This window comes from Scopulibacillus cellulosilyticus (assembly GCF_042665295.1).
Taxonomy (GTDB): Bacteria; Bacillota; Bacilli; order Bacillales; family Sporolactobacillaceae; genus Scopulibacillus_A; species Scopulibacillus_A cellulosilyticus.
Window position 1 is genome coordinate 1 of the sequence record NZ_JBHTCO010000005.1, and the last position, 115,343, is coordinate 115,343.

Genomic DNA, 115,343 nt, shown 5'->3' on the forward strand with positions numbered 1-115,343 from the left:
GACCCTTTTAGGGTTGCCGGAAAAGTAGTGCGGTTGGCGAACCTTTCAGTGCCCTTTGAAGGGCTGGCCAGTAACAGAGGCTTTCAGCCGCAGAGCAAACCACCCGTTTTCACGGGTGGTTTTGATTCGAAGGGCTGGCAGCTATTACTTTGCTGAAATATGGTGTATGGGCAGTTGGTATGAATGCGGTGTCCGGTTTATTCGGTTACCCTTTAAATTTGGGGAATTATATGCTTATTTTCTCTCATGGCTGCATGGCAATTGAAGGACTTATATATGCGCCGTTTTATCGGATTAAACTATGGCATATTGTCATTGCAGCGATTTGGACTTTACATAATGATTTTATTGACTATGTATTTAATATGGCGCCATGGTACCCCTACCTTTCCTCGCATCATCAGGTTATCGGTTATTTAACATTTTGGTTAAGCTGGATTAGCATTGGCGTTATTTATTATTTGAATAAAAAGGTGAATAAACTGCCTCTAAATTAGGTCTACTCTTGTCCGCCTTCTCATATAATCGTTGTAAGAGGGGGGACAAGTACGAGTATGAAAAATCGAATAATGCTGCTATTATGTCTCGCTTTAATCGTTTTTCCGATTCATTCTTTTGCAAAAGAAAAGTCTTCTGATCAGGTATGGCATCAAATATCTGACTTATCCGATAGTATTTTTCAAAATGTAGATAATCACCAGTATGAACTCGCCTTAAAAGATTTAAATCAATTTAAAAAAGACTGGTCAAAGTATTCAGAGACAGTGTTAGGAGTTAGTGAAGATAATGATGAAGTGATAGAGACAACAATGAATAACCTTATTAATATTTTAGATAAAGAGGTTGCCGATAATGAGAAGCGGCAGAAAGCGGTTGAGTTTCGGTTGTCAATTGATGCTTTAGAATCAAATCAAGATCCTTTATGGAAAGGGCTGAAAGGTCAGCTGTTAACGCCATTTGAAAAGATGGAAGAAGCGGTGAAACAAGGGAACGGCATCACCTTTCAGTACGAATTAAACAAATTCTTGGATGTATATGAAATGATTTACCCAGCCATGCTCATTGATGTTAACCAGCATGAATTGACACTGGTTAATGATGAGGTAAATACCGTTTCTAATAATCGGATAACGATGATGCAAAATAAAAACAAAGGAAACCAATTGAATAAAACTTATCAAGATTTAAATCAATTATTCTCTAATAAAATGAAAAAACCGATTCAACAGCAATTATTTTGGGCAGTTTTTATTATTGGCGGGTTAACTGTCATTACATTAATATACGTCTCTTGGAGAAAATATAAAGGACAGGTTCGGAAAAGCAACAATTTGAATTAACCTTCTGTAACGAGCGAAACATTCAAACTGCCATGAGTTGCGACGAGAAGCGGCGATACTTTATTGAATAATCGTCGGCGAAGGTGCAGGCACCCCACACCCTTACAAAAACTTGGGGCTTACGAACAGTTATACTAATATAAACTTTGACAACATTTTGTCAAACGCGCTTTTTTATTGACTTCGAGAATGTTTTTGACTAAAATTGACCTTAATAAGTTAAGGTGGAGGTTACCAAATAAATGAGTATTGGAGCATATATCGTCTACTTTATCATCATCATGATTATCCCCATATGGGCACAGGCGAAAGTCCGGAACGCTTATTCAAAGTATTCGGAAGTCGCCAATTCTACAGGTATGACGGGCGCTCAAGTTGCAAGACAAATTCTCGATCATAATGGTTTGTACAATATTGAAATTGAAGAGGTACCGGGCACATTAAGCGACCATTATGACCCTAGGGACAAGGTTGTCCGCTTATCCTCAGATATTTACCATGGCAATACAATAGCGGGAACAGCTGTTGCGGCCCATGAGGTCGGACATGCGATTCAAGATGATAAGGATTATGCCCCATTAAGAATGAGGCATGCCTTAGTACCCGTCGCAAATATTGGTTCAAGCTTATCTTGGATATTTATCTTAGCAGGGATGATACTTCATCTTGCTGGAGCCGCGCTAATTGGCGTTATCTTTTTCGGTTTAGCAGTTCTTTTTCAAATTGTCACTTTGCCGGTTGAATTTGATGCCTCAAGCCGTGCGTTGAAACAAATAACAGCATTAGGAATTGTACAATCTGATGAAAAGCGTCAAGCGCGTAAGGTATTAACAGCAGCTGCTTTAACATATGTAGCCGCAGCGCTTGTGGCAGTTCTGGAATTGCTGCGTTTCGTTCTAATGTATATCGGTTTGAATAATGATAATAACGATTAAGCACTCATCACCAGGTGAGTGCTTTATTCATGTAATGGATTTTTATTTTCATCAAGTGTAAATCCCTCTCCAAGAACTTCGTGTACATCATTAACAGCTACAAAAGCATGGGGATCTACAGAGCTAATAACGTTTTTCAGCCGAAATACTTCATTTTGAGCGACAACGCAGTAAAGGACATTGACCTCATTGCCTGTGTATCCGCCCTTTGCGGGAATAATTGTTGTACTGCGATCCAGCGTTTTAATAATTTTATCAGCGACAGCCTCATTATCTTTTGAAATGATCATAGCTGCTTTTGCAGCGTAGGCGCCTTTTTGAATAAAGTCAATCACTCTGGCGCCGACAAATACGGCAACAAGCGTATACATGGCTTGCCGGTAATCAAGATAAATAAGCGAAGAAATAATAACAATGGCATCAATCGCAAACATAATTTGACCAATGCTCCACCCGAAGGAGTTATGTCCCAGCCGCGCGATAATGTCTGAACCGCCTGTCGTTCCGCCGTACTTAAAAATAATACCCAAACCGACGCCGACGAAGACACCTGCAAATAATGCAGCGAGGGTCATATCATTTTTTAAAGTAAAAGAAAAGATATGAACGTGTTGAAATATCCATAAAAAGACGGATAATGCACCTGTTCCAATTAACGTGTAAGCAAAGCTGTTTCTTCCTAATGTACGCCATCCCAAGATAAACAAAGGGACATTCAATACGATGTTACTTATTGCCGGGTCGATATTAAATAAATTATACAGAATCAATGTAATCCCTGTGATTCCGCCTTCCGCCAATTTATTTGTCATGTTAAAATTTACGAGTCCAAATGCATAAATAGCGGCACCAATTAAGATAAAAAAGATATTTTTCGGCTTTAAAGACAATTTCAAAAACAACGCCCCCTTTATTTCCGACGCAATTTTCACAACTCAATAATTATAAATGATAGCCTGTTTGCATTCAATTGTTTAAAGTAAAGTATATAGTGAAACTTCCACCGGTCAGGACTATTTCATTCACTCCGATGATTAGGTTAAGCTGCTGCTTAAAGAAGCTGTTTTGTAAACCGGAATAAATAATTTGTCAAACACCCCCCATTTTCGCTAAGATAACTACAGACGACTAATGGGGTGATGTCATGAGTGAAAAAACTATGAAAGATATGCAAAAAGAAGTACATGCTTATATTAGCCAATTTAAAGAAGGATATTTTTCACCGCTAGCGCTAACTGCCAGATTGACCGAAGAACTGGGCGAGTTAGCCCGAGAAGTTAATCATTATTATGGCGAGAAGCCAAAGAAAAAAACTGAAGAAGTCAAAACAATTAATGAAGAACTGGCTGACTTGTTATTTGTAATCATTTGTCTTGCTAATTCTTTAAACATTAATATTGAGGAAGCCTTTGATGCGGTCATGCATAAATTTAAAACACGTGATAAGGACCGTTGGACAAGGATTGAGAGGGAGGAAAATTAATAATGGAAAATAATAAGATCCGGATTGTGGTAGCCGGTCCAAGAGGGAAAATGGGCAGCGAAACAATACATATGATTTCCGAGACGCCGCATTTTGAGCTTGCAGCAGCGGTTGACAATAAAAATGATGGTATGTCTGTCCGGGATTTAGAAGGATTACCTGACATAGACGCTCCTATTTATACTGATATAGAAGCTTGCTTTTCAAATATCAAAGCTGATGTATTAATAGATTTAACGCACCCTGATGCAGGGAAGGCGCATTTTCAAGCCGCTGTTGATTATGGGGTAAGACCTGTAATCGGAACGTCTGGATTTACAAATGATGATGTTGCCCGATTTGAACAAAAATTGTCTGATAAGAACCTTGGCGGTATTATTGCGCCAAACTTTGCAATAGGTGCAGTCTTAGTTATGAAATTCAGCCAAATGGCTTCAAAGTATTTCCCGGATGTTGAAATCATTGAATTACATCATGACCAAAAGCGGGATGCGCCTTCGGGAACTGCCGTTAAAACGGCTGAAATGATTCAAAAAGTAAGAGAATCTAAAAAGCAAGGACACCCTGATGAAAAGGAAACAATAAAAGGTGCGCGCGGCGCGGAAACAGACGGCATGCATATTCACAGTGTAAGACTTCCCGGACTTGTTGCTCATCAAGAGGTTCTTTTCGGCGGAGAAGGAGAAATGTTGACTTTGCGTCATGATTCATTTAATCGGAAATCTTTTATGACGGGAGTCCGTTTCGCTGTTGAGACTGTCATGTCATTAGACACGCTTGTCTACGGTTTAGAAAATATTTTGGATTAGAGGGATTTAAATGAAAATCGCACTCATCGCCCATGATAAGAAAAAGAAGGATATTGTTCAGTTTACGACCGCATATAAACCGATTTTAGAAAAACATGAACTTTTTGCAACAGGTACAACCGGAAAGAAGATTATGGAAGCAACCGGTTTAAATGTTCACCGTTTTCAATCAGGACCATACGGAGGCGATCAGCAAATAGGTGCTTTAATCGCAAATAATGAAATGGATATGGTTATCTTTTTCCGGGATCCGTTAACAGCTCAGCCTCACGAACCTGATATCAGTGCGCTTATTCGCCTCAGCGATGTGTATGAAATTCCGCTTGCGACGAACATGGCCACAGGGGAATTATTAATGCACGCATTAGACCGGGGAGAATTAAATTGGCGCCAGTTTGTTCACGGGAAAAAGGATGATTAATGTGGAACAGGTAAAACTTGATATATTGGCGTTTGGCGCCCATCCTGATGATGTTGAAATCGGGATGGGTGGTACAATTGCCCGCCATACATCCAAAGGATTTAAGGTGGGCATCTGTGATCTGACAAAGGCGGAGCTTTCTTCTAACGGCAATGTTATTCTTCGTCAACAGGAAGCCTCAAATGCTTCGGATACATTGAGGCTAAGCATAAGAGAAAATTTAGGGTTTCCTGATAGAGGGTTGACATTAGATGATAAAAAAATAGCAAAAATTGTCGATATTATTCGTTTATATGAACCCCGAATTGTGTTTGCACCATTTTTTGAAGACCGCCATCCGGATCACGGACATTGCGGGCGCTTAGTGGAAGAGGCCGTATTTTCTGCAGGAATTAAAAAATACCAAGGGACTCAAGAGTTGCCAAGTCATAAAGTTCAAGATCTTTACTTTTATTATATCAATGGTTTTCATAAAGCGGATTTTGTTATCGATGTCAGCGATGTTCATCATGTGAAAATGGAAGCTCTGAAAGCTTACCGAAGTCAATTTATGCTATCGAAAGACGGAGTGGAGACACCGCTGACAAACGGATATCTTGAGACAGTAGAAAGTCGTGATCGTTTATACGGTAAGGAAACGGGAACACTTTTTGCTGAAGCATTTAAATCAAAAAAACCGATAAAACGCACGTCTTTATTTTAGGAGAATCAACATGAAATTAAAAATTGGCATCACATGTTACCCTACAGTCGGCGGATCAGGTGTTGTTGCTGCAGAATTAGGTAAAATGCTGGCAAAAAAAGGCCATGAAGTGCATTTTATCACATCCAGCATTCCTTTTCGTCTGGAGAAGACGTCACGCAACATTTTTTTTCATGAAGTTGAAGTCAATCAGTACGCGGTTTTTCGTTACCCGCCATATGATTTAACTTTAGCGAGTAAAATGGCGTGCGTAGCAGTTAGGGAAAAGCTTGATCTCTTACACGTTCATTATGCTGTACCACATGCTGTTTGCGCTTTTTTGGCAAAGCAGATGGTCGGCGATCATCTAAAAATAGTAACAACACTTCATGGCACTGATATTACTGTTTTAGGTTATGATCCAGCTTTAAGCAACATGATCCGCTTTGGGATTGAACAATCGGATATGGTGACGGCCGTATCAAAGGATTTAGTCAGGCAAACCCATGACTTACTTAAAACAAATAAAGAAATTGTCCCTGTTTATAATTTTGTTGATGAAGATATTTATTACAAACAAGATACAGGAAATTTAAAAGAAGAATTAAATATTCAACCTGACGAAAAGGTTATTATTCATATTTCAAATTTTAGAGGTGTTAAACGCGTTCCCGATGTCATTAAAGTTTTTTCGAAAATTCAAGAGCAAATGGCAGCTAAGCTTTTACTGATAGGGGAAGGCCCTGAATTTCCGGTTGTCATGGAGCTTGTTCAATCATTAGGGATTGAAAGCAAGGTGATGTTTCTTGGCAAACAGGACAATGTTGCAGATCTGTTGTCTATTAGTGATCTTGTATTGCTTTTATCATCAAAAGAAAGCTTTGGACTTATATTGCTTGAAGCTGCATCCTGCGGAGTGCCGGCGATAGGCACGCGTGCAGGCGGTATCCCCGAAGTCATTGTTGACGGAGAAACCGGTTATTTATCAGATGTTGGGGATATTGATGATATAGCGGCTAAGGCAATCAAGATACTGCAATATCCGGATTTACATAACAGATTGTCGGAGAATGCGGTGAATAGAGCACGGACAATTTTTCATTCTCAGCACATTTTAGAGCAATATGAAGCTATTTACAGGAAAGTACTGGATATTTAATTGGATGTGAACAAGCATGTTTAATCAGGCGCCTTTTAAGATAGCATTTAAGGTTATGGATAAACTTCATCAAAATGGTTTTGAAGCTTATATTGTGGGCGGTGCAGTCAGGGATTATTTACTGCAACGTCCTGTTCATGATGTTGATATTACAACTTCGGCAAGACCTGATCAGGTTCAAGCGCTGTTTCCAAAAACGATACCAGTTGGCATTGAACATGGAACAGTTATCGTCCGCGAAGAGAATACTAACTTTGAAGTAACTACTTTCCGTTCAGAATCAGGTTATTCTGACTATAGGCATCCGGAACAAGTTCATTTTGAAACAAGCATTACCGAAGATTTAAAACGGCGTGATTTTACAATGAATGCGATAGCACTGTCCATTGACGAAGAAATAATTGATCCATACAATGGGCAAATAGATTTAAAAGAAAATCGTCTAATGACCGTTGGGGATCCTAAAATACGATTTAAAGAGGATCCATTACGAATGTTAAGAGGCCTGAGGTTTATCAGTCAGTTAGGATTAGAAATGCCCAAGGAACTTGAAAATACATGTCAATCGCTTGGACACCTTTTAAAAAATATATCGATTGAAAGAATTTATCAGGAATTTACCAAACTGCTAAGCGGAGAAGACTTACAAAAAGCATTTCATATTTTGCTTAGCAGCCATATTTATGAATACCTGCCTTATTTGGAAAATAAATCAATTGAATGTCAACAGTTTAGTCATCTCCCTTTAAAATTGCTTAATTGTGATGAGGAGCGATGGTGCACGCTTATTATTCAATTGAAGGTGAAAGATATTACAGCTTTTTGCAATGCTTGGAAAATGTCAAAAAGGAAAAAAAACTGGCTGATAAGGCATACTGGAATTTATGAACGGCAGAAGAATCTTAAGTGGACGAAAGAAAGCCTGTATTTGTCAGGACTTTCTGCTGCTTTATCTGTTGAAAGACTCAAAAAGGTTTTTCAAAAAAGTTCAGAACAAACCGATGACGATATTAAAGCGTTGTGGAAAAGTTGTCCTATTCATAACCGTAAAGATTTACATGTTAACGGAAATGATTTATCCACTTGGCTTAATAGAAAACCAGGGCCTTGGATTGACAAATTACTAACGGAAATAGAGAAGGAAGTTCTATATGAAAGACTGCTGAATGATCACGAGGAAATTAGAAATTGGGTGATGTCTTTTGTCTAAAACAAAAAATCATATTTTAAAATTACTATTTAAAAATCGCAACGATTATATATCAGGCCAAAAAATAAGTGATGAAATAGGATGTTCACGGACTGCTGTGTGGAAACATATCAAGGAACTTGAAAATGAAGGCTATACAATCGCCTCAGTGCATAAAAGAGGTTATAAATTAATTGATGCGCCGGATCAATTAAGTGAGGCTAAAATTTATGCCGGACTTACGACCAAGACCCTTGGACATCATCTCGTTTATCAAGACGAAATTCCTTCCACTCAGAAAAAAGCTCAACATTTAGCAGAGGATGGGGCCGAAGAGGGCACGGTTGTTCTGGCTGATGAACAAACATCGGGAAGAGGAAGACTTGGACGCAGTTGGCATTCGCCAAAAGGGACAGGCATCTGGATGAGTTTAATTATCAGACCCGATATCCCGATACATAAAGCTCCTCAGTTCACTTTACTGACAGCAGTAGCTGTAGTTAAAGCAGTCAAACATGTCACCGGTCTGGATTGTGAAATTAAATGGCCAAATGACATTCTTTATAAGGGGAAGAAGTTTGTCGGCATTTTAACAGAATTACAGGCTGAAGCTGCAGATGTAAAAGCTATAATTGTTGGTATCGGCATAAATGTAAATGCAGCCATTGATGATTTTCCGGAAGAGTTAAAAGATATTGCTACGTCATTAAGAGCAGAAGCCGGAACAGCTTTTGATCGGGCTGAACTGATTCAAGAAATTTTAAAAGCATTTGAAGACCTGTATAAATCGTATATGGACGAAGGATTCGGGCTTATTAAATTATTGTGGGAATCTTATGCGATAAGTTTAGGCCGGCAAATATATGCACGGACCGCAAACGGTACGGTTGTTCAAGGTTTAGCGCAAGGTATCAATGATGAAGGTGTTTTGCTTTTGAAAGATAAAGACGGTAAGATTCATAAAATTTATTCAGCGGATATAGAAATTTCTTCTCAATAGTTTGTTTTGTTTGTTATAATGAATCTATGGATGGCATCCATAAGGAGCTGTACCGCTATGTGTTTTTTTTACTGTTATGATTTTAATCAAAAGATCTGCCTTGATCCACAATAGCGGACTGGGACAGAGGGATGATTGATGCCGACGGATACAAATCCTTCTTCACATGTCTTGTGTGGGAAGGATTTTTTTATTTTCCGTAGAGGATATTCTAAAATCATCTTCCTCTGAAAAAAAGGAGGAGAAAAATGAAAACAACAAAAGATTTTAAGCAAATGAAAATGGACAATGAGCCGATTGCTATGGTGACGGCTTATGACTACCCGGCTGGTAAACTGGCAGAACAAGCCGGTATGGATATCCTGCTGGTCGGAGATTCATTAGGTATGGTTGCTCTTGGTTATGAATCAACAGTCAATGTAACACTTGAGGATATGATTCTTCACACAAGAGCTGTTCGCCGCGGTGCAAAGGATACTTTTGTTGTAACCGATATGCCTTTTATGACTTACCATGCAACTGTCTCTGAAACGCTTTACCATGCGAAGCGTCTTATACAGGAGGGCGGTGCACATGCGGTTAAAGTTGAAGGCAGCGGCATTGTAATTGAAATGATCGAACATTTAACGGGTGCAGGTGTGCCGGTCGTTGGCCATTTAGGGTTGACGCCTCAATCTGTCGGCGTTTTAGGCGGTTATAAAGTACAAGGTAAAACTGAAGAAGAAGGAAATAAATTAATTGAAGATGCTAAAGCTGTTGAACAGGCAGGCGCTTTCGCTGTTGTTTTAGAGTGTGTCCCATGGCAATTGGCAGAGGCAGTCACTGAACAGTTGTCAATTCCAACAATTGGCATCGGAGCCGGACCTAAAACTAATGGCCAGGTCCTTGTTTATCATGATGTCATTGATTACGGCGTTGACCGTGTTTCCAAATTTGTAAAGCAATACGCCCATATTTCTGATGATATTGTTAATGGACTAAAGGGATATGTGCAGGATGTTAGGCAAAAGACATTTCCGCAATTAGAACATTCCTTCAAAACTAAACAATTTACCAGTCAAACCAAGTAGGTGATGTCTTATGCAAATGATACATTCTGTTAAAGAAATGAATAAAACAATCCGGCAAATGAAAAGCTCAGGAAAAACAATTGGCTTTGTGCCGACTATGGGTTTTTTGCATGAAGGTCATCAATCGTTAATAAGTCAAGCTAAAGAAATGTGTGACATTGTTGTTCTCAGTATTTTTGTGAATCCAACGCAGTTTGGACCCAATGAAGATTATCTGACTTATCCGCGGGATATCAAACGGGATAAAATGATTGCGGAAGAGGAAGGCGTTGACATTATTTTTAACCCTGATGCAGATGAAATGTATCCATTAGGTGAATCCATGCTCGTTAAAGTTAATGATCGTGTCGATGTTTTGTGCGGAAGAAGCAGGCCTGGTCATTTTGACGGCGTAGCAACGATTTTAATCAAACTTTTTAATATTATTATGCCCGATAAAGTGTTTTTTGGACTCAAAGATGCCCAACAGGTTGCGGTTGTTGACAGCATTATTAAAAATTTCCATTATCCGATTCAATTAATACCATGTGAAACGAAAAGGGAAGAAGATGGTCTGGCGAAAAGTTCACGAAACGTTCGTTTGTCTGCTGATGAGCGACAAGAGGCGGCCCTTTTAAATAAAGGATTGCAGGAAGGGTTGCTTCTTATTAACAAGGGAGAGCGGTCAGTATCCCGAATTAAGAAATGTGTTACTTTATTTCTTGAAACTCATCTTCGTCTCGGGAAAATTGACTATGTTGAAGTACTTAGTTATCCCGAATTACAGTCTGCAACGTCAATTACAGAACGTTTTATTATTGCCTGTGCCGTTCAATATAAAGAAGCCCGGTTAATAGACAATATCGTTGCAGATTTAGACCCAGACTTAAAAGGAGAACAAAAACAATATGTTGCGCACATTGATGAAAAGTAAAATCCATCGGGCGAGTGTCACCGATGCTAATTTAAATTATGTTGGCAGTATTACAATCGATGCTGATATACTTGATGCTGTTGATATTGCAGAAAATGAAAAAGTACAGATTGTTAATAACAATAATGGAGCCAGATTTGAAACGTATGTGATTGCTGGAGAACGCGGATCAGGGGATATATGTCTTAACGGCGCTGCTGCACGGCTTGTTCAAAAGGGTGATACAGTCATTATTATTTCTTACGCTTTAATGACGAAAGAAGAAATGGCCTCTCACCAGCCCGCAATTGCGATTATGGATGAAGACAATCATATTAAAGAAATGATCAATGGTGAAAAAGCAATGACGATTCTTTAAATGCGTGTTTAAAATAATTAACATTCCCCAATCAAAACATACAATGTCAGATTGGGGGATTTTTTATCAATTTAACTTATAGTTTCAGTTGCAATTGTTATGTAAAATGATTAGGATTAAGTATTAGAGGATACTTATTAAAAAAACGAAACCTAAAAAGGTTTCGTTAAAAAAGGTGTCGGTTAGGCGAAATTTCCCTTGATGTCAGGGTATTTATAGTTTGACCTTATTTTGCCCTGCTATGTTTAACAGATTTTGTTTCTGCGTACCTGAATTAATTCTGTGCGCCTTTACGGCTTGGCGCCTGCCAAGTTTTCTTTAAAGGAGGATATGAATGGGAGATAAAATTGAACTCCTGTCAACAGTAGTTGTCAAGAAATCAGACGATCTCTATAAAATCGTTGACAGTTTAAACCGAACATTAAAACGTCAAGACTTAATGTTTGGATTGGCATTGGACGAAAAAGATAAAGATAAGATGGTATTTACCATTTATCGTACATAAAAGCTGCTGTTAAAAAAAGGTGATTGAATTGAAAAAATGGGGAATAATAGTTGGAATTGTGGTTTTAATATGTATTTGGCAATCCTGGTTAATTTATCATCGGGCCAGCTCCTACGAAGGGACAGCCGAACAGAAAGCTGTAGCAAAAGCAAAAGCGCACTATCATATATCGAAAGTGAAGGACGTTACCTTTTATAATGGAAATCGATCTTACCATGTGTTACGTTCTGTCCTAAAATCCGGCAAAGAAGTTTATATTTGGGTTCCGGATAAAAAAGGCGGCAAAATGTTGGAAAAGCCTGTTAAAGACGGTCTTACCAAAAAAGAAGCTTTGCAGTCATTTTCTAAATTAAATTATGATGTTTCGAAAATCGTTTCTGCCAAGCTGGGTATTGATAACAGTCAACCAGTTTGGGAAATTATTTTTATAGACCATAATAAAGAATACAACTACGTCTATTTATATTTTAAAAATGGCAAAGAGGAAGGACATATTCTTCATATATAGTGTGGAGGATTAACTTAAATGCAGGAAGTGATCAGGCGTTCTCGCTTCCTCTTCTTAAATTTAACAAGGAGCGATATCATGAAACTTTCAAAAAGAGCAGCAACAATTACACCATCGAGCACTTTAGCTATTACAGCTAAAGCAAACCACCTTAAAGCTGAAGGTCATGATGTTATTGGACTTGGTGCCGGTGAACCTGATTTTAATACTCCAAAACATATTATTGATGCGGCCATGCAAGCGGTTAACAGCGGTCATACAAAGTACACGCCTTCGGCAGGGTTGCCGGCATTAAAACAAGCGATCGTTGAAAAGCTTCAAAGAGATCAAAACCTGCAATACGATCCGTCAAACGTGATTGTCGCGTCAGGGGCAAAACACGCATTATATCTTCTTTTCCAATCATACATAGACCCGGGTGATGAAGTTATCATATTGTCGCCTTACTGGGTCAGTTATCCGGAGCAAGTTAAGCTGGCCGGCGGCATACCTGTCATTGTTGATACTGATGAATCGAATCAATTTAAAGTAACTGTTGATCAATTACAAAAAGCAGTGTCAAACAAGACAAAAGCACTGATTATTAATTCACCGAGCAATCCAACCGGCATGATATATACAAAACAGGAACTTGAGGCTATTGGCGCCTTCTGTGTTGAACATAATCTTTTGATCATCTCAGATGAAATTTATGAAAAATTGGTTTATGGTCAAAATCGGCATGTTTCAATTGCGGAATGCTCTGATGAAATCAGAAAACAAACGGTTATTATTAATGGTGTGTCAAAGTCGCATGCCATGACAGGATGGCGGATTGGCTATGCTGTCGGCGACGCTGAACTTATTAAAGCTATGACTAATGTTGCCAGTCACAGCACATCAAACCCGGCTACAGTTTCACAGTATGCGGCTATTGCTGCCTATAACGGGACTCAAGAGCCTGTAAAACAAATGCAGGAAGCCTTTGAAGAACGTCTAAATAAAGCGTATGAGACGCTTACGCAAATTCCCGGATTAACATGCATTAAACCGCAAGGCGCTTTTTATTTGTTCCCTAATGCCAAAAAAGCGGCAGAAGTGACTGGTTATGCAAATGTCACGGAATGGGTCAGCGCTTTATTATCAGAGGAAAAAGTCGCCCTTGTTCCTGGTGAGGGTTTTGGTGCACCTGAATATGTCCGTCTGTCTTATGCCACATCACTAGATCAGATAGAAGAAGCTTTAAGCCGAATCAATCGATTTATGAAAAATCATATGTCATAAAATCTGTTTCTAAAGTTTAGGAAAGCCAGTTATGAATACAAAGGATCAACGCCGCAAGCAGATTGATTCATTTAAGTCTTTGGAGGTTTATATAAAATGAAAACAACTATTTCTGAAGTTAGCAAACATGTTGGAAAGGAAGTAAAAATTGGTGTTTGGCTTGCAAACAAACGATCGAGCGGCAAAATTCAATTTTTACAACTTCGTGATGGTACGGGATTTATCCAAGGCGTTATCGTAAAAAGTGAAGTATCGGAAGAAGCATGGAATCAAGCGAAAGAATTAACTCAAGAAAGCTCCTTTTATGTAACCGGAACAGTGCGTGAAGACCATCGTTCACCTTCAGGGTATGAGTTAACGGTAACCGACCTTTCAATTATACAAATTGCTCAAGATTATCCAATTACACCAAAGGAACATGGTACAGAGTTTTTAATGGATCATCGTCATTTATGGCTGCGTTCCAATCGTCAACATGCCATTTTACGTATACGTAACGAAATTATTAGAGCAACCTATCAATTTTTTAATGACAATGGATTTATTAAAATTGATCCGCCTATCTTAACTGGCAGCTCAGCGGAAGGAACAACCGACCTCTTCCATACAAAATATTTTGACCGCGATGCCTATTTATCTCAAAGCGGTCAATTGTATATGGAAGCAGCGGCTATGGCTTTTGGCAAAGTGTTTTCTTTTGGTCCGACATTCAGGGCGGAAAAATCAAAAACCCGCCGGCACTTAATTGAGTTTTGGATGATTGAACCGGAAATGGCCTTCACTGATCATGAAGAAAGCCTTGAAATTCAGGAACAATATGTTACATTTATTGTTCAATCCGTTTTGAAAAACTGTCAGTTAGAACTTAAAGCACTGGATCGTGATACATCCAAGTTAGAAAAAATTCAAGCGCCATTTCCGAGAATAACTTATGATGAAGCTATCGAACTGCTTAAAGAAAAAGGCTTTGATGATATTGAATGGGGTGAAGATTTTGGCGCGCCTCACGAAACAGCTATTGCAGAAAGCTTTGATAAACCGGTGTTCATTACACATTATCCGACATCAATTAAGGCGTTTTACATGAAGCCTGATCCGAATCGCGAGGAAGTTGTTCTTTGTGCTGATTTAATTGCGCCTGAGGGATACGGTGAAATCATCGGCGGCAGTCAAAGAATTGATGATTTAGAATTACTTGAAAAACGTTATGAAGAACATAAATTAACTGATCCGGCTTATGAATGGTATCTAGAGTTAAGAAAATACGGAAGCGTTCCTCACTCCGGTTTCGGATTAGGTCTGGAAAGAACGGTAGCATGGATCAGCGGTACGGAACACGTTCGCGAAACGATTCCGTTCCCAAGACTGTTAAACCGAATTTATCCTTAATTCCTGACTTAATACTCGACTTTTCCAAACCCCAGCTTGCTGGGGTTTGTCTTTTCCTAGAAGATTCATCAAGAGGTTCATGATATAATAGGGGAGAGGTGTCGAATGTGGAAAAAAAATTAATGATGGACCTGCTGGTAAATAGTCATGTCATGGTTCCGAATCTATTACTTGAAAATTATTATCTCCTGGGATTGAACGAAGAGGAATGTATGCTGCTGATTCATGTTCATTCTTTTATATGCAAAGGCAATTATTTCCCAACCCCTGATGATTTGGCTGATCGTATGAGCTGTACACCCGCTCAATGTGCAGATCATTTACGGCGCCTGGTCCAAAAAGGGTATATTAATATTGAACAAAGCAATGATGATCAAATTTATTCAGAGGCATACACGCTCGAACCATTGTGGGAAAAGTTAATTGTCCATTATTATCAAAAGTCGGCAAATCAACAAAATGCCGAACAAGAAGAAGCTTTATATACTGTTTTTGAAAATGAATTTGGACGCCCGTTATCCCCGATTGAGTGTGAGACATTAACGATGTGGCTGGATCAAGATCATCATTCTCCTGAATTAATCAAGGCGGCACTAAGGGAATCCGTCATTTCCGGTAAATTAAACTTTCGTTATATAGATAGAATCCTTTTTGAATGGAAGAAAAATGGTGTAAAAACTTTGCAGCAAGCAAAGGCGCATGGTGAAAAAATCAGAAATAAATTTACCCAAAAAAGAGAACATCAAACAGATAAAAATCAAAGTTCTATTACTTTACCGATGTACAATTGGTTAGAGAAATAATGAAAAAGGTGATGAAGTGCTAAGCAATAAACAAATTAAAGTTGTTCTTGATACCTTGGGGGACATGTTTCCGGATGCCCATTGCGAACTTAACCACAGCAATCCGTTTGAGCTGGCTATTGCTGTTATTCTTTCTGCTCAATGTACAGACGCACTAGTAAATAAAGTAACACCGGCCTTATTCGAAAAATATCATACACCGGAGGATTACTTGGCTGTACCATTGGAAGAATTACAGCAAGATATTCGTTCGATTGGCTTATTTCGCAATAAAGCTAAAAACATTCGTAAGCTTTGTCAAATTTTAATTGACGAATATGGAGGGGAATTACCAAGAGATCGTGATGAACTTATAAAGCTGCCGGGTATTGGCCGTAAAACAGCTAATGTCATTGCTTCAGTGGCTTTTGGGGTTCCAACGATTGCGGTTGATACTCATGTGGAGCGGGTATCAAAAAGGCTTGGTATTTGCCGCTGGAAAGACAGCGTACTGGAGGTTGAAAAAACTTTAATGAAGAAAGTTCCCGAAGAAAAATGGTCAGAGACCCATCACAGGCTTATTTTCTTTGGACGATACCATTGTAAAGCTCAGGCACCGAAATGTGATATATGTCCTCTTTTAGAGCTGTGCAGGGAAGGGCAGAAACGGATGAGAAAAAGGATGGCAGACAATGTCAAATGAACCTTTAGTTATAACAGTACCTTCAATGTTTTGTTTCCCGCCTTTTTATGAAAAAGGTGATATGCTCTATATAGATAAATGTAATTTCGGCTTGTGTACTGAAAAACTTGCACAGCCTTTTTTTTACGATATTTTATATGAAAGCAAAGTATCTAATTCTAAATTATGGCCGTGGCAATTTAAAGAAAGCTGCTCAATTTTGCTAAAGCAATGGGATTCTCGTAAAGAAGAAATTTCAGGATTGTTGAGGAGAAGAAATCAACAACGGGCAAGGGAACCAATGTGCCGCTCGATTGCTAATTTCATTGATCTTATGTTTTGGATGCATCATATCCCGGTAAAATTTGAGCATGAAATTACAGATTCTTTTTCTTTATTATCTTATAGACCCATTAATGTTGAAGAACGTCTTAAGTTCATTCTGGAAAGACCGGATCATTATCTCTCATTTGTACAATTAAACGAACTGTACACTGAATGCGGGAAAAAAATGATTGTGAAACAAGCAAGAGAAAAAAAGTGACACACGGACAAATGTCCTATACATAGGATACAGCATGAAGCTTTAAGGAGGATGCCTATGCAAGTTCATGTTGTATCCGCTGGAGAAACGATAAGTACAATATCAAATAAATATCATGTTTCTGCTCAACAAATTCTTAATCTAAATCAAATTACAAATCCCAATCAATTGATAGCCGGCCGGACATTGCTGATTCCAGTTCAACCGACATATACTGTTAAGCCGGGTGATACACTGTGGTCTATAGCAAAAAAATATAATGTAGATTACCAGCAATTATTAAATCAAAACCCTCAATTAGAAGGCCAAATTCTTTATCCTGGAACAGTTATTAAACTCCCTGAGAGAAAAAAGCCTACAATTATTGTTAATGGTTTTCTGGAACCAAGTCCAAGCGCAGAGCATTTTGAGGAGGCAAAATCAGCTCTGACGTATTTGTCCATTTTTCAATACAAAGTAACAGCTGATGGAAATATTGTACCTCCTAAAAATGAGGAGGTACTTCTTAATGCAGTGAAGAATAGCACGGCGGCGCCGCTGATGACGATAACTAATATTGATAGTGATGAATTTAGCGAAGATATAGCAAAAAAAATCCTATCAAGTACATCTGTTCAAAATCACTTATTTGAAAATCTCGTGAATCAGCTTAAGGAAAAAGGATTTCGCGGTGTAAACGTTGACTTTGAATTTTTAGGGACGAATGCAAGACAGCCTTATAATCGATTTTTAAAAAGGTTGACCGATCGTCTTCACAAAGAGAAATTTAAAGTAGCAACTTCACTTGCTCCAAAACTGAGCGGTCAACAAACCGGTGCTTGGTACGAAGCGCATGATTACGAAACAAGCGGAAAAATTGTTGATTTTGTTATTTTAATGACATATGAATGGGGCTGGAGCGGGGGACCGCCTATGGCAGTGAGCCCGATTTCGCAAGTTAGAGCCGTTGTTAATTATGCCAGATCGGTCATTCCTAAAGATAAAATTGTAATGAGTATACCACTGTATGGTTACGATTGGACGCTGCCTTATGTAGAAGGGGGCGAATTTGCAAAAGCGGTAACAACAAACCAGGCTTATCAAATAGCAGCCCAATATCATGCGCAAATCCAATATGATGTTAAATCAGAAGCACCATTTTTTTATTATAATGATGAAAATGGCAAAAGGCATGTGGTATGGTTTGGTGATTTAAGAATGATGGAGGCCATGTTTCAAATGGTCAATGAGTATCAATTGGGAGGCATAAGTTTTTGGAATTTGGCATTCCGATATCCTCAAGTTTGGCCGTTAATTACTGAATACTTCAATGTAAAAAAGGTAAAACAATAAACCACTCGCCAATTTGGCGAGTGGTTTATTTTAATTTCCTTGTGATGGTTGGTTATCTTTGTTTTGGTTATCACCGGAGTTAGAGTTAGTGTTACCTTTATTTTCGTTTGAATTTGCCGGCTTACCATTATTATTGCCATTATTGTTTTTGTCAGGATTATTATTTCCTTGGTTACCTTGGTCCCCGGAATGACCGGTGTTATTTTGATCGTTTTGATTATCTTGGTTGCCAGAGTTATCTTGATTACCTTGGCCGCCGGTATTGCCGGTATTTCCTTGGTTATTCTGATCACCTTGATTTTGGTTGCCATTATCATTATTTTGACCCTGGCTGCCTTGGTCGTTTTGTCCGCCTTGATTATTCTTTCCGTTATCTTTTTGATCATTTCCTTGATCCTGATTATTTTGGCTGCCCTGATTTTGGCTGTTATCATTATTTTGACCGCTGTTTTGATCATTATTTTGATTATCTTTATTCTGTTGATCTTTCTTATCTTGTTGATCTTGCTTTTTGTTTTTATCTTGTTGATCTTGCTTATTCTGATTATCTTGTTTAGCTTTATCATCATTTTGACTGCTGTTTTGACTATCACTGCTATTGTTATCGGTGCTGCTTTGATCAGACGATGATGATTGGGTTTGATCTTGTTTTTTCTTTTCTTTTTGATTGTCATGTTTTGGTGCTACTACATTGTCTGATTGATGGCCTCTGACATATAATTCTCCATCGGACTCGACAACTGAATTAGGCTTCTTGAAATCAGGTGTATTAGGCGATGCCAAATCTTCCATGACATATTTAAAGATATCTTGTGAATAATGCTGTTCACTGACAGGTAAAAACGAACCGCTGTCAGATTCATTTGATGGCGTATAACCCGTCCATACTGCCATTGTCAAATCTGTCGTGTAGCCGACAAACCATGAGTCAAGATCACCATGGAGCTGGTCGTAAGATGATATACCATGTTGACGGGCATAATCGTCAGGAATATTTGTTGAACCCGTTTTACCGGCAACCGGCACGCCAGGTAAATTAGCATCTCTTCCTGTCCCTTGCGGATCGTGAATGACCGATTTTAACATGTCTGTAATCATATAAGCTGTATAGTCGTGCATGGCAACATGTTCCTTATGGTCAAGATCAATCGTATGGCCATCAGGGAATTCAATTGATTTAACCGCATATGGCTCATTATAAACCCCATTGTTGCCAAAAGCTGCATAAGCTCCCGCCATTTGCAGAGGCGATGCTGTAAATGAACCAATTGCATAGGATTCATAGATATTTTTAAAGTTAAAGCCTAAATTATTAGTGAAATCTTTGATTTTACTTTGGCCTAAGTCACCCATAAGCTGATGCAAGGTTTTAACAGCCGGAATGTTTCGTGACTGTGCAAGTGCATCTCTTATAGTCATTGGGCCTTTGTATTGTCCATCCCAGTTTTCGAGAGTGTGTCCGTTAGAATACTTGTAAGGCTCGTCGACTACGCGATGTGCTGTTGACCAATTTTCATATTCAACAGCAGGACCGTAGTCCATAATCGGTTTAGCTGTTGAACCTACGGCATTATCTGTGCTAGTTGCCCAGTTAATACCATCTTGATAATGGCGGCCGCCGCCGATGGCTTCAATCGCACCGGTTTTTGTGTCAATAAGCGCGGTACCGGCTTGGAAATTTTTCTTAACGCCAGGGAAGTTGCCATCGTTATTGAGTACATCTTGAACCCTTTGTTGTGCTTTAGGATCAAGATTTGTATATATTTTTAATCCGCCTTGGTAGAATTCGTCTTTTGAAATAACCTTTTTCTTGTTAACCAGTTCGTTATAAACGTAGTTAATATAGGCGGTATATTTTCTTTTTGGCGTTTTTAACCCTTTATGATCTTTAGTCATCTCTTTGATGGACACTTGTTTTGCTTTGTCAGCCTGTGCTTGTGTAATATAATGGTTCTTTGCCATAGTATCAAGCACTAGATCTTCACGCTGTTTTGCTGCCTTTGGATTTGCTAACGGATCATAATAGCTTGGTGCTTTTGGCAGTGAAGCAAGCATTGCTGCTTCAGGTAAAGTGAGATCTTTAACATTTTTTCCAAAGTATACTTTGGCGGCAGTTCCAACACCGTAAGCTTGTTCACCTAAATAAATTTTATTCAAGTACATTTCAAGAATTTGCTTTTTAGAATATTTTTGATCAAGCTTGATTGCCAAATAGGCTTCTTGGACTTTACGGGTTAATGTTTTCTTCGGTGTTAATAAGGAGTTTTTGATGACCTGCTGGTCGAGTGTACTTCCTCCCTCAGAACCGAAACCGTGAGTAATGTTAGCGACAACGGCACCGCCGATCCGGTATGGGTCTATACCAAAATGTTTATAAAAGCGGTTATCTTCCGTTGAAATAAAAGCATCTTGAACAACTTCAGGAATTTTATTGATTGGTGCGTAAGTTCGATTTTGCTGAGAATAAACAGTATCAATCTTATGTCCGTTTTTGTCATATATCGTAGTGGACATAGGATCCTTTAACAATTTTGGATCTAAAGAAGGTGCTTGTTTAATAACGGCAAACACCGTAATGACGCCGGCAAGAACTAAGAAAAGGATAACTAGGAAGATGATGAGTACAATACGTTTAAAAAGACCTTTTTTATTCCCTTTCTTTCCCTTTGGTTGCTTATCATTATCTTTTTGTTTTGCTTGACGTCTTTCAGCTCTAGACTTATATTCTGTCATGATACAATCCTACCTTTCCAGACGACAAATCTATTCAAAATATAACATTCGTATGAAAAAATAACCTTATGGCTAAATTAAAAATAAACACGATTAATTATTGCTAAATAATCAATTCGCGGCATAAATCCTTGTGAAATAAGATAACCTCTATTTTCAATGACAGCTTTCGGAATTGACTTTTCACCGCCGGATTTTTGTTTGGCCCAGTATTCGACAAGATGTTCTGCATCTAATAAAAATATTTCGCGGCTGACCGTGAATTTAACAATGATAAAGCATATACCGCCATGAGACTTTACTTTTTTCATATGTTCCACTTGATGGTCATGAAAGTTTTTCAGCGGTAGAACGGTTTTGCTTCTCGTTTCTTTTGCCTCGAAGTCAATATAGCGGCCCCGGTATAATCCGTTATAGTCGGTTGTTGAAGCTTTTCTAAAATAAGCCTCAGTAATTTTGGCTGCGCTTCTTTTTGGATAATCGACATTAACTATTTGTACGGGGGTTGGCTTTTTATGAATAACAGCTAAATCATGGTCCAAATAATACTGATTTGTAATGTTTAAATCTTCTTCAAGCGTCATGCCGCGATTGGCGAAATTTACTTTTGATTTATCAGTTTTGGCTGGTGAATGATTCAAATAAGGTTTACCGTTTGGATAGAAAATAGTCAAGATGCAAACTCCTTTTTTCTATTTTCTTGATATTACTTTCTTACTATATATATGAAGAAAGTGTAAGATCAACTAAATTATTAAAAAACAATAACTTAGTTTCTCTTTATTATAACGTATTAATGCTAGGGATATGGTAAATTTTTATGACATTGTTCTATCCATTGATAAGGAGAAAGCTATGCCTATACAGTCTAACATCTTTAGTGATATCTGTCACCGTCGACAAAAAACATGCTTTAGTAAGCAAGATCGACAATTCATTCATTACATTCGCAGTAAAACTGACAAATGTAATCTTGATAATATATCAAGGACGAAGGCATATATCCAATTTTATCTTGAAAACCCAGAAATTATTTGGGCGCTGCTTGCCAGCATGGTTTCAAGAAATGCCGGGTGGAATATGACCGACCTTGCTCTACCCCCTCTTAAAAATTTATTAAAAGAGCGTGATCGCTTTATCCTTTTTCATACTTATGAAAGGCCAAATTGGCTGATATTTTCGGATGCCTTTCCACAACTTCTTACCTATCATTTATCAAAGCAAAAAAATAGACCTTATTTTTATTTACTAAAAGCATTCAATATATCTATTTTTATGGAGAAGGAGTGGGAATTGTTTTGGATTACACAGGATAAGCGCCGTCTTTGTACAAGCCAAATTGTTAATGAACAGCAAGTCATTGAAAAGCCGGTTATTCAACAAAGCTTTTTTCATAACAGGGTTTTTAACCGGTTATTTTTTAAATTTCAAGAATGGCTGCATCAAACAGCAGTCATTTTTCCGACTGTTGAAGGTGCTTTATACGGCTTTTCTGTTTACCGATTTACACATGTAGAAAAGAGAATTGAATTTGGTAAACAGCTGTCATGGCTGCTGTTTGAGTCTCCAGTTTCAAAGGAAATCCAAAAATTTGCTTTAACCGTAGAACCAACCGGATCACGGATAGATTATGATCAATTTCGACAGGAGACAACTACCTATTATACATACTTAAGAAGTTTTTACAATCCTGTTAAACATCATTTAAGCGAAATAAACGATTGGTTTAACGGTGAAATAAACAATAAATGGTTTGATAACCCAAAATTCTTACCTTATGACATCAGCCATTGGTATGTAAAAAAACAAAAGCAAATTGAGAAATTAGCAGCTCTTATGTCATTGTTTTGTCGAATTTTAAAAAAAGAATGAGAAAGCCACCTTTCTTTGATGAAGAAGCACTTCTTTTGTCAAGCCGGCAGGACGTTCACCAGAAAGAAAGAACTATTTAAGTTAAGAAACCAACGGGAGTTGATGGTCATGAAAACGAAGAAGCATATTGAAGAAACTTCTTATGGCTTATCAAGAAAAGAATTAGATGTTCGGATGGATTTTCTGGAAGTCAAAATGGATCAGTTGGAGAAAAAAATTTCTAATAAAGCAGATGAGATTGTATCCATGCAAATATTACATCATCGTCAGGAATTAGAAAATATCTATTATATGATTCATCAGATTGATCAACAAATCAGATTAATTGATCGGGAGCTGACGAGATTTACTAAATTGAATGGTATTTTTCCCTTGCCTAATATGAAAAACCGCCATTTACCGGTATTGAAAGAACTGGTCGGTTCTTAAGCAGCAATGGTTGTTAAAGAAATGTCATAATCCTTTTCTTTTGGTACGATAGAAGAGGGGGGTGACAGCAGTGGACAAGGAAAAAATACAAACCCTAAGACAATTAACAAGACTGCTGAAGGAATATAATCAAATGGCGTATGAACAATTTGTCAACCGGACCCGCAAAGAAGGTTATGAAGTTGATTTTTATGGTGCAGTCAAGCCATTTGCAGATAAGGTTCTTGCCGCAGCTGATCAATGGAAGCCATTGGCTCTGGAATGGATTAATAAACAGCATCCAAAGTATGTTTATCATATACAAATTAATGATACGTATGATAATTTGACGATAACCTCTGTTACAGCATTTCAAAAAGATACGCGCCGCCGCCGTTTTTTGGAAACGATAAAAGCGGTGGATTATGTGCTGGATGCAATGTTAAATCAACTATAAATAACCCTTCTGTCGTAATAGACAGAAGGGTTGTTTTTTAATAAATCATTAAAAATTTTATAAATATAAATATAAAATATGGGATACCTAAAAATAAGATGATTTTGAACATGACATTAGTTAGTTTCTCAAGGAGGTCTTCTGGTTGAAATTTGTTAAAACTTTTTATAAATGTTTTCGCGGCATCTGTGAATGAACGTTTAGGTTTAGCCTTTTCCAATACTTTTCCAGCAATCATTATTTGTCCTCCCAATGTGTTTATTTAATACATCATATGGTTGTCCAAATCAGATTATGCTAATTTTAATAGAAAAAAACTCGCCATTGCGAGTTTTAATAATGTGGTTAATATCTTTGGGAGCTAAGTCGTTAAACCGTGTAAAACCGCCGGATAAAGCAAAAGTTCGGCCATTAATAAGCGGGTATAATCCTTGCCATCCGCCGTTTAACTGATAATATGGCGTGCCTGGAATTTTTTTTAAAAAGGTTAGATACGTACCGTTTTCAATAGCGCCAGGATATAGATTATTAAGCGGATTCTCAGGTTTAGGTAAAGGATAAATGCCTGTTGTTAATAGATGAACATCGTGTTGTTCAGACCCTTTGTATACTGTTTTAACGGATAAAGGCTGTACATAGTTAATAAATTTACCAATGTCTGTATGACGCCCTGTATTGAATTGATAACTGACACCTTGAATCTCAGCTAAAATAATTAAATCGGATGAAGCAATCAAATCCTGACTGGTTTTTAATTGCGCGCTTTTTATAAGATCATGATGGACATTAAAGGCTTTTGATACATGAGCCTCCCCAATGAATAAAATAAGAATTAATGCTGGAAAAACCATTAAACGTTTTATAACTGTCATGCAGGGATCATCTCCAACAATTTATATTTCTTATATATGTTGTCTCAATTTCTATATTTTTAATCAAAATTATCTTATCCGCCAGAATGACAGTTAATTTAAGTTGGTGCAGGAAGAGGCACTAGAATAGGCTGAAGTGTTTCACTTGGTTGGGGAGCTTCTCCTGGATGTGTTATTTGACCCGGCAAGGCAAGTTGAGGTGCTGGTTGTGTGAATCTTCCTGAATTATAGGCATTAGATACAGGCTTAATCATTCCGGCACTGCCAATTTGTAATACAGATGAATTTGATAGACCATTAATTCTTAATTGATGAATATGAATGTCTTGGTTAATAAAAAAATTCATATGGAACGCTCCAATAAAAAATTAATTATTAGCCGCATTACTTCCGTCTGCAAGATCTGAATCGAAAGTATTTGTGCTGTTTATCAGATTATTTGTTTGTAAAAAGTCGCCAGTACTTAACGCACCTGATCCGGCATATGTTTTCGATGTGCTTTTAGGCGCAATATTTAATGAGTCGCCGACGTGAAAAACGGCGCCGCTGCCTATACTGTTGATTTTAATTGGTCCCGCAATTGATGGCATATCGAAACATCCTTTACACCTATTGATAAATTTATTCTATGCCGGTGAATGGTTAAATGTTAGATTAATGAGGTCTCAGTCAGGCGGATTAAAAAATTGCCGGATGTTTTTAACCCGTGCTTCAGTGTAAACATAATCTGTAGAACCAACATCTATAACAGAAGCCGTAGATACACCGGTTATTTTAATATGATTGACCTTGATAAAAGGATCTTCATTAATGACATTTGTATGAACAGGTTCGTAAATATTGGCTTCAAGCAATGGTACATCAAAAATATAATGATGCTGATTAAGAATGGGGTCATTTTTAGGGTAAATTGGATATTCTCTTTGGATGGCAAAAACTTTTCCGACTGGTGTGACCCGCTTAGAATCACCAACCTCAAGGATTGAACTTAAGGAAATGGTGTTAATTTTTAGCGTGTCTACGACTGAAGTTCTAACCGGCACTACCGCACGACCCCCTGAGCAGCATATGGTGCGAGCGCTTCACCGACGATCAGTGATTCTGCCGGAGTATCGAAAATGGACGATGATCCAATTGTTTTTGCATCGCCAATCAGTACGACAGAAGCCGTTGCCACACCGATGATCCTTATATTGTTCACGCATAATTCCTTATTAACGACATTAAAATTCATTGTGAATCACGCCTTTTTTTAGGAAGATAATCAATAAACATACTAAATGCCTTTCTAATGTCATCATGCAGCTTTTCATTAATGACATCAACTAAATCTTCCCGATTATCAAGATATTGCTCCTGGTATTTAGATAAATAATATTGAGCCCGGTTATTAAGCTGTTTTTGAACATCATTAATAATAAACTGCCGATATGTGTCATCTAAAGGATAACCTTTTTCTTGCTCGATCCCGCGTAAATCTTCAAATGCTTGCTCTCTGAAATACTGATTCAGAAAATGATTAACATCATTCATAACCGCTGAGGAAGGATCAATGGGTTGTTCCGGCGCATGAATGGTTTGGTCATTTATTGTAAAATCGTCCAGATCCTCCATATCTTTATTTGGGTTTAAGCCAATATTCAAAGTACCCTCAAGCGTGTCAATTTTTAATTGGTCAAAAGAATAATTGACAGTTAAAGGTTGTTGTTTTTTTAAGCCGTCCATATCTGTTTTCATCGTTTTAATCACTTTTTCTAATTCCCGAATGCGTTTTTCCTGCGTATTCATCTTACCGTGCAAATGTTGTATAATTTGTTGCCATTGATAAGGCTGTTGGTAATTCACCATCGCTCACCTCTCTATTTAAAGATATGCAGTAAATAGGGGGGACGATGACCTGTGAAAAAGAAATTTTAGAAAAGGGCTATACATTTAAGGCATTTCCCTGGTCAATAAGATCGGGATCTTCAACCTGAGTTGAATTTGGTGCATTATGAATAACTAATCTGTCTCCAGTGTTAAAAGAACCAGCCCCGGCAAAACTTTTGGAAAAAGCAAACGGCGAAAGATTATAAACATCACCGACATTCAAAACAGAGGAGCTTGACATGACACTAATTTTGATTATACCGACAAGAGCAGGCATATGAATAACATCCTTTTGCTGATTTCCTTACATTAGTCTATGAAATGGGCGAATAATTGTTAAAGAAAACTTGCCGGCTTGTAAACCCTTTAGACACGGACCGGGGAGTTCAGTACCTTTAAATTAAACTGTTTTAATGAAAAAAACCAGCCGACAGCTGGTTAAAATATTAATGATTTATCCCGGTGCAAGCGTCCGTAAAACTCCCGCCTCAAAACTTGAGTTTAAACAATGAAGTTTAGGCGGGAGATAACGGACGCTAACCCCCCGATAAGTTCAACTAACCATCAGTGGGGGGATGAACAAAACCCCCACTGATGGAAGTTTCACTTTATAGACTTTCTTTATTTTGTGCGTATTCTGCACGTTTAATAAAAGATTGTTCATCCTCTATTAACCCGCAAACACCGCACTGGACCTTTTGTTCAGGTCCATTATAGGGCAAATGAATAGGGTCCAAATGATCCATGTTATATTCCTCGGTTATTTCTCCGGTATTCGGATCCATTTTAACTGCCTTAGGTTTTTGCTCGATAATATTGAAGCGCGTTTTATTTGTTTTACAATTTGGACAAAGGTAAGGATGAGACATTAAAAAAAACACCTCCTTATTTCATTTTTTGCAAAAAATTAAAAGATTATTAAAGAAAACTTGCCGATTGGCAAGCCTGTCACTTTATATGTTGAATATGATCGAATGAAGAGAAATTTTAAAAAGCAATATGAAAAATTAAGAAAAAAATATGTTTTTAAAATAAATCTTTATATTGAAAAATGTTCATGTTTGTAGTAACGTGTTAATAAATAGAAAAATATTCGATTTGTTCCACTAGGGGTGCTTTTCGCTGAGAGGGGCTTATGCCTAAACCCTTAGACCTGATCTGGATAATACCAGCGAAGGAAAGTGGTAAAAGTAACTGTCTTTCTATTGACAGGTGACCTTGTTAACTTATGCCGCTTTCCAATACCGGAAAGCGGCATTTTTTTATATGACGGTTATTGGAAAAAGGGTATCTGAAAAGGCAGTTTGCTATTTTCACGAAAGGACTGCCTCGCAGTTATTTAATGGATCAAAGGGACAAATCCGGAGGAGGAAAATTCGTGAAAAACAATCGTAAGTTAAAGCTCACAGACATTTTGGTGACAATTGTAATCGCATTAGTATTCGGTTTGATTTACAAACTGTGGGGCCCGGTATCTTATTTATTAAAACCATTGGGACTGCAAATTGATCAGCTTGTATATGGTATGTGGTTTATGGCCGGGCCGTTTGCGCTATTGTTAATCAGAAAGCCGGGTGTCGCCGTATTGGCAGAGACGGCAGCCGCCTTAGGAGAAGTTTTATTTGCCGGTCAGGGAGGAATTGTTGATTTTTATTACGGTTTTTTGCAAGGTCTTTTTGCTGAGATCGTATTCTTTGCTTTCCGTTATAAGAAATTTAATCTTTCTGTGGCCGTTTTTTCTGGAATGGCATCTGCTCTTGCGTCTTTTATATTGGACTTAGGTTTTGGTTATTTATTCGAGCTTGCCGGCTGGAATCTTGTTTTAAATATTATTTTCCGTTTTATTGGCGCAGGATTGATTGCAGGAGCATTTTCTTACGTGCTTGTTAAAGCTTTAGAATCAGCCGGGGTAGCCAATATCGTCAGACCGGTTTCAAAGGATGATTATGATGTCCTTAATTAATACCCAATATGGTGTCACAAATTTGCGCTTAGCTTTTCCTAAGGAAAAAGAAATGCAGTTTAAGGATTTGTCTTTTCATTATAAAAAAGGTGAAAAAATTCTGATGCTTGGTCCGTCCGGCTGCGGGAAATCAACACTCATGCAGGTGCTGTGCGGTCTTGTTCCGGAGCATATTGAGTACCCTATGAAGGCAGATGATATCAAACTTCCTGAAAAATGGGGCTATGTTTTTCAAGATCCTGATTCGCAATTTTGCATGTCGTATGTTGATGAAGAAATTGCCTTTGTATTAGAAAATCTTCAAGTCCCTCGTATAGAAATGCCGGACATGATTAAAAAGTATCTTAATAAGGTTGGACTTCATTTAGAAGAAACGCATACGCCGATCAATCAATTATCAGGAGGCATGAAGCAGCGGCTGGCGACAGCTTCCGCGCTTGCCTTAGATCCTGATACCCTGTTTCTCGATGAGCCGACAGCGATGCTTGACCCGGAAGGTACAGAAGAGTTATGGCAAATGATTCAGGAAGTTGCCGCTGATAAAACAGTCATTATTGTTGAGCATAAAATCGACCATGTTATTCATTTCGTCGACCGGGTCGTTTTATTCAATGATGAAGGAAAGATTATTGCCGATGGGGAAGCCGGTACTATTTTTAAAGACTATCAAAGTAAACTTGATGACTATGGCATTTGGTATCCGGGTGTTTGGAACCAAAATTATGGAAATGAGCCTTTGATGATAGAGTCTCAAGACACCACGCCGTTGCTTCAAGTTGAAGATTTTACGGTTTACCGTAAGAAGACGCCTAAAGTTCATGTACAGGAACTGTTGGTATCATCCGGGGAATGGATTACAATCATTGGCAAAAACGGAGCAGGAAAAAGTACTCTTCTTGAGGGTATCATGGATTTACTGCCCAACAGCGGCAACTGCCGTGATCTTTCTAACGGGGGTTCTTCGGGAATGACATTCGTCTTTCAAAATCCTGAGTTTCAGTTTGTGACGGATAAAGTGATTGATGAGCTCGAATATGGACTCAAAATGAAAAAAGTTGATCATTCAACCATTAATGAGCGGGTCAATCAAGCCCTTATACAATTTTCACTTGCAAATCAAATCAATCAGCATCCATATCAACTGTCGATTGGGCAAAAAAGACGTTTAAGCGTCGCTTGCGCATTACTTGAAAGCCCAAAGATGATTTTATTAGATGAACCGACATTCGGCCAAGATGCAAAAAATACTTTTGCCCTTCTTGAATATTTTGAGAAGTTAAGACGAAATGGCACAGCTGTTATAATGGTTACTCATGAAATGGAAATCGTAAAACGCTTTGCTACCCGAATATTAGAGATTGAAGACGGCAAATTGAAGAAAGATTTGCTGACAGCCCGCGGACAATTCATGTTAAACAGGACAGAAAGCATTTATTTAGATGCAGTTAAAGCTTAGTTAGAAAGGAGATGGATAAAGAATTGTTAACTTATCAAACATGGCTTTCTAAAGTCAATCCCTCACTTAAGTTTCTAATTATTGCTATTTTATTTATTGCTGTTCTCATGGTTCACAACCTTAACACTATGATTTGGATGACAAGCTTATTTTTTATTTTATATCTCGTTTTTAATGGATTTAATATGAAATTGTCTTTCTGGATGTTATTGCTTTCTTTTTTACTCGCTATACTTAGTTCGACAACAATGATTTTCTTTGGTCAAGGCTCACATATATTATTTCAATGGCATTTAATTGTAATATCTGAAGAAAGCTTGGCTAGGGGGCTTCATATCGGGCTTCGAACTTTTCTATATGCTATGTTAAGTCTCGTTTTTGCCTCAACAACAAAACCGGTACTGTTTTTCTATTCTTTAATGCAGCAGCTTAAATTGCCGCCGAAATTTGCGTACGGTTTTTTAGCGGCTTTCCGAATTCTTCCTATTATGTATGAAGAGTTTCATATTATTAGAGCGGCAATGAAAGTTCGCGGCATTGAAAAGAATAAAGGGCTGAAAGGACAATATAATAAGGTCAAACGCTATGCGATTACGCTTTTAGCTCAATCAATCAGACGTGCGCAAAGGATGGCTGTTGCCATGGAAGCGAAGCGGTTTTCTCTTGCGGCAAACCGGACATACTACTATAAGGTACCGGTAAGCAGTTATGATTTTATTTTCTTTTTAACAATGTTAGTTATAATGGCTGCAGCTTTTATTTTATCTTCATCACTTCCGCTAACCCCATTTACAAACGTGATAGAATAAAGGAATCTTAAATCCTCTTCCCGATTGAAAGTAAAAAAAGGATGCTGTTCATTTTGAACAGCATCTTTCCATTTAAGATATATTTTTTAGCTTATTCCCTGATTTATAAAAGCGTTTAATATTATAAAGCAATTTACAGCGGGTTATGGTTTCTATTTATCAATGTTGTTACTCTTAAGGACAGCGATCACCAGCATACCAAAGTTAATCATCAACATTAACGACTCATAGATACTCATCATACACCGCCTCCTTAATATTAGCTTGAACAAAACCAAACTTGTCCTATACGGAATTTTTCAAAATTTAATCAAAAAAATATTTTGTTTAAAAATACCGTTTAATAGAAGCGGCTTATTTTTGTGTACTGAAAAGTCGGGTATATAGGATAAAGCTAAACAAAAAATGAGTAATTACTCACTTTACGTATAATCCTTTTGTGTTGTAATATAGATGTGAGTAATCACTCATTTTAAAAGGGGGAATTAAATAGTGAACAGTTCGGTGCTTTCAGTTCAGCAAGTCTCTAAACAATTTGGCAAAAAGCAAGTATTGACGAATATCTCTTTTACTATTAAAAAGCCGGAGATTTTCGGGTTGCTTGGACCTTCAGGCGCCGGTAAATCGACGCTTGTTAAAATGATTGCAGGAATTGAAAAATCTTCAGAAGGAGACATTTACCTGTTCGATAAACGGATGCCAAAGCTGTCTTTAATGGAGAAAATCGGTTATATGGCTCAAGCTGATGCCTTATATGAAGATTTAACGGCAAAGGAAAATCTGTTATTTTTTGCTGCCATATACGGGATAGGCAGGAAGAAAAGCAAAGAACGAATTAAAACTGTGATGGAAACAGTCGGGTTATCTAACGATTTAAATAAAATTGTCCGCCAATATTCCGGCGGCATGAAACGTCGTCTTTCATTGGCAATAGCGCTCCTCGCTGAACCAAAATTGCTTATTTTGGATGAACCGACGGTAGGTATTGATCCAGTTTTACGTTATCAAATTTGGAATCAATTTCAAACATTAAAAGAAGCGGGAACAATTATACTTGTAACAACTCATGTCATGGATGAAGCTGAACGCTGCGATAGACTTGGTATGATTCGAACTGGGCGGCTTATCGCAACGGGTACGCCTGAACAATTAAAGTCTGAAACGAACCAGGATACAATTGAAAAAGCGTTTCTCTTTTATGGAGGGGCTGCTCATGCGCATTAAAGCTCTAGCGATCAGGATCTTGCGTCAATTTATAAGGGATAAACGAACACTTGCACTGATGTTTATTGCGCCGCTGTTTATTATGACCTTGTTGTCACTTGTTTTTAATGGTAAGACTTATCATCCATCTATCGCTTTGGTAAATGCCCCTAAAAATTTCATTCACAACTTTCAAAAAACTAATGCTAGTGTACACATAATGAGTTTACATCATGCGAAGGACGCTTTAAGTAAACAAAAGATTGATGCAGCCATTTCGTTTAAAAATCATAACCCTGAATTAACCTTGGAAGGGAGCGATCCAACTGCAAACAAAGCCGTTCTTCAATTGCTCAGTCAGGTGACAAATAGGCAAGACAAAGGTGAAAACTTACAGGCGCGTGTGCATTATTTACACGGCGGCAAAAATTTAACATCATTTGATAACTTTGGACCAGTTTTACTTGGCTTTTTCATCTTTTTCTTCGTGTTTTTAATTGCCGGTGTTTCCTTCCTTCGGGAACGTACCAAAGGAACCCTTGAAAGACTTTTAGCTAGTCCGCTCAGGCGTTGGGAAGTCGTTGCCGGTTATGTTTCCGGATTTGGCGTTTTTACTATCATACAGTCTGCTCTCATCGTCTGGTACGCCGTCTATATTCTTAGATTATGGATGGCCGGATCTATTTGGTATGTGCTTTTAATTACATTATTATTAGCTTTTACAGCATTGGCATTAGGAACGCTTCTTTCGGCTTTTGCCCATAATGAGCTGCAATTAATTCAATTTATACCGCTTGTCATCGTACCGCAAGTATTTTTCTCCGGACTATTTCAGATTGAAACAATCTCTGACTGGGTCAGTTGGATTGGGCCGTTAACACCGTTATATTACGGTGCAGATGCGTTGCGTGACGTTATGCTCCGGGGCGGCAGTTGGTCCGACATCTCTTTTGACATCGGAATTTTGTGTGTGTTCGCATTAGTTTTTATGCTGCTTAATGTATTAGTACTGCGCCGCTACCGTAAGTTATAATGAAAAATGGAATGACGTAACACGGATAAGTGAGGGAACCAAACATGAACGAGTTGAATGATTGGGAAAAACTGATTGATGAAGAGAATGAAGATGGTAAATTGACGGAAAAACAAAAGCGTATTGTTAAAGCAGCTATTGAAACCTTTGCCGAAAAAGGCTATTCTGCAACGTCAACAAATGAAATTGCACGAAAAGCCGGTGTAGCAGAGGGTACGATCTTTCGTCATTATAAAACGAAAAAAGATTTACTGATTGCTATCGTAGCTCCGGTCATGAGCCGTTTGGTTGCACCTTTTATCATTAGGGATCTAAATAAAGTACTGGACAAAAAACATGAGACGTTTGAAGCATTTTTGCGAGCTATGATCGAAAATCGAAAAGTTTTTATCAAACAGAATTTACCGCTCCTTAAAATATTAATTCAAGAAATCCCATTTCATCCGGAGTTAAAAGTGCTTTTTAAAAAACATGTTGCACCGGAACCGCTTGCGAAAATTAAGCAATTAATCAAGCATTTTCAAGAAAAAGGTGAGATTATTGATCTGCCCCCTTATACGGTCATGCGGCTCGCTGCTTCAGCTGTTGCTGGTTATGTCATTGCCCAAAACCTTTTGGAACCGGAAATAGACTGGGATGATGATACTGAGATGGAGCAAACGATTCAATTTGTTCTCCGTGGTCTAAAAAGATAGAATATATAAGGGTTGAATAGGATATTTCTCAAAATTTTGTTCTCAGTTTGCATCCGGATGCGGTTCAGTTAATGGAAACCGGCATTTTCTTATAATAAAAGTAAATAACATTCAGGTTAAAAATTCATATGAAACTTCTATAATTAGTTTCAAAGATATCCCCGTAACGATATTGATGTTACAGGGTAAAATTTATGATTAAAAAAATTGCTATGAAATTTTTACAGTTTCTATTTCCGGGAGTTCCTGAAGCGCTTTAATAATTTGATTATCTTTGACGCTTCGCTTGGACTTAAGTTGAAATTCAACAGTATAGTGCGTCTCATTATCGGTTTGTCTTGCTTTTACACGGTAGGTTATAACAGAAAAGTGTTCAGTTGTTAAAGTATCAATAACTTTTGATAAAAGATCGGTCGATTTTATGTAGAGTGTTAATTTTTGAGATTTAGGAAAGGTATATTTAAATATACTCCTTAGCACAGCTAGACCGAGCAGAATCAAGATTGTTCCGCAAATGCCGACAACGTACATGCCGGCGCCGATAGTGAGCCCGACACCGGCTGTCGACCAAAGTCCTGCGGCGGTCGTTAATCCGCTGACGGATTGGCGCTGCACAAGGATGGTTCCGGCTCCTAAAAAACCGATACCGCTGACGACTTGGGCAGCAATGCGGCTTGGATCCAACTCAATGGCATCATTATGAAGGACATCATTAAAGGCATATTTGGAGACGACCATTGTCAGGGCGCTTCCTAAAGCCACTAAAAAATGTGTCCTAAGGCCCGCTTCTTTAAAATGTTTTTCTCTTTCAAATCCGATAAGTGCCCCTAAAATACCTGCTGCGAAAAGCCTTGCAATTAAATCAATTGCCAATTTTGCATCTCTCCCATCATGATTAAAATTTATAAGATTAACATTTTCCCTGTTTTACACATTGCGATGGGATATTGCAGAGTCTATTAAAATATTTAAAAATTATTTGCGATCATCAATCAATTTCATCCTAATTTTACTGTTTGGATTTTCGGAATCAGGGGATATTTCAACCTCAAAGCGATCTCCCCGAAACATCATTTCGACAATGGCCATTGGTTTATTAAAGCAATAAAAAATATCTTTCTGCAGTGTTAACGGGGATCCGGGCGCAATGTCCAGTAGAAGAGAAATTTCTTTTGGTGCTTTTATTGACTGAAAAAACTGCTTTGAATTTGTTGGATTTAATCCATATTCTTGTATTAAAACGTTGCAAATCTTTAATTTATCTAATTTCTGTATAAATGGGCCAGGGACGAGTTTTACAGGGATTCGAAAATTCGTTACAGTTAAGCATTCTTGATCAATACCTTTAAGAATGATCAACTCATATATTTCCTCGTTTGGTTTTAGGTAAAGATCTTTTTCAATGTTTGAAGATGCAATCAATCTTTTACTTTGAATCAATTTTTCCCATTGATATTTTATATTTGAATGCACTTCAAAATAAGAAATAAATTGATCCTTGTTTGGACCTATTATTGAATTGACAAATGTTCCTCTCCCCCTTCCCCGTGTTAAATAGCCTTCTTGGACTAACTCCGCCATCGCTTGGCGAACGGTTGGGCGGCTGACCTTATATTCCTCGGCCAGTTTCACTTCTGAAGGGAATTGATCCCCGGGATGATACTCGCCTTTCTGAATACGGCAGAGTAAATCTTCTTTTAGCTGATAGTACAGCGGAATCTTTGAATGAAATAACAAACCCATCTCATATCACCAAACTTATAGATTAGTCTATTTGCTTAAAAACCAATGTATTTCAAGTTCTTGTATTTATTATACAATTAAATTCAATCAAAAACAAATAAAAAAAGGATATTGACATTGGTTTTTATTTGGGTTATGATTTTTTCGAAAAATCAAATATAAAAATGAGTGTCAATTAAGATTCACGGGAGGGGAAATACATGAAGGTTTTTTGTCTTGGGGGAGCAGGAAAGATTTGTAGAGAGGCAATTTTGGACCTTGTTGAACATTCGGAGTTTGAACGGATAACTGTCGGGGATTTTAACGAAGATGAAGGAAAAAAGGTTGTTGAATGGTTGAATGACCCCAGGGTTGATTTTCAAAAGGTTGATGTTAGAAACCATCAAGCGACGGTCGAACAAATGAAAGGTTACGATATCGTTATGGATGGGACTACAATTACTTTGAATGGTTTATCAACAGCTTGTATCGCTGAAGCAGGCTGCCATGGTATTAATTTAAATGGTTTCGGAGAAGAGAATGCGTCGGATAAGGTATTTAAAGAAAATAACAAAACATGTCTCCCGGGATTCGGAATGACCCCCGGTGTAACACAAATGATGGCGATGCATGCCGCTAATCAGTTAGACACCGTTGAAATTGTAAGAGTCAGTCACGGTTCATATCGTCCGATTGCCTTTTCTAAATCAATTACAGAAACAACTACATATGAATACGACCCCGATTTAGAAAGCCGTGTTGTATACGAAAATGGCGAGTTTATCCAAGTGCCGCCATTTGCCCGTCCAAGAGAAATTGAATTACCTGAACCTTATGGTAAAGGTGTGCAATATATCATCCCCCATTCAGAAACGAAAACATTAGCAAAGGCTCTAGCTGATAAGGGAATTAAACTTATTGAGGTAAGAGGCACTTGGCCTGAGAAAAATATGCAATTAGTTAAAGCCTTATATGAATATGGAATGATTCGTAACGAGAAGATTAAAATAGGCGGGACAGAAACAGGGATTCTTGATTGCATCAGCGAGTATCTTTATAACTCGAAAGAAGGGCAAGAGACTGAACTCTACGGATACGCATTACACATAGAGGCCATTGGAACAAAAAATGGCAAAAAAGTACAACATATTTTAACACATACTCACCCTGCCTCTGACGGATCTGTAAAAGGCTGGGAAAAGCTAAGGGCATATACACGCAATGTCGGTATACCGTTGTCGATTGGTACACAGCTCATAGCCCGAGGCGAAGTCAAAAAAACAGGTGTCATTATACCGGAAGAGGCATTCAACCCGTCTGTTGTCTTTAAAGAGTTGGAAAAGCGAAATATTTATATTCATGAAAAGATTAATGTACTTAACGATGAAAATGCCTCAGTAAATGTGTAATTTTTTTAATCACATCATCCGGTGAATTTATAAGATTAACGTATAGCAAAAATTGAAACTGCCAATGAAAATAGCTTAAACATGGCAAGTTATGAAAGTATGAAAAGAGGAGGTAAGCCAATGAACGAACAATCTCCTAAATATGTAAAAGCCATATTTATGGATTGGGCTGGGACCATGATAGATTATGGATGCTTTTCCCCAGTAGATGTTTTCATTGAAGTTTTTAGAAAAAAAGGCATCGAGGTCACTTTAGAAGAAGCGCGTAAACCGATGGGGCTCATGAAATGGGATCATATCCAAGTGATGTGCCAGATGGACCGGATCGCAAATCTTTGGAAAGAGAAGTATGGTAAATTTCCGGATGATAAAGATGTTGATGATCTTTACGCTGATTTTGAGCCAATGCTTATGTCAATATTGCCAAAATATAGTACACCGGTTCCCGGAGCGGTAGAATTAGTTGAACGATTAAAGAAAATGGGTCTCAAAATTGGTTCAACAACAGGATTTACTTTAGAAATGATGGATATTGTCGCACCTGAGGCTAAAAAGCACGGCTATGTTCCTGACTCAATTGTTACCTCAAGCGAAATGCCGGCAGGGCGGCCGTATCCTTGGATGATCTATCAAAACGCTATCAATTTAGGGATATGTCCATTAAGCCATACGATCAAAGTAGGAGATTCAATCAGTGATATAAAAGAAGGACGCAACGCAGGCGCCTGGACTGTCGGAGTTATAAAAGGCAGTAATGAACTAGGGATGACCGAGCAGGAGGTAAACCAATGTGATCCTGACATTCTGGCTGACAAAATGGAAGCTGTTGAGAAAAGGTTTAAGGAAGCCGGGGCAGATTATGTCATTGAAAGTATTGGTAAATTAGATGAAATTATTCCGAAAGTTGACCTGCGGATCTCGCAATTAGAAGGTGCCGTTTAAGGGACTAATAGGTGATTTTTAGATTAAGAGTATGACGGACTCATTTTATATGATACCCAGTTGGTTTTCAGTGAAGGGAGGGTGAAAACCTTTGATGGAACAAAGTTTTTCTTTAGGAATGATTGAAACTCTCGGTTTTCCCGGCCTTGTGGCAGCGGCAGATGCGGCAGCCAAAGCAGCCGATGTAATATTAACGTATCAGAAAGCGGATTCTGGCATCGTCACAATCTACATCTTAGGAGATGTGGCTTCGGTACAGGCAGCGGTTGCCGTCGGGGAAGAGGAGGCAAAGAGAATAGGGCAGTTGCGTTACTCCCACGTTATTGCTCGTCCCGATGAAAGCGTAACACAAATGATTAACCAGGTTATGGACGGAAATACGGCAAATAAGACAAGTCAAAAAAAGCAAGCGGATAAACAGGAAAACGAAGGAGAAAAGCAAACAGAGTTGGTAAAAAAATCAGTTTCCGAGTTAAGAAAATTGGCTCATTCAAATGCTGACTTCCCGCTTACTTCCCAAGAAATAAATACAGCCAGAAAAGAAGATTTGATTAAGCATTTGTCTGAGTGTGAACAGGAGAAAGGCGGCGATAAATTGTGATTCAGGATATTGATCTTTCATCTGTGCAGGAAGTACGACAGTGTCTGGAGGAAGCAAGATCAGCGCAAAAACAAATTGAAAAAATGGACCAGGAACAAGTGGATAGGATCGTTCGCGGTATGGCCGAAGCAGCCAAAAAAGATGCTCGGCATTTGGCAGCAATGGCGGTTGAAGAAACCGGGTTTGGCAAAGCTGATGATAAAGTAACTAAAAATCTTTTCGCGGCCAATGATATTTACGAATCGATTAAAGATATGAAAACGATTGGTTTGATACAGAGAGACGATCAAGATCAACTTTGGGAAATCGCACAGCCTGTTGGTGTGATTGCCGGGATTGTTCCGTCTACAAATCCTACGTCTACAACAATTTTTAAATCATTGATTGCAGTTAAAGCGGGTAATGCGATTGTCTTCAATCCGCATCCGTCCGCCGCAAAATGTACTTATGAAACAGCCAAATTATTACAAACTGCTGCAGAACAAGCCGGGGCACCTAAGGGGTTAATTGGCTGTGTGTCGGAGCCGACTCTCGATTCCGCCCATGAATTAATGACACATAAAATCACTAATCTTATACTTGCCACCGGCGGTTCCGGGATGGTTAAAGCTGCTTACAGCTCCGGAAAACCGGCATATGGCGTCGGACCTGGCAATGTACCTGTATACATTCATAAAAGCGCCGACTCTCAAGCCGCGGTTAGACGAATTATCCAAAGCAAGACGTTTGACAACGGGACCATTTGTTCATCTGAACAAGCGATTATTGTAGAGAAAGAGATTAAAAGAAAGGTAGTTTCAGAATTAAAGCGGCAAGGTGCTTATTTTTTAGACGATCACGAAAAGCAAAGAGTGGCTGCAGTTATATTGGATAACGGTGCATTAAATTCTAAAATAGTCGGCAAATCACCTCAAACTATTGCAGAAATCGCGGGAATTATTGTGCCGTCCGATGCCAGGGTGCTTATTGCTGAAGAGGAGAAAGTCGGTACGGATTTTCCGTTCTCGGTAGAAAAGCTGTCTCCGATTCTTGCTTTATATACCGTCCGTGATTGGCAGGAAGGAAGTGAGCGTTGTACAGAACTGCTTGATTTAGGAGGGCTGGGTCATACGCTCGGCATTCACTGCGAAGACAAGCAAGTTATAGAAAACTTTTGTTTAGATAAAAAAGTTTCGCGTATTGTTGTTAACTCAGGAACAACATTCGGCGGTATTGGTGCCACAACAAGTATTCAACCATCCTTGACATTGGGGTGCGGATCTTCCGGAAATAACATCACATCTGACAATATCGGACCGCAGCACTTAATGAATAAGAAGCGGTTAGCTTTTGGTATCAAAGAGATGAATACTGGTGAATCGACGGAATCATTAAATCAGCAATCAAACAGGGTGGAAAACCGAACGATTAGCAGGGAAGAAGTCTTTGATATTGTAAAAAGTGTCTTACAAGAATTAAAAATTTAAACAATCTTTGAGGAGGTATAAATAATGTCTGGAGAAATGGGAGCTTTAGGTATGGTAGAAACAAAAGGATTGGTAGGGGCAGTTGAGGCAGCAGATGCCATGGCGAAAGCGGCAAATGTGAAACTTATTGGTAAGGTTCATGTCGGCGGCGGATTAGTGACAGTTATGGTACGCGGCGATGTCGGGGCGGTAAAAGCATCGACAGACGCTGGGGCTGCGGCCGCTGAAAATGTAGGCGAATTAATTTCTGTACACGTTATTCCCCGTCCTCATTCTGACATTGAACTTATTCTTCCGAAGCTGGAAGGTTAATCGTGTAGCTTATGGCCTTAATTACTGAATTTCAACTAAGGGCCATGGTTAAAAAAGGGATACCGAATCCATATCCCGTTTATGAGGGCGATAAACTAACACCGGCTGCGGCAGATTTTTTAAAAGAGAGACGGATTAAATTAAAAGCCTTTAATAGTAACCAAGATTTAGAGAGGCAACATCAAATGACAGGGGATTTATCCATCCCTGTCGGTGTATCAAACCGGCATGTTCACTTATCCCTTGAAGATCTGGAAAAGTTGTTTGGTGCCGATTATAGGATGATGCCTCTACGGCAGTTATCCCAGCCAGGGCAGTACGCGGCCAAAGAACAAGTGACTTTGCTCGGCCCCAAAGGACTTATCAAAAATGTAAGAATCCTTGGTCCGTCACGAGGGGCCACGCAAGTTGAAATTTCAAAAACAGACGGGTTTCAATTAGGGATTCATCCGCCGGTAAAATTATCCGGTTCAATTGAAAATACGCCCGGGTTGACACTGATTGGCCCGAAAGGCTGTATAGTTCTGGAAAAAGGGGTTATTATCGCTAAATGTCATGTACACATGTCCCCAAATGAAGCTAAGAAATTCGATGTGAATGATGGGGATAGCTTGATGCTGCAAACATTGGGGGAACGTTCAATCATTTTTTCTGAAGTAATTGTTAGGATTAGTCAAGATTATAGGCTGGATTTTCACATTGATCTTGATGAGGCGAATGCCTCAAGCTTAAAAACAGGTGACAATGTAACAATGATTGGGAAAAATGGAAAACTCCTTTCCCGGAATGGGAGGTGAGGCGTTTGGATATTAGAGAAATGGTAGAATCGGTTGCACGGGAAGTTATTCAATCGTTAAAAGCGGAAAAGGAAAAACAAAACCGGCCAAAAGTTCTTTTTATCTTTTGCGACAGTACGGCCCATGAATCGTTTACCGACCAATTTATTAAGTTAAAAAACAATCATATTTGCCATGATGTCTTGTTTTTAGATGGGGAAACGTCATCTTGGCTTGGTGTTCAGCGTATAGAGTGCGGAGGTGCCGGTAAAGTCATCGCGACTGATGAAAATGCGCCAGCTCCAATTGAATTACCGAAAGAATATGACGGGATTGTTATTCCCGAAATTGATTTGGACAATGCCGCCCGTGTTGTTTCAGGATTAAAGGGAACGATAAAGTCGGAAATTATCTTCTCTGCACTTGTTTTACAAAAATTTGTGCTGATAGGGGAAGACAGCCCGGGAATCAAACGGTCTGACCGGCGCTGCTTGAAGAAATTATCTCTTCCAGCCTATTATCAAAACAAATTTAAACGATATGTAAAAGAAATGAAGGAATTAAGCATTACGTTTAAACCGCAAGATTTATTAGCGGACAGCATTATTGATCGTTTAAAGGAAAAGAGCAAGGTAAGATTAGCAAATGCTTCAATGAAATCAAAAAATACCCCTTCTTCGGTGTTCCAGGGAAAATTGCTCACAGCTGATTGGGTTTTGTCACATTCAGATTTCCCTGATCAAGAACTCCTCGTTCGGAAGGGAACGATTATTTCACCGTTAGCTAAGGATTTATTAAAAGAAAAAAAATTAACCGTTCAATACATGAATAATGGGTGACGGCTATGTTAATGGGAAAAGTTGTCGGCAGTGTTTGGGCAACGCAAAAAGAGGCAGGAATGGAAAACTTAAAACTTCTCATTGTTAAGCCGCTGGATTTTGAAGAAACGGAAGCCGGGAAAATGTTGATTGCTGCTGACCGGATTGGTGCAGGGGTCGGCGAACGCGTCATTGTGACACAAGGTACTCCCGCACACATTTTATCTGGTGAAAAAAGAGCACCGATTGATGCCGCTGTCGTTGGTATAGTAGATTCATCCCGGTGCAACCGTCCGTAAGACTACCGCCTCAAAACTTGAGTTTAAGCGCTGAAGTTTAGGCAGTAGTTAACGGAGTGCTCCTGCGCGATGAATTTTCGAAGAGGTTAAACAAAGCTCGTCGCAAATTACAGAGAGGCAATTCATGTAGTTGCTTCGCTAACACCCCGATTTGTTGTGCTCCTGCGCCGTAGATTATTCACTTGATGCATCACCAACTTCTCGTCGCAAAGCACAGGAAGCTTATTCAGGTAGTAGCTTCACTAACCATCAGTAGGGATGAAGAAAACCCCCACTGATAGAAGTTTCACTTTACTGGAAGTAAATAAAGTAGAGTAATCCGTTCTCTAAACTCATTCATTTATACGGAGGTGTAAGCTTTGGATTTAAATGAAGCAGCGAAAAATCCTTACCTATTATTAACGCCGGGTCCCCTCTCAACGTCTGCCAGTGTAAAAAAAGTCATGATGAAGGATTGGTGTACATGGGATAATGACTATAATCAGCTCGTTCAGGAAATTAGGCAAAAGCTTGTCCGCCTGGCAACAAGAGATGCTGACCAGTATACATCCGTTTTAATGCAGGGAAGCGGGACATTCTGTGTTGAAGCGGTCATCGGAACCGTTATTCCTAAGGACGGGAAATTACTTGTTTTAACAAATGGCGCCTACGGTGAGCGAATCTTAAAAATTGCTCAAACGTTAAAGATAGACAGTGTCCAGCTTGACGGCGGCGAAGTGTCTCTCCCTGATTTAAACCAATTGGATAAGCTTCTTAAATCAGATCAAAAGATTACACATGTCGCCGTCGTTCATTGTGAGACGACGACAGGCATGTTAAATCCAATTAAGGATATTGGTGAAATCGTAAAAAGACATAATAAAACTTATATTGTTGATGCAATGAGCAGTTTCGGAGGAATTGAAATAGATGCAGGTGAACTGGGCATTGATTATATGATCAGCAGTGCTAATAAATGTATTCAAGGGGTTCCTGGGTTTGGATTTGTCATTGCTAAAATTGATAAAATTAAGCACTGCAACGGCCAAGCACGGTCGTTATCCTTAGATCTTTATGATCAATGGCGGACAATGGAAGAAAATAACGGGAAATGGCGGTACACCTCTCCGACTCATACAGTACGGGCTTTTTATCAAGCCATGCTTGAGCTTGACCAGGAAGGCGGGGTAAAAGAACGCTATAAACGTTATCATACAAATCAACGAACCCTTGTAAAAGGGATGAGAAAATTAGGTTTTCAAACTTTACTGGCAGATAAGTTTCAGTCGCCGATTATAACGGCCTTTTATTATCCGGAAAATGAAAAATTTGATTTTCAAACTTTTTATGATCAACTCAAAAATAAAAGATTTGTGATCTATCCAGGGAAAGTTACCGAAGCAAAAACTTTTAGAATTGGAAATATTGGCGAGGTTACACCTGATGATATATCCAAGCTGTTAGCGGCTATTAAGGAAAGTATGTACTGGGTAAACTATCAAACTCAATAAACGTTTTATTAGCGAGGGAACGAGGAATTTGGTTTAAATTTAATAAGGCTGCAAGTTCTAGGGGTAATGCACAAGTCTCTTCACGCCAGCTATGAAATGTTTTTGCGAAAGAAGAATTGCCGCATCTGCCCTTAGAACTCACTTCTTTATTTTTAAATAAATTAAGCAAAAATGTAAGCGGTTTCTATGCAGGGTTGATTATCCTGTCAACAGGCCATGAGAAAATAAGGAGGGCAAGTATGAGTAAACCAACAGCTTTAAAAAAAGGTCTGAAAATGAGACATATGACCATGATTTCCATAGGCGGAACAATAGGAGCGGGTTTATTTGTAGGCAGCGGCGCGGTTATAGCTGCTGCGGGGCCATCGTCTATTTTGTCTTATTTACTTGCGGGCATATTAGTCGTGTTTATTATGCGTATGCTGGGCGAAATGGCGGTTGCCCGTCCAGCCCTTGGGTCATTTGCACAGTACGCCAGAGAGGCTTTGGGGGATTGGGCGGGGTTTACGGTTGGATGGCTGTATTGGTATTTTTGGGTTATTGTTGTTTCAGTGGAAGCAACCGCAGGTGCAGGCATATTAAGGTCCTGGTTTTTACCTCATATCCCGTTGTGGATTTTAAGCTTAATTCTAATGGTTCTGTTGACGCTGACTAATCTTATATCGGTCCGTTCTTACGGGGAATTTGAATATTGGTTTGCTTCAATTAAGGTCATTGCAATATCTTTATTTTTAATTGTAGGTTTTTTATACATTTTCGGTTTTTGGAAGGGCGCTCACCTGAGTTTTCATAACTTAGCAGCACATGACGGTTTTTTACCGCATGGATCAAGCGCAATGTTTGGTGCAATCATTACGGCTGTGTCTGCGTTTATCGGTGCAGAAATTGCAACGATTGCAGCTGCTGAGTCAAATGAACCGGAGAGGTCAGTGGCGAAAGCAACAAGTTCCGTTATCTGGCGGGTTTTAATATTTTATGTAGGGTCTGTATTTGTTGTTGTGACAATTGTACCTTGGAACAACACACAAATTCTTAAAAGCCCTTATGTCAGCGTTATGCAGGCGCTTCATATTCCCGGGATAAGTTCGATTATGGATTTGATAGTTCTTGTTGCTGTTCTTTCGTGTTTAAACTCGGGTTTATACACAAGTTCAAGGATGTTGTTTGCTTTAGCTAATAAGGGCGAGGCACCAAAATGGTTCCTTAAAGTTAATCAAAGAGGCGTACCGGTAAAGGCTGTTCTATTTTGTACGGTTGTCGGTTTTTTGTCGATCATTGTAAGTTATACTTCGCCAGACAAAGTATTCCAGTTTCTGCTTAATTCATCAGGGGCTGTCGGATTGTTTATTTATCTATTAATTGCTATGTCGCAACTAAGGATGCGCAGAAAATTAGAACAAACTGAACCTGAAATTCTAACACTGAAAATGTGGACCTATCCGTACTTAACAATTATTTGTATTTTGGCGATGGCTGCTGTCTTAGTATCAATGGCATTTATGGCGGATTACCGTTCGCAACTAATTCTTAGCCTGGTCAGCCTCATCGTTCTATTTATCATTTACTTAATCCGAGCCAAAGTTATTAGAAATAAACAGGTGAACTTGCATAAAATTGATCAAGGTGTTGATTAATCTTATGCGGCTCTTCGGCTTTTAATTGAGCGCATAATAGACGTTTAAGAGGTGAGTCATGGGTTTAGAAGTAGTTATACTGAGACTTGGGCTGGCAGCTGTTTTGGGTTTGATTATTGGGCTTGAGCGAGAATTAAAACAAAAGCCTTTAGGCTTAAAAACATGTATTATCATCTCCGTTTCCAGCGGTCTTTTAACCATTGTATCCATTGAAGCATCTTTGCAATTTAGTGAAGAAACAAAAAATATGAGGACGGATCCAATGCGTTTGGCTGCACAAATTGTTAGCGGGATTGGCTTCCTTGGGGCTGGCGCCATTTTAAGAAGGGGAGTATTAGGGGTTTCCGGATTAACGACAGCTGCTATTATTTGGGGAGCTTCAGGTCTTGGAATTGCTGCCGGTGCGGGTTTTTATGCTGAGGCCGCTACGGGCGCTATAATTATATTATTTACCCTGAAAATCTTACCTTTCCTTATATCCCGTTTTGGACCTAAGAAACTCCTTCATCAAGAATTGAAAGTATCAATATTGATTGCTGAAAGTGATAAATTAACAGGTATTATAAGCGAGTTGAAAGACAATCAAATAAAGGTGAAAAATTTACGGATCAAAGACTTACCTGAAGAAAAATTTCAATTAGACTTGCGCCTTATGACATTTGATAAATTTTATACGACTGATGTTTATTTTCTTTTACGGAATATTGACGGTGTAAAGAGTGTGGAGATTGAAACCTTTTAATCTTCGATCAGTAAAAACATAAAGGTCAATACTTAATTCAGCTAACTTCTATTTAACATTTTTTGAATATTTAAACATCTATGGAGTTGTGTCTCAAATCAATGCAGATGATCATTACAAAATCTTTACATGGTCTTTATGACCAATTAATCATTATTATTTAGTCTTATATGTGTACGAAAGTAATATACAGAACCTGTTTTTTAAAAACTTTTATGACCTATTTAAAGGAGGTAAACAATGGAGAATCTGCGGCAGTCTAAAGGTTACCGGACAAGAGTATTAATTGGAAGCTTAGTGGGCGGTACATTGGAATATTATGATTATGAACTGTATGGGATATTGGCCTCGTTAGTTTTCGGTCAATTATTCTTTCCATCATTTAATCCGGTTATTGGGCGGTTACTCGCATTTGCATCGTTTGGTCTGACATTTTTCCTCCGTCCGGTAGGAGGTATTGTGTTTAGCCATCTTGGAGATAAAATCGGCAGAAAGAATACGCTTGTCATGACAATAACGATTATGGGTATTTCAAGTTTATGTATCGGTTTACTGCCAACCTATCAAACGATTGGCGTTTGGGCACCCATTCTTCTTGTATTTTTAAGATTAGTGCAGGGCTTTGCGCTTGGCGGAGAATGGGGCGGGTCAATGCTATTGTCAATTGAAAACTCTGAGAAAAAGAAACGCGGATTTTATGGCAGCGTACCGATGATGGGTGCAGCTATCGGTTTGTTATTAGGGCTTATTATTGTCTCAATCATGCAAGCGTTGATGGCTCATCAATTCTTGGTATGGGGTTGGCGAATCCCGTTTATTATCAGTTTTGTGCTTACTATTTTTGGACTTTGGGTCAGAAACGGACTTGAAGAAACTATGGAATTTCAAGAAACTAAGAAGAAAGGTCATACAGTTAAGATTCCGATAGCTAATGTTGTCCGTTACCAATGGAAATCAGTCTTAATGGCGATCGGCATCAAAATTATAGAAGCAGCCCCATACTACATTTTTGCAACGTTCGCCGTTTCATACGCTTCCAATTATCTTCATATGAAGGAAGGTCCAGTGTTAAATTCCGTTACAGTCGGTACCTTATTCTCTGTTATTGCAATCCCTATTTTCGGAATATTATGTAATAAAGTCGGGCCAAAAGTGCTGTTTGTAATAGGAAGTATTCTAACTATTCTATTTGCCTACCCTTATTTTTACATTATGGGTACCAGAACAGTTTTAGGAGTTGCTGTTGCGACCATTATAGGCATGGTTCTTTGGGCTATGATTACTTCCGTATTGGGAACTTTACTCACCGATTTATTTCACACCAATGTGCGTTATACCGGAATATCAGTTGGCTACCAAATTGGAACAGCTCTTGCTGGGGGAACGGCTCCGATGATTGCTACAGCATTAATTGAAGCTTTTCACGGTTCATGGGTTCCTGTAGCATGGTATATTATTATCGTTGCAGCTATTTCGCTGTTGTCCATATTAATCATCCATTTAACTCAATCAAAAGGCACAAAACAAGCGTATGAGCCGGATGAGACAACAACTAAAACGCCGCTTGAACATTAAATAAGGACGGAATAAGGATATTTTCCCCAATACCAATCATATTGGGGTTTTCCTTTTTACCATTATAATTTAATTGATGTCAAAATGTCAATACATTATGATAATATTAAATTATTAGATTTAAAGGCTGTTAATTTAGAATATACGCTTTATCTGCCATCTCTTGACAATTATTCTGAAAAGGTGTATCCAATTGATATAGCAGGGCTTGAGCGCAGGCAGCGGCGAAAAGGGGGAAAAAACATGTCCTTGGTTGGCGAAGAACGAAAAAGATATATTTTAAAGGTTCTGGATGAAAAAGGAAAGGTTAAAGTAAATGATTTGGCAAAAGAATTGAATGTATCAACAGAAACGATCCGGCAATATTTAGAACAAATGGATAAAAAAAATCTATTAAAAAAAGTTTACGGGGGTGCTATAAAAGTTTCTACGGACCGGATTGAACCCTCCCAATATATACGGGAAAACGTTAATTCCGAAGAAAAAAGAAAAATTGGAAAAGCAGCCGCCGATCTCGTTCAGGATAATGAGGTCATTATCGTTGATGAAGGCAGTACGACTTTGCAGATGATTAAATATTTATCAAAGAAGAAGGATATTACGCTCGTAACAAATTCAGTTGCCGCTTTAACTTTACTTATTGATTTTGAAATGAAAGGATTGTTCCATGGTAAAATTAACTTCATCGGCGGTGAAGTAGATTCGAAAAATTTGCGTGTTTCCGGCTTAATTGCAGAGCAATTTATTCAAAATTTCTATGCTGATAAGCTTTTTCTTTCCACTGAAGGCGTAACGAAGGATCATGGTTTTACAAGCTATAATTCCAATAAAGCGCTGCTGTCAAGAAAGTTTATGGACTGTGCCAAAGAAACGATCGTCCTCGTCGACCACTCGAAATTCGGCGCAAGAAGATATTATAAGATTGCAGATATTAAAGAAGTCGATAAAATCATTTCCGATCAGCTGCCGCCTCATGATTGGGAAGGGATTTTGGCTGAAAAAAATGTAGAATGGATAGTTGGCAAAGAAGCTTAGTCAGGAAATAAGACCCCATAGCAGATATTTGCTATGGGTTAAATGATGATTCTATTTTAAGAAGTGTCAATGGCAATTCTTTTCAACAAAATCTCCTCTGTCAATCTTTAGTGCCTTATAACTGCTCGCCAAAGGTATTATATCATTTGCCGGTTAAAAATCTTTAATAACAACTCAACATTACTTCAATTGCTATTCTTGTTTTTAAACTTTTTTCGAAGTAACATAAATATAAAGAGATGGCAAAAATGTTAGTAAAGCCGAGGAGACCAATATGTATTTAACGATAAAAGAAACAGCCGAATATTTAGCTCTGCCCGAATCATATGTTGCTGCGTTAATTCGAGAAAAGCGGATTAGGGCTGTATCAGATGGGGAGCAGTATCTCATTAATAAGGAACAGTTTAATCAGCACTTTGAGCAGCTGGAAAAGGCTAAGCAGCTCTTAGAAATATGGCGTAATGAGCCGATCCCGGAGGATTATGATGTCAAAGATGAAGATTGATCATAACACCCTGAAAAATAATATGAAAATAAAGTCTCTGCAACAAAAATTGAAATCAGCCAAATCAACAAAGGAAATGGAAGAGCTTCTGAAAAAGATTGATGATTTGAGGGAAAAGAACAAGCATTAATGAAACACCTTGTTTTGTTGATTGTTAAGATAATAACGAAGAGGCGGGTTATAGACCCGCCTGAAAGGGCACCCTTTATTTTCGTCACAAAGACTAATTGTTTCCCTTAGTCATTCTTCTTCCGATTAATTTTATCCATGACCTCCGCTAAATCATCAGGCTTATGAAACTCAATCGGAGAAAAACCTTTTTCAAAGGAAATAGACTCGGCTTCAATTAGCAGTACATAGCGGCCGTTTGATTTTGCCAAATGAATGCTCTCGCCGAAATCTGAAAGCAATCCCTTAAGAAAGATATGGTCTAACTTTAGCTTTAGCTCCAAATCAGGCGTATGTTCTACAATTTGACCCGCAGCTTCTACGACTTGCTCCGTACTGAATCGCTCTTGCAGCTCCCGTTTCGGACTGGTTGCCCACGTCTCCATCGCAGTTTCAAGCTGTTCACGCTCTTCACTGTCTTCTTCATATGTTTCGACAATATGTTCGCGCACCATATCCATTACTTGTGTTTTCACAATTTCAGGCATCGATTTTTCAAACTGGACAAATTTAAGGAAATCCTCAAAATAGCGGGCGTGGGAAGCTTGATGTATTTTTAGCTCGCCTTCCTCAACCATGCCTTCTTCAGGCATGTATGGATACTGAATTGATTTCATGTTTTTCGTGGTAATGGCCATTTCTAAATTACGGATAAGGGACGTCTCGTCTGCGATCGAGGCAACTTTCGGTTCAAAATCACATTTCATAATAAAAACAAACGGGTCATCAAAATATTTCCGCAGTTTTGCTGAAGCAACTAGAAAGACACCGCCGCGTACTGCGCTTGTATCGATATAAGCTGAAACGAATTGTTCGCTTATTTCCTTAAAGTCATCTTTATTATCTACAAACCGCGCACGATGAAATAGGTTATAGTTTGGGTTCGTATCCAAGGCGTGTCCGGGCTCTACGATAAACTGACCAATCTTTGTCGGCACTTGCTCAGACTTAGGATGACGTTCGACCTTTCGTTTGACGATCTTTGTGAGTTCACCGTCTAAAAAGTCTTTTAGAGGACTGTTTTCATAGCTTTCCGTATCTAACGTTTGAAAATGCTTGCTGTACTTGTTTACTTGTTCACCTTGACCGTCTACATGGACGACGTAAAAAGATAGAAATTTTATAACAAAATCCATTATGCTCACCTTGTTTCATATCATTAACTCTATCAGTATAGAAAGTGAAACAGTATTCGTCAATTTAAAATAACAGGAAGGTTATCAAATTGGTTAATAGAATAACAAATGACAAGACGAATTCATAAGGTTGAAGGAAGAGGTGGGCACCCCTTGAATAAAATTATCGATTCACACATTCACTTGGATCAATATAACGATAAGGACATTGATAGCATGATAAAACAAAACAGTCGTAATAGCGTCAAAGCGTTGATTGCCGTTTCAATGAACAAGGCTTCATCAGAAAGGAACCTGGAATTAGCAAAAAAATATCCTTCAGTTTACCCAGCTTTTGGATATCATCCAGAGCAAGAGCTGCCAACTGAAAACGAGATTCAGGAATTACTAGATTGGATGGACGGACATTGTTCAGAAATGGCTGCTGTCGGCGAAGTCGGCTTGCCATATTATTTACGTCAAGAAAAGAAAATGAATTTAGCTGCTTATGAAGAATTGTTGGAAATTTTTATTCAAAAGTCATCCGAGTGGCAATTGCCAATTGTTTTACACGCTGTATATGAAGACGCCGGACTTGCATGCGATTTATTGGAAAAATACTCGATTAAAAAGGCGCATTTTCATTGGTTTAAAGGTGATCTTAAGACGATTGAAAGGTTAATGGACAACGGATACTATATTTCATTTACACCCGAAGTATGTTATAGACCGAAAATAAGACAAATAGCTAAAATTTACCCTCTTGAACTTATGATGTTAGAAACAGATGGGCCCTGGCCGTTTGCAGGACCGTTTCAAGGTCAAAAAACTTCACCTGTAATGATTCATAAAAGTGCGGAAGAAATAGCGGCTTTGAAAAATTGCTGTTTAACAGATGTTTATACGACGATATGGAATAATACATGTCAATTTTATAATCTGTCTGCAGAATAGTAATTCATGTTTTTAAAAATTACTAGCTTAGCTATCTTATTATTAAATAGCCAGTTGCACTTTAGGTCTGGCCTTGGAAGTTATATCATATCAAAGAAACTTATTAAAAAGAGCGGATGCGTTTGGGAGCAGTGAAGGTCATTATAAGGAATACGTAAAATAAAAAATCTCTTCATATAAAAGATCAACCAGAATTCTTTCTAATTGACTTTTTATAGATATCTCAATATTAGTGAATTTATTGGATTAATTAAAAACGCCCGATTTCAGGAGGGAAGTAAACTTACTAAACGCCAGTGTTTTGACGATATCTTTATGGCTAATAAACTTCGTTGTAATCTTGTTGTACTTCCCCGGGAGTGCAAATTGTTGAATATCTTCATGTTTGCTAAGCTGATCAGCCGCTGACTTTGTTAAAAGTGATATACCAAGTCCGGCTTTTACACAGCCTATAACACCATCCAAGGTGTTCAATTCCATCAACTTTGCTGCTCTGATCCCTTTTGTTCCCAGCCATTTTTCAAATGTATCTCTGTAAAAACATCCGGACTTGAATACAATGATCGTTTGATTTTTCAGTTGATCAAAGTCGATGCCGGAAAGGATATTTTTCTTGGCAACCAGAACGAGTTCTTCTTTAAATACATCGATTTCTTCCAGTTCAGGATGATTAATTTTACCCCCAACAAAAGCGCCTTCTATCTCACGGTTCAAAGTTGCTTTTATGAGTTCTTCTGTAGTTCCGGTTTGCAGAGAGAGTTCCACCTGAGGATATTGATCATGATAAGTTGATAAAATACCGGGTAATCGTGTTGCTGCGGTGGTCTCCATTGCCCCAAGAGACAAGGTTCCGCTTGGTATATGGGAGTCTTTAATCATTTTTTCCGCCTCTTCCATCAGAAGAAGGACTTGTTCTGCATAAGATAAAAGAACCTTGCCTGTTGAGGTCAGATTAACCCCGTGTTTATGACGATAAAAAAGCTTTGTTTCGAAATGCCCTTCCAGTCGTTTAATTTTAGCGGTCACATTGGATTGGACAAAATTTAGGCTCTCAGCCGCCTTTGTAATATTAGCTTCCTTTGCAACCTCCCTAAAAACAAGGAGATCTTCAAGCTTCATGTTTAACCTTCCTCCCAGCCTTTTAGATATCATAATTATTGATGATAAATAACACAAAACATCATTTTACGTGTTTCTTTATCTCAATTATAATTAAAATATAGAATTTAGGAAACGATTTTTGATTATAAAGGCTTTTAGGAGGGACCATCAAATGTGGTATGAGAATAAAATTACAGAAGATTTAGGTATCAAATACCCAATAATACAGGCCGGGATGGCAGGGGGGGTTACAACCCCTGAACTGGTTGCTGCGGTTTCCAACACTGGCGCCCTCGGAACGCTTGGTGCCGGTTATATGAGTCTGGAACAAATGCGAGAGACCATTCGCAAGATTAAACAGCTTACGGATAACCCTTTTGGCGTTAACTTATTTATTCCAGAAATGCCTGATGTATTAGATGAAAAAATTGAAAAAGCGAACGAATGGCTCCGGCCATTTCGGGAAAGTTTGAATATATCAGAAACTCCTCAGGTAAAAAAGCCAAATACTTCTCTTTTTGAGAAGCAAATAGAGGTCATTATCGAAGAACGGGTTCCTGTATGCAGTTTTACATTTGGTATTCCGCCAAAAGAAACGGTACAACAGTTAAAAAAGGAAAACGTGACAGTAATAGGAACGGCAACGACTGTAAAAGAAGCGATAACAAACGAGGAACACGGTATGGATATGGTCGTTGCACAAGGTAGTGAGGCTGGGGGACATCGCGGGACTTTTATGGGAGCCTTTGAGGAAGCCATGATCGGAACAATGGCGCTCGTTCCGCAAATCGCGGATCATGTCAATATCCCGGTCATTGCTGCCGGAGGGATTATGGACGGCAGAGGCGTTTTAGCAGCCATGGTATTAGGGGCTGAGGCTGTTCAAATGGGAACGGCCTTTGTTACCAGTCAGGAAAGCGGAGCAAATGTACAGCACAAAGAAGCAATATTAAATAGTATAGAGGAGCAAACGGTTGTGACTTCGGCATTCAGCGGGAAACCGGCAAGGGGAATCAAAAATGAGTTCATCACAAAAATGGCTGAACATGAAAAGGAACTGCCGGCATATCCTGTTCAAAACACATTAACAAAAACGATACGAAGTGAAGCAGCCAAGCAAAACCGGCCTGAATGGATGTCGCTTTGGTGCGGACAAAATCCGCGTTCAAGCAAACAGCAATCCGCCCGTAAAATAATTTTAGACATTATTTCTCAAGTTAATGACATCGTGAAAGATAAAGAAACAAGGTGGTTACGTTGAGGCCTGTTTCATTCTTTTAGCCGGTACCGCTTCTTTAATGGTTGTGATGGGGATTGGGAGGTTTGCTTATACTCCCATTCTTCCATTTATGCAAAATGATGTTCATTTTTCTCACTCAACGGCAGGGTACTTAGCTTCCTTTAATTACATCGGTTACCTTCTGGGGGCTTTAATACCAAGCTTTTTCCGCTGGAAGCAGTGCGTTTTTTGTTTTTTTAGGGTATGCTAAACTCGATATATCAAGAATAAGGAGGTGGCGTCTTGTGACAACAAATCAAAAACCCAATCGTTTAATTGATGAGAAATCCCCATACTTGCTGCAACATGCATACAACCCTGTAGATTGGTATCCGTGGAGTGAAGAGGCCTTTGCCAAAGCAAAAGCTGAAAACAAACCCGTATTCGTCAGTATCGGCTATTCAACTTGTCATTGGTGCCATGTCATGGCGCACGAATCATTTGAAGATGATGAAGTCGCGGCTATTCTTAATGAATCATACATATCAATTAAAGTGGATCGGGAAGAAAGGCCGGATATCGATGCTATTTACATGACGATTTGTCAAGCATTAACCGGACAAGGCGGCTGGCCGCTTAGTGTCTTTTTAACACCTGATCAAAAACCGTTTTACGCGGGGACTTATTTTCCGAAAGAAAGTATGTACGGACGTCCGGGGTTTAAGGATGTTTTATTATCTCTTAACCAGCAATATCATGATAACCCCGAGAAAATTACAGAAATCGGTTCACAAATTGTCAACACTTTATCGGAACAAACAAAAAGTGAAGCACCTATTTCTGAAGGGATTCTAGAAAAATGTTTTGAGCAGTTTTCGCAGACATTTGACCCGCGGTTTGGCGGATTTGGTCAAGCGCCGAAATTTCCGTCACCACATCAATTAATGTATTTATTAAGATATCATCGTTTAAAAGAGGACGATGAAGCAACAGAAATGGTGATTAGAACGCTTGATGCAATGGCTAACGGGGGAATTTATGATCATGTTGGCTATGGTTTTTCCAGATATTCCGTTGATGAAAAATGGCTGGTCCCCCATTTTGAGAAAATGCTTTATGATCAAGCGTTACTGATGATGGCTTTTACGGAAGCTTATCAAGTTGCCGGCAGTAACAGATTTCAAAAAGTCGTAAAAGAGATTTTCGAATATGTGATGCGTGAGCTTAATGATGATCAAGGCGGTTTTTATTGTGCGGAAGATGCTGATTCGGAAGGTGTTGAAGGGAAATATTATCTGTGGGACAAGTGGGAAATTATCGATGTTCTTGGTGAAGAAAACGGAGAACTTTTTTGCGATGCCTATGGTATTACAGAAGAAGGGAATTTCGAGGGACGCAATATTCCTAACTTAATTAAAACGTCATTCATCGAATTAGCCGAACGTAAAAATATGGATGTCGATGAGTTGACATCAAAATTAAATGAAGCGAAAAAAAACCTGCTTGAACATAGAAATAAGCGTGTTCATCCGCATAAAGATGATAAAATATTAACTTCTTGGAATGCGCTGATGATCACGGCTTTAGCAAAGGCCGCCCGAGTGTTTAACGATGAGAGATACTTAAAATCAGCTGAAAATGCCTTTTCTTTTATTGAAGAAAACATGGTTAAAGGCGGCCGTTTAATGGCCAGATACCGTGACGGTGAAGTGAAATTTGCAGGATACTTGGATGATTATGCCTTTTTCATTTGGGCTTGTGATGCACTTTATGAAGCAACCTATAATGTTGCCTACCTTGAAAAAATGAAAAAATGGACAGATAAAATGATATCTGGTTATTGGGACGAAAAAAACAGTGGCTTCTATCTTTATAGCAAGGATTCCGCTGAACTGATTTTACGACCGAAAGAAATTTACGATGGGGCGATTCCTTCAGGAAACAGTGTCGCGGCTTTAATGTTAATCAAGCTGTCGCGAAGACTCGGTGAAACAAATTACGAAACTTATGCTAATCAGCTGTTGACAGCTTTTTCAAACCAAGTCAACTCCTATCCGATGGGTTATACACAATTTTTAACAGCTCACTTGTTTATTCAATCTGAGCCGAAAGAACTTGTGATATTTAAAGGTAAAGATGAAAAAGGGTATAAGGAACTTTTAAAAAATCTTAATAGAATGTTCTTGCCTGAAGTTGTCATCGTTGCAGGCGAAGAGGAGCAACTGAAGGAGAGCATAGCGTTTCTAAAGGATTATGAGACAATTGATGAACAAACGACCTTTTTCCTATGCCGGCAATTTCAGTGCGAACGTCCAACAACAGATTTTCAAATGATATTTGAGAAATTAAAGTAACAGCCTTTTATAAGGCTGTTTATTTTTGTGCTGTTGGTGCATTTATCCATTTTAGGTTTTCATACCCAAAATATGGTCTATAGACGGTATTTTGGTATAAGTATTAACTAGATATGAAGATGGCCCATTGTATAGCAGCGAGGAGGATTTTATAAGTCGGCTTGCAAGCAGGAAGCTGCCAACGTCTAAAGGCTTAGCACAAGCCAAGTTATCTATAGGAAGCAACTTCTATCCAGAACATCCATTCGATATGGTAAAATAAAAGTAATACAATTAAACGAAGGGGATAAGAATGAAAGTCAGGCAAACCATGTCAGACCTTATTTCAGATTTAAAAACAAACGAAAATATTGTTCATTGGCATACAATTCCCGAACGTAAGGCTGTTACAGCGCCATTTCCTAACGGGATGGACGAGAGGTTAATTGATGCCTTGAGAAAACGTGGAATTGAAGCGTTGTATTGCCATCAAACCGAGGCTTTTAAGACCGCGCAAAGCGGGAAAGATTTTGTAGCTGTTACACCGACCGCTTCAGGAAAGACGTTTTGTTACAACTTGCCTGTTCTGCAAGGATTATTAGAAGACAATAACAGAAGAGCTTTGTACATGTTTCCAACAAAGGCGCTTGCGCAAGATCAAAAAAGTGAAATGAACGAGATGATTGATGAGATGGGGGTTTCTCTAAAGAGCTATACATACGATGGGGATACACCAAGCCAAATCAGGCAAAAAATTCGTCAAGCCAGCCAAATCGTCATTACAAACCCTGATATGCTTCATTCGGCCATTTTACCTCATCATACGAAGTGGGTATCGTTATTTGAAAAGCTTCATTATATTGTTATCGATGAACTTCATACGTATCGCGGTGTTTTTGGCAGCCATGTGGCTAATGTTATCCGCCGGTTGAAACGGATTTGCCATTATTATGGCAGCAACCCTATTTTTATTTGCACATCAGCTACAATCGCCAATCCAAAAGAACATGCTGAGACGTTGACAGGTAAGAAGATGCATTTAATTGATAAAAACGGTGCCCCATCTGTCAGAAAACATTTTGCTTTTTACAACCCGCCGATTGTCAACAAACCATTAAATGTAAGAAGAAGCGCCACACTGGAAGTTAAAGAACTGGCTAAGGAATTCCTAGAAAATGACATTCAAACGATCGTATTTGCCAGAAGCCGTGTCCGGGTCGAGTTATTATTAAGTTATTTGCAATCTTTAAATACCGGACGGGCTGAAAGGTCAAAAATTCGTGCCTACCGCGGCGGGTACCTGCCTTCTGAGCGCCGCAGCATTGAAAAAGGGCTGCGCAATGGCGAGATTATGGGTGTTGTCAGTACGAACGCGCTGGAGTTAGGCGTTGATATCGGACAGCTTCAGGTATGCATTATGACAGGCTATCCCGGTTCAGTAGCAAGCACTTGGCAGCAAGCAGGACGGGCGGGGAGACGGCAGGATGAAGCGGTTATCTTGTTAGTTGCTTCATCGAGTCCATTAGATCAATACATTATACAGCATCCGGATTATTTCTTTGAACGGAATCCTGAGGAAGCCCGTATTAACCCTGATAACTTAATAATTCTTGTCGACCATATTAAATGTGCAGCGTATGAATTGCCATTCAGGGAAGATGAGACATTTGACGGCATTGAAATAGAAGATATTTGTACTTTTTTGAGTGATGAAGATGTGTTGCATTTTCAATCGGGAAAATGGTTTTGGATGAACGATGCTTTCCCGGCAACGAATATTAGTCTTCGTTCAGCTTCACAAGAAAATGTTGTGATTATAGACCAGACTGAGCAGGCGAATGTCAAAGTGATCGGTGAAATGGACCGCTTCAGCGCGATGACGATGCTCCATGAGGAAGCGATCTACTTGCACCAGGGCGAACAATATCAAGTCGAGAAGCTTGATTGGGAAGAGAAAAAGGCCTACGTCCGGCAAATTGATGTCAATTATTATACGGATGCCAATTTAGCTGTTCAAATGGATGTTTTGGATATTGATAAAAAAAGACAGAATGACGGAGAACAATTTGAGACGGCTTTCGGTGAGGTTACCGTTAGGGCAATGGCGACATTATTTAAGAAAATTCGCTTTGAAACGCATGAGAATATCGGCTGGGGACCGATTCAATTGCCTGAAGAGGAAATGCATACCAGCGCCGCGTGGATCAGTTTTTCGGATAACATCATGAATGAATATGAGAAGGAAACCTTTGAACAAGCGTTGCTTGGCATCAGTCATATTTTAAAGCATGCAGCGCCGCTTTTTGTGATATGTGATCCTGTTGATTTACAAGTTGTACCGAAAATAAAGGCCCCGCATAATGAAAAGCCGACGATTTTTATTTATGATAAGTATCCCGGCGGCATTGGCTTAAGTGAAAAATTATATGATATCATGCCGAAAATATTGGATGAAATCAAAATGATGATTGAACGCTGTCCGTGTGAAGCAGGCTGCCCATCCTGTATTGGGATGACCCATGGCGGTGAAAGTATAAATAAAAAGATGGTTGTCTCTCTTTTAAAAGCAATGAAGGATGAAAGCCCGTGTCATTAAAAAAGCAATTAGCAAGATATAAAAATCATCTCAGCCGGGAGGGGTCTGGAGAGAAGAGTAAGCGCACTCCCCGCCAAATAAGTGCTAACGATCGTTACCAGCAGGAATTAGAATTAGCCGCAGAACATCTTAACGCAGATATCAAGATGTTTGATGATCAATTTATATTAATTAGAACAGAAAAGTTTGACTTAAATGAAAAACATGGTCTTTATTCGTTTAATGAGTTAGAGGATATCCTTTCTGATTGGCAAAAATCGAACATTGATCACCCCTTATCCTCCGGCGGAAGAAAAATGGATGATTTGCTGTTTTTTGATACGGAAACAACAGGACTCGGGGCAGGAGCCGGCCATATGATTTTTCTTATTGGCACGGCAAGAGTAACTGGCAAAAAACTGATTCTAAAGCAGTATTTTTTACCGGGACCAGGACATGAAGCGGCTTTTTATCATTATTTTTTATCCAACTGCCCAGATCTTAAAAACCTTGTGACATATAATGGTAAATCTTTTGATTGGCCGAGAGTAAAAACAAGGCATCAGTTTGTAAAAGAACGCGTACCTGCGCTTCCGTCTTTTGGCCACTTTGATTTACTGCATGCGTCAAGGCGGCTTTGGAAGGATCATTTGTCTTCAACCCGGCTTGAAACAGTTGAAAAGGAAATATTGAAAATCAAAAGATCCAACGATGTACCCGGTCATATGGCACCATTTCTATACTTTCAATTTTTAAAACAGCCAAAGGCTTCTTTAATAGAAGGTGTTATGAAACATAATGCAGAAGATATAAAAACATTGGTGACGCTCTATATTCATTTATCAAAAAGGATTTTACACTTTAATGATTCCGGTGTCCGCGATTATGAATTGTATCAAGTTGGCAGGTGGTATCGTTATATTGGTAACAATTTGCAAGCAATTTCTGTGTTTGAAAGACTTTTAAATGAAAAGACATTATATGCTAAAAAGGCAATGAAAGATTTGGCAAGCCTTTATAAAAAGGCCGGGCGCTATAAAGAATCCTTCGCATTATATGAAACGCTTGCAGAAAACGATATGGACCCTCATCTATGCATTGAAGCGGCTAAATTATTGGAGCATCAATATAAAGATATAAAAAAAGCGATTTATTATACAGAATTAGCTCTAAATCGATTAGAATATAAAAATACAATACTAAAAACAAAACAGGACGAAGATAAGCAAGACATCATTAAAAGGTTTGATCGATTAAAGGCTAAGGAAAGGAAAATTGATTAAATTGCCCGGGTAAGCGCAAAATAGGCCTTTTTCTGTCTTGATTTTACATTTTGTAATAAAAAATCGCTTAATATTGCAGGTGGTATTTAATGAGCGGTGTGGTAGCTGTAACAGGATATAAACCGAATGAACTTGGGATTTTCACTCAACAGCATCCGGGAATTGAGGTAATCAAGTTTGCTTTACGGTCAAATATTATACATCTTATCGAAGAAGGTATTGAATGGTTTATCATTAGCGGCCAGCCCGGTGTAGAACTTTGGGCTGCTGAGACTGTGTTAAACCTTAAAGAAGAATATCCACAGGTGAAATTGGCTGTTTTGATGCCTTTTCTTGAACAAGAGGGGCGCTGGCCGGAGCATGCTAAAAGTATGTACTATGATATCTTAGCAAATGCAGATTTTGTTGAAGCGATTACACAACGTCCGTATGAGCACCCTGCGCAGCTTCGCCAGAAAAATGATTTTATAATTGGGAAAAGTGACGGTTTGCTTATCGTATACGATGAAGAGACACCGGGGTCGCCGCAATATTATTTAGGTCCTGCCAGACGAAAGCAGGAGCACTCTCATTACCCTATTATTATGATCAACCGCTATGATCTTGAGCTTGCATCAGCTGAGCTCAGGGAGCAAGATCCTGATTATTGGACGCAAATGTAATTGACATTTCACCATATTTTTGAAAGAATAATAAGCACATACAACCAATGTGTTAAACGTTGAGGTGATGTTCATTGGATAACAATAATAAGGTAAGCCAACTAACAGCTAAAGAAATTGCAGAAAAAGATTTTAAAAGTGCAATGCGAGGTTATAACATCGTTGAAGTTGATGAATTTCTTGATGCCATTATTAAAGATTACGAGGCTTTTAACAGAGAAATTATGCGTTTACGACAAGAAATTCAAAGACTTAAACATGACGCGGGCAGTCAAAAAACTGAACCTAGACGCCCGATAGCGGCAGCGCAAGGCCAAACAAATTATGATATCTTAAAACGGTTATCAAACCTGGAAAAGCATGTGTTTGGCAGCCGTTTAAGTGAATAAGTCAGCGCTGATTTAAAAAGCTTAATCATAGAGGGAATAAATTTTTTAGTTTTTTTGAATGCCCTCTTGACTTATTCAGACTTAAGGTCTATAATTGTAATTCGTGACGCGTTATTGCGTTCGGGTAATCGCTGTATCCGTATTGCGGATATAGAGGAAAGTCCATGCTCGCACGATCTGAGATGATCGTAGTGTTCGTGCCTAGCGAAACGATAAGCTAGGGTAGTTCGGCTTTGGCTGAATTAACGGCAAGGAAAACCGCCTAAGTCCATCAGGATATGGCCCAGTACCTTTGAAAAGTGCCACAGTGACGAAGTTCTGCTGGAAACAGCAGAAGTGGAACGAGGTAAACCCCGCGAGCGAGAAACTCAAATTTTGGTAGAGGAACTCTCCTGAAGGAATTCAACGGATGGAGGGACAAGCTGATGCTTGTAGATAGATGATTACCGCCGGCGTACAAGGATACTTTTATCCGCTAGCAGTACAATGGAACAGAACATGGCTTACAGAACGGAATAATGCGCTGTTGAAGTGATTGAAGCCCATTTATAGGGCTTTTTTTATTTTTTATAGAATTTTTAACAAGCGTTTGATTTAATGATATTAGGTAATACATAATAATAAAAACATGCTGATGCTTTTGCTGAGTGTGGAGAATTTTGTTTTAATTTGATAACGAATTATTAATATAGAAAAAATGTTGGAGGAAGACAATATGGCGTTATCGCTGATTGCAACGACGGCAATGGGATTGGAAGCTATTGCTGCAAAAGAATTAAGAGATCTTGGATATGAAGATGTTCAAGTCGAGAACGGAAAAATTATTTTTACCGGCGGGCCGATCGACATTTGCCGATCGAATTTATGGTTGAGAACAGCTGATCGCATCAAATTGAAAATTGGCGAATTTAAGGCAACTTCTTTTGAAGAGCTGTTTGAGCAGACAAAAGCCTTGCCGTGGGCAGATTATTTGCCTGTTAATGCCGAATTTCCAGTAACAGGCAAATCGGTTAAATCTCAGCTCTACAGTGTACCGGATTGTCAGGCAATAGTTAAAAAGGCGATTGTGGAAAATCTAAAGCAGCATTACCATCAAGAATGGTTTGATGAAAATGGTCCGCTTTACAAGATTGAAGTTTCCTTGTTAAAGGATCAAGCCACTTTAACCATTGATACGAGCGGCGCGGGTTTACATAAACGGGGTTACCGCTATTATCATGGACAAGCGCCTTTAAAAGAGACATTAGCCGCTGCTCTTATAACCTTAACGAATTGGACACCGGATCGGCCGTTTATTGACCCTTTTTGCGGTTCCGGTACACTGCCGATAGAAGCGGCGCTTATTGGACAAAATATTGCCCCGGGTTTTAATAGGGATTTTATTTCTGAAGACTGGACGCTCATTTCTCAGGCTGATTGGGATAAGGCCCGCGAGGAAGTTGAGGATCTTGCGAAATATGATCAGCCGCTTAACATACTAGGTACAGATATTGACCATCAAATGGTTGAATTGTCGGCCGGAAACGCGCTTGAGGCGGGATTTGGCGATCTTATTAAATTTAAGCAAATGCAAGTGTCTGATTTTACAAGTAAGGAAGAGTATGGATGTATGGTCGGCAACCCTCCTTACGGTGAAAGAATGGGTGAATATAAAGAAGCTGAAGAGATTGCCCGGCAGTTGGGCCATCTTTATCGTGAAAATCCGACATGGTCGTTTTATTTTATTACATCTTTTGATGACTTTGAAAAGTCTTTTGGTAAAAAGGCTTCAAAAAAACGAAAACTGTACAACGGGAGAATTCGGACGGATTATTATCAATACTTTGGCAAACGACCGCCTAGAATAACTAAAGAGGATGTTTAAAAAAGTTCGAGATGTTTTTGCTCGATCCTTTACCATAGGATATTCAAAGACGCATCGCTAATTTCTTGTCGAAACTCGTAGCAGTTTGAGGAGCATCGCTTGTTACTTTCTTTTTGAAGGATATTGCTATTATTGTATCGAAATGATAAGCAATTCCAAATAGAAAGTAGTGATTATTTTGGCATCAATCAAGGACATTGAAAAAGGTTATTTTGAGTACGTCAAAAAGATCATGGACTTTGAAGAAGCGATTTCGTTAATGGCTTGGGATTTGCGGACAGGTGCTCCAAAAAAGGGCGCGGAGCAGCGTTCTGAAGTGATTGGCACCTTATCCGGTGAAGTTTTTCAAATGTCTACCTCTGAGGAAATGAAATATTACATTGACGCATTAACTGATCCCGGCGTGCAAAATGAGCTGAGTGAAAAAACAAGGAAGTCAGTAGCGTATTCTAAAAGGGAATATGACAAAAATGTCAAAATACCGGAACGGGAATATAAGGAGTACGTGATTCTTCAAGCTAAAACGGAAAGCTTGTGGGAAGAAGCGAAAGAAAAAGCCGACTTCAATATGCTTAAGCCTTATTTAGAAAAAATCGTTGATTTTAAGAGGCGCTTTATAGAATATTGGGGCTGCGAGAGTCAGCCTTATGATAAGCTGCTTGATTTATATGAGCCAGGTGTTACGGTAAGTATGATTGATAAAGTGTTTGGCGAATTGCGTGAACAAATTGTCCCTTTAGTTCAAGAAATTGCAGGTTCAAGGGATCGGCCGGAAACATCATTTTTATTTAAGCGATTCTCAAAAGAAAAGCAGCGAGCGTTCAGCTTACATATTTTACGGGAAATGGGCTATGATTTTGATGCCGGCCGACTCGATGAGACGGGTCATCCTTTTGCAATTTCTTTGAATCCCGGTGATGTCCGTGTAACGAACCACTATGATGAGAATGATTTTCGAACAGCTGTTTTCGGGACGATTCATGAAGGCGGCCATGCGCTTTATGAACAACATATTTCAAAAGAATTGATAGGAACGCCGTTGTGCAGCGGAACATCTATGGGTATCCACGAATCCCAGTCGTTGTTTTTTGAAAACTTTGTTGGACGTCATCATGCCTTTTGGGAAAAACACTATGACAGTCTAAAACAATATGCGGACGGACAATTTGATCATGTTTCTTTAGAAGACTTTTATAGAGCAATTAATATTTCCGGTCCGTCATTAATTCGGCTGGAAGCTGATGAACTTACTTATCCTCTTCATATCATCGTTCGCTATGAAATTGAGAAAGCTTTATTTAATGATGGCTTAGAGGTTAGTGAATTACCTGAAGTCTGGAATGGAAAATATGAAGAATACCTCGGCTTGAGACCTGCAAATGACCGGGAAGGTGTGCTGCAGGATATTCACTGGTCAGGCGGTGATTTCGGTTATTTCCCATCTTACGCATTAGGATATTTATATGCGGCTCAGTTTAAGCATTCAATGCTTAAAGATATACCCCGCTTTAATGAACTTTTAAAAGAAGGAAATATTAAGCCGATTCGTGAATGGCTGACAACAAACATTCATCAGTTTGGAAGAATGCAGAAACCGATAGAAATTCTTAAAGACGCGACAGGAGAGGAATTAAACGCTAAATATCTTGTCGATTATTTAAGTAAGAAATACCGAAGCGTTTATGAACTGGCCTAAATAAAAATAGTAATTAATGAGGTGTTTATATGACCATTCAAAATCCAAAACCGGATGAGCTTAACAGTATATTAGCAAAAGCTAAAAGGATTGCGGTTGTCGGCTTGTCTGATAACCCGGAGCGGACATCGTATCAAGTCGCGAAACACATGTTGGACGCCAGGTATGAAATCATACCTGTAAATCCAAAAGCTGATCAAGTGTTTGGCATAAAAAGCGTCGGGTCATTAAAAGACATTGAAGGTCATGTTGATATTGTCAATGTCTTCAGAAGAAGCGAGTTTTTATTAGATGTTGCCAAAGAAGCGGCGGAAATTAAACCTGATGTTTTTTGGGCCCAGTTAGGTTTAGCGAATGAAGATGCTTATGACTATTTGCAAAAGCATGGAATCACTGTTGTTATGGATCGGTGCATTAAAGTTCAACATGAACAAATGATAAATAGTTAATCAATGCTGATGCCCCATCAATCGTTATGATGGGGCATTTTAGAGGATGTTAAAAATAATCCTGCAAAGATTGAAGGTGAATTTCTTCGTTGTTAAGTCCTTGTCCTCCTTTTTGAGCGCTGCTCTTAAACGTTGAAATAATTTTGACACTTGTTTCTTTAAAGAGAAATTGTTTTAATACATAAGAAAGGCAAGCCGAAACAGCAATGTATACTTTCTTTTTCTTTAAATTCATAGTATAAAAAGATTAGTCTTATTTACTATAGAAACATTTGTTCTGGTATAATGAAATAATTGATGTTGACTGTTTGTTGAAGGGAGTTTTTTTATTTGGCAAGACAAACTGCTTATAACGATGAGACGATTCAAGTGCTTGAGGGCCTGGAAGCCGTTAGAAAAAGGCCCGGGATGTATATTGGCAGTACGGATGCCAAAGGCTTGCACCATTTGGTATACGAAATTGTCGATAATTCGGTTGATGAAGCATTGGCCGGATTCGGCGACGAAATTATTGTGACTTTATATAAAGACAAAAGTGTCAGCATTGCAGATCACGGCCGCGGAATGCCTACAGGCATGCACCGGACAGGGAAACCGACTCCGGAAGTTATTTTTACTGTGTTGCATGCAGGCGGTAAATTTGGCCAAGGCGGCGGCTATAAAACGAGCGGCGGACTTCATGGCGTCGGTGCATCGGTTGTTAACGCGCTTTCAGAATGGCTTGAAGTCACAATAAAAAGAGACGGTCATACTTTCAAACAAAGGTTTGAAAACGGCGGTCATCCCGTGACAACGCTCGAAAAGACAGGAAAGGCAAAAGGGACAGGAACGACTATTCACTTTAAGCCTGATCCAAACGTTTTTAGCACAACAACATTTAATTTTGATATATTAAGTGAACGTTTACGAGAGGCGGCTTTTTTATTAAAAGGTTTAAAGATAGTCCTGATCGATAAACGTTCCGGGGAAGAAGAGACATACCAATACGATTCCGGTATTAAAGCCTTTATCGATTATTTGAACGAAGAAAAAGATACGCTTCATTCAGTCGTATCCTTTGAGGGTACAGCCAATGACATTGAAGTTGACGTCGCTTTTCAATTTAATGATGGATACTCTGAGAACATTCTTTCTTTTGTTAATAATGTTAGAACCAAGGACGGCGGCACTCATGAATCGGGTTTTAAAACCGCTGTTACCCGGGCATTTAACGATTATGCGCGCAAGACCTCTTTATTAAAGGAAAAGAGTAAAAATCTTGACGGCAGTGACATACGTGAAGGCTTTACAGGAATCGTTTCCGTTCGGGTCCCTGAGCAAATGCTGCAATTCGAAGGCCAAACAAAAGGAAAATTAGGGACAACAGAGGCGCGTTCCGCGGTTGATTCAGTTGTTTCTGAACAACTTACTTACTTTTTAGAGGAAAACCCTAAAATTAGTGAAATGCTGATAAAAAAAGCCATTAAAGCAGCGCAAGCTAGAGAAGCTGCCCGGAAAGCTCGTGAAGATGCAAGAAACGGGAAAAAAGGCAAACGTAAAGAAACCGTTTTAAGCGGCAAATTAACGCCGGCATCGTCAAAAAATCCGGCGAAAAATGAATTATACCTTGTCGAAGGGGATTCCGCAGGCGGTTCTGCTAAACAAGGACGTGACCGGAAGTTTCAAGCTGTCCTACCGCTCAGGGGAAAAGTTATCAATACGGAAAAAGCAAAGCTTGCCGATATATTTAAGAATGAAGAAATTAACACCATTATCCACGCTATAGGAGCAGGCGTCGGGACGGATTTTAATATAGGTGATACAAATTACGATAAAATAGTAATCATGACCGATGCCGATAACGATGGCGCGCATATTCAAGTTTTACTGCTGACTTTTTTCTATCGTTATATGCGCCCGCTTGTTGAGGCCGGCAAAGTATACATTGCCCTGCCGCCGCTTTACAAGATCAGTAAAGGTACAGGCAAAAAAGAAGTGATTGAATATGCCTGGGATGATCAAGGCTTAAAAGCGGCTATCCAAAAGATCGGCAGGGGATATATTATTCAGCGCTACAAAGGCCTTGGCGAAATGAATGCTGATCAGCTGTGGGAAACGACGATGAATCCAGAAACAAGAACACTTATCAGGGTTAAAATTGATGATTTAACACGCGCTGAAAGAAGGGTGTCCACTTTAATGGGCGATAAGGTTGAACCGCGCAGAAAATGGATTGAATCTCATGTGGCATTTGGGCTGGATGAAGAAACGAATATACTGGAAAACGAAAATATATCCGTAACTGAGGAGGCATAAGATTTATGGCCAATCCAGAAAAGCTATTGGATCTTCCTCTTGAAGAGGTCATTGGCGACCGCTTTGGGATTTATAGTAAATATATTATACAGGAACGGGCTTTGCCTGATGTCCGTGACGGTTTAAAGCCTGTACAGCGCCGGATTCTTTTTGCGATGCATCAAGACGGGAATACACATGACAAACCGTTTCGGAAATCGGCCAAAACTGTTGGTAATGTTATCGGTAATTATCATCCCCATGGCGACTCGTCCGTATATGATGCTATGGTCCGGTTAAGCCAAGATTGGAAGGTTCGTAATGTGCTCGTTGAAATGCATGGAAACAACGGCAGCTTAGATGGCGATCCCCCCGCTGCTATGCGGTATACAGAAGCCAGATTATCTGCCATCGCTTCTGAACTGATTAGAGATATTGATAAAGAAACCGTTGATTTCGTTCCGAATTTCGATGATACAACTGAAGAGCCTATCGTGCTGCCATCCCGGTTCCCGAATTTGCTTGTGAACGGTTCAACTGGGATTTCAGCAGGATATGCGACAGATATTCCACCGCATCATTTAGGAGAAGTTATTGATGGAGCAATTATGGCTATGGAAAATCCCGACTGTACAGTAGAGGATCTGATGACAGTCATCAAAGGGCCCGATTTTCCAACCGGCGGAATTGTCCAGGGTATCGACGGTATCAAGAAAGCCTACCGGACAGGAAAAGGAAAAATTGTTGTCAGGGGACGTTCAACAATAGAACCGTTAAAAGGCGGCCGCGAACAAATTGTCATCACAGAGTTGCCTTATGAGGTCAATAAAGCCAACTTAGTTAAAAAAATGGAAGAACTCCGGCTCGATCGGAAAGTTGAAGGAGTCGCCGAAGTCCGTGATGAAACAGACCGGACCGGAACGCGTGTCATTATTGAAATGAAAAAAGACGGCGATGCGGCGGGTGTTTTGAATTATTTTTATAAAAACACAGATTTGCAGATCACTTATAATTTCAATATGGTAGCAATCATTAATAAAACACCTAAATTAATGGGGCTTAAGGAAATTTTAGCAGCTTATATTGAACATCAGAAAGAGGTTGTAACCCGCCGTTCAACATATGAACTTAAAAAGGCAAAAGAACGCCAGCATATTGTTGATGGATTAATCAAGGCTGTTTCTATTCTTGATGAAGTTATCCAGACGATACGCGCCTCTAAAGATAAAAAAGATGCAAAAAATAATCTTTCTGAACAATTTGGTTTCACAGACGCTCAAGCTGAAGCGATTGTTAATTTACAGCTGTACCGTTTAACTAATACGGACATAGAAACGTTGCAAAAAGAGGCTGAAGAACTGAAAGAAACCATTTCACGTCTTGAGGCGATTTTAGGATCGGAAAAGAAACTTATTCGTGTCATCAAAAATGAATTGAACACAGTGAAAAAGAAATATGCAACCGAACGAAGAACAACTATTGAAAATGACATTGAAGAAATTAAAATTGATCTTGAAGTCATGGTAGCTTCAGAGGATGTTATGGTGGCACTGACGAAAGGCGGCTATATTAAGCGTTCCAGTTTGCGTTCTTATACAGCCAGCAACGGTGAAGACACAGCTATGAAGGATTCTGACCGGATATTATTGCAATCGGAAATGAATACGACAGATACTTTACTTGTATTTACTAATAAAGGCCACTATCTTTATTTGCCGGTTCATGAAATTCCTGATAAGCGCTGGAAAGAACTTGGCCAGCATGTCGCCAACTTAGTGCCGATAGATGAAGATGAGGAAGTCATTCAAGCCGTTCCAGTCAATGAGTTTAACGAAGGGCACTATTTAACTTTTATAACTAAAAACGGTTTGATTAAACGGACAGAATTGAAGCAATATCAAGCGCAAAGACGCTCAAAGCCGCTTGTCGCCATAAAATTAAAAGGTGATGACGAATGTATCGATGTCCATTTAACGAATGGTTCATCAAATATCATTATTGCAACCCGTCTAGGTTACGGCTTATGGTTTGATGAAGAGGAGGCCGGCTTAGTAAGACCCCGTGCCTCCGGAGTTAAAGCTGTCAATCTTAAAGACGGGGACATTGTGACTGGAGGTAAAGTATTCCCAGAGGGGCAAAATCAGGACTTATTTATAGCAACACAGCGCGGTGCGGTCAAAAAAATGGCGATTGGCCAGACTTTGGAGAAAAGCAGCCGCGCGCGCCGCGGAGTAGTTATGCTAAGGGAATTAAAAAAGTCCCCTCATCGGATAGCAGGAATAGAAGTTGTTAATGACGAAGATATAATGATGTTAAGAACGGAAAACGATATAAGGGTTCCGGTCACTGTCTCCGAGATACGTTCAACGGACCGCTATAACAATGGCACTTTTGTCGTTGATCAAGATGAATCAGGAAATGTTATTGAAATTTGGAAGAATTTAAAATAATTATTGATAATTTTTTTATTTGGGATTATAATGATAAACGTTGGGGTACAAACTCCTTAAAAAGTGTACAAGCACTAAATTTATTGTATAATGAACATAGAAACATGATGATTGCATAATAATATTAAAGGAACCGGAGGTGGGGGCAACACCAACGGTTCCATATACAATAGACTCTGCCAAGAGGAGCGGTTCCGCTTAGGATAGCAATCAACAAATAGACCATCCCTTATGGCCTGTCAAATATAAGGGGGTCTAGCCTTTTTTGTTTGACTGCATTAACGTTACAACGAACATACCGAAGCTTAACATTAACGTCAACGCTTCAAAAGTAGACACAGTCATCACTCCTTTATTCTAGAGTGAACCGGTCCTTTTGTGCAGACTAAAGTCTATTGTAAAATTATTGTAACATGTGTTGGAAAATAATTTCATGAAGAAATAGACTCATTTTCACTTGAAATTTAAAAAAAATTTAATATTTTAATAAAAGCGAAAAAAAAAGGCTTTAGTCCTGTTTTTTCCGCTTTTTTATTTGACACCTTCCTTTTGTTAACCTAAAATATAAATAAGTTAACGAAAGAGAGGTTTTTTAATGCGCACTTTATCATTAGTTCAAACGGCATTATTTGTTGCAATGATTGCTGTCATGGGACTTCTTCCTCCTATTCCAATACCGCTTATAAGTGTGCCTGTAACGCTGCAAACTTTAGGCGTTATGTTGGCCGGAAGTTTGCTTGGGACAAAAAAAGGTTTTATAAGTGTATTGGTCTTTGTCCTTATAGTTGCAGCAGGAGGGCCTTTTTTGTCAGGCGGGAGAGGAGGATTGGAAACTGTTATCGGTCCGTCAGGCGGTTATATTATCTGTTGGCCAATCGCGGCACTTATCATCGGTTATCTCGTAGAGCGATTTAATAAAAAGTTAAAGATAGGCAAACTCATTGTTTTTAATATCATCGGCGGAATTTTAATTATTTACGCAGGGGGTATTTTGTATTATTCATGGATGACGCATACACCTGTCAGGATTGTCGCACTAGGTAATTTAGCATTTTTGCCTGGTGATATGATAAAAGTAATCATTACTTCTGTCCTAACTGTTAAATTAAAGCCTTATTTAAATCAAAAAGAAAAGAAAGAAAAGTCAGCAGCCTAAGGAGTGACATTATGATAACAGATCAAATTTTATATTATGCTGAACGTTTTCCCAATAGAGCGGCTTTAATCGCATCTCATCGGGCTGTCACGTATTCAGAATTGGGGAAACAAATTAAGAAAATTTCTTTAGCTATTTTACATAAAAGAAATCATTCCCCTGTAAGAGCAGGGCTGCTTTTGCCAAACTCTATTGAGTATATAGAGTGCTTTTTGGGTGTTGCTCACAGTGCCAATATTTGTGCTCCTCTTGACCCAAAATGGACAGATAAGCAGCTTAATGACATTATCTCTTATTCCAAGATTGACGTTATCATAACTTGCCGCGATTGGTGCGAACGGATTGACCGCAAAAGCTTTAATGGAGAAATCGTGATAACAGATGACGATAATGGAACTTTCGGCATGCCGGATGATATTAGTCCGCGAACTCATATAGATGGGAAATATAAAGATTTTTATCTTGGCTTTACTTCTGGAACAACGGGATTGCCAAAAGGTTTTCTGCGTCATCAACAATCCTGGATTGACAGCATTAAAGCCAGTCAAAAGTATTTTTCAATAAAGGAAAATGAAATCGTCGCCGCGCCTGGCCCAATGGTTCACTCGTTATCTTTGTACGCTGCTGTCCATGCTTTAAACGTCGGAGCAAGCTTTTTTGTTTCCGAATCGTTTGATGCCCGGCATTTCATCAAAGATATGAAAAGATATAAAATAGCAACGATCTTTGTTGTACCGACGATGTTAGAATCGCTTCTATCTTATCCTGAAGAATTAAAGTCTCATCATCTATCGAAAATTATGTCTTCCGGGGATAAGCTTAGTGTTAAAACTGTTCAAGCTTTAAAAAACTTATTGCCAGATACCCGATTGTACGAGTACTACGGCGCATCTGAAACAAGCTTCATGACATTATATGATCATCAAAAATATACAAAAATGAGCAGTGTCGGCCGGCCGTTTGATCTTGTTGACATTTCAGTTAGAAATGAAGAAGGTTTAGAAATGCCGTCTGGTCAGATTGGAACAATATTTATTAATAGTCCAATGGCTTTCTCTGGATATGACGGGGAACCTCAGCAAAGAGATAAGTGGATAACCGTTGGAGATTTAGGATATATAGATGAAGATGGTTTTATTTTTCTAGTTGGCCGCAAGAAAAATATGATCATTACCGGAGGATTGAATGTTTATCCCGAAGAAGTAGAAGCATGTATTAAAAAAATACCCAATATCAAAAATGTTGCAGTCCTAGGTTTGCCAGATCAATATTGGGGTGAAAAAATCGTTGCTGTTTTATTAGAAAAAGAAACTCGGGAAATGACCGATAAATTTTTAGAAAAACATTGCAGATCCTATTTGCCAAATTATAAATGTCCTAAATCATGGGTTCGTTTAGATGAATTTCCTTTAACGTCAAGCGGAAAAGTGGCCAGGAACCGTTTAAAGGATCTGCTAATGAATCAAGACGGGGTTTTATTATGAGAAAGGCAGTCATTATTAAGGCAAAACGGACACCTGTTGGCAAAGTCGGCGGTATTTTAAAAAACTTTCCGCCCGAGGAGCTGGCAGCGTCAGTTATTCGCGATTTACTGAAAGAAACAGGTTGTCCAGTTGATCGTATTGATGACGTGATACTGGGCAATGTTGTTGGACCCGGAGGTAATATGGCCCGCCTGTCATTATTAACGGCCGGTTTATCTGTTGATATACCTGGTGTTACGGTAGATCGGCAATGCGGATCCGGTCTTGAAGCGATTAATATGGCATGCCGTTTTGTGCAGGCAGGTGCCGGTGATATATACATTGCCGGCGGGGTTGAAAGTACCAGCCTTGCTCCGTGGAAGATTGAAAAACCCCCGACAATTTATGATCACAAACCTCCAAAGATTTTCACAAAGGCGAGATTTTCGCCCGATCATATCGGTGATCCGGATATGGGAGTCGCAGCTGAGAATGTCGCTGAGAAGTATGATATTTCCCGAAAAGATCAGGATCGATATGCCCTGTTTAGCCACCTGAAAGCTGCCGCATCACAAAGATCAGGGCGTTTTGACAAGGAAATCACGCCGCTTGAACAAATGACGGATCATTTAATAGATAAAGACGAGTGTCCCCGTCCCAATACAAGTATAGAAAAACTTGAACGTTTGAAACCGGTATTTACAGAGGATGGGACAGTCACAGCTGGAAATGCATGTCCTGTCAACGATGGTGCAGCGGCTGCATTGGTGATGTCAGCAGAAAAAGCCAAAGAATTAGGACTTTCTGCTGATCTGGAATTTATTGACGCCGTTACTGTTGGTGTTGATCCGAACATTCTTGGCATCGGTCCGGTTCCTGCAGTCAAAACGTTAATTAGCCGAAACAATATATCAATCAATGATATTTCCTATGTTGAATTTAATGAAGCCTTTGCTTCACAAGTACTTGCCTCTTTAAGAAATTTGGATATTTCAGAGGACATCGTGAATCATGGCGGCGGGGCGCTTGCCTTAGGACATCCTTATGGTGCGTCGGGTGCAATTTTAGTCACAAGACTATGTACTGAAGCTTCAAACTATCAGGGGGAATATATGCTGGCAACTTTGGGTGTCGGCGGCGGCATGGGCATGGCAACACTCTTCAAAAGTATTGTCAGTTAAAGCGTTGACTCCGGTTAGATTAAAAGTTACAATAACTTCAGAATCAAATAGGTGATGGAGTTCACCGTTAACTGCCTTTAAGTAACCTTATTTAGGCTAATGACTCCTGCCATATTATCTATGGCAGGAGTCTATTTTTTTGTGAAAAACAAATACTAAAGAAATAGAGGAGGTTTTATGAACAATGGTTTATTGGTTTGTCGGTGTTGGCGGCATTATTGGTGCTTTATTAAGATATGGTGTCAGCCATTTATTCAGCGGTGTTTGGACGGGTGCTTTTCCATTTGCTACATTAGTAACCAATTTAATTGGAAGTTTTGTTCTTGGATGGCTGACAACGTATCTTTCAAAAAATAAACGTGTCCCTGCTGAGCTTTTTACCGGTTTAGGGACAGGCATGATCGGGTCATTTACAACCTTTTCAACATTTAGTGTTGATACAGTTAAGTTATTAAATGCCTCTCACATCGGTCTCGCCTTTATCTATGTGGTCATCAGTCTTTTTGGAGGGCTAGTATTATCCTATGCCGGCTATAAAGTTGGCGATCAAATGTTTCAGAAGGCAGGAGGGGCATCATGATATTTTTAAATATTTTTTGGGTCGGTGTCGGAGGTTTCTTTGGCGCTATATCACGTTATTGGGTAAGTTCTAAGTTCAATAAAAAAGGGAAATCATCATTTCCTTATGGAACGCTTTTAGTCAATCTCATTGGTTCCTTTTTATTAGGATTGATTTCAGCGAGCCGGTTGGCTTCTTCTTGGCAATTACTGTTAGGGACTGGATTTATGGGGGCATTCACAACCTTTTCAACTTTTAAGCTTGAAAATATCCAAATGCACCTTAAACGGCAAAAGGGCGTTCTTATTACATATTTAGCTGTAAGTTATATTGGCGGTATCCTTCTGGCTTTTGCCGGCATGGTGATCAGTATGGCATTTTAACTTATGAGTAGGCCCGGTGCAAACGGAGCACCGGGCTTATGCGTGCCATTAACATTCTAATTGCTTTCTTTGTAATATCAAACGTCTAAACCGTCTTTGAACAACCGAAAGCCTTATAAATAAACAAATTGCTCCAACTGCCAAACCAACAATTAAACCAATCCAATATCCAAAAGGCTCAAGCGGTGTAAAATTAGCCAGAATATAACCTAATGGCAGCCCGATGATCCAGTAAGAAACAAGCGTCATCACAAGAGTAATATTAACATCCTTATACCCTCTTAAAATCCCTTGAATCGGCGCCCCTAGGGCATCTGAGATCTGAAAGAAGATTGCATATATCACAAATTCCTTAATCATGTGTCTTACTTGAGTATCCGTCGAATATAATTTTGCGATTTGACCGTTTAATAAAAAGACGGCGATCGCAAAAATAATTGCCATTGAAATCGCTATGGCAATGCCGATGTAGCTGTATTGCTTGGCATCTTGAAACCTTGCAGCGCCTGCTTCAAAACCGACGGCGATCGTTAGCGCCATTGATATACTTAAAGGAATCATATAAAGAGCCGAAGCAAAATTCATAGCTGATTGATGGGCAGCGACAATAATGGTACTATATTTACTCATAAATAAAGTCACCGCTGAAAATATACTCGTTTCAAAGAAAATAGAGAAACCGATAGGGACACCGATTTTTAACTGTTCTTTCCATGAGGCAAAAGAAACGCGATACAGCTTTTTAAAAACCTTATAATCTGCAAAGGGCTGTTTATAAATAATCACAAATAGTGCAATAAAAGTAATAATCCAATAAGCAATGGCTGAAGCATATCCAGCGCCGACACCGCCTAATCGCGGAAAGCCCATTTTCCCGAAAATCATAAAATAGTTAAAAATAATATTGATAGGCAGTGCTGTCAGTGTAATGATCATTGTCAGCCTTGTCTGCCCGTGTGAGTCAATAAAACAGCGAAGCGCATTATAAACAAACAATGGAATCATCCCCCAGGCAAGCGCCTTGAGATACCTGTATGCAATATCTTGAACCTGGGGAGATAAGTCCATTGCATTTAAAATGGGATTGACAACGAGACCGCCAATAACCATGACGGCGACTGCAATGACAACAGCTAAATAAATAGCTTGCATGAGGGAAAAAGGAATGTTTTCTCTTTTATTCGCGCCAATAAGCTGAGAGATAATGGGAGTTAGAGATAACAGGATCCCGCTTAACCCCGTAAAAATGGGCGTCCACAGACTTGACCCAATCGCAACACCAGCTAAATCGTCCGCACTGGCATGCCCGGACATCACTGTATCAAAGAAGTTCATAGCATACATGCCCAATTGTGTAATTAGAATAGGAATTAAAATAGAAATAAGTAAACGTGTTTTTTTACCCATTGAATGTGTTTGATACATAAATATCAGCCTTTCATAAAGAGTCAAAAGGGCAATCAGATGGATTATATCATAAATTTTCTATAATAGTGCATGTTATTAACATAGTTTGCTAAAAATGACATAAGAAATAGTTAAAATAATATCATAATATGCAAGTTGAAAAACTATACAAATTTTGCTAGTCCGGCATTTAATAGTAGAGAAGTTATTTAAGAAGGTTTATAGAAAGAAGGTTTGTAATGAATATACTTGACATTAATGCCGGTCAAGGCGATAGTGAAAAAGAGATATATCGTGTGATTTGCGGATCGTTCGCCGATAGAAAAAATGCTGAGGCACGTGATCTTCTTTTGAAAAGCTACAAAGTATCATCCTTTATAACATCGACAAAGATAAATGGCAAAACATATTATAGAGTGCAAACAGGGGCATTTACAAATAAAGAAAATGCTGAACAGCAGGTAAAGATGTTAGAAGGATACGGCCTCGATGCGTTTATTATAACCGCGCAGCCTGAAAATGTTGATAAGCCATCAGGCAAACAGCCGAAGGAAGAGCTGACGATTAGAGGGACACATGTATTATTACCGGAGCATTTAAATGCTTTTGTACGGAGTGTAAATGAAAAAGCGCCGCTGCTTGGAAGGTATTATATTGAATTTGGGTATGATTATGGCATCAGAGGCGATGTTGCCTTCGCTCAGGCCATATTAGAAACGAATTACTTTCGCTTTACAGGAGATGTCAGCCCCGATCAAAATAATTTTGCCGGACTTGGCGCGACAGGCGGCGGTGCAAAAGGCGCTTCGTTCGCAACGCCAAAAGAGGGAGTCCTTGCTCATCTTCAGCACTTATATGCTTATGCTGCTTTAGATGCTCCGCCCGATAAATATCCGATTTATGATCCAAGATTTGATATGGTTAAAAGGGGCAGCGCGGTCACTTGGACGGAATTGAATGGAAAGTGGGCAGTTCCCGGTGATCAATATGGACAACATATCATTGACATATATATTCGAATGCTGACTTATACCGAAAATCTTCTTGAACAGCAACAAAAACTTATCAAGCAAACGATTAATGAAATCAAGAATTAACAACAAACAGTTTCCAGATATTTTGTTAATTTTTAAGGATCCTATTAAGTTTTTTCCGAAATATTGATATGCTTAAACCAGCTTACCCTTAATAACTATTAATATCTAATATTGAGCGGCAAAAATAAACAAAGTTATCAATTTAGTTTTAAATGAAAATTTAGTCCATAAATAATTAAAGGTAATTGAATAAGATATTTAAAAGAAATAATTCTTAACAATAGATTTAAAAATATGAGATGAAATCGATATTTATAATAATTTTTATTAATGGGAATGACTATAATGTATTTTTTGATATGATTCGGAGTGGACCTATGAAAAACGGAAAGTCGTGGTACAAACTTGATAATGCGGGGAGACTGTATTCATCAACCATTTCCTCAAGAGCCACAACTTTATTTAGAGTTTCCGCAACACTAACTTCAACAGTGGATCAGGCGATCTTGCAGCAAGCGCTTGAAGCAACTTTGGAACGTTTTCCTTTTTTACAAGTTCAATTAAAGAAAGGTTTCTTTTGGTATTACTTTGAGGAAACTAATGAAATTCCTGAGGTAAGTGAAGAAATTTACTATCCTTGTATGAGTTTGTCAATAAGAAGACGGGGAACCTTCCCATTTTGTGTGCTGTACTATAAGAAGCGGATTGCTGTTGAATTCTCCCACAGTCTAACGGACGGAACCGCCGCGCTTAAATTCTTAACAGAGCTTATTATTCAATATTTGAATCTAAAGGAGTCTTTACCTGTAAAAAATGTAACTGTTAATGAAGAACAATTAAAGGCCGAAACCGAAGATGGATTTCAAAAATATTATGAAAAAGATATCCCCCCTTTAACTCATTCCCTTGAAAATGCATATAAGTTGCCAATAAAAATTGATGATCAGGGTGTATATCATATTACAACAGGGATAATAGATGTTAAATCGCTTAAACAGAAGGCAAAAGAATACAAAGTTTCTATATCAATTTTTCTGACAGCCGTTTATATAGATGTTCTTTTAAACATTCAAAAAAGTGCCAATCAGCAAAAGAAACCTGTCGTCATTAATGTCCCGGTAAATATGAGAGCTTTTTTTCCAAGTTTGACGATGAGAAACTTTTTTGTAAGCATTACGCCTTCAGTTGATCCAAGATTAGGTGAATACCAATTTACTGAAGTTTTAGCAGAAGTGAAACATGAGTTCAACCGTCTGCTTTCACCAAAAAAATTGAAACAATATATTAAGATGAATGTAAAGAGAGAGAAGTCTCTATTTTTAAGAATGATACCCTTGCCTATCAAGGATTTGATAGCCCCTTTTATTTACTCGATTTTTGGTGAAAAGCAGTATACAAGCGGTTTATCTAATTTAGGGATAGCCAATGTACCAAATGGGGTTCAGCCTTTTATAGAAAGGTTTGAATGTTATCCGCCGCCAAGTATTGGTAATAAAGTAAAGGCCATGATGATTAGCTATAAAGATCACACTTATATATCATTTGGAAGCTTATCTAAGAATCGCATCCTTGAACGAGAATTTTTCCGCAGGCTTCGTAAACTGGGAATGAACATTAAAATTGAAACGAATACGGAGGGAAGCTAATTTGGCATATTGTCCAAAGTGTGGTGTAGAAGTACAAAAAGGTAATCAACCATGTCCATTATGCAATTTTCATATTCCAAAAATTGATGACTCAGAACAAGATGGTGATCATCGGTTTCCTTTAGCTGTTGATTCCTATTCTTTTATAAAGGTAAGCGTGTTTAAGCCGGTTTTCATCTTTGTTTCAGTATTTGTATTCATAGCAGTGAGCATGATGTTCTATATCGATTTTCAAGTGCACGGGGCATTTACATGGTCTAGATACAGTAATATAAGTGTACTTGCCGGATGGGGGATTTTGTTTTGTTCACTCAGTTATATGACAAGTTATTTTAAAAAAATCATCGGTATTTTAATGATTATTTTAGGTCTGCTTTTTGGGATTGATTATTTTTATAACGGTCATTGGTTTGTTCCCTTAGCTTTACCAATTGTCGGTGGAATGATGGTCATCGTCATATGTTATCTCGTGCTTATAAAATTGTTTAAGTTTAAAAAGATCAACATCATTAAATTTCTTTTTATAGCTTTGATCATTTTATGTTTATGGACAAATTATTTTATCTGCAGCTATACAGAGCAATCAGACTGGTTAAGCTGGTCGATTGTCGCAGCCGCTCAACTGGTGCCTATATCCATCGTTATCCTTTATATTTTCGGATTGCCAGAATATATAAAGGAAAAAATGATTAGGAAATTTCATTTATAGAATAAAAATAACGACTAAGTGAAAAAGATAAAGGAAAACCAGTTTTTTGTTTTGGAGGATAACATGAAATTCGGCTGTCACATCAGTATACGAAACGGTTATTTAGGTGCTGCCAAAACAGCGTTAAAAATAGGTGCACAAGCCTTACAATATTTTCCTAAAAATCCGCGCAGCTTGAAGATTAAGGCATTTGACCGTCACGATGCCGAAAGCTGCGCCAGTTTTTGTTTAGAAAATAATCTTGCTTCCATTGCTCACACATCATACCCTGCCAACTTATCCGCCGATTTTCCGAAATCAGATCAAGTTGTTCAATCAATATTAAACGATTTAGACATTGCCGAGGCTTGCGGAACAATCGGCGTCGTTGTCCATTTCGGTTCTTATAAAGGAGAAGACCCGCTGGAAGGTTATAAACGAATGATTGACACATTAAATAACATACTGGACCGATGGCATGGTGACAGCCTTATTTTAATAGAAAATAATGCGGGGAAAAACGGTCAATTAGGAACAACTATTGAGGAATTAGTAAAGATTCGTCAATTAGTTGACGATCCGGAAAAAATCGGCTTTTGCTTAGATACTTGCCACGCTTATTCAAGCGGATTATGGAATGGAGATAATTGGATCGAGATTGTGAAAAAAGGCCAATCGCTCGGCTACTTTGAACAGTTAAAAGCGGTTCATTTGAACAATTCAATGTACAAGAGCGGTTCAAAGCGTGACAGGCATGCAAATATCCATAATGGATATATTAAAGAAAAACAAATGAAGGCGTTTATTGAATCCCCTGTAATAAAACAAAAGCCGATGATCTTAGAAACGCCTGTGACCGAAAGCTTTACACACGAAGATGAAATTGCTTATTTAAAGAAACTTACTATCAGTCATTAAATTAAATATAAGAATAACAGCCCTGCTTAACAATATTTATAAAAATTAAGCAGGGCTTTATGCGGTTTGTACAAAAAATCTTCAAAAGGTATTTTAAGAATAATATCGAATTAAACATTTATTGGATAACGGGTATCAGAGGTGAGAAGACATGAAGCGAATTATGGTCATTGGTGTTTCTGCAGGCACAGGGAAATCGACATTTGCCCGAGAACTTGGGGAAGCTTTGAATATTGATGTTTACCATTTAGATGCTTTGTACTGGAAACCGGGTTGGATCGAAGCGCCTCTTGAAGAGTTCGAAGCAGCACAACGGGAAATTGTGAATCGAGCTCAATGGATTATCGAGGGTAATTATACCAACACCTTTGATATCCGTATAAATCATGCTGATACGATTATATATTTGGAATTGCCGCTGTATGTATGCTTATACCGTGTTTTCAAACGGTGGTTAATGAATATTGGCAAAACACGTCCTGATATGGGGAAGGGATGTAAAGAAAAAATAGATTGGCAATTTCTTAAATTTATATGTACAACATACTATCCCCGTAAGAAAAAAATGGCTGAACGACTGCAAGAGTTTCAAAGAATTGGGACTAAAAAAGCGGCTATTGCGTTGACAAGTAAACAAGAGATTAATTTATATTTAGAAAGTATAAAAAAGGGCGAGGCAAGTTAGTCTTATCCCCTGATTAGAGGTGTAATAGATGAATGCCGTAATTAATACTTTAAGCATAGTGTGGGGGCTTATCATATTAATTATTTTCTTCCTCAAATTAAAGAATAAGGATTTCAAAGAGTATAAAGAAAAAAGCGAAGGTGTTGATGAAGGATTCCCACTGTTGGTCATTTCAAATTGGGTTCTTAGAAAAACGCCGATAGTATTTATAAAAGGGGTTGTTCTAACCTTTGGGTTAATTTTTCTTTTAATTGGTTTGGCAGGGTTTTTGGCTGATAAGTAAATTTGAAAGAGGCAGAACCAATAAAATACAATGTTACTTAAAGAGCGGCCTTTTAAGTAATAGGTGTTAAAGGGAAATTACATTAGTTTGCGTGGAAAATCTTGAATGTGTTAACGAAATTTTAAATCTGGAGGAATAACAATGTTAGCTGTCATTGAAAAAGCAGAGAGAGGCTATATCGCTCGATTTGAACGTCCGCTGCACCATTCGGCGGAGGAAGTGTGGGCTGCTTTAACCGAGAATGATAAGTTAGCAAAATGGATGCCAAATTTGCAAGTTACGGATCTTCGAAAAGGAGGAACCATTAAATTTAACATGAATGACGGAACCGGCGCTTTTTTCGATATTAAGATAACAGACTTCGAACAATATTCCGTTTTGGAATACGAATGGGGTGAAGGCCGGGTTCGTTTTGAGCTATATGCTGAACCTGATGGTTGCTTATTAGTATTAAAAGAGTTTATCAACTCGTTAAATGATCACACATCAAAAGATTTGGCGGGATGGCATGTATGCCTTGATATGTTAAGGGCTTTAATGGATGGCCGTCCTATGGATTTCCCAAAAGAAGATTGGGAAAATTGGTATGAGCAGTATAGGGCAGCTGTCAATGAGATAAAAAAGTAGTTGTTGCACTGACTCATACCGCAATGGCAAGGAGGCAAAACCTTAAATTACCGCTTCGGTTCCCGTCTTTTGGCGCGGCTGGCTGCACCCCAATTGTTAGATGTGTGTCTAGCAATTGGGGTCAGTTCATTTTGGCCCTTTTTTAAAATCCTTGCTTGTTAATAGAAAATCTTATTAGGAGATTCTTTTATCTTTGGATACTAAAGCTTTAGAAGCTGGCATTTCTTTTTTTGTCTTTATATTTACTAGCGCAATACTAATCACGACTAAGAAAAGACCCGCTAAAAGATTAATCGTAATTGCTTCATGAAGAAATAAGGAGCTTCCTAGAATAGAAACAACAGGGATTAAAAAGGTATAAGTTGATACCTTGCTTGCTTCCCCAGAACTAACTAAGGTAAAGAAATCAAGCCAACCTAACGCTATCACAAATATAGAGATAAATAATAACGATGATATAAAAGGAATGTTCCATGAAATAGATGACCAGCTTTCAGTCAATGTACCGGATATTAGCAGGAATAGCCCGCCAATAATAATATGAAGGGTAGTGAGCCAAACGCCATCAACTTTGTGCGCTGTTTTTTTCATATATACCGTTCCAAAAGCCCAGGCAAGAGCAGTACCTAAAGCTAACAAAACACCGATAACCGAAATATGTCCAGCTAATCCTCCTATACAAATGACTGCCACACCTGCAAAACCAAGTATTAATCCAATAACTTTAAGAAAATACATGGATTCACTAAGCCAGATCCAAGAGAATACACCCATCAAAACAGGTTGAATAAAGACAATAGAAGTAAAAAGTCCTGATGGTAAATATTCCAAACCAACAGTTTGAAGACCATAAAATAAAATAATATTTAAGATTGCTGATATAAAATATATATACCATGTCTCTTTAAACCGAAGCCTTTTATATCTTGGAATCGCAATGATAAGTAATATAAGTCCGCCTATAAATACTCGTATCCCCGAAAACAAGAGTGGAGGTGAATAATTTAAGGCAAATTTAGCCATTGGCCAGTTTGCTCCCCACATGATGACGAGAAACGCAAGGAGAAAGGCATTTTTCAATTTAACTTGTTGCTTCATCATAAAACCTCCCTTTCATGTACCTAATCAATGATACTATACCTATAAATATAATTAAAATAAATGTTTTTAACAGGTGGCATAAACATCTGCTTATGATGACGAAGGCGGCTGTTAAACTGAAAGCAAAAACACTTTCTTAGACAATTAGAATGCTTTACACCTATTTGCAAAATGGCGGAAACCTTGAAAAAACTTCAAACACCCTGGCTTTATCCATGAGCGGATTAAGGTATCGCATTCAAAAAATTGAAGATTTACTTGAAGAAGATCTTCGTGATCAGCTTGTCGGTTATCAGTTTTTTTATGATTACAAGCGCCTATCGTTACGGGAGAAGTTCTTGTTGAATAGATAGGAACCAACAGTGGAAATCGATTCAGATATATCAATATTATTTTTCTTGAAAAAATTAATAAAATAGTTTGACAAATGAATATGTTAAGCATATAATTGTCGTAACAAGTAAATATCAAATAAGAGTAAGAGGGGGTTAGCGATGCTCAAGACACTTGACGTATCCGTTGGCTACCCTACAGTATTAACGGGTCGTAAAATCGTTCACTTTCTATATATCCATCTTCGCCTGTACGATATTACGCCAGAACAATGGACCGTGCTGAGATACTTAGGGGGGCAAGACGGCATTACCCAAAAAGACCTGTCGCAAAAGTCAGGAAAGGATCAAGCAACAGTCACAAGGATCTTAGATATTTTAGATCGTAAAGGATGGATTGAACGCAGAGCCAATGCTGATGACAGACGTTCATATTTGGTTTATTTTACTGAAGAAGGAAAAGCGCTTCGAGATAAATTAGAACCTTTAATGCAGGAAATATACGAGAAAGTGTTTGACGGTATTTCTGAAGAGAAGCTGGAAGTGTTTTTGGAAGTGTTAAGCCAAGTTAATGATAATTTAGAGTATGAATTTGAAAAACAAATGGTGAAGTGATTTTTTTACATTAATAAAATATAAATTGGCAGAAATGTTGGCAAATCGACGCAGACGCTAATTTTAAGTTTTCTTTTAAAGCGCTTTCTTATGTTTGTTGTGTCATTAGTAAGGGAGTAAAAATCCGAAATTTACTCCTTTTGAATCATTAAGGAGGTTAAAAAAATGGATGATCGAACTTTCAGAGATGCAATGGGGAAATTTGCCACAGGTGTTACTGTCATTACGACAGTCTTAGAGGATGAAGTTCATGGTATGACGGCTAACGCTTTTATGTCCGTTTCGCTTAATCCGAAACTTATCTCTGTTTCGATTGATGAAAAAGCCCACATGCTTAAGAAGCTTGAGCAAGCCGGGAAATTTGCCGTTAGTATTCTTTCTGAAGATCAGGTGGAGATGTCGATGCATTTTGCCGGTCAAAAAGAAAAGCATGACATCGAATTTGGATGGATTTCCGGTGTACCGGTAATTAAAAATGCTTTAGCAAACATTATTTGTGATGTTTACGATGCGCATAAAGCCGGCGATCATACATTATACATTGGAAAAGTTATTGATCTTTGTGTCTGTCAAGGCAATCCGTTAACGTTTTATGGAGGAAAATACGGAAGAAATTTGCTTGATCAAAGTCAGGCGGTTTAATTGATTTTACTTGAAGGGAGTGATTCATGCCAGGCGGTTTTTTATTATCGATGAAATCATTCTCGTAACAGTTTTGACCATTGCTGACAAATAAAATTCAAATAAATAGAGGAGAGGATTAGTTTGATCGATCTCAAGAACGCGCGTGAAAAACTTAGAGGTTCAATTGCACCAATTATTACCCCATTTGATGAAAAGGGAGAATTTGATCAAAGCACTTTTGAATCATTAATTAACTGGCATATTGAAAGCGGTTCCCATGCCATTTCTGTAACCGGAACAACCGGAGAACCAAGCTCTTTAACAACAGAAGAACGTGAAAAGGTGATGGAGGCAGCTATCAAAGCAGCCAACGGCAGAGTACCAGTTGTTCCAGGCACCGGATCTACTAATCATAAAGAAACACTTCACTTAACTCGTCTTGCTCAAGAAATGGGCGCAGATGCAGCACTCGTTATCGTACCTTACTACAATAAACCATCGCAACATGCACTTTATAAACATTTTAAAACTGTCGCAGATTCAGTTGATATTCCCATCATTGTATATAACATCCCAGGCAGAACAGCAGTAAATATGGAAGTTAAAACGCTTGCCAGATTAAATGAAGATTGTCCAAATATTATCGGTGTCAAGGAATCAAATAAAGATTTTGAACATGTGAACCGTGTGTTATTGAATTGTGGACGAGATTTTCTCCTATATTCAGGCATTGAGCTGCTTTGTTACCCAATGCTTGCGATTGGCGGGGCAGGCTCAATTAGTGCGACTGCCAATATCGTGCCTGATAAAGTGGCTGAGCTACATAATGCATGGTTCGAAGGCGACATTAAGCGGGCGCAAGATTTGCATTATGATTTAATGCCTTTAAATGACGTATTGTTCAAAGATACGAACCCTGCACCGCTTAAAGCTGCTCTTGGCATGATGGGGAAAATCACACCGAAATTGCGTATGCCGATGGAATTGCCAACTGAAGAATTACAGTCCGAAATCCGTTCGGTATTGGAAAAATACGTTGACCTTTCTGTTAAGCAATAAGAGACGGCCTTAATCTAGCATCCATGATGATAGAGTTCTAGATCTCAGGACTAATTAAGAGAAAAGAGGGAAAGCACATGACTCAGTTAAAAGTATCTGAAGTAAAAGTTAAAGAAAAAATTCCGTTATTTATCAACGGTGAATTTGTAGAATCGGTAACGAACAAAACTTTTGACAACCTCAATCCGTTAACTAATGAAAAACTTAACGTTGTTTATGAAGGAACAAAAGAAGATATTGATAAAGCTGTTAAAGCAGCCGACGCGGCATTTCATGGTCCATGGCGAACAATGAAGCTTAAAGAAAGACTTAGCATCATTAATAAAATTGCCGACCTCATTGATGAAAATGTTAAGGAAATTTCCAGGTTGGAATCTATTGATACTGGACTTCCAATCAGCCAAACGAAAAATATGGCTCACCGCGCTGCGCAAAACTTCAGATTTTATGCAGAAATGGTATCAAGCAATATGGTTGGTGAGGCATATCAAGTTGACCAAGATTATTTAAATTATACGATTCATAAACCAGTTGGCGTAACAGGTATTATTACGCCGTGGAATTCACCGATCATGCTTGCAACATGGCGAATTGCGCCAGCCCTTGCAACTGGTAACACGGTTGTTTTAAAACCGGCGGAATTTACACCGCTTACAGCGGATAAGTTAGCTGAAATTATGGATCAAGCCGGTTTGCCTAAGGGTGTCTTTAACGTTGTACACGGATTTGGGGAAACAGCGGGTGCATCCCTTGTTGCCCATCCTGATGTAAAACTGATTTGTTTTACAGGGGAAACGGTCACTGGTTCAGAAATTATGAAAAACGGCGCCGACAATTTGAAACGGTATTCAATGGAACTTGGCGGCAAATCCCCGATCATTGTTTTTGATGATGCCGATTTTGAACGTGCACTGGACGCAGTCATTTGGGGAATCTTCTCCTTTAACGGTGAGCGCTGCACAGCGAATTCTCGGCTTTTCCTTCATGAATCTATTAAAGATGAATTTGTTAATAGATTAAAAGAGAGGGTTGAAAATATTGTTGTCGGTGATCCGCTTGATGAGAAAACAGACGTTGGACCATTAATTCATACCAAACATTATCAAAAAGTAAAAGGTTTCCTTGATGAGGCTGAAAAGCAAGGGGTTGAAATGTTCAGCGGACAATTGCCGGCTGAATATCCAAAAGGCAACTTTGTTGCGCCTACCGTTTTACTAGATGTCTCTAACGACTCAATATTTGCGCAACAGGAAATCTTCGGACCTGTCTTAACAGTTATGACATTTAAAGACGAAGAAGAAGTGATCAAGTGGGCTAATGATGTGAAATACGGCTTGGCCGGTTATGTATGGACGAAAGACCTGCAGCGCGGTCATCGCATTTCACAAGCTATTGATGCCGGCATGATCTGGCTAAACTCACAAAATGTTCGTGACCTGCGTGTACCATTCGGAGGATCAAAGCACAGCGGAATCGGCCGTGAAGGCGGACATTATATATTCGACTTCTATACAGAAAGACAAGTCGTTCATGTTGCATTAGGAGAACATCATATTCCAAAATTCGGGGTAAAAAAATAAACAAGGGGGAATAACAATGCCAGCACGTACAGGTGAACAATATATTCAAGGTTTAAAGAAAGCTAATAATAATGTTTACATTCATGGGGAACGTGTTGATGATGTGACAACTCATCCCGCATTTAAAAACGTTGTTCAATCAATGGCCAGATTGTTTGATATACAGCATGAAAAGCCGGAAAAAATGCTGTACAAATCTCCGACAACAGGCGATCAGGTCGGCCTGTCTTTCATACAGCCAAAAACAATTGATGATCTGATTGCCCGCCGGGAAATGATCACAGAGTGGGCCCGCTTTAATGGCGGTATGATGGGGCGCTCTCCAGACTATTTAAATACAGATCTTATGGCATTCGGAACGGCTAACCAATTTTTCGCAGAAGGAGATCCAATGTATGCGGAAAATATTAAAAATTACTATGAATATTGCCGTGAAAATGACATCGCTTTAACGCATACGTTAATTCATCCGCAGGTCAACCGTGCTAAAGCGCTGCATGAACAAAAGGATGCCAACGTTGCACTGCATATTGTTGAAAAAAATGATGACGGCGTTGTTGTTGAAGGTGTACGCCTTTTAGCTACACAAGGCGCCATTACTGACGAAATCATGGTATTCCCGTCAACGGTTAAGAAAGCCGGGGAATTAGACGATCCGTATTCACTTGCTTTTGCTATTCCGAATAATACACCTGGTTTGAAATTAATGAGCAGGGAATCATTTGATTACGGTAAAAACCATTGGGATCATCCGCTTGGTTCACGTTTTGAAGAAGGAGATACAATCGTTTACTTTGATAACGTTCTTGTGCCGTGGAATCGTATCTTTGTTCTTGAAAATTCTTCAGTATGCAACAGGACGTTCCCTGAAACCAATGCGGTTGTCCATTCATCACATCAAGTCGTTGCCAAAAACGTTGTTAAAACTGAATTCGTTCTTGGTGCTGTGTTGAGCTTAATGGACGCGATCGGTATTGATCAATTCCAGCACGTTAAAGATAAAGGCACTGAAATTATGCTTGCATTGGAAACGATGAAATCCCATCTGTATCGCGCTGAACATAATGCGAAAATTGACAAATGGGGCATGATGACGCCGGATTTTGCGCCGCTTGATGCTGCGAGAAACTGGTATCCGCAAGTCTATCCGCGTCTCGTAGAAATTCTTAGGATTCTTGGTGCCTCCGGAATGATGGGCATTCCAACACAAGCTGATTTCGAAAATGAAGAAATTGGTCCGATTCTTCATCGTGCCGTACAAGGAAAGAATCTTGAAGGTTACGAACGCGTACAGCTGTTCCGTCTGTGCTGGGATTTAACAATGAGTGCTTTCGGGCAACGTCAGGCTCATTATGAGTACTATTTCTTCGGCGATCCGGTTAAGATGCATATGACGTATTTCGATAACTATAACAAAGAACCGTTTAAAGAAATGATCAGCGAGTTTTTAGACCGTGCAAAATCTACAAGACCAAAATTCGCAAAAGCCTAAAATATATAAAGACAAAATTGTGTAAAATGGGGGATGGCGGATGAACGCTAATATTATTCGCACTGCTAGAACGATCATCAATGTGACTGACCTCGACGCTGCCAAAGATTTTTATGTAAACGCTTTAGGTTTTATTGAAACTGAAAACGATGGTGAACATTTATACTTACGCGGGCTGGAAGAGTATCATCACCACAGTCTCGTTCTCAAAAAATCATCACAAAAAGGCGTTCAAGCTTTAGGTTTTAAAGTCTATTCTAAAGCAGATTTGGAAACGCTTGCGGCTTACTTTGAAAATATCAACTGCCCTGTCAAATGGTTTAATAAAGGCGATCAATATGCTCTCGGTGAAGCAATAAGAGTTATGGATCCGCATAATATTCCATTAGAATTCTACTATGAAATGGAAACAGTAGAGAGCTACTTACGCCGTTATGATAAATACAAAGGTGCCAGAGTTCAGCGTATCGACCACTTTAATGCGATGGTTCCGGAAGTTGAATCCGTTCATAATTTCTTTATTAACGAATTAGGATTCAGATGTTCGGAATATACAGTGACTAAAGATAATAAAATGTGGGCTTCATGGATGTACAGAAAGCCGACCGTTCATGACTTGGCGCTTACAAATGGTCACGGTCCAAGGCTTCACCATTTCGCCTATTTCTTAAGCGATCCAACAAGCGTATTAAACATTTGCGATGTCCTTGCATCACTCGGATTCAGTGCATCAATTGAACGCGGGCCGGGCCGCCACGGCGTATCAAATGCGTTCTTCCTATACTTAAAAGACCCTGACGGTAACCGTATCGAATTATATACAGGCGATTATTATACAGGGGATCCTGACTTTAAACCATTAAAATGGGATTTCGATGACCCGCACAGACAAACACTTTGGGGTCACCCGGCACCTGACAGCTGGTTTGAAGAAGCATCAGCATTCCTTAATGTCCATACTGGAGAACCGGTAACAACTAAAGACTCAGTCGGTGTGCAGAAGAAACCGAATTATGCTAAGTACTGATAAAATTGAAGTCATTAATGATAATATAGGCTTGCTGAGGGCAAGCCTATTTTTTATGAATTAAAATTTTCATCATGGCGGTATCTCATGGTAAATTGTTTAAAAATAAAATAAACAGCTTAAATAAAAGAATAAGTTGACAATTGACTGAAATTAATTAATAATATGATTAATTAATAACACCAGTGGAGAAATTAATGGATAGGTGACTAGGGTATGAAAAAGAAAGATCAAGAGTTTATCAAATATGAAAATCAAAATCTTGTATTGGAAATGATTCGGACGAACGGGCCGATATCAAGAGCCGAAATTGCTAAAGCTGCAAACATGAGTCCAACTACTGTTTCCCGTATTGTCTCATCATTATGCGAAAGAGGGATGGTTAGAGAAACAAATCAACAAGAAACGGGCAGTATAGGCAGAAAAGCTATTTTACTTGAAGCAAATGAGAATTCTATTTTATCTATAGGAGCAGAAATTGATAAGGGTGTTATTAGATTAGCTGTTATTAATTTTCATGGTGAAATTAATTATTTTAACGAATATGACAATCCTATTTATTACGATGCCGAGCAAACGATCAATCAATTAATTAAATTGGTAAGACATTTTATACAAGAGACGCAAATAGATGAAAGTAAATTAATTGGCATAGGGATTGGTGTTCCTGGCATTATTGATCAAAAGTACGGAATTGTTATGTTATCGGCGCAGCTTGGCTGGCGTCATGTTCATGCTAAGGACATGATTGAGGAGCAAGTAGGTTTAATGACTGTGATCGATAATGAACTGAAAATTCGAGCATATGCTGAAAGTCTTTTAGGAGAAACCTGCAGAGATGAAAGTTCTGTCCTGGTTGGTTTTACTAACGGTGTTGGTTCGGCATTGGTTGTTAACGGAGATGTCTTCAGGGGGAATATGAACAGTGCCGGCGAAATTGGTCACATGGTGATAGATCCAAATGGCTTGTTGTGCGAATGCGGGAGCCGCGGCTGTCTGCAAACGTATATTGTTGAAAAATATCTTATCCATGAAGCTCAAAAAATCAAACCGATACATAGTCTTGATCGACTTTTTGAATGTGCTGAAAAACGTGAAGTGTGGGCCATAAATATACTCGAAAGGGCTGCTCTCTATATCGTTATTACTATTAATAATGTTGTTTGTGCTTATAATCCAAATTCAGTGATTTTATCTGGACATTTGGTTGAAAATTACCCGTTGATACAAAAAATGATTGATGAAAAGATCGATACCAATATATGGACGCCATTTAAAGACAGTTTTAAACTCTATTATTCATCTTTAAAAGAAAAGGGTGTTGTCCAAGGGGCAGGGTTAATCGTTCAGCAGCAATACGTACAATCTTATAAAGAAAAAGGATCGGTGAGAAAATGAGTTATCCAGTGCTGGTCAACGAGCGCCGGGGAGATATTATAGAAAATATCCATGAAGGCATCATTTGCGGTGTTACAGACATGAAAGATTTAGCATTCAAAATTGGCGATGAAAATACATATGTTTACTACCGATCCGCGTCTAAGCCGCTTCAAGCGATTCCGATATTTAAAGAAAATATTGATAAAAAATATCACCTTACAGATCAAGAAGCGGCACTTTTTACAGCGTCACAGCGAGGGGAAGATTATCACCTTCAAGCGCTGGAGAGCATCTTAGAAAAAATCGGACTGAATGAAAATGATTTATATTGTCCGCCGTCTTATCCTTTAAATGACAGGCCGAAAGAGCGTTATCTAAATAATAATCTGCCAAAAAGAAAACTTTTGCATAACTGTGCGGGCAAGCATCTTGGATTTCTTTCATGGTGCAAAGAAAAAGGGATTACTAATGATAAATACTGGGATATTGATCATCCGCTTCAACAAGAAATCCTGCAAACGCTTAGCGAACTTTCAGAATGTCCGAAAAAGGAAATCAAAATAGCAGTTGACGGCTGCGGTGTACCGGTTTTTGCATTGCCGTTAAAAAATATGGCAATATCTTACTTGAAGCTTGCTTGTCCCGATTTAATAAATGATGAAAAAACGAGAGCTGCTGTTCAAAGGATGACAGCAATCATGAATAAAGCACCTGAAATCGTTGCTTCACATCAATTTATTTGTACGGAACTTTTAAAGGATGGCAATATTATCGCTAAGGGCGGCGCTCAAGGCGTCTATTGCCTCGGTTTAAAAAAGGAAAGAATGTCGGTTGCCTTAAAGGTTTACAGCGGATCAGAAGATGTGTGGCCAAATATTATTGCCCAAATTCTTGAGCAGCTAGGTTACAAGAATAGTGAAACGATTAATCGTTTGAAACAATTAAAGCCAAATATGATAAAAAATGATAGCGGTTCCGTTGTCGGTCAATTAGAACTGCCATTTCAGTTGACCGGCACAAATATCGGATGAGGTGAGAGCTGTGATAGTAGAGGTTATCGCCACAAATTTACAAGACGCCCTGGACGCTGAGCGATATGGCGCAGATCGAATAGAATTAGTCGGAGCCATTAGTGAAGAAGGCTTAACCCCGAGTTTTGGCTTAATCAAACAGGTTGTCAAGAAAGTCAGCATTCCGGTACAGGTTATGGTCCGTCCGCACAGTTATTCATTTTGTTACACGGCAGATGATTTAGAAGCTATGATGCAAGATATAGAAGTTGTAAAAGAACTCAGCGCGGCAGGTATTGTCATTGGAGCTTTAGATCAGACTGGGGAAATCGCTGAAGATCATCTTCGTCTATTATTAGAGAAAGCAGAAGACTTATCAGTAACTTTTCACCGCGCCTTCGATCATGTGCCTGATCAGAAACAAGCCCTTGAACGATTAACGGCTTATCCTCAAATTGATAGGATTTTAACTTCGGGAAAATCACATACAGCTTATGAGGGAATGAAGCAAATTAAAGAGCTTGTTAACCAATCCCGCCGTATAAAAATTCTTGCCGGCAGCGGATTAGAACCTGATGGATTGAAAGATTTTATCTTAACGACAGGCGTTCAGGAAATTCATTTTGGCAGCGGTGTTCGGAAAGGAAAAAGCTTTGCAAAAGGGATTGACCGGGATCAATTAAGATTGGTTAAAGAGATTTGTATGCAATTTGATTATTAAATAATTCGATAAAATAATTGGCTTGGCCAGTTCTTAACGATTTGGTGCTGGCCAAGCTTTTTAAAATCAATAGAGGGGGATATCATATGGGGAAAGCTTATTCAAGAATAGCGGGATTTATGATTTTAATATTGATGATGAGTATTTTTCTTAGCGGCTGCGGAAAGTCTCAGCAAACAAGCGGTACAAAGCAAGGTAATCAATCCGGAGATACTGGTGAATTGCATCTTGTCTCAATGAAAGATGTGCCGACGCTCGATGAAGCTCATGCGACAGATTCGGCGTCATTTCAAGTATTGTACATGACCAATGCCGGGTTAACGCGGCTGGATCACGGTAAAGTAACATGGGATATGGCAGAGGGTAAACCCCAAGTAAAAAATAACGGGAAAACCTATATATTTAAAATTCGCAATAGTGCAAAATGGTCAGATGGGTCGCCCGTGACAGCAAACGATTTTGTCTATGCCTGGCAAAGAGAAATGAATCCTAAAACGGGTGCTGAATATAACTATATTTATTCAGCGGCTAATATCAAAAACGCGGCTAAAATCATGGATAAAAAAGATCCCCTTTTTGGCAAAGTTAATCAATTAGGGATAAAGGCGCTTGATAAGCATACATTACAAATCGATCTTGAAACGCCGACACCTTATTTTCTAAATTTACTATCAACGCCGCCGTTTTTTCCAGAGAAAGAAGCGTTTGTCAAAAAACAGGGAAAACAGTACGCGCAAGAGCCTGATAAATTGCTCTATAACGGGCCATACGTCCTCTCTAAGTGGGATCACGGTGCCGGCTGGCATTATAAAAGAAATCCAAACTATTGGCATGCAAAATCTATTTATATAAACGATGTCGATGTTAAGGTAACCAAGAATATGTCTACAGCAGTAAATATCTATAAGACAGGGAAAGCTGACCTGATTGACTTGGACTCTGAATATATTAATCAATTTAAAAACACAAATGAGTTCCATAAAGCTTATAACTCAAAGATGTCATTCTTAAGCTTGAACATTAAAGGAAATAAAGCGTTGCAAAATAAAAATATTCGTCAAGCGATAAGCATGGCGATTAATCGAAAAGATTTAACAACGGATTTGTTGCAAGATGGTTCAATACCGGCTAAATATATCGTTCCGAAGCAATTTGTAAAAGGGCCGGATGGTAAAGACTTCAGGGCATCTGCGCCAAATGGTTACTTACTCGGCGGAAAAAAGGATGCAAAAAATCTGTGGGATAAAGGTAAAAAAGAGCTCGGAGTTAAGAAACTTCAGCTTGACTATTTAACTTCAGATGATGAAACGGCAACAAAGTTTACCGAATATGTTGCAAATCAACTGGAAACGACGTTGGATGGTTTAAAAATAAACATTGTGAAACTGCCGTATGGAGAATTATTGAAACGTGAAGATAACGGTGATTTCGGTATCCTTAATGCCGGCTGGTCACCGGATTATAACGATCCAATGACTTACCTAGAAATGTTTACTTCCGATAATGATATGAACAAGCAAGGTTATAACGATCCAAAGTTTGATAAACTGATAAAACAAGCGAAGCAAATGGGCGATCAGCCTGACAAACGCTGGAAGGATTTGCAAGAAGCAGAAAAAGTGCTTATTACAGATGCGCCGATAATTCCGCTTTATCAGCAAGGCAAGGCTTACGTACAGAAATCTTATGTAGAAGGTATTGAAAGGCCTTTGTTTGGACCTGATATTGACTGGTTGGATGCGAAAATTGTAAGGCATTAAAATATAAACAAAAGGAAGGCTGCGGATTTCGCAGCTTTCTTTTTTTGATTCTATCAGCGTTGCCTATTAGGCTTGCCAATCGGCAAGTTTTCTTTAAAAGTAAATAAAAGCATTGACTGAAAATATCAAATGTTGTATAGTTCAAATATACCTTAAATATTCAATTTTTATAGTTTAATGTAATCGATTGCAGTGATTAACTAATGATAGATTTAAATTTATTTTTTATATTCAGGAAAAACACTGTACAAAGTAAGTTTTGCGTTTTTTTATTAAATGAAATTGTAAAAAAGCGTTTACAAAAGATGCTCAGTATTGTATTGTTAAAATGTAAGCAAAAATAAGAATTAATCGTTAATTATTTTTTTAAATCTGGATGTAATCGATTGCATTAAATGGGATAATTCTTATTTATTTTATTAAGTAGTCTAAACGGGAAAGATTGTGTTCTTTCTATTAAATAATGATCAGGGAGGCAGAAACCATGGCAACAGCAGAAACATTAACAGGTCAAAAATTAAAAAATTATATTAACGGTGAATGGGTTGAAAGTAAAAGGACTCAATATGAAGACGTCTACAACCCGGCTACAAAAGAAATCATTGCGCGGGTGCCGATTTCAACAGTTGAGGATGTTGAGCACGCTGCAGAAGTTGCTAAAGCGGCATTTGAAAAATGGAAAGGTGTTCCGGTGCAAAAACGTGCGAGGGTTTTGTTCAACTATCATCAATTGTTAACAGAACATAAAGACGAGTTAGCCCGTCTGATCACAATAGAGAATGGAAAAAGCCTTTCCGAAGCACAAGGTGAAGTTCTCCGCGGCATTGAAAATGTTGAATTCGCGGCTGGTGCACCGTCTTTAATGATGGGAGATTCTTTATCAACGATTGCAACGGATATTGAAGCAACAAATTATCGTTATCCAATTGGCGTTGTCGGCGGCATCGCACCGTTTAACTTCCCGATGATGGTACCTTGCTGGATGTTCCCGATGGCTATTGCAGTCGGCAATGCATTTATTTTGAAACCATCTGAAAAAACGCCGCTGTTAACTAAAAAATTAGCCGAGTTATTTAAAGAAGCTGGACTTCCAGATGGTGTATTCAACATTGTCTACGGTGCACATGATGTCGTTAACGGCATTCTGGATCACCCTGAAATTAAGGCTATTTCATTTGTCGGCTCCAAACCGGTCGGAGAGTACGTTTATAAACGCGGCAGCGAAAATCTAAAACGTGTTCAAGCGTTGGCAGGGGCTAAAAACCACGTTATTGTCTTAAATGATGCTGATGTAGAAGAAGCGGTGACAAATATTATTGGCTCAGCGTTCGGATCAGCGGGTGAACGTTGCATGGCATGCTCTGTTGTCACAGTAGAAGAAGGCATTGCCGATAAATTTTTAGCTGAACTTACTAAACAAACGAAAAATATTAAAATGGGCAACGGTTTAGATGACGGTGTTTTTCTTGGTCCGGTCATTAGAGAAGAAAACCAAAAACGTACGATCGGTTATATCGAAAAAGGTATCGAAGAAGGTGCCGCACTTGTCTGCGATGGACGAGATCGTGTTTCCGACGACGGATTTTTCGTTGGACCGACAATTTTTGATCATGTAACAACTGATATGACGATTTGGAAGGACGAAATTTTCGCACCTGTGCTATCAATTATTCGTGTGAAAAATTTAAAAGAAGCGGTTGAAACGACCAATAAGTCTGAATTTGCAAATGGTTCATGTATCTTTACATCAAACGCTTCATCAATCCGTTATTTCCGTGAAAATATTGATGCCGGTATGTTAGGCATTAATTTAGGTGTCCCGGCACCAATGGCATTCTTCCCATTCTCCGGCTGGAAATCGTCATTCTTTGGCACTTTGCACGCAAATGGAAAAGACAGCGTTGATTTCTATACGCGTAAAAAGGTTGTTACAGCACGTTATAAATCACCGTCGTTTGAATAATCGGTTGTGTTAATAGATTGATATATTTTGACAGTAATAGCAGGTCTGAACAGAGAAAGTTTAATAATTTAAAAAAATACTTTCTCTGTTCGCGGACCTCTTTCTATAAAAATTGAGGAGGTCATTAATATGAGTCAATTACTCCTTAAACCAAATGAAAATGAAAAAACACAAGGGGTAAAAATTATTCATGAAGTAACAAAAGAAAATTCACCATTAAAATATGTTGAATTTAAAATAGTAGATTTGGCTCCCGGTGCAAAATATTCCGAAACGTTAGGGAAGAAAGAATGCTGTATTGTTGCATTAACAGGTAAAATCAATGTCACTGATAAAGAACAAACATTTGAAAATATAGGTACTCGTGAAAGTGTATTCGAAAAGAAACCGACAGACAGTGTCTATGTTTCAAATGACCGCAGTTTTGAAGTGGAGGGCGTGGGTCAAGCGCGTGTTGCACTTTGCTATTCACCTTCTGAAAAACAATTGCCGACAAAACTTATTAAGGCTTCAGAGAATGGCATTGAAAATAGAGGAACAAACAATAATAAGCGCATGGTCCACAACATTTTGCCTGATTCGGATCCTTCGGCTAATAGTTTACTAGTCGTTGAAGTTTATACAGAAACCGGGAATTGGTCAAGTTATCCGCCGCATAAACACGATCGGGACAACTTACCGGAAGAGTCTTTTTTGGAAGAAACATATTATCACGAAATGAATCCGCAGCAAGGATTTGTATTCCAGCGTGTCTATACTGATGATCGTTCGCTTGATGAAACAATGACTGTTCAGAATGGCGATGTTGTCCTTGTACCGGAAGGCTATCATCCTGTCGGCGTACCGGAGGGCTATACATCTTACTACTTAAATGTCATGGCAGGTCCAACACGTATTTGGAAATTCTACAATGATCCTGATCACGAATGGATATTAGAACGGAAATAAATGATTGAAAGGAGTTATCATAGCGAATGAAAATTCAATTTAACAACGACAGAGAATATGACATCATTGCCATTGGCCGCGCCTGCATTGATTTAAATGCGGCAGAATATAATCGTCCCATGGAAGAAACGATGACTTTTATAAAATACGTCGGCGGTTCACCGGCTAATATTGCTATTGGCGGTGCTAAACTGGGATTGAAAGCTGGATTTATCGGTAAAATTTCCGATGACCAGCATGGGCGCTTTATCAAAAAATATATGAATGATGTCGGTATTGATACATCGAATATTGTAGTTGATAAGGAAGGCCATAAAGTTGGATTAACATTTACGGAAATTAAGAGTCCGGAAGAGTGCAGCATTTTAATGTACCGGGAAGAGGTTGCAGATTTGTATTTGACACCATCTGAGGTCAATGAGAATTACATTCGAAAATCGAAAATTCTGCTTGTGTCAGGTACAGCTTTAGCAAAAAGCCCATCACGTGAAGCCGTCTTAAAAGCGGTTGCTTTAGCTAAAAAGAACGATGTTAAGGTTATTTTTGAATTAGATTACCGGCCGTATTCTTGGGCTTCAGCCGATGAAACAGCCGTGTATTATTCATTAGTTGCGGAACTTGCGGATGTTGTCATTGGCACCCGTGATGAATATGACGTTATGGAAAATAGAACTGACGGCAAAAACGAGGAAACGATCAATTATTTGTTTAATCATTCACCGGAATTAATCGTTATTAAACACGGCGTCGAAGGGTCATATGCCTATACAAAATCAGGGGAAACATTCAAAGGGCAAGCCTACAAAACAAAAGTATTAAAAACATTCGGTGCAGGAGATTCCTACGCATCAGCCTTCCTGTATGCATTAATTACTGGTAAGGATATTGAAACAGCACTCAAATTCGGCAGTGCATCAGCTTCTATTGTCGTCAGCAAACATAGTTCTTCCGAAGCCATGCCGACAGTGGAAGAAATTGAGGAATTAATCACAGTCAACGCTTAAGTGAGGAAGAGGTGAGAATCATGAAAACAATCAGATTAACCACAGCACAAGCATTAATCAAATTTATCAATCAACAATATATTCACTTTGATGGTGAGGAGTTTCCATTTGTTGAAGGCATTTTCAATGTTTTTGGACATGGGAATGTTCTCGGGATCGGTCAGGCGCTTGAACAAGATTCCGGTCACTTAAAAGTTATTCAAGGAAAAAACGAACAGGGGATGGCACATGCTGCGATTGCCTACAGCAAACAAATGCTCCGGCAAAAAATTTATGCTGTAACAACATCTGTCGGTCCGGGTTCTGCTAATTTAGCAGCTGCAGCGGGCACAGCGCTTGCCAATAATATACCGGTTTTATTCATACCAGGCGATACTTTTGCCACACGTCAGCCTGATCCGGTTCTGCAACAAGTTGAACATGAACACAGCTTAGCCGTTACAACCAACGATGCATTGAAACCGGTATCGCGATATTGGGATCGCATTACCCGTCCTGAACAGTTGATGTCGAGTCTGATTCGCGCCTTTGAAGTGTTAACCGACCCGGCAAAGGCAGGACCGGCGACAATCTGTATTTCACAAGATGTTGAAGGGGAAGCCTTTGACTTTGATGAGAAATTCTTTGAAAAACGTGTTCATTATCTCGATCGTAAAATCCCGCTTGAGCGCGAATTAAATGGGGCAGCAGCATTAATTAAAGAAAGTAAAAAGCCGGTCATTCTTGTCGGCGGCGGAGCTAAATATTCCCGTGCACGCGATATTTTAATGAAGCTTTCTGAAAAACACAATATCCCGTTAGTTGAGACACAGGCCGGTAAAGCAACGGTAGAGTGCACGTTTAAAAACAATTTAGGCGGCTTAGGGATTACTGGAACATTAGCAGCCAATAAAGCGGCGCGTCAAGCGGATTTAATCATCGGCATCGGCACAAGATATACAGATTTTGCGACTTCATCTAAAACAGCTTTTGACTTTGACACAACAAAGTTCTTAAACATCAATGTCAGCCGGATGCAGGCCTATAAATTAGATGCCTTTCAAGTTGTTGCAGACGCTAAGACAACGCTGGAGAAATTAGCGCCTATGTTAGAGGGATACACAACTGAATTTGGTCATACGATTACTGAATTAAAAGATGAGTGGCTTGCCGAACGTGACCGTTTAAGTAAAATTCAATTTACCCGGGAAAATTTTGATCCGGAAATTAAAAATCATTTCTCTCAGGAAGTACTTAACGAATATGCCGAAGCATTAAACACAGAATTTGCACAAACGGCAGCATTAATAACGGTCAATGACACCATTGATCCAGACAGTACAATTATTTGTTCCGCCGGATCACTGCCGGGTGACTTGCAGCGTTTGTGGAACCCGACTGTACCGGATACTTACCATCTTGAATACGGTTATTCATGCATGGGATATGAAGTATCAGGCGCTTTAGGTATCAAACTGGCCAATCCTGATAAAGAAGTCTATTCTATTGTAGGGGATGGCAGCTTTCTGATGTTGCACTCCGAACTAATAACTTCTATTCAATATAATCAAAAAATCAATGTTGTCCTTTTTGACAACTCTGGCTTCGGCTGTATTAATAATTTACAAATGGATCACGGCAGCGGCAGTTATTTCTGTGAATTCAGAACGCATGATAATCAAATTTTAAATATTGATTATGCCAAAGTTGCCGAAGGGTACGGAGCAAAGACTTATCGTGCCAATAACGCAGAAGAATTAAAAGCAGCTTTGGAAGATGCAAAGAAACAGGATGTATCAACATTAATTGAGATAAAAGTCCTTCCAAAAACGATGACAGATGGTTATGACAGCTGGTGGAACGTCGGTGTTGCGGAAGTATCAAATAAAGAAAGTATTCAAAAAGCCTATCAATTTAGACAACAGAAACTGGAGCAAGCAAAACAATATTAAGTAAAAGAGGGCTTCGTTATGGCAGATCAAGAGATTTTATGGGGAATTGCCCCTATTGGCTGGCGCAATGATGATATGCCGGAAATCGGTGCAGAAAATACTTTATCACATTTGTTAAGCGACATTGTTGTCGCAGGTTTCCAAGGGACTGAAGTTGGCGGTTTCTTCCCTGAGGCAAACGTATTAAATAAAGAATTGCAGCTTCGAAACCTAAAAATCGCGGGTCAATGGTTCAGCAGTTTTATTATTCGTGACGGTATCGATGCGGTTTCCGAAGCTTTCATTAAACATTGCGGTTATTTAAAGGAAGTCAATGCCGATGTGGCAGTGGTATCTGAGCAAACATACAGTATTCAATCAACAGCAAAAAATGTTTTTTCTGAAAAACCATATTTCTCAAATGAAGAATGGGAAAAATTATCCGCAGGGTTAAATAACCTCGGAAAAATTGCCGAAGAATATAACTTGAAATTAGTTTATCATCATCACTTGGGAACAGGTGTGCAAACAGTAGAAGAAGTCGATCGTCTCATGGCGAATACCGATCCAAGATATGTGCACCTCCTTTTTGATACTGGACATATTTATGTTTCTGACGGCGATTATATGACATTGTTAAATAAACATATCGATCGGATTAAGCACGTTCATTTTAAAGATGTGAGAAGGGACGTTATGGAACAATGCCGGAAAGACGGCCTTTCGTTTCGGCAGTCATTTTTAAGCGGTATGTTTACCGTGCCCGGCGATGGCTGCATCGATTTTACAGAAGTATATAACGCTTTGCTTGATGATGAATATAAAGGGTGGATTGTCGTTGAAGCTGAACAGGATCCATCCATTGCCCATCCATTAGAATATGCATTAATAGCCAGAAGATATATTGACGAAAAATTAATATTAAAACCAAAAATAATAAAATGATTTCACTATTGGGGTGACATGTTATGACAATAAGATTTGGCGTTATCGGCACGGGTGCGATTGGAAGAGAGCATATTAGAAGAATTTCACAGACTCTATCCGGCGGGGAAATTGTTGCAGTGACAGACGTTAATCAAGAGGCGGCAAAACAAGTTGTTGAACAATTCAAATTAGACGCATCGGTCTATCCGGATGACAAATCACTTGTTGCTGCTGAAAATGTTGACGCTGTCCTTGTCACAAGCTGGGGACCTGCTCATGAACAAAGTGTATTGGCAGCTATTGAAGAAGGAAAATATGTTTTCTGCGAAAAGCCATTGGCCGTTACAGCGGAAGGGTGCATGAACATTGTTGAAGCGGAAATGAAGCATGGCAAACGGCTGGTGCAAGTTGGATTTATGCGCCGTTATGACAGCGGTTATGTCCAATTAAAAGAAGCGATTGATAACAATTTTATTGGTGAACCGTTAATGATCCGCTGTGCACACCGCAACCCGGAAGTTGCCGAAAACTATTCAACAGATATGGCCGTTACCGATACATTGATCCATGAAATCGATGTTCTGCATTGGTTAATCAACGATGACTATAAATCTGTACAAGTTGTTTTTCCGAAGAAAACAAAGCACGCATTAGATCACTTGCAAGATCCGCAAATTTTTACAATAGAAACTGAAAGCGGCGTATCAATTAACGCTGAAGTGTTTGTTAATTGTAAATACGGCTACGATATCCAGTGCGAGGTCATTGGTGAAGAAGGCATTGTAAAATTGCCGGAGTTTCCAAGTATTGTTATGCGGAAAGATGCGAAGCTAAGTACAAACGTTCTAATGGATTGGAAAGACCGATTTATCGAGGCATATGATAAAGAAATACAAGATTTTATAGATTCTGTCAGAGAAACAGGTGAACCAAACGGTCCGACAGCGTGGGACGGCTATATAGCGGCAGTTACTTCTGATGCATGCGTAAAAGCTCAGCAAACAGGTGAAAAAGAAGCAATCGTACTTAAAGAAAGACCGGCATTTTATAGTAAGAATACTGAATGCAAAACAGTTTAATATCTAGCAATGGTGTATATAGGCATGCTTTTTCCCGTAAAAGAAAGGAGAGATTTAAATTGCGTTTAGCATATGATCCGTCGCATTATCGCGATAATACAAATTTAAAAGATACGATCGATGCAGTTGCCAGATTAGGGTATGAATATGTAGAATTATCACCGCGCAAGGATTTTATCTGGTTTTATGAATATCCAAAGGTTGATAAGCAGCTGATCAAAGATTTAAAAAGATATTGTTTAGATGCCGGTGTTAAAATTTCTTCCGTACTTCCTGTTCAACAATGGTCTTCACCAGTTGAAGAAGAACGACAAGCGGCGGTGAAAAATTGGAAGCGTTGTATTGAAATTACTTCTGAATTAGGAGTAGATTTAATGAACAGCGAATTTAGCGGCGACAAAAGCCGGCCGGTTGAAAGCGAAGCCGCTTTTGTTAAATCAATGGAAGAGCTCATGCCGTTTTTTGAAAAAGAAAATATTAAACTTAATCTACAAGCTCATCCTAACGATTTTATTGAGTTAAATACGGAAGCCATTCAAATGATCCGAGCACTGGATAAAGATTGGATTAAGCTGGTATATTCGGTCCCGCATGCTTTCTATTATGATGATGGGGTTGGCGATGTAGAGAAACATTTAGAAGAAGCCGGAGATTTACTCGCCCACGTTCTCATTGCCGATACGCTTAATCATAAAGCAGCATTTGGATTACGATATATAATTAATCCTCCTAATGCAAACGTAACCATTCATCAGCATTTGAACCCTGGTGAAGGGGAAATAAACTTTGATGCATTATACCGCAAATTAAGAGAAATGAAATTTGATGGCATTGTAACAAATTCGGTATTTGCTTATCCTGATAAACCGGAATGGTCCAACGAAGTAACACTGAAATCCATTAAAGAGGGATTAAATATTTAATGTAAGCAAATAACTTAAAAACTATGAGAAGCCCAGGCTATTTTTAAGACTAAAAGGTTAACAATACCTGTTCTAATAAAAAGGTTCTGTAATTTGAAATAATGGAGATGGCGGTAATGAAACTTTGTTTTAATCAAGCGACAACATTAGAAAATTCTAATCTTGCCATGGACTTGGTGTATTGCGATAAGCATGGCTATGATTATATCGAAATACGGACAATGGACAAACTCCCTGAATATTTAAAAGAAAATTCTATTGATGATTTAGCGAATTTCTTTCGTTCGCATCACATTAAACCATTAGCCTTTAATGCGTTAGTTTTTTTCAATAATCGTGATGAAGCCGGGTATAAAGAAATTATCAGTGAATTCAAAGACATGATGGAAACCGGTCAAAAGCTGGGCATTAAATATGTCGTAGCTGTTCCGCTTGTCACAGAAGAAAAAATATTAAAGAAAGATATTAAAAACAGCTGTGTTGAAGTATTAAAAGAGTTATCCGATATTGCCCGGCCGTATGGCATTAAAATCGCTGTCGAATTTGTCGGTCATCCGCAATGCACAGTTAATACATTCGGACAAGCTTACGATATCATTGAAACCGTTAATCGTGAGAATGTCGGATTAGTGCTTGATTGTTTCCATTTTCATGCCATGGGTTCTAACTTGGAAGACTTGAAAAGAGCGGACGGTTCAAAAATCTTTATTTTGCATATTGATGATACGGAAGATTTCCCTATTGGTTTCCTGACAGATGAAGACAGGGTTTGGCCGGGATTAGGCGCTATTGATCTGGACAGTATCTTATCAACATTAAAAGGGATAGGTTTCTCCGAGGCAGTATCTGTTGAATTATTCAGACCCGAATATTACAAATTAGACGCTGAAGAAGCAATTAAGACAGCTAAAGATACAACAATTGAAGTCGTATCAAAGTATTTCGATTTTCAATTAGTCTCTTTATAAAAGGAGGCGGGATCCGTGACTCTAGTATCTATGAAAGATATGCTGATAAAAGCAAAAGAAGACCGTTACGCCGTTGGACAATTTAATATTAACAGCCTGCAATGGGCACAAGCTATTTTACAAGCCGCAGAAGAAGAACGCGCTCCTGTCATTGTTGCGGCTTCCGACAGACTCGTTGATTATTTAGGCGGTTTTAAAACTATTGCCGCCATGATTAAAAATCTTGTTAAAGAAATGGCGATAACCGTTCCGGTAGCGCTGCATTTAGATCACGGCATGAGTGTCGAGCGATGTAAAAAGGCCATTGATGCCGGATTCACCTCAGTTATGATCGACGGTTCGCATTATCCAATTGACGAAAATATTGCCATGACCAAACAAGTTGTTGACTATGCCCATCCTTATCAAATATCCGTTGAAGCGGAAGTTGGAACAGTGGGCGGTATGGAAGATGGTCTGATTGGCGGAATAAAATATGCTGATCCTAATGAATGCTTCCGTATTGTTAATGAAGCTGGAATTGATGCATTAGCTGCAGCTCTTGGCTCAGTCCATGGACCTTATCAAGGTGAACCAAAGCTTGGCTTCGATCAGATGAAACAAATTTCGGAAATAACAGGAGTTCCTCTTGTTCTGCACGGCGGTTCTGGGATACCGGATTATCAAATCAGGAAAGCCATTGAATTAGGCCACGCCAAAATTAATGTTAATACAGAATGCCTGCAAGCCTGGACTAATGCTGTCCGTGAAGTGTTAGCGAATGACTGTGAGGTTTACGATTTACGGACAATAACAATACCGGGTAAAGAAGCAATCATTGCAACCGTTAAAGGCAAAATAAAAGAATTTAAATCCAGCCATAAAGCCTAAAATTAAGGGAGATGTCTTATTATAAGATTAAAAGACATCTCCTAATGTAATCGATTGCATAACATAAGAATTTTTTAAATCTTCAATTTTATCAAGGTATTTTTTGTAAACGATTTCTTTCTTGTAAGGATCAAAAAGGTGTTTGTGATATTTATTGAATTTTAGGGAGGTAGTTTAATTGAATAATGAGCCCCCGGTCTACGGAGATACATCGCAAATAACTAAAAACCGGCGTACACCCAAGGCATTTTTACGTACCATCACTTTAGTCTCGACATTCGGAGGACTTCTGTTCGGATATGATACGGGTGTTATTAACGGTGCTTTGCCTTATATGTCTCAAGCGGATCAGTTGAATCTTAACTCATTTACTCAAGGTCTTGTTACGAGTTCGCTTCTATTAGGTGCGGCGCTCGGTGCAGTATTCGGCGGCCGTTTATCTGACCGTCACGGCCGCCGCAAAAACATTCTTTATCTTGCGGTATTGTTTCTTATTGCGACACTTGGCTGTACTTTTTCGCCGAACGCAGCTGTTATGGTTATCTTTCGTTTCATTCTTGGACTTGCTGTTGGAGGCGCGTCTGTAACGGTTCCGGCCTTTTTAGCAGAAATGTCGCCTGCTGAGGTTCGGGGCAGAATGGTTACGCAGAATGAGTTGATGATCGTTACTGGCCAGCTGCTGGCATTTGTTTTTAACGCCATTATTGGCGGTACATTAGGTGAAAGCGGTCATGTTTGGCGATATATGCTGGTTATTGCAACCCTTCCGGCAATTATCCTATGGTTCGGAATGTTTATTGTACCGGAGAGTCCGCGCTTTCTGGCATCGAAAGGGAAATTAGGAGATGCTTTGCGTGTCTTAAAGCAAATACGCGAAGGGAACCGGGCAGAATCGGAACTTAATGAAATCGAAGCAGCCATTGCCGAAGAAGCCGGTATAAAGAAAGCAACCTTTAAAGATTTGGCTGTACCGTGGGTGCGCCGTATTGTATTTATCGGGATTGGTATTGGCATTGTACAGCAAATAACGGGTGTCAATTCGATTATGTATTACGGTACGGTTATCCTCAAAGATTCAGGTTTTGCAACAGAAGCAGCGCTTATCGGCAACATTGCTAATGGTGTCATCTCTGTTTTGGCAACATTTGTCGGGATTTGGCTCCTAGGCAAGGTCGGCCGCCGTCCAATGTTGTTAACAGGACAAATAGGGACGACGACAGCGCTTCTGCTTATCGGGATTTTTTCACTCGTTCTTAAGGGAACAGCCGCTCTTCCATTTATTGTACTGATCTTAACAGTCATGTTTCTTGCCTTCCAGCAGGGAGCTATTTCACCAGTAACATGGTTGATGCTTTCGGAAATATTCCCGCTGCGGCTGCGGGGTCTCGGTATGGGCGTCACTGTCTTTTGTCTTTGGATAATGAACTTTCTTATTGGATTATTATTCCCGATTTTACTTGATAAGATTGGTTTATCTATAACGTTCTTCGTCTTCGTGGTTTTAGGAATTCTAGCCATTGCATTCGTGAAAAAATACTTGCCTGAAACAAAAGGACGCACACTTGAACAGTTAGAACATGACTTTCGAACCTTTAATAACAGAGGTACCCAAGAGGCAGTATCAAGAAAAGCTGAGTAAAAAGCGGTACTTACTGAATACCGATAACAGACATTTTGTAAGCGCAAACTTATCTGAACATTTGTGTATGGAGGGATTGTGATGATGAAACTTGGTTTTGTTACGGATGCTTTAGGTTATATGCCTTTTGAAGACATGCTCGATACTTGTGCAGAGCTGGGCATTGAAGTTTTAGAATTAGGATGCGGCAACTGGTCAAAAGCACCCCATGTTGACCTTGATGGATTATTAAGCAGTGCTTCAAAAAGGGAACAGTTTTTAAATGCTATTAATGCCAGAGGTCTTGAAATATCGGCATTAAACTGTTCAGGTCACCAATTAACACCAAATGAAGAAGGAGAAGCTCATAAGGTTGTCGTCGAAAAGACATTCCAGCTTGCGGAGTTTTTAGGGGTAAAGACCATTGTGATGATGTCCGGCTGTCCGGGCGGAGGACCAAACGAGACAATCAGTCACTGGATAACAACCAGCTTTCTGCCTATTCATGAAGAAATCCTTCAATGGCAATGGCATGAAGTCGCCTTCCCGTATTGGGAGAAAACAGTAAAGCTGGCGAAAGAACACGGCATTGAAAAAATAGCATTAGAAAATCACGGGAATAATTTAGTATATAATCCGGAAACGCTTTTTAAATTAAGAAATGAAGTTGGAGAGATGGTCGGCATGAATTTTGACCCAAGCCATTTAATGTGGATGGGCGGCGATCCAATCATAGCAGCAAGGGCATTGGGTGATACAATGTATCATGTTCACGCCAAAGATGTCCGTTTAGAAAAAGGTATAACGGGTGTCCAAGGCCTTATCGAAACAAAACCGATGGAAAGCTTTGCTGAACGTTCATGGAATTATGTGGCACTTGGACATGGGCATGATAAGAGCTGGTGGAAGGAATTCTTTTCAGTTGTTAAAATGACTGGTTACGATGGACCTGTCAACCTTGAAATGGAAGATTTAACGATGGATCCGCTTACAGGAGTAAAAAAATCAATAAAAGTTCTTAAAGAGGCATTGCCAAGGGAATTTGAATAATTATTTAAACTGATTCAGTATCTTTTTTACCTTTTAAGACAGAAATTATTTTAATTTTAAATGTAATCGAATACAATAAAATAAGGTGATTATATGAAAATGAGTGATGTTGCAAAATTAGCCAATGTTTCTACTGCAACTGTTTCCAGGGTTCTAAGTCAACCGGAAAAGGTAAGCAAAGATACTAGAGAAAAAGTCATGAAGGTTATAAAGGAACTGAATTACCAGCCGCACATAGTTGCAAGGCAATTTAGAACAAGGGAAACAAAAACAATTTTAGTTGTTGTTCCCGATATAACAGATGCTTTCTTTTCCGAAGTACTCAGGGGGATTGAACATACCGCAGTTAACAACGGTTATCAGGTTATTTTAGGAGATACCGAGAACGATCCTGAAAGAGAACGGGAATATGCTAATTTATTGCTCCAGAAACAAGCGGACGGCATGGTGCTGTTAACAGCCAGAATTGATAAAGAAGATTTAAAAAAGTTTTCAAGTCAATTTCCCATGGTACTTGCATGTGAATATATTGACGGCCTTGATATTCCAACAGTTTCTATCGATAATATCAGCAGTGCCAGAAAAGCAACGGAACACTTAATTGAGTTAGGACATACTAAAATTGCCCATATCACAGGTCCTATGAATGTTGTCCTTAGCCGAGATCGGTTAAAAGGCTATCAGCAGGCGCTGCTTAGCCACGATTTGAAAATTGACCCTGCGTTCATCCAAGAAGGCGATTTTAGCTTTGAATCAGCTTATAATCAGATGCTAAAACTATTAGCGTTTGAAAATACGCCTACTGCTGTTTTTGTCTTTAATGATGAAATGGCGATTGGAGCTATAAAAGCTGTCAAAGACAGCGGGCTTAATGTTCCTGAAGATATAGCGGTCGTCGGCTTTGATAATCTTAAGATGTCATCAGTTTATGAACCTAATATTACGACGATTAACCAACCTAAATATGAAATTGGTCAAAAAGCAATGGATTTATTATTAAAATTAATAAATGGTGAAACTTTACAAAAGAAAAAGTTTGTTTTAATGGATGAATTAATCATCAGGGAATCAAGTGTTTCTAAATCTTAATAGAGCAGCTAAATTGCATAATTAAAAGGGTGCTGTTGGTATCGCAGCCCTCTTTTACTTTATAGAGGTTAGGAGGTCATCTTTTTGTATTTAAATAAATATCTTTCGGGGAAAGTTGCTTTGAACCAATATGCCAACTATATAATGCAAAACAGCGCATCTTTTCATGTTCATTATTGGGGAGTCATGCCAAATCATTATAATACTCAATGTCATAAGCATTCCTTTTTTGAAGCGTGTTATGTCGTTGATGGGGAAGGCATTTATATAGATGATGATATGACCTATCCGCTTCAAAAGGATAAAATGTTTCTTTCAAGACCGGATATTTTACACCAAATCAAAAGTAAAAGCGGTCTGTTTCTCCTATATATTGGATTTGAATTAATAGAATCAGAATCGAATGAAGAATGGATAAGAATAATGGAGAAAGCAAAGCATTGTCCTAAAGTGGTATTAGATGTAAAAGATCACACAACCGCTGCTTTGCTTTGGAAATCTTTGCTTATCCAAGCAGCCCAGCCCGAAAATGCTTTTTTAGAAGACATACTAACCAATTTAGCTTATGCTTTCATCCTTTCGTTACTGCAAACTTTTGTTCCGTCCTTGCAAAGTGAGAATCAAGGGCGTTTACCTAAGACATCTTCTCCGCTCCTTCATCAAGCGAAATTATATATTAGAGATAATCTTGCGCATCCTTTAAAATTAACTGAAGTAGCCGGGTATCTGCACATATCAGGCCGGCACTTGTCCCGAATATTTGTGTCTGAATTAGGTGTCAGCTACTCAAAATTTGTTAAAAAGGAAAGAATACAGAAAGCCGCCACATTGCTTAAGAAAACAGATTTATCCATCAATGACATTGCTGAAAAAACCGGTTTTGCAACTGTTCATTATTTTACCCGCGTGTTTACTTCTGAGATAGGCGCCTCACCCGGGCATTTCCGCTCACTTTATATTGACCTAAAAACAACTTCATATAATAAATCAGACTTATCCCTCGCTTAATGTTAAAGCGGGGGCTTTTATTTTAAGCAAGAACTTGGCAACAGAGTTGTCGATTCGAAGTAGGGGCCAATTTTAAGTTCCAAGTTATCATGAAGGAAGCTAGCACCTTACTTGTAACATCGTAGGTTAGAAGAGCCTTTTAGCGAAACAAATGTGTTATCCTCACTTGTTTTTAGTTAAGTTTACTTAAAGCGCATTATAGGGCGCAAAAGCGGATACTCATTAATTCCATTAATGGATCATACCTTTAGGTGTTTGGCGAAAGGACTTGAAAGGAGCGTACACATGAACAAAAAGCCATTCCGCGTTATGGCAGAGGGGGGATTGCGCAGTTATTTAACCTATAATTGAAACCCATTGGTTATAAATACCATGGAACTGCCAAATGAAGTATTTGAATAGTATGAATTTAGTTAGTATAATAGAAAAAAGGTCAAGGAGTTGGTTTCCTATGGAAAGGAATTTGCTTAATATATCACCGCAATCTGAAGTAAACGCCACGGATTCGGAACTTGCTGAAATGTTGTTAAATAAAGCCCTTCGTGATTTTCAGAAAGAGCAAATCCTCAAACGGATTGACCAATCATTACAGGATCGAAACAAAGACGAATTCCTAAGATTAACAGAGGAATTGAAGAATATTCTTTAAAAACAAACTGTTATATATGGGGCAGCACCATACTAAGCTGTTTTCCTAATCAAAACCACCCGTTTCACGGGTGGTTTTGATTAGGAGCTATTTAGTTAAAGTTGTTAAATTAACAAGATTCCCCTTATCAGAACGATATTTTCTCCTCAAATTCGTTCTTTAAAACGATTAAAGGAGACGATAATCCAAATTTCATTAAAGAATCTAAAAAAGTAGCAAGAGAATCCATCGAATCGATCATTACTTTCATCATATAATTAAATTCCCCGCTAATCCGATATAAGTCCGTTACTTCAGGAGCTGATTTACAAAATTGTACAAAATCAGAACATTGGCTTGTTTTAAACATAATGAATGCCTGAATGTTTTTATTAATTTTGGAAGGCTCAAATTTCGTCCTGTAAGCCTCTATAACCCCTTGTTCTTCGAGCTTGTTAATCCGTTCTTTAACAGCAGGCTGCGTCATCGATATCACCCGTCCTATTTCTGTAACGGGGATTCTCGCGTTTTCATACAACAAATTCATGATTTTATGATCTATTGCATCCAATTTTACTGTATTTTTCATAGCTATCCTCCTTATTTTATTTTAAAAGTAAATGGCGATTTATACATATAATATCATAAGTTAAATAAACAATTTATTTATAAATATGCATTTAAAAATCCTGATATTTAAATAAAATGTAAATATACATCTATACCATAACAAGAAGTGAGTAAACAAATTGGGGAAGGATGAAAAAAATGAAGCATCTTGATGGGAAAGTTGCGTTAGTAACAGGAGCCAGTCGTGGAATAGGCCGTGCTATCGCTAAGAGGCTGGCACAAGATGGTGCATTAGTCGCCATTCACTTTGGCAGAAATAAAACGGCTGCAGATCAAACGATTAGAGAGATTGAATCTAATGGAGGGAAAGCCTTCACAGTTGAAGCTGAACTTAATTCGATCAGTGGTGTCAAAAAACTAATAGAACAATTAGATAAAGAACTGCAAATAAGAGTTGGTACATCAGCAATTGATATTCTAGTAAACAATGCAGGTATAGGTACACAGGGAACTATTGAAGATACGACAGAAGAAGCTTTTGATGAAATCATTGCTGTCAATATCAAAGCACCGTTCTTCTTAATCCAGCAAGCATTGCCGCGGCTGCGAGAACAAGCTCGTATTATTAACATTTCTTCAGCCGAAGTACGAATTGGTTTAACTGGATCAATTGCATATGGTTTAAGTAAAGGGGCGCTTAATACTATGACTCTCCCTCTAGCTAAACATCTTGGAGAAAGAGGTATAACAGTTAATACGATTATGCCGGGATATACGAAGACGGATATCAATGCTAAGTTACTGGATGATCCAGAAATACGAAATTTCGCTACTGAATCTTCTGTGTTTAAGCGATTGGGGATGGTTGAAGATATTGCAGATGCAGTAGCATTCCTTGCTTCTTCTGATAGTCGTTGGATAACGGGGCAAGTTTTGGATGTTTCAGGAGGTTTTCGTTTATAGGGTTCCGAAAAACTAAAGACATTTCAAAACCGGATCTTAATTTTGATATCCCTGTATCTCCTTTTCAATTAGAACGGTGAGTTAAAATAGAAATATACAGGGTAAATTCAACAAAATAAATGAATTTTCCCTGGCCTATTTGTGAGCGGATCAAAAAGGAATGTTTTTGATTCTATACCATTTATTTTTGACGTTTTTTTGCCGGGTCCCAAATAAAAAGATATAAGTGATTATTACTCATTTATTAAAAGTATTTTTTTTACCGGTCTCTGCAGACTTCTGAACGGCATCTAACAACTGATTCATGCCCGCTGCTCCATATAAAGTTGCAGTGAAGAACACTAAATTGTGCTCTTTGTGCTTAAGATCGCTCAAAAATCAGCATCGCACATAAAAAGTGCAAGGAGCTTGACAGCTTCAGTCATATCAGTAAAAGGCAACTAAGCCTCTGTCTTCACTTTCTAAGGCTAGCCAATCGGCAAGTTTTCTTTATTTTAAGCAAGATGTCTTCAAAAGACAAAAACAAGTCTTGATAATATAAAGAAAATGGTGAGGCGTTGTCCTATAATGACACTATAAATCATTAATGATTGATTGGATATCCAACCGAAATAAAGCGGTTACACTAGTGTTTCTTCGCTATTAATCTATGAAATATAAAGGCTTTTCATTTAAAAAGGAGGACTTACTATGTTAAATGGAGAGAAAAAAATTTCAAGGCCATTGCGCTGGGCAATGGTTGGCGGCGGCCGGAGCAGCCAGGTCGGATATAAACACCGTACCGGTGCACTTAGGGATAATACGGCTTTTCAATTAGTGGCAGGGGCATTTGATATAGACGCTGATAGAGGTAAGGATTTTGGTGTCAATCTCGGTGTTGCAGAAGACCGTTTGTATCCGGACTATCAAACGATGTTTTCTGAAGAAGCAAAGAGAGAGGATGGCATTGAGGCTGTCTCCATTGCAACGCCTAACGGAACCCATTATGAAATATGCAAGGCAGCTTTAGAGGCGGGATTACACGTTATTTGCGAAAAACCATTGTTTTTTACTTCTGATGAAGTGAGAGAAGTTAAGGCCTTGGCAGAGGAAAAAGGAAAAATAGTCGGCGTCACTTATGGTTTTTCCGGTAACCAAATGCTTCTGCAAATGCGTGCAATGATTGAGCAAGGAAAAATCGGCGAGATTCGCGTGGTAGATTTGCAGTATACTCACGGTTTCAGTTGTAATGATGAAGCGGATAAAACAAGTGAAGCGCAAAAATGGCGTGTTGACCCTAAAGTTGCCGGACCAAGTTTTGTTTTGGGGGATCTATCTACCCATACTTATTATATGTCTCAGTTGATCATGCCGCATATGAAAATAAAAGAGTTGCTATGTGACCGACAAAGTTTTGTCGGAAGCCGTGCACCATTAGAGGACAATGCCCATATTCTCATGCACTATGAAAATGGCGCAGTAGGAACTATGTGGACATCTTCTATTAACGCGGGATGCATGGATGGCCACAGAATCCGCATTGTTGGTTCTAAGGCGAGCTTGGAATGGTGGGACAGCAAACCTAATGAATTAACCTATGAAGTTCAAGGAGAACCTGTCCAAACCTTGATTCGCGGTATGTCTTATTTGGATGACAGCTGTAATACCGATGAAAGGCTGGCGGCGCTGCATCAAGAAGGCTTGTCTGATGCTTGGGCAAATATTTATCTCAAATTTGCCATTGCTATGGATGCTAAAAACCGAGGAGATGAAGAAACCTTAAAAAATCTTGTATATCCTGACATCGACGCAGGTTTGGAAGGTGTTCGCTGGATTGAAAATTGTGTGCGGTCAGCCGATAAAGGTGCAGTTTGGGTAAACTTTGAATAGCTAGTTTATTAAGACTGCCTGGTACGAATTAAAAAGCGCAGAGAAGAGGGTGTCTTAAAAGTCTTATAATAAGGTTAATAAGGTACCCTTCTTTACTATAAAATTTTTATTAAAAATATTGACAGATAATTTTTTATATTATATATTTATAGTATATATTTCAATAGATTTTTGCAATCGATTACATTCAATTTCAAACTTAAATAATTTGGGAGCTGGATTTTTTTAAAATCGTTAATAGAAAATGAATCGATACTTTAGAATGAACTTGTTAATAGTTATTTTTGAAAGCCATTATAAAAAGTTATATCGTAAATTTTTTTGAATGAATGCAATCGATTACATTGGAAGTTTGGAGGTGAGTTTTTAATAAAGCAATCTTTATTTAAAAATAAATATTATTAGTCGGTATTTAAACAAAGTATTCGGTGATTATGCTAACTATCATAATATTTGTTGACTGTTTTGAAAGCGATTTCTTGTTAGGGATTCTTTATTGCTTATATAATGTTTTGAAAAATGCACTTAATCCTTAGGAGGAGAAGAGTATATATGAAAAAACAATTAGCGGATACAGTCTCTGCAGAAATAGGTTCAGAAACAATACAGAAACAACGCACCCCGAAGGCATTTCTGCGAACTATTACGATCGTTTCGACATTTGGAGGACTTCTCTTTGGATACGACACGGGTGTTGTCAATGGCGCCTTGCCTTATATGTCTCAACCCGATCAGCTCAACCTCAATCCGTTCACTCAGGGGCTGGTTACAAGTTCACTGCTTTTAGGCGCCGCATTTGGTTCAATATTCGGAGGGAGGCTGTCAGATCGAAATGGCCGTCGCAAAACGATTCTTTCACTTGCAATCTTGTTCTTTATTGCTGCGTTGGGATGTACCTTTTCACCAAACACAACGGTTATGGTTATTTGCCGTTTCTTACTGGGACTTGCCGTAGGCGGTGCGTCGGTAACAGTACCGACCTTTTTAGCAGAAATGTCACCTGCGGAGCGCCGGGGACGCATGGTTAGCCAAAATGAACTGATGATCGTTTCCGGGCAATTTTTGGCTTTCACTTTTAATGCTATTATTGGCAGTACTTTAGGTGAAAGCGGAGATGTTTGGAGGTACATGCTGGTTATTGCCTCAATTCCTGCAGTTGTCTTATGGTTCGGCATGCTTATTGTTCCTGAGAGCCCGCGCTTCCTTGCATCGAAGGGGAAATTTGGAGACGCCTTGCGTGTCCTCAGGCAGATACGCGAAGAGAATCGGGCTAAATCGGAACTTAAAGAAATTGAAGCAGCTGTTGATGAAGAGGCCAAGATAAAAAGGGAGAAAGTAACCTTAAAAGATTTGAATGTCCCGTGGGTGAGACGTCTTGTGTTTATCGGGATAGGAGTCGCCCTTGTAAACCAAATTACGGGCGTTAACTCAATTATGTACTATGGTACAGAAATTCTAAAGGATGCAGGTTTTGGAACAGAGGCTGCACTTATCGGCAATATTGCGAATGGCATTATTTCAGTTGCAGCATGTTTAATAGGTATTTGGCTGCTTGGTAAAATTAACCGCCGTCCAATGCTGATCATTGGTTTGGCTGGTACAACCACAGCACTTCTGCTTATTGGAATAT

Annotated in this window: 119 protein-coding genes, 1 other RNA gene and 2 riboswitches (1 of these 122 running past the window's edge); of the genes, 98 read left to right on the top strand and 22 right to left on the bottom strand. The window is 38.8% G+C overall.

Features of this window, described 5'->3' with window-relative positions:
* Positions 1 to 134: 134 nt before the first annotated feature.
* The 3 genes from ACFQRG_RS06570 (at position 135) to ACFQRG_RS06580 (ending at position 2,275) form a co-directional block, all read left to right on the top strand.
* Positions 135 to 497, top strand: coding sequence for a DUF1405 domain-containing protein (locus ACFQRG_RS06570; protein ID WP_380965376.1), 363 nt, complete (start codon positions 135 to 137; stop codon positions 495 to 497).
* 57 nt (positions 498 to 554) lie between these two features.
* Positions 555 to 1,340, top strand: a complete 786-nt coding sequence (locus ACFQRG_RS06575; RefSeq protein WP_380965019.1) for a sporulation protein YpjB — start codon at positions 555 to 557, stop codon at positions 1,338 to 1,340.
* A gap of 242 nt (positions 1,341 to 1,582) precedes the next feature.
* Positions 1,583 to 2,275, top strand: a complete 693-nt coding sequence (locus ACFQRG_RS06580; protein WP_380965021.1) for a zinc metallopeptidase — start codon at positions 1,583 to 1,585, stop codon at positions 2,273 to 2,275.
* A 23-nt stretch (positions 2,276 to 2,298) separates the two neighbouring features.
* On the opposite strand, the gene ACFQRG_RS06585 is transcribed toward ACFQRG_RS06580, so the two are convergent.
* Complete coding sequence (locus tag ACFQRG_RS06585) at positions 2,299 to 3,171, bottom strand: YitT family protein (RefSeq protein WP_380965023.1); 873 nt, start codon at positions 3,169 to 3,171, stop codon at positions 2,299 to 2,301.
* Positions 3,172 to 3,419: 248 nt separating this feature from the next.
* On the opposite strand from ACFQRG_RS06585, the gene ACFQRG_RS06590 reads away from it, so the two are divergent.
* The 18 genes from ACFQRG_RS06590 (at position 3,420) to ACFQRG_RS06675 (ending at position 18,364) form a co-directional block, all read left to right on the top strand.
* On the top strand, positions 3,420 to 3,758 hold the full coding sequence (locus ACFQRG_RS06590) for a nucleotide pyrophosphohydrolase (RefSeq protein WP_380965025.1): 339 nt from the start codon (positions 3,420 to 3,422) through the stop codon (positions 3,756 to 3,758).
* 2 nt (positions 3,759 to 3,760) lie between these two features.
* Positions 3,761 to 4,567 (top strand): 4-hydroxy-tetrahydrodipicolinate reductase, encoded by an 807-nt coding sequence (dapB, locus tag ACFQRG_RS06595; protein WP_380965027.1) that lies wholly within the window; start codon positions 3,761 to 3,763, stop codon positions 4,565 to 4,567.
* Positions 4,568 to 4,577: 10 nt separating this feature from the next.
* A complete protein-coding gene (mgsA, locus tag ACFQRG_RS06600; protein WP_380965029.1) occupies positions 4,578 to 4,988 on the top strand; it encodes a methylglyoxal synthase in 411 nt (136 codons plus the stop codon).
* A 1-nt stretch (position 4,989) separates the two neighbouring features.
* Complete coding sequence (gene bshB1 / locus ACFQRG_RS06605; RefSeq protein ID WP_380965031.1) at positions 4,990 to 5,691, top strand: bacillithiol biosynthesis deacetylase BshB1; 702 nt, start codon at positions 4,990 to 4,992, stop codon at positions 5,689 to 5,691.
* Between the two features lie 10 nt (positions 5,692 to 5,701).
* Positions 5,702 to 6,829, top strand: coding sequence for an N-acetyl-alpha-D-glucosaminyl L-malate synthase BshA (bshA, locus tag ACFQRG_RS06610; RefSeq protein ID WP_380965033.1), 1,128 nt, complete (start codon positions 5,702 to 5,704; stop codon positions 6,827 to 6,829).
* Positions 6,830 to 6,845: 16 nt separating this feature from the next.
* Entirely contained in the window at positions 6,846 to 8,039 is a 1,194-nt protein-coding gene (locus ACFQRG_RS06615) for a CCA tRNA nucleotidyltransferase (RefSeq protein ID WP_380965035.1), read from the top strand.
* Positions 8,032 to 9,018, top strand: coding sequence for a biotin--[acetyl-CoA-carboxylase] ligase (locus ACFQRG_RS06620; RefSeq protein ID WP_380965037.1), 987 nt, complete (start codon positions 8,032 to 8,034; stop codon positions 9,016 to 9,018). The genes ACFQRG_RS06615 and ACFQRG_RS06620 overlap by 8 nt, the downstream gene beginning before the upstream one ends.
* 248 nt (positions 9,019 to 9,266) lie before the next feature.
* A complete protein-coding gene (gene panB, locus ACFQRG_RS06625) occupies positions 9,267 to 10,088 on the top strand; it encodes a 3-methyl-2-oxobutanoate hydroxymethyltransferase (protein ID WP_380965039.1) in 822 nt (273 codons plus the stop codon).
* Positions 10,089 to 10,098: 10 nt separating this feature from the next.
* The gene (gene panC, locus ACFQRG_RS06630) at positions 10,099 to 11,001 is read left to right on the top strand and encodes a pantoate--beta-alanine ligase (RefSeq protein WP_380965041.1); all 903 of its coding nucleotides are present in this window, start codon (positions 10,099 to 10,101) and stop codon (positions 10,999 to 11,001) included.
* Complete coding sequence (gene panD, locus ACFQRG_RS06635) at positions 10,976 to 11,359, top strand: aspartate 1-decarboxylase (RefSeq protein WP_380965043.1); 384 nt, start codon at positions 10,976 to 10,978, stop codon at positions 11,357 to 11,359. Before panC ends, panD begins: the two co-directional genes overlap by 26 nt.
* 334 nt (positions 11,360 to 11,693) lie before the next feature.
* Complete coding sequence (locus ACFQRG_RS06640) at positions 11,694 to 11,864, top strand: YpmA family protein (protein WP_205003186.1); 171 nt, start codon at positions 11,694 to 11,696, stop codon at positions 11,862 to 11,864.
* Between the two features lie 28 nt (positions 11,865 to 11,892).
* Positions 11,893 to 12,372, top strand: coding sequence for a cell wall elongation regulator TseB-like domain-containing protein (locus ACFQRG_RS06645; protein WP_380965045.1), 480 nt, complete (start codon positions 11,893 to 11,895; stop codon positions 12,370 to 12,372).
* Between the two features lie 78 nt (positions 12,373 to 12,450).
* A complete protein-coding gene (locus ACFQRG_RS06650) occupies positions 12,451 to 13,635 on the top strand; it encodes a pyridoxal phosphate-dependent aminotransferase (protein WP_380965047.1) in 1,185 nt (394 codons plus the stop codon).
* Between the two features lie 96 nt (positions 13,636 to 13,731).
* The gene (asnS, locus tag ACFQRG_RS06655) at positions 13,732 to 15,024 is read left to right on the top strand and encodes an asparagine--tRNA ligase (protein ID WP_380965049.1); all 1,293 of its coding nucleotides are present in this window, start codon (positions 13,732 to 13,734) and stop codon (positions 15,022 to 15,024) included.
* Positions 15,025 to 15,131: 107 nt separating this feature from the next.
* Positions 15,132 to 15,827 carry a DnaD domain protein gene (locus ACFQRG_RS06660; protein WP_380965051.1) on the top strand — a complete coding sequence of 232 codons (696 nt, stop codon included), beginning with the start codon at positions 15,132 to 15,134 and terminating at the stop codon, positions 15,825 to 15,827.
* Positions 15,828 to 15,843: 16 nt separating this feature from the next.
* Positions 15,844 to 16,509 (top strand): endonuclease III, encoded by a 666-nt coding sequence (gene nth / locus ACFQRG_RS06665; RefSeq protein ID WP_380965053.1) that lies wholly within the window; start codon positions 15,844 to 15,846, stop codon positions 16,507 to 16,509.
* The gene (locus tag ACFQRG_RS06670) at positions 16,499 to 17,032 is read left to right on the top strand and encodes a YpoC family protein (RefSeq protein WP_380965055.1); all 534 of its coding nucleotides are present in this window, start codon (positions 16,499 to 16,501) and stop codon (positions 17,030 to 17,032) included. The genes nth and ACFQRG_RS06670 overlap by 11 nt, the downstream gene beginning before the upstream one ends.
* Before the next feature lie 57 nt (positions 17,033 to 17,089).
* Positions 17,090 to 18,364, top strand: coding sequence for a LysM peptidoglycan-binding domain-containing protein (locus ACFQRG_RS06675; RefSeq protein ID WP_380965057.1), 1,275 nt, complete (start codon positions 17,090 to 17,092; stop codon positions 18,362 to 18,364).
* 30 nt (positions 18,365 to 18,394) lie between these two features.
* Here the strand turns inward: ACFQRG_RS06675 and ACFQRG_RS06680 are convergent, their stop codons facing one another.
* From ACFQRG_RS06680 to ACFQRG_RS06690, 3 genes are all read right to left on the bottom strand, one after another.
* The gene (locus ACFQRG_RS06680) at positions 18,395 to 21,097 is read right to left on the bottom strand and encodes a transglycosylase domain-containing protein (RefSeq protein WP_380965059.1); all 2,703 of its coding nucleotides are present in this window, start codon (positions 21,095 to 21,097) and stop codon (positions 18,395 to 18,397) included.
* 77 nt (positions 21,098 to 21,174) lie between these two features.
* A complete protein-coding gene (gene recU, locus ACFQRG_RS06685; RefSeq protein WP_380965061.1) occupies positions 21,175 to 21,771 on the bottom strand; it encodes a Holliday junction resolvase RecU in 597 nt (198 codons plus the stop codon).
* Positions 21,772 to 21,928: 157 nt separating this feature from the next.
* Entirely contained in the window at positions 21,929 to 22,039 is a 111-nt protein-coding gene (locus tag ACFQRG_RS06690) for a hypothetical protein (protein WP_380965063.1), read from the bottom strand.
* A 39-nt stretch (positions 22,040 to 22,078) separates the two neighbouring features.
* Between ACFQRG_RS06690 and ACFQRG_RS06695 the strand changes: the two genes are divergently transcribed.
* The 3 genes from ACFQRG_RS06695 (at position 22,079) to ACFQRG_RS06705 (ending at position 23,834) form a co-directional block, all read left to right on the top strand.
* On the top strand, positions 22,079 to 22,969 hold the full coding sequence (locus ACFQRG_RS06695; RefSeq protein ID WP_380965377.1) for a DUF2515 family protein: 891 nt from the start codon (positions 22,079 to 22,081) through the stop codon (positions 22,967 to 22,969).
* Between the two features lie 108 nt (positions 22,970 to 23,077).
* Complete coding sequence (locus ACFQRG_RS06700; protein WP_380965065.1) at positions 23,078 to 23,398, top strand: hypothetical protein; 321 nt, start codon at positions 23,078 to 23,080, stop codon at positions 23,396 to 23,398.
* A gap of 70 nt (positions 23,399 to 23,468) precedes the next feature.
* On the top strand, positions 23,469 to 23,834 hold the full coding sequence (locus tag ACFQRG_RS06705) for a YppE family protein (RefSeq protein WP_380965067.1): 366 nt from the start codon (positions 23,469 to 23,471) through the stop codon (positions 23,832 to 23,834).
* A gap of 37 nt (positions 23,835 to 23,871) precedes the next feature.
* On the opposite strand, the gene ACFQRG_RS06710 is transcribed toward ACFQRG_RS06705, so the two are convergent.
* The 9 genes from ACFQRG_RS06710 to ACFQRG_RS06750 form a co-directional block, all read right to left on the bottom strand.
* On the bottom strand, positions 23,872 to 24,072 hold the full coding sequence (locus tag ACFQRG_RS06710; RefSeq protein ID WP_380965069.1) for a hypothetical protein: 201 nt from the start codon (positions 24,070 to 24,072) through the stop codon (positions 23,872 to 23,874).
* Between the two features lie 49 nt (positions 24,073 to 24,121).
* Positions 24,122 to 24,706: a hypothetical protein gene (locus ACFQRG_RS06715; protein WP_380965071.1), complete on the bottom strand. Its 585-nt coding sequence runs from the start codon at positions 24,704 to 24,706 to the stop codon at positions 24,122 to 24,124.
* A 98-nt stretch (positions 24,707 to 24,804) separates the two neighbouring features.
* Positions 24,805 to 25,053 (bottom strand): spore germination protein GerPB, encoded by a 249-nt coding sequence (locus ACFQRG_RS06720; protein WP_380965073.1) that lies wholly within the window; start codon positions 25,051 to 25,053, stop codon positions 24,805 to 24,807.
* 21 nt (positions 25,054 to 25,074) lie between these two features.
* Complete coding sequence (locus ACFQRG_RS06725; RefSeq protein ID WP_380965075.1) at positions 25,075 to 25,296, bottom strand: spore germination protein; 222 nt, start codon at positions 25,294 to 25,296, stop codon at positions 25,075 to 25,077.
* Between the two features lie 75 nt (positions 25,297 to 25,371).
* A complete protein-coding gene (locus ACFQRG_RS06730) occupies positions 25,372 to 25,749 on the bottom strand; it encodes a spore germination protein GerPE (protein ID WP_380965077.1) in 378 nt (125 codons plus the stop codon).
* On the bottom strand, positions 25,749 to 25,940 hold the full coding sequence (locus tag ACFQRG_RS06735) for a spore gernimation protein GerPD (protein WP_380965078.1): 192 nt from the start codon (positions 25,938 to 25,940) through the stop codon (positions 25,749 to 25,751). Before ACFQRG_RS06735 ends, ACFQRG_RS06730 begins: the two co-directional genes overlap by 1 nt.
* Entirely contained in the window at positions 25,937 to 26,554 is a 618-nt protein-coding gene (gene gerPC, locus ACFQRG_RS06740) for a spore germination protein GerPC (RefSeq protein WP_380965080.1), read from the bottom strand. The genes ACFQRG_RS06735 and gerPC overlap by 4 nt, the downstream gene beginning before the upstream one ends.
* 76 nt (positions 26,555 to 26,630) lie before the next feature.
* On the bottom strand, positions 26,631 to 26,852 hold the full coding sequence (locus ACFQRG_RS06745; protein ID WP_380965082.1) for a spore germination protein: 222 nt from the start codon (positions 26,850 to 26,852) through the stop codon (positions 26,631 to 26,633).
* Between the two features lie 331 nt (positions 26,853 to 27,183).
* Positions 27,184 to 27,444 carry a DNA alkylation repair protein gene (locus ACFQRG_RS06750; RefSeq protein ID WP_380965084.1) on the bottom strand — a complete coding sequence of 87 codons (261 nt, stop codon included), beginning with the start codon at positions 27,442 to 27,444 and terminating at the stop codon, positions 27,184 to 27,186.
* 229 nt (positions 27,445 to 27,673) lie between these two features.
* Positions 27,674 to 27,772, top strand: a riboswitch (TPP riboswitch).
* A 181-nt stretch (positions 27,773 to 27,953) separates the two neighbouring features.
* Here ACFQRG_RS06750 and ACFQRG_RS06755 point away from each other — a divergent pair.
* Genes ACFQRG_RS06755 through ACFQRG_RS06765 form a run of 3 tightly spaced genes read left to right on the top strand, consistent with a single transcriptional unit; the run spans position 27,954 to position 30,803 of the window.
* Complete coding sequence (locus ACFQRG_RS06755; protein ID WP_380965086.1) at positions 27,954 to 28,538, top strand: ECF transporter S component; 585 nt, start codon at positions 27,954 to 27,956, stop codon at positions 28,536 to 28,538.
* Positions 28,522 to 29,994: an ABC transporter ATP-binding protein gene (locus ACFQRG_RS06760; protein WP_380965088.1), complete on the top strand. Its 1,473-nt coding sequence runs from the start codon at positions 28,522 to 28,524 to the stop codon at positions 29,992 to 29,994. Before ACFQRG_RS06755 ends, ACFQRG_RS06760 begins: the two co-directional genes overlap by 17 nt.
* Before the next feature lie 23 nt (positions 29,995 to 30,017).
* Positions 30,018 to 30,803 carry an energy-coupling factor transporter transmembrane component T family protein gene (locus ACFQRG_RS06765; protein WP_380965090.1) on the top strand — a complete coding sequence of 262 codons (786 nt, stop codon included), beginning with the start codon at positions 30,018 to 30,020 and terminating at the stop codon, positions 30,801 to 30,803.
* A gap of 152 nt (positions 30,804 to 30,955) precedes the next feature.
* Here ACFQRG_RS06765 and ACFQRG_RS06770 read toward each other — a convergent pair whose 3' ends face one another.
* Positions 30,956 to 31,045, bottom strand: coding sequence for a putative holin-like toxin (locus ACFQRG_RS06770; protein ID WP_380965092.1), 90 nt, complete (start codon positions 31,043 to 31,045; stop codon positions 30,956 to 30,958).
* Between the two features lie 247 nt (positions 31,046 to 31,292).
* On the opposite strand from ACFQRG_RS06770, the gene ACFQRG_RS06775 reads away from it, so the two are divergent.
* The 3 genes from ACFQRG_RS06775 to ACFQRG_RS06785 are packed head-to-tail and all read left to right on the top strand — an operon-like array spanning position 31,293 to position 33,734.
* Positions 31,293 to 32,027, top strand: coding sequence for an ABC transporter ATP-binding protein (locus ACFQRG_RS06775; protein ID WP_380965378.1), 735 nt, complete (start codon positions 31,293 to 31,295; stop codon positions 32,025 to 32,027).
* On the top strand, positions 32,017 to 33,039 hold the full coding sequence (locus tag ACFQRG_RS06780) for an ABC transporter permease (protein WP_380965094.1): 1,023 nt from the start codon (positions 32,017 to 32,019) through the stop codon (positions 33,037 to 33,039). Before ACFQRG_RS06775 ends, ACFQRG_RS06780 begins: the two co-directional genes overlap by 11 nt.
* A gap of 44 nt (positions 33,040 to 33,083) precedes the next feature.
* Positions 33,084 to 33,734: a TetR/AcrR family transcriptional regulator gene (locus ACFQRG_RS06785; protein ID WP_380965096.1), complete on the top strand. Its 651-nt coding sequence runs from the start codon at positions 33,084 to 33,086 to the stop codon at positions 33,732 to 33,734.
* A gap of 210 nt (positions 33,735 to 33,944) precedes the next feature.
* On the opposite strand, the gene ACFQRG_RS06790 is transcribed toward ACFQRG_RS06785, so the two are convergent.
* Complete coding sequence (locus tag ACFQRG_RS06790; RefSeq protein WP_380965097.1) at positions 33,945 to 34,607, bottom strand: MgtC/SapB family protein; 663 nt, start codon at positions 34,605 to 34,607, stop codon at positions 33,945 to 33,947.
* A 102-nt stretch (positions 34,608 to 34,709) separates the two neighbouring features.
* A complete protein-coding gene (locus tag ACFQRG_RS06795; RefSeq protein WP_380965099.1) occupies positions 34,710 to 35,477 on the bottom strand; it encodes a GntR family transcriptional regulator in 768 nt (255 codons plus the stop codon).
* 200 nt (positions 35,478 to 35,677) lie between these two features.
* Here ACFQRG_RS06795 and ACFQRG_RS06800 point away from each other — a divergent pair, with 200 nt between their 5' ends.
* The 14 genes from ACFQRG_RS06800 (at position 35,678) to ACFQRG_RS06865 (ending at position 49,060) form a co-directional block, all read left to right on the top strand.
* On the top strand, positions 35,678 to 36,865 hold the full coding sequence (locus ACFQRG_RS06800) for a saccharopine dehydrogenase family protein (protein WP_380965101.1): 1,188 nt from the start codon (positions 35,678 to 35,680) through the stop codon (positions 36,863 to 36,865).
* Positions 36,866 to 36,985: 120 nt separating this feature from the next.
* A complete protein-coding gene (gene phnX / locus ACFQRG_RS06805; protein WP_380965103.1) occupies positions 36,986 to 37,807 on the top strand; it encodes a phosphonoacetaldehyde hydrolase in 822 nt (273 codons plus the stop codon).
* A 94-nt stretch (positions 37,808 to 37,901) separates the two neighbouring features.
* On the top strand, positions 37,902 to 38,408 hold the full coding sequence (locus ACFQRG_RS06810; protein ID WP_380965379.1) for a BMC domain-containing protein: 507 nt from the start codon (positions 37,902 to 37,904) through the stop codon (positions 38,406 to 38,408).
* Complete coding sequence (locus ACFQRG_RS06815) at positions 38,405 to 39,874, top strand: acetaldehyde dehydrogenase (acetylating) (RefSeq protein ID WP_380965105.1); 1,470 nt, start codon at positions 38,405 to 38,407, stop codon at positions 39,872 to 39,874. Before ACFQRG_RS06810 ends, ACFQRG_RS06815 begins: the two co-directional genes overlap by 4 nt.
* Before the next feature lie 24 nt (positions 39,875 to 39,898).
* Complete coding sequence (locus ACFQRG_RS06820) at positions 39,899 to 40,186, top strand: BMC domain-containing protein (protein ID WP_380965107.1); 288 nt, start codon at positions 39,899 to 39,901, stop codon at positions 40,184 to 40,186.
* An 11-nt stretch (positions 40,187 to 40,197) separates the two neighbouring features.
* Positions 40,198 to 40,983: a phosphate propanoyltransferase gene (locus ACFQRG_RS06825; RefSeq protein ID WP_380965109.1), complete on the top strand. Its 786-nt coding sequence runs from the start codon at positions 40,198 to 40,200 to the stop codon at positions 40,981 to 40,983.
* Positions 40,984 to 40,988: 5 nt separating this feature from the next.
* The gene (locus ACFQRG_RS06830) at positions 40,989 to 41,801 is read left to right on the top strand and encodes a hypothetical protein (RefSeq protein ID WP_380965111.1); all 813 of its coding nucleotides are present in this window, start codon (positions 40,989 to 40,991) and stop codon (positions 41,799 to 41,801) included.
* Positions 41,802 to 41,806: 5 nt separating this feature from the next.
* Positions 41,807 to 42,079 (top strand): EutN/CcmL family microcompartment protein, encoded by a 273-nt coding sequence (locus ACFQRG_RS06835; protein ID WP_380965113.1) that lies wholly within the window; start codon positions 41,807 to 41,809, stop codon positions 42,077 to 42,079.
* Between the two features lie 359 nt (positions 42,080 to 42,438).
* Positions 42,439 to 43,569 carry a 2-aminoethylphosphonate--pyruvate transaminase gene (gene phnW, locus ACFQRG_RS06840; protein WP_380965115.1) on the top strand — a complete coding sequence of 377 codons (1,131 nt, stop codon included), beginning with the start codon at positions 42,439 to 42,441 and terminating at the stop codon, positions 43,567 to 43,569.
* Positions 43,570 to 43,808: 239 nt separating this feature from the next.
* The gene (locus ACFQRG_RS06845; protein ID WP_380965117.1) at positions 43,809 to 45,203 is read left to right on the top strand and encodes an amino acid permease; all 1,395 of its coding nucleotides are present in this window, start codon (positions 43,809 to 43,811) and stop codon (positions 45,201 to 45,203) included.
* Between the two features lie 58 nt (positions 45,204 to 45,261).
* Complete coding sequence (locus ACFQRG_RS06850; RefSeq protein ID WP_380965119.1) at positions 45,262 to 45,945, top strand: MgtC/SapB family protein; 684 nt, start codon at positions 45,262 to 45,264, stop codon at positions 45,943 to 45,945.
* A gap of 240 nt (positions 45,946 to 46,185) precedes the next feature.
* Entirely contained in the window at positions 46,186 to 47,520 is a 1,335-nt protein-coding gene (locus ACFQRG_RS06855; protein WP_380965121.1) for an MFS transporter, read from the top strand.
* An 84-nt stretch (positions 47,521 to 47,604) separates the two neighbouring features.
* A complete protein-coding gene (locus ACFQRG_RS06860; protein ID WP_380965122.1) occupies positions 47,605 to 48,555 on the top strand; it encodes a DeoR/GlpR family DNA-binding transcription regulator in 951 nt (316 codons plus the stop codon).
* Positions 48,556 to 48,829: 274 nt separating this feature from the next.
* Positions 48,830 to 49,060 carry an excisionase family DNA-binding protein gene (locus ACFQRG_RS06865; RefSeq protein WP_380965123.1) on the top strand — a complete coding sequence of 77 codons (231 nt, stop codon included), beginning with the start codon at positions 48,830 to 48,832 and terminating at the stop codon, positions 49,058 to 49,060.
* Positions 49,061 to 49,296: 236 nt separating this feature from the next.
* Here the strand turns inward: ACFQRG_RS06865 and ACFQRG_RS06870 are convergent, their stop codons facing one another.
* Positions 49,297 to 50,364 (bottom strand): DUF3900 domain-containing protein, encoded by a 1,068-nt coding sequence (locus ACFQRG_RS06870; RefSeq protein ID WP_380965124.1) that lies wholly within the window; start codon positions 50,362 to 50,364, stop codon positions 49,297 to 49,299.
* Between the two features lie 153 nt (positions 50,365 to 50,517).
* Here ACFQRG_RS06870 and ACFQRG_RS06875 point away from each other — a divergent pair, with 153 nt between their 5' ends.
* On the top strand, positions 50,518 to 51,297 hold the full coding sequence (locus tag ACFQRG_RS06875) for a TatD family hydrolase (RefSeq protein ID WP_380965125.1): 780 nt from the start codon (positions 50,518 to 50,520) through the stop codon (positions 51,295 to 51,297).
* A 246-nt stretch (positions 51,298 to 51,543) separates the two neighbouring features.
* Here ACFQRG_RS06875 and ACFQRG_RS06880 read toward each other — a convergent pair whose 3' ends face one another.
* Positions 51,544 to 52,416, bottom strand: coding sequence for a LysR family transcriptional regulator (locus ACFQRG_RS06880; RefSeq protein WP_380965126.1), 873 nt, complete (start codon positions 52,414 to 52,416; stop codon positions 51,544 to 51,546).
* Positions 52,417 to 52,570: 154 nt separating this feature from the next.
* On the opposite strand from ACFQRG_RS06880, the gene ACFQRG_RS06885 reads away from it, so the two are divergent.
* The 13 genes from ACFQRG_RS06885 (at position 52,571) to parC (ending at position 69,592) form a co-directional block, all read left to right on the top strand.
* Positions 52,571 to 53,659, top strand: a complete 1,089-nt coding sequence (locus tag ACFQRG_RS06885; protein WP_380965127.1) for an NAD(P)H-dependent flavin oxidoreductase — start codon at positions 52,571 to 52,573, stop codon at positions 53,657 to 53,659.
* 46 nt (positions 53,660 to 53,705) lie between these two features.
* Positions 53,706 to 53,888, top strand: a complete 183-nt coding sequence (locus ACFQRG_RS06890) for a YbfB/YjiJ family MFS transporter (protein WP_380965381.1) — start codon at positions 53,706 to 53,708, stop codon at positions 53,886 to 53,888.
* Between the two features lie 34 nt (positions 53,889 to 53,922).
* Positions 53,923 to 55,971 (top strand): thioredoxin domain-containing protein, encoded by a 2,049-nt coding sequence (locus tag ACFQRG_RS06895; RefSeq protein ID WP_380965128.1) that lies wholly within the window; start codon positions 53,923 to 53,925, stop codon positions 55,969 to 55,971.
* A 292-nt stretch (positions 55,972 to 56,263) separates the two neighbouring features.
* Positions 56,264 to 58,546 (top strand): DEAD/DEAH box helicase, encoded by a 2,283-nt coding sequence (locus ACFQRG_RS06900; RefSeq protein ID WP_380965129.1) that lies wholly within the window; start codon positions 56,264 to 56,266, stop codon positions 58,544 to 58,546.
* On the top strand, positions 58,537 to 59,808 hold the full coding sequence (locus ACFQRG_RS06905) for a ribonuclease H-like domain-containing protein (protein WP_380965130.1): 1,272 nt from the start codon (positions 58,537 to 58,539) through the stop codon (positions 59,806 to 59,808). The genes ACFQRG_RS06900 and ACFQRG_RS06905 overlap by 10 nt, the downstream gene beginning before the upstream one ends.
* An 89-nt stretch (positions 59,809 to 59,897) precedes the next feature.
* Positions 59,898 to 60,470 (top strand): SLOG family protein, encoded by a 573-nt coding sequence (locus ACFQRG_RS06910; RefSeq protein WP_380965131.1) that lies wholly within the window; start codon positions 59,898 to 59,900, stop codon positions 60,468 to 60,470.
* Between the two features lie 74 nt (positions 60,471 to 60,544).
* Positions 60,545 to 60,859, top strand: a complete 315-nt coding sequence (gpsB, locus tag ACFQRG_RS06915; RefSeq protein ID WP_380965132.1) for a cell division regulator GpsB — start codon at positions 60,545 to 60,547, stop codon at positions 60,857 to 60,859.
* A gap of 116 nt (positions 60,860 to 60,975) precedes the next feature.
* Positions 60,976 to 61,370, top strand: an RNA gene (gene rnpB / locus ACFQRG_RS06920) — RNase P RNA component class B.
* A 204-nt stretch (positions 61,371 to 61,574) separates the two neighbouring features.
* Positions 61,575 to 62,723, top strand: coding sequence for a THUMP domain-containing class I SAM-dependent RNA methyltransferase (locus tag ACFQRG_RS06925; protein WP_380965133.1), 1,149 nt, complete (start codon positions 61,575 to 61,577; stop codon positions 62,721 to 62,723).
* 175 nt (positions 62,724 to 62,898) lie between these two features.
* Positions 62,899 to 64,419, top strand: coding sequence for a carboxypeptidase M32 (locus ACFQRG_RS06930; protein ID WP_380965382.1), 1,521 nt, complete (start codon positions 62,899 to 62,901; stop codon positions 64,417 to 64,419).
* 29 nt (positions 64,420 to 64,448) lie between these two features.
* Complete coding sequence (locus ACFQRG_RS06935; protein ID WP_380965134.1) at positions 64,449 to 64,868, top strand: CoA-binding protein; 420 nt, start codon at positions 64,449 to 64,451, stop codon at positions 64,866 to 64,868.
* 330 nt (positions 64,869 to 65,198) lie between these two features.
* Positions 65,199 to 67,163, top strand: a complete 1,965-nt coding sequence (gene parE, locus ACFQRG_RS06940) for a DNA topoisomerase IV subunit B (protein WP_380965135.1) — start codon at positions 65,199 to 65,201, stop codon at positions 67,161 to 67,163.
* A 5-nt stretch (positions 67,164 to 67,168) separates the two neighbouring features.
* A complete protein-coding gene (parC, locus tag ACFQRG_RS06945; protein ID WP_380965136.1) occupies positions 67,169 to 69,592 on the top strand; it encodes a DNA topoisomerase IV subunit A in 2,424 nt (807 codons plus the stop codon).
* A gap of 255 nt (positions 69,593 to 69,847) precedes the next feature.
* Here parC and ACFQRG_RS06950 read toward each other — a convergent pair whose 3' ends face one another.
* Positions 69,848 to 69,937: a putative holin-like toxin gene (locus tag ACFQRG_RS06950; protein ID WP_380897061.1), complete on the bottom strand. Its 90-nt coding sequence runs from the start codon at positions 69,935 to 69,937 to the stop codon at positions 69,848 to 69,850.
* 250 nt (positions 69,938 to 70,187) lie between these two features.
* On the opposite strand from ACFQRG_RS06950, the gene ACFQRG_RS06955 reads away from it, so the two are divergent.
* The 5 genes from ACFQRG_RS06955 to crcB (ACFQRG_RS06975) all read left to right on the top strand — a co-directional run bounded on the left by ACFQRG_RS06955 (position 70,188) and on the right by crcB (ACFQRG_RS06975) (position 74,334).
* The gene (locus ACFQRG_RS06955; protein ID WP_380965137.1) at positions 70,188 to 70,748 is read left to right on the top strand and encodes a biotin transporter BioY; all 561 of its coding nucleotides are present in this window, start codon (positions 70,188 to 70,190) and stop codon (positions 70,746 to 70,748) included.
* Between the two features lie 11 nt (positions 70,749 to 70,759).
* Positions 70,760 to 72,232, top strand: coding sequence for an AMP-binding protein (locus tag ACFQRG_RS06960; protein WP_380965138.1), 1,473 nt, complete (start codon positions 70,760 to 70,762; stop codon positions 72,230 to 72,232).
* Positions 72,229 to 73,392, top strand: coding sequence for a thiolase family protein (locus ACFQRG_RS06965; RefSeq protein WP_380965139.1), 1,164 nt, complete (start codon positions 72,229 to 72,231; stop codon positions 73,390 to 73,392). Before ACFQRG_RS06960 ends, ACFQRG_RS06965 begins: the two co-directional genes overlap by 4 nt.
* 41 nt (positions 73,393 to 73,433) lie before the next feature.
* Positions 73,434 to 73,508, top strand: a riboswitch (Fluoride riboswitch).
* Between the two features lie 68 nt (positions 73,509 to 73,576).
* Entirely contained in the window at positions 73,577 to 73,972 is a 396-nt protein-coding gene (crcB, locus tag ACFQRG_RS06970; protein ID WP_380965140.1) for a fluoride efflux transporter CrcB, read from the top strand.
* The gene (crcB, locus tag ACFQRG_RS06975; protein ID WP_380965141.1) at positions 73,969 to 74,334 is read left to right on the top strand and encodes a fluoride efflux transporter CrcB; all 366 of its coding nucleotides are present in this window, start codon (positions 73,969 to 73,971) and stop codon (positions 74,332 to 74,334) included. The genes crcB (ACFQRG_RS06970) and crcB (ACFQRG_RS06975) overlap by 4 nt, the downstream gene beginning before the upstream one ends.
* A gap of 48 nt (positions 74,335 to 74,382) precedes the next feature.
* Here the strand turns inward: crcB (ACFQRG_RS06975) and ACFQRG_RS06980 are convergent, their stop codons facing one another.
* Positions 74,383 to 75,759, bottom strand: coding sequence for an MATE family efflux transporter (locus tag ACFQRG_RS06980; RefSeq protein WP_380965142.1), 1,377 nt, complete (start codon positions 75,757 to 75,759; stop codon positions 74,383 to 74,385).
* 221 nt (positions 75,760 to 75,980) lie between these two features.
* Between ACFQRG_RS06980 and ACFQRG_RS06985 the strand changes: the two genes are divergently transcribed.
* From ACFQRG_RS06985 to ACFQRG_RS07015, 7 genes are all read left to right on the top strand, one after another.
* Entirely contained in the window at positions 75,981 to 76,838 is an 858-nt protein-coding gene (locus ACFQRG_RS06985) for an SPOR domain-containing protein (protein WP_380965143.1), read from the top strand.
* 317 nt (positions 76,839 to 77,155) lie between these two features.
* Positions 77,156 to 78,424: an alcohol acetyltransferase gene (locus ACFQRG_RS06990; protein WP_380965144.1), complete on the top strand. Its 1,269-nt coding sequence runs from the start codon at positions 77,156 to 77,158 to the stop codon at positions 78,422 to 78,424.
* 1 nt (position 78,425) lies between these two features.
* Positions 78,426 to 79,133, top strand: coding sequence for a DUF6320 domain-containing protein (locus tag ACFQRG_RS06995; RefSeq protein WP_380965145.1), 708 nt, complete (start codon positions 78,426 to 78,428; stop codon positions 79,131 to 79,133).
* A 63-nt stretch (positions 79,134 to 79,196) separates the two neighbouring features.
* Entirely contained in the window at positions 79,197 to 80,030 is an 834-nt protein-coding gene (locus ACFQRG_RS07000) for a deoxyribonuclease IV (RefSeq protein WP_380965146.1), read from the top strand.
* Between the two features lie 151 nt (positions 80,031 to 80,181).
* Positions 80,182 to 80,715, top strand: coding sequence for a P-loop NTPase family protein (locus ACFQRG_RS07005; protein WP_380965147.1), 534 nt, complete (start codon positions 80,182 to 80,184; stop codon positions 80,713 to 80,715).
* 28 nt (positions 80,716 to 80,743) lie between these two features.
* Positions 80,744 to 80,998 (top strand): hypothetical protein, encoded by a 255-nt coding sequence (locus tag ACFQRG_RS07010; protein WP_380965148.1) that lies wholly within the window; start codon positions 80,744 to 80,746, stop codon positions 80,996 to 80,998.
* A 141-nt stretch (positions 80,999 to 81,139) separates the two neighbouring features.
* Positions 81,140 to 81,625, top strand: a complete 486-nt coding sequence (locus ACFQRG_RS07015) for an SRPBCC family protein (RefSeq protein ID WP_380965149.1) — start codon at positions 81,140 to 81,142, stop codon at positions 81,623 to 81,625.
* A gap of 174 nt (positions 81,626 to 81,799) precedes the next feature.
* Here the strand turns inward: ACFQRG_RS07015 and ACFQRG_RS07020 are convergent, their stop codons facing one another.
* Positions 81,800 to 82,723, bottom strand: coding sequence for a DMT family transporter (locus ACFQRG_RS07020; protein ID WP_380965383.1), 924 nt, complete (start codon positions 82,721 to 82,723; stop codon positions 81,800 to 81,802).
* Between the two features lie 152 nt (positions 82,724 to 82,875).
* On the opposite strand from ACFQRG_RS07020, the gene ACFQRG_RS07025 reads away from it, so the two are divergent.
* The 25 genes from ACFQRG_RS07025 to ACFQRG_RS07145 all read left to right on the top strand — a co-directional run bounded on the left by ACFQRG_RS07025 (position 82,876) and on the right by ACFQRG_RS07145 (position 110,332).
* Positions 82,876 to 83,079 carry a helix-turn-helix domain-containing protein gene (locus ACFQRG_RS07025; protein ID WP_380965150.1) on the top strand — a complete coding sequence of 68 codons (204 nt, stop codon included), beginning with the start codon at positions 82,876 to 82,878 and terminating at the stop codon, positions 83,077 to 83,079.
* 141 nt (positions 83,080 to 83,220) lie between these two features.
* Complete coding sequence (locus ACFQRG_RS07030; RefSeq protein ID WP_380965151.1) at positions 83,221 to 83,673, top strand: MarR family winged helix-turn-helix transcriptional regulator; 453 nt, start codon at positions 83,221 to 83,223, stop codon at positions 83,671 to 83,673.
* A gap of 165 nt (positions 83,674 to 83,838) precedes the next feature.
* Complete coding sequence (locus ACFQRG_RS07035) at positions 83,839 to 84,315, top strand: flavin reductase family protein (RefSeq protein ID WP_380965152.1); 477 nt, start codon at positions 83,839 to 83,841, stop codon at positions 84,313 to 84,315.
* Positions 84,316 to 84,441: 126 nt separating this feature from the next.
* Entirely contained in the window at positions 84,442 to 85,356 is a 915-nt protein-coding gene (gene hpaI, locus ACFQRG_RS07040) for a 2,4-dihydroxyhept-2-ene-1,7-dioic acid aldolase (RefSeq protein ID WP_380965385.1), read from the top strand.
* Between the two features lie 77 nt (positions 85,357 to 85,433).
* Positions 85,434 to 86,936 carry a 5-carboxymethyl-2-hydroxymuconate semialdehyde dehydrogenase gene (gene hpaE / locus ACFQRG_RS07045; RefSeq protein WP_380965153.1) on the top strand — a complete coding sequence of 501 codons (1,503 nt, stop codon included), beginning with the start codon at positions 85,434 to 85,436 and terminating at the stop codon, positions 86,934 to 86,936.
* 16 nt (positions 86,937 to 86,952) lie between these two features.
* Positions 86,953 to 88,428: a 4-hydroxyphenylacetate 3-monooxygenase, oxygenase component gene (hpaB, locus tag ACFQRG_RS07050; RefSeq protein ID WP_380965154.1), complete on the top strand. Its 1,476-nt coding sequence runs from the start codon at positions 86,953 to 86,955 to the stop codon at positions 88,426 to 88,428.
* A 40-nt stretch (positions 88,429 to 88,468) separates the two neighbouring features.
* Positions 88,469 to 89,455 carry a 3,4-dihydroxyphenylacetate 2,3-dioxygenase gene (gene hpaD / locus ACFQRG_RS07055; RefSeq protein WP_380965155.1) on the top strand — a complete coding sequence of 329 codons (987 nt, stop codon included), beginning with the start codon at positions 88,469 to 88,471 and terminating at the stop codon, positions 89,453 to 89,455.
* A gap of 216 nt (positions 89,456 to 89,671) precedes the next feature.
* Positions 89,672 to 90,853, top strand: a complete 1,182-nt coding sequence (locus ACFQRG_RS07060; RefSeq protein ID WP_380965156.1) for an ROK family transcriptional regulator — start codon at positions 89,672 to 89,674, stop codon at positions 90,851 to 90,853.
* On the top strand, positions 90,850 to 91,866 hold the full coding sequence (locus tag ACFQRG_RS07065; protein ID WP_380965157.1) for an asparaginase: 1,017 nt from the start codon (positions 90,850 to 90,852) through the stop codon (positions 91,864 to 91,866). Before ACFQRG_RS07060 ends, ACFQRG_RS07065 begins: the two co-directional genes overlap by 4 nt.
* A gap of 10 nt (positions 91,867 to 91,876) precedes the next feature.
* A complete protein-coding gene (locus tag ACFQRG_RS07070) occupies positions 91,877 to 92,566 on the top strand; it encodes a copper homeostasis protein CutC (protein WP_380965158.1) in 690 nt (229 codons plus the stop codon).
* Positions 92,567 to 92,652: 86 nt separating this feature from the next.
* Positions 92,653 to 94,326 (top strand): peptide ABC transporter substrate-binding protein, encoded by a 1,674-nt coding sequence (locus ACFQRG_RS07075; RefSeq protein ID WP_380965159.1) that lies wholly within the window; start codon positions 92,653 to 92,655, stop codon positions 94,324 to 94,326.
* Positions 94,327 to 94,810: 484 nt separating this feature from the next.
* Positions 94,811 to 96,289, top strand: a complete 1,479-nt coding sequence (iolA, locus tag ACFQRG_RS07080) for a methylmalonate-semialdehyde dehydrogenase (RefSeq protein ID WP_380965160.1) — start codon at positions 94,811 to 94,813, stop codon at positions 96,287 to 96,289.
* Between the two features lie 129 nt (positions 96,290 to 96,418).
* The gene (gene iolB / locus ACFQRG_RS07085) at positions 96,419 to 97,237 is read left to right on the top strand and encodes a 5-deoxy-glucuronate isomerase (protein WP_380965161.1); all 819 of its coding nucleotides are present in this window, start codon (positions 96,419 to 96,421) and stop codon (positions 97,235 to 97,237) included.
* A gap of 26 nt (positions 97,238 to 97,263) precedes the next feature.
* Positions 97,264 to 98,241, top strand: coding sequence for a 5-dehydro-2-deoxygluconokinase (gene iolC / locus ACFQRG_RS07090; protein WP_380965162.1), 978 nt, complete (start codon positions 97,264 to 97,266; stop codon positions 98,239 to 98,241).
* A gap of 17 nt (positions 98,242 to 98,258) precedes the next feature.
* On the top strand, positions 98,259 to 100,172 hold the full coding sequence (gene iolD / locus ACFQRG_RS07095) for a 3D-(3,5/4)-trihydroxycyclohexane-1,2-dione acylhydrolase (decyclizing) (protein WP_380965386.1): 1,914 nt from the start codon (positions 98,259 to 98,261) through the stop codon (positions 100,170 to 100,172).
* A gap of 18 nt (positions 100,173 to 100,190) precedes the next feature.
* Complete coding sequence (gene iolE, locus ACFQRG_RS07100) at positions 100,191 to 101,096, top strand: myo-inosose-2 dehydratase (RefSeq protein ID WP_380965163.1); 906 nt, start codon at positions 100,191 to 100,193, stop codon at positions 101,094 to 101,096.
* A 23-nt stretch (positions 101,097 to 101,119) separates the two neighbouring features.
* Positions 101,120 to 102,157 (top strand): bifunctional inositol 2-dehydrogenase/D-chiro-inositol 1-dehydrogenase, encoded by a 1,038-nt coding sequence (gene iolG, locus ACFQRG_RS07105; RefSeq protein ID WP_380965164.1) that lies wholly within the window; start codon positions 101,120 to 101,122, stop codon positions 102,155 to 102,157.
* Between the two features lie 59 nt (positions 102,158 to 102,216).
* Positions 102,217 to 103,080 (top strand): sugar phosphate isomerase/epimerase family protein, encoded by an 864-nt coding sequence (locus ACFQRG_RS07110; RefSeq protein ID WP_380965165.1) that lies wholly within the window; start codon positions 102,217 to 102,219, stop codon positions 103,078 to 103,080.
* A gap of 116 nt (positions 103,081 to 103,196) precedes the next feature.
* Positions 103,197 to 104,048 (top strand): 2-keto-myo-inositol isomerase, encoded by an 852-nt coding sequence (iolI, locus tag ACFQRG_RS07115; protein ID WP_380965166.1) that lies wholly within the window; start codon positions 103,197 to 103,199, stop codon positions 104,046 to 104,048.
* Between the two features lie 15 nt (positions 104,049 to 104,063).
* A complete protein-coding gene (fba, locus tag ACFQRG_RS07120; protein WP_380965167.1) occupies positions 104,064 to 104,918 on the top strand; it encodes a class II fructose-1,6-bisphosphate aldolase in 855 nt (284 codons plus the stop codon).
* A gap of 217 nt (positions 104,919 to 105,135) precedes the next feature.
* Positions 105,136 to 106,557, top strand: a complete 1,422-nt coding sequence (locus tag ACFQRG_RS07125) for a sugar porter family MFS transporter (RefSeq protein ID WP_380965387.1) — start codon at positions 105,136 to 105,138, stop codon at positions 106,555 to 106,557.
* Positions 106,558 to 106,641: 84 nt separating this feature from the next.
* The gene (locus ACFQRG_RS07130) at positions 106,642 to 107,586 is read left to right on the top strand and encodes a sugar phosphate isomerase/epimerase family protein (protein ID WP_380965388.1); all 945 of its coding nucleotides are present in this window, start codon (positions 106,642 to 106,644) and stop codon (positions 107,584 to 107,586) included.
* 93 nt (positions 107,587 to 107,679) lie between these two features.
* Entirely contained in the window at positions 107,680 to 108,675 is a 996-nt protein-coding gene (locus ACFQRG_RS07135; RefSeq protein ID WP_380965168.1) for a LacI family DNA-binding transcriptional regulator, read from the top strand.
* 84 nt (positions 108,676 to 108,759) lie between these two features.
* Positions 108,760 to 109,683, top strand: coding sequence for an AraC family transcriptional regulator (locus ACFQRG_RS07140; protein WP_380965169.1), 924 nt, complete (start codon positions 108,760 to 108,762; stop codon positions 109,681 to 109,683).
* Between the two features lie 451 nt (positions 109,684 to 110,134).
* Positions 110,135 to 110,332 carry an IDEAL domain-containing protein gene (locus tag ACFQRG_RS07145; protein WP_380965170.1) on the top strand — a complete coding sequence of 66 codons (198 nt, stop codon included), beginning with the start codon at positions 110,135 to 110,137 and terminating at the stop codon, positions 110,330 to 110,332.
* 127 nt (positions 110,333 to 110,459) lie between these two features.
* On the opposite strand, the gene ACFQRG_RS07150 is transcribed toward ACFQRG_RS07145, so the two are convergent.
* Complete coding sequence (locus ACFQRG_RS07150) at positions 110,460 to 110,900, bottom strand: Lrp/AsnC family transcriptional regulator (protein ID WP_380965171.1); 441 nt, start codon at positions 110,898 to 110,900, stop codon at positions 110,460 to 110,462.
* Between the two features lie 179 nt (positions 110,901 to 111,079).
* Between ACFQRG_RS07150 and ACFQRG_RS07155 the strand changes: the two genes are divergently transcribed.
* The 3 genes from ACFQRG_RS07155 to ACFQRG_RS07165 all read left to right on the top strand — a co-directional run.
* Entirely contained in the window at positions 111,080 to 111,844 is a 765-nt protein-coding gene (locus ACFQRG_RS07155; protein ID WP_380965172.1) for an SDR family oxidoreductase, read from the top strand.
* A 690-nt stretch (positions 111,845 to 112,534) separates the two neighbouring features.
* Positions 112,535 to 113,713, top strand: coding sequence for a Gfo/Idh/MocA family protein (locus ACFQRG_RS07160; RefSeq protein WP_380965173.1), 1,179 nt, complete (start codon positions 112,535 to 112,537; stop codon positions 113,711 to 113,713).
* 552 nt (positions 113,714 to 114,265) lie between these two features.
* Positions 114,266 to 115,343, top strand: partial view of a sugar porter family MFS transporter gene (locus ACFQRG_RS07165; protein ID WP_380965174.1) — the 5' portion only. Its footprint extends 398 nt past the window's final position; the window shows 1,078 of its 1,476 coding nt (coding positions 1–1,078); its start codon is at positions 114,266 to 114,268; its stop codon lies beyond the right edge, outside the window.

What these genes read in the sequence shown, in the direction of transcription:
- ACFQRG_RS06870 (WP_380965124.1), bottom strand. Translation starts at nt 50,364, where the DNA reads ATGGATTTTGTTATAAAATTTCTATCTTTTTACGTCGTCCATGTAGAC.
- asnS (WP_380965049.1), top strand. Translation starts at nt 13,732, where the DNA reads ATGAAAACAACTATTTCTGAAGTTAGCAAACATGTTGGAAAGGAAGTA.
- ACFQRG_RS06890 (WP_380965381.1), top strand. Translation starts at nt 53,706, where the DNA reads ATGGGGATTGGGAGGTTTGCTTATACTCCCATTCTTCCATTTATGCAA.
- ACFQRG_RS06900 (WP_380965129.1), top strand. Translation starts at nt 56,264, where the DNA reads ATGAAAGTCAGGCAAACCATGTCAGACCTTATTTCAGATTTAAAAACA.
- ACFQRG_RS06785 (WP_380965096.1), top strand. Translation starts at nt 33,084, where the DNA reads ATGAACGAGTTGAATGATTGGGAAAAACTGATTGATGAAGAGAATGAA.
- iolA (WP_380965160.1), top strand. Translation starts at nt 94,811, where the DNA reads ATGGCAACAGCAGAAACATTAACAGGTCAAAAATTAAAAAATTATATT.
- ACFQRG_RS06760 (WP_380965088.1), top strand. Translation starts at nt 28,522, where the DNA reads ATGATGTCCTTAATTAATACCCAATATGGTGTCACAAATTTGCGCTTA.
- ACFQRG_RS06865 (WP_380965123.1), top strand. Translation starts at nt 48,830, where the DNA reads ATGTATTTAACGATAAAAGAAACAGCCGAATATTTAGCTCTGCCCGAA.
- ACFQRG_RS06885 (WP_380965127.1), top strand. Translation starts at nt 52,571, where the DNA reads ATGTGGTATGAGAATAAAATTACAGAAGATTTAGGTATCAAATACCCA.
- ACFQRG_RS06835 (WP_380965113.1), top strand. Translation starts at nt 41,807, where the DNA reads ATGTTAATGGGAAAAGTTGTCGGCAGTGTTTGGGCAACGCAAAAAGAG.
- ACFQRG_RS07025 (WP_380965150.1), top strand. Translation starts at nt 82,876, where the DNA reads ATGCTTTACACCTATTTGCAAAATGGCGGAAACCTTGAAAAAACTTCA.
- ACFQRG_RS07160 (WP_380965173.1), top strand. Translation starts at nt 112,535, where the DNA reads ATGTTAAATGGAGAGAAAAAAATTTCAAGGCCATTGCGCTGGGCAATG.
- crcB (WP_380965141.1), top strand. Translation starts at nt 73,969, where the DNA reads ATGATATTTTTAAATATTTTTTGGGTCGGTGTCGGAGGTTTCTTTGGC.
- iolC (WP_380965162.1), top strand. Translation starts at nt 97,264, where the DNA reads ATGAAAATTCAATTTAACAACGACAGAGAATATGACATCATTGCCATT.
- ACFQRG_RS06780 (WP_380965094.1), top strand. Translation starts at nt 32,017, where the DNA reads ATGCGCATTAAAGCTCTAGCGATCAGGATCTTGCGTCAATTTATAAGG.
- ACFQRG_RS07130 (WP_380965388.1), top strand. Translation starts at nt 106,642, where the DNA reads ATGAAACTTGGTTTTGTTACGGATGCTTTAGGTTATATGCCTTTTGAA.
- ACFQRG_RS06580 (WP_380965021.1), top strand. Translation starts at nt 1,583, where the DNA reads ATGAGTATTGGAGCATATATCGTCTACTTTATCATCATCATGATTATC.
- ACFQRG_RS07030 (WP_380965151.1), top strand. Translation starts at nt 83,221, where the DNA reads ATGCTCAAGACACTTGACGTATCCGTTGGCTACCCTACAGTATTAACG.
- ACFQRG_RS06710 (WP_380965069.1), bottom strand. Translation starts at nt 24,072, where the DNA reads ATGATTGCTGGAAAAGTATTGGAAAAGGCTAAACCTAAACGTTCATTC.
- crcB (WP_380965140.1), top strand. Translation starts at nt 73,577, where the DNA reads ATGGTTTATTGGTTTGTCGGTGTTGGCGGCATTATTGGTGCTTTATTA.
- panD (WP_380965043.1), top strand. Translation starts at nt 10,976, where the DNA reads ATGTTGCGCACATTGATGAAAAGTAAAATCCATCGGGCGAGTGTCACC.
- ACFQRG_RS07010 (WP_380965148.1), top strand. Translation starts at nt 80,744, where the DNA reads ATGAATGCCGTAATTAATACTTTAAGCATAGTGTGGGGGCTTATCATA.
- parC (WP_380965136.1), top strand. Translation starts at nt 67,169, where the DNA reads ATGGCCAATCCAGAAAAGCTATTGGATCTTCCTCTTGAAGAGGTCATT.
- ACFQRG_RS06845 (WP_380965117.1), top strand. Translation starts at nt 43,809, where the DNA reads ATGAGTAAACCAACAGCTTTAAAAAAAGGTCTGAAAATGAGACATATG.
- bshA (WP_380965033.1), top strand. Translation starts at nt 5,702, where the DNA reads ATGAAATTAAAAATTGGCATCACATGTTACCCTACAGTCGGCGGATCA.
- ACFQRG_RS06860 (WP_380965122.1), top strand. Translation starts at nt 47,605, where the DNA reads ATGTCAATACATTATGATAATATTAAATTATTAGATTTAAAGGCTGTT.
- ACFQRG_RS06700 (WP_380965065.1), top strand. Translation starts at nt 23,078, where the DNA reads ATGAAAACGAAGAAGCATATTGAAGAAACTTCTTATGGCTTATCAAGA.
- ACFQRG_RS06615 (WP_380965035.1), top strand. Translation starts at nt 6,846, where the DNA reads ATGTTTAATCAGGCGCCTTTTAAGATAGCATTTAAGGTTATGGATAAA.
- ACFQRG_RS06750 (WP_380965084.1), bottom strand. Translation starts at nt 27,444, where the DNA reads ATGTCTCATCCTTACCTTTGTCCAAATTGTAAAACAAATAAAACGCGC.
- ACFQRG_RS07065 (WP_380965157.1), top strand. Translation starts at nt 90,850, where the DNA reads ATGAGTTATCCAGTGCTGGTCAACGAGCGCCGGGGAGATATTATAGAA.
- ACFQRG_RS06590 (WP_380965025.1), top strand. Translation starts at nt 3,420, where the DNA reads ATGAGTGAAAAAACTATGAAAGATATGCAAAAAGAAGTACATGCTTAT.
- ACFQRG_RS06850 (WP_380965119.1), top strand. Translation starts at nt 45,262, where the DNA reads ATGGGTTTAGAAGTAGTTATACTGAGACTTGGGCTGGCAGCTGTTTTG.
- phnX (WP_380965103.1), top strand. Translation starts at nt 36,986, where the DNA reads ATGAACGAACAATCTCCTAAATATGTAAAAGCCATATTTATGGATTGG.
- ACFQRG_RS06735 (WP_380965078.1), bottom strand. Translation starts at nt 25,940, where the DNA reads ATGAATTTTAATGTCGTTAATAAGGAATTATGCGTGAACAATATAAGG.
- hpaE (WP_380965153.1), top strand. Translation starts at nt 85,434, where the DNA reads ATGACTCAGTTAAAAGTATCTGAAGTAAAAGTTAAAGAAAAAATTCCG.
- ACFQRG_RS06980 (WP_380965142.1), bottom strand. Translation starts at nt 75,759, where the DNA reads ATGTATCAAACACATTCAATGGGTAAAAAAACACGTTTACTTATTTCT.
- ACFQRG_RS06725 (WP_380965075.1), bottom strand. Translation starts at nt 25,296, where the DNA reads ATGCCATCAATTGCGGGACCAATTAAAATCAACAGTATAGGCAGCGGC.
- ACFQRG_RS07005 (WP_380965147.1), top strand. Translation starts at nt 80,182, where the DNA reads ATGAAGCGAATTATGGTCATTGGTGTTTCTGCAGGCACAGGGAAATCG.
- ACFQRG_RS06715 (WP_380965071.1), bottom strand. Translation starts at nt 24,706, where the DNA reads ATGACAGTTATAAAACGTTTAATGGTTTTTCCAGCATTAATTCTTATT.
- ACFQRG_RS06965 (WP_380965139.1), top strand. Translation starts at nt 72,229, where the DNA reads ATGAGAAAGGCAGTCATTATTAAGGCAAAACGGACACCTGTTGGCAAA.
- panC (WP_380965041.1), top strand. Translation starts at nt 10,099, where the DNA reads ATGCAAATGATACATTCTGTTAAAGAAATGAATAAAACAATCCGGCAA.
- hpaB (WP_380965154.1), top strand. Translation starts at nt 86,953, where the DNA reads ATGCCAGCACGTACAGGTGAACAATATATTCAAGGTTTAAAGAAAGCT.
- iolB (WP_380965161.1), top strand. Translation starts at nt 96,419, where the DNA reads ATGAGTCAATTACTCCTTAAACCAAATGAAAATGAAAAAACACAAGGG.
- ACFQRG_RS06675 (WP_380965057.1), top strand. Translation starts at nt 17,090, where the DNA reads ATGCAAGTTCATGTTGTATCCGCTGGAGAAACGATAAGTACAATATCA.
- ACFQRG_RS06935 (WP_380965134.1), top strand. Translation starts at nt 64,449, where the DNA reads ATGACCATTCAAAATCCAAAACCGGATGAGCTTAACAGTATATTAGCA.
- ACFQRG_RS06880 (WP_380965126.1), bottom strand. Translation starts at nt 52,416, where the DNA reads ATGAAGCTTGAAGATCTCCTTGTTTTTAGGGAGGTTGCAAAGGAAGCT.
- ACFQRG_RS06720 (WP_380965073.1), bottom strand. Translation starts at nt 25,053, where the DNA reads ATGAATTTTTTTATTAACCAAGACATTCATATTCATCAATTAAGAATT.
- gerPC (WP_380965080.1), bottom strand. Translation starts at nt 26,554, where the DNA reads ATGGTGAATTACCAACAGCCTTATCAATGGCAACAAATTATACAACAT.
- ACFQRG_RS06825 (WP_380965109.1), top strand. Translation starts at nt 40,198, where the DNA reads ATGGCCTTAATTACTGAATTTCAACTAAGGGCCATGGTTAAAAAAGGG.
- ACFQRG_RS07145 (WP_380965170.1), top strand. Translation starts at nt 110,135, where the DNA reads ATGGAAAGGAATTTGCTTAATATATCACCGCAATCTGAAGTAAACGCC.
- ACFQRG_RS06910 (WP_380965131.1), top strand. Translation starts at nt 59,898, where the DNA reads ATGAGCGGTGTGGTAGCTGTAACAGGATATAAACCGAATGAACTTGGG.
- ACFQRG_RS06950 (WP_380897061.1), bottom strand. Translation starts at nt 69,937, where the DNA reads ATGACTGTGTCTACTTTTGAAGCGTTGACGTTAATGTTAAGCTTCGGT.
- ACFQRG_RS07075 (WP_380965159.1), top strand. Translation starts at nt 92,653, where the DNA reads ATGGGGAAAGCTTATTCAAGAATAGCGGGATTTATGATTTTAATATTG.
- iolE (WP_380965163.1), top strand. Translation starts at nt 100,191, where the DNA reads ATGGCAGATCAAGAGATTTTATGGGGAATTGCCCCTATTGGCTGGCGC.
- ACFQRG_RS07000 (WP_380965146.1), top strand. Translation starts at nt 79,197, where the DNA reads ATGAAATTCGGCTGTCACATCAGTATACGAAACGGTTATTTAGGTGCT.
- ACFQRG_RS06650 (WP_380965047.1), top strand. Translation starts at nt 12,451, where the DNA reads ATGAAACTTTCAAAAAGAGCAGCAACAATTACACCATCGAGCACTTTA.
- ACFQRG_RS07060 (WP_380965156.1), top strand. Translation starts at nt 89,672, where the DNA reads ATGAAAAAGAAAGATCAAGAGTTTATCAAATATGAAAATCAAAATCTT.
- ACFQRG_RS07150 (WP_380965171.1), bottom strand. Translation starts at nt 110,900, where the DNA reads ATGAAAAATACAGTAAAATTGGATGCAATAGATCATAAAATCATGAAT.
- ACFQRG_RS06575 (WP_380965019.1), top strand. Translation starts at nt 555, where the DNA reads ATGAAAAATCGAATAATGCTGCTATTATGTCTCGCTTTAATCGTTTTT.
- hpaD (WP_380965155.1), top strand. Translation starts at nt 88,469, where the DNA reads ATGAACGCTAATATTATTCGCACTGCTAGAACGATCATCAATGTGACT.
- iolG (WP_380965164.1), top strand. Translation starts at nt 101,120, where the DNA reads ATGACAATAAGATTTGGCGTTATCGGCACGGGTGCGATTGGAAGAGAG.
- ACFQRG_RS07035 (WP_380965152.1), top strand. Translation starts at nt 83,839, where the DNA reads ATGGATGATCGAACTTTCAGAGATGCAATGGGGAAATTTGCCACAGGT.
- ACFQRG_RS06670 (WP_380965055.1), top strand. Translation starts at nt 16,499, where the DNA reads ATGTCAAATGAACCTTTAGTTATAACAGTACCTTCAATGTTTTGTTTC.
- ACFQRG_RS06925 (WP_380965133.1), top strand. Translation starts at nt 61,575, where the DNA reads ATGGCGTTATCGCTGATTGCAACGACGGCAATGGGATTGGAAGCTATT.
- ACFQRG_RS06985 (WP_380965143.1), top strand. Translation starts at nt 75,981, where the DNA reads ATGAATATACTTGACATTAATGCCGGTCAAGGCGATAGTGAAAAAGAG.
- ACFQRG_RS06640 (WP_205003186.1), top strand. Translation starts at nt 11,694, where the DNA reads ATGGGAGATAAAATTGAACTCCTGTCAACAGTAGTTGTCAAGAAATCA.
- ACFQRG_RS07020 (WP_380965383.1), bottom strand. Translation starts at nt 82,723, where the DNA reads ATGAAGCAACAAGTTAAATTGAAAAATGCCTTTCTCCTTGCGTTTCTC.
- ACFQRG_RS07135 (WP_380965168.1), top strand. Translation starts at nt 107,680, where the DNA reads ATGAAAATGAGTGATGTTGCAAAATTAGCCAATGTTTCTACTGCAACT.
- ACFQRG_RS06960 (WP_380965138.1), top strand. Translation starts at nt 70,760, where the DNA reads ATGATAACAGATCAAATTTTATATTATGCTGAACGTTTTCCCAATAGA.
- dapB (WP_380965027.1), top strand. Translation starts at nt 3,761, where the DNA reads ATGGAAAATAATAAGATCCGGATTGTGGTAGCCGGTCCAAGAGGGAAA.
- panB (WP_380965039.1), top strand. Translation starts at nt 9,267, where the DNA reads ATGAAAACAACAAAAGATTTTAAGCAAATGAAAATGGACAATGAGCCG.
- ACFQRG_RS06810 (WP_380965379.1), top strand. Translation starts at nt 37,902, where the DNA reads ATGGAACAAAGTTTTTCTTTAGGAATGATTGAAACTCTCGGTTTTCCC.
- ACFQRG_RS06770 (WP_380965092.1), bottom strand. Translation starts at nt 31,045, where the DNA reads ATGATGAGTATCTATGAGTCGTTAATGTTGATGATTAACTTTGGTATG.
- ACFQRG_RS07155 (WP_380965172.1), top strand. Translation starts at nt 111,080, where the DNA reads ATGAAGCATCTTGATGGGAAAGTTGCGTTAGTAACAGGAGCCAGTCGT.
- iolI (WP_380965166.1), top strand. Translation starts at nt 103,197, where the DNA reads ATGAAACTTTGTTTTAATCAAGCGACAACATTAGAAAATTCTAATCTT.
- ACFQRG_RS06690 (WP_380965063.1), bottom strand. Translation starts at nt 22,039, where the DNA reads ATGAATGAATTGTCGATCTTGCTTACTAAAGCATGTTTTTTGTCGACG.
- ACFQRG_RS06820 (WP_380965107.1), top strand. Translation starts at nt 39,899, where the DNA reads ATGTCTGGAGAAATGGGAGCTTTAGGTATGGTAGAAACAAAAGGATTG.
- ACFQRG_RS06745 (WP_380965082.1), bottom strand. Translation starts at nt 26,852, where the DNA reads ATGCCTGCTCTTGTCGGTATAATCAAAATTAGTGTCATGTCAAGCTCC.
- ACFQRG_RS06855 (WP_380965121.1), top strand. Translation starts at nt 46,186, where the DNA reads ATGGAGAATCTGCGGCAGTCTAAAGGTTACCGGACAAGAGTATTAATT.
- ACFQRG_RS06990 (WP_380965144.1), top strand. Translation starts at nt 77,156, where the DNA reads ATGAAAAACGGAAAGTCGTGGTACAAACTTGATAATGCGGGGAGACTG.
- mgsA (WP_380965029.1), top strand. Translation starts at nt 4,578, where the DNA reads ATGAAAATCGCACTCATCGCCCATGATAAGAAAAAGAAGGATATTGTT.
- ACFQRG_RS06800 (WP_380965101.1), top strand. Translation starts at nt 35,678, where the DNA reads ATGAAGGTTTTTTGTCTTGGGGGAGCAGGAAAGATTTGTAGAGAGGCA.
- ACFQRG_RS06680 (WP_380965059.1), bottom strand. Translation starts at nt 21,097, where the DNA reads ATGACAGAATATAAGTCTAGAGCTGAAAGACGTCAAGCAAAACAAAAA.
- ACFQRG_RS07015 (WP_380965149.1), top strand. Translation starts at nt 81,140, where the DNA reads ATGTTAGCTGTCATTGAAAAAGCAGAGAGAGGCTATATCGCTCGATTT.
- ACFQRG_RS06955 (WP_380965137.1), top strand. Translation starts at nt 70,188, where the DNA reads ATGCGCACTTTATCATTAGTTCAAACGGCATTATTTGTTGCAATGATT.
- ACFQRG_RS06795 (WP_380965099.1), bottom strand. Translation starts at nt 35,477, where the DNA reads ATGGGTTTGTTATTTCATTCAAAGATTCCGCTGTACTATCAGCTAAAA.